Origin of the sequence: Variovorax sp. YR566, from assembly GCF_051992195.1 — a bacterium.
GTDB lineage: Bacteria > Pseudomonadota > Gammaproteobacteria > Burkholderiales > Burkholderiaceae_C > Variovorax.
The window spans coordinates 822308-937650 of sequence record NZ_CP197092.1 but is presented as its reverse complement, the minus strand read 5'-3'; the positions used below and the strand labels follow the sequence as shown (position 1 = coordinate 937650).

The window sequence follows — 115343 nt, the reverse complement described above, 5'->3', positions numbered from 1 at the left end:
GGGTGCATGTTGTCGAAGGCGAAGGGCTCGTCGCCGGCGAGCGGCGCGGCCATCCACTGGTCGGGAGGCGCGAGGTTGAAGTAGCGCCAGTCGGTGTCGGGCGCAAAGCCCGGCGCATGCAGCTTCAGGTAGTCGGCGTCGTAGGTGCCGCGGTACTGCGCGCGCTGCGGATGCATCAGGTCGAGCGCGCCGAAGCCGGCCGCCGCAATGGCCTGGTCGGGCCGCAGCAGGCGGTCTTGCGGCAACTCGGTGTTCGGCAGCCACAGGACGCCGTCGCGTGCCTGCCGGCCCCGTCCTTGCGGGTTCTGCGCGAAATCGGCGCCGCCGTATGCGGCAGCCCAGTCGAGCGGCAGCGACTCGAAGGGCTGCGGCGCGGTGGCGCGCGTGCCCTCCCAGTGCCGCTCTCCGAAGACGAGCAGCGTCTTCTCGCACGCACCGAAGCGCGCGCGCACCGCGCAGGCATCGGGCCGGTCGGTCGGCGCGAAGGCCTTGCCGTGCACCAGGAACTCGGGCGTGAGCTTGGCGACGCCTTCGTCGATCAGCGGCTGCGCCATTTCCTTCGCAAGAAAAGACCACATCGACTGCTCGGCCCACAGCGTGCCGCGCTCGCCCTGCGCGAACGGCAGGTGCAGGTACGCGCTGACGCTGAGTCCGAACCGCTTGCGGAACTCGATGGGCCGCGTCGAGAGGCCGAGCGCCTGGGGCTTGAGGACTTGCATTCGGCGCCCCGGCTAGTCGTCTTCGGGCTCGCGCTCTGCGGGCGGCCGGGCCGAGCCGTCGGGCTCGACGGCGTTGTTGACCTTGCCAAGATCGGCGGTGCCGCTGGGGTCGCTGGTAAAGACCTCCGCGATCGGCAACCCCAGCCCCATGATCGGCACCAGGCCGAGGATGGCGTCGAAGCGCCGGTTGCTGGCCTTGCCCGCCAGCGACCGAAGCCGGTCTTCCAGGCTGTGCAGGCCTTCGGCATGCGCGTCATCGGCCGCCTTGCCCAGGGCCTCGGCCGCATCGGCGTACTGCTTGAGCGTGGCGCCGATGTCGACATAGGCCGAGGCGGCGCCTGCCACGGCGGCCAGGCCGCCAGCCACCGCGGCCGCCCCGGCGCCCGCGCCACCGGCGCCCGGTGTGAAGGTGTGCAGCGCCGATTGCTTGACATCCATCGCCACCGCCGCGATGTCGGGCGCCGCGCAGTTGGTCAGCTTCACGCCCGCCGTGTTCTCGATGTTCACGCCCAGCACGTTGGCCATGGCCAACGCCAGCGCGTTCTCGATGCTCATGCCGATGAAGGTCGAGCGGGTCACGCCCATGTTGGCTTCGCTGTTGGTGCCGATATAGCCGCTCGAGTTGGAGCCCAGCACCGTGGTGTTCGAGCCGATGGAGGTGGCGTTGATGTCGCCCACCGCCATCATCTCGATCTTGGTGTTGCTTATCAGCTTGATCTTGTCGGCCATCAGCCCCAGCGGGCCGCTGGGCACGGTGATGTACTTGGAGTTGGAGCCCGTCACCAGCCAGTCGATGTGGGCGGCCTCGAAGCTCATCTTCGCGGCCTTGTAGGTGACGTTGCCGCTGACGGTGATGGTCTGGTTGCCGGTGACGTTGCGGGTTTCGCCGGCGCGCGAGGTGTCGGTACGCGCGCCGGTCACGTCGCTCAGGCTGGTTCCCGTGACCATGGTCTTGTCGTCGCTGTCGACGAAGGTGGTGCGAGTGCCAACCACCTGGTTGTTCTGCTTGCCCTTGACGGTGTTCTTCTGATCGACCACCACCATGTTGGTGTCGTTGCGCGTGACGGTGCTCTTGCGGTCGCGGTCCACCAGGCTGGTCTGGTCGCGCTTGACGGTGATGGTCTGGTCGCGGTCGATGGTGGTGGAGTCGTCGCGCTCCACGCTGCGGCTCATGTCGAGCTCGGCGTGGATGTTGATGTTCTCCTCGCCCTTCTTGTCCTCGAACATGATCTCGTTGTAGTTCGCAGGGCCGCCGCCGGGCGTGGAGCGGGTCTTGAAGCCGCTCTGCGTGGGCGACTTGTACGGAATGGGCTGCTCGTCGTTGTAGACGCGCCCGACGATGATCGGCCGGTCGGGGTCGCCGTTGAGAAAGTCGACGATCACCTCCTGCCCGATGCGCGGAATGAAGTAGCCGCCCCAGCCCTTGCCGCCCCAGGGCTGCGACACGCGCACCCAGCAGGTCGACTTCTCGTTGCTCTCGTCGTAGCGGTCCCAGTGAAAGTGCACCTTCACACGGCCGTGGTCGTCCACGTGCAGCTCGTCGCCCTTGGGGCCGACGACGATGGCGGTCTGCGGGCCGGGCATGGTCACGCGCGGCGTGAGGCGCGGCGCGCGGAACAGGCGCTCGGCCGGCATCACGGTGAGCAGGAAGATGCTGTTGCCGGTCTGTGCGGCGGCCAGCGCGGGCGTGGCGGCGATGAGCTCTTCGAGAACCGGCAGCGTGTCGGCGTTCACCGCGTCGTCGCGCAGCACGTCGGCCAGCGCGTTGTGCACGGGCCGCGCCGCAGCGCTGGCGCTCACGCCCTCGTAGCCTCGGTGGCTGGCGACGAAGGTGCAGGCAGCAATGACGTAGTCGCCGTTGCGCGTGCCGTCGGGGTCGCCCTCGTACTTGAAGCCGCGCCCGGCAGTGACATCGGGCCACGGCGTCACCGCCCAGTGGCGGTCGCGGCGCGCGTTGAGTTCGTCGCCGCGCAGCTTGGCGCGGGTCTCGGCTTCGTCGCCGGTGAAGTAGCCGCCCGGAAACTCGAACAGCTCCAGATTGGCCAGCTCGTGGTCGTCCGAGGCGTCGATGTCTGCGCCCAGCTTTTTCTTGATGGCCTTGAAGTCGCTGTCGCGCGAGGCATGCTTGCCGGTGTCGAACTGGCGCCCACTGACCCAGCGCGAGATTTCGTTGAAGCGCGGCTCGGCGGCGTTGGTGGCCATGTGGCGCAGGGTGTCGGCAGCGGGCAGCTTGTCGTGCGCCATGTCGCTGGCGTCCGAAAGGTGCATGGTTCCGGGGGCGTCATGCGCGTCGAACCAGTAGTAGATGCCTTCGTCCTCGAGCAGGCGCGAGAGAAACTGGTAGTCGCTTTCCTGGTGCTGCACGCAATAGCGGCGCGGGTTGTGCGTGCCTACGACGTTGTCGGCCTTGGTTTTCTTGAAGCGCTTGATGGGGCTGTCCTCGAACACGGCGTCGAGCACTTCGAGAACTTTCTTTTCTTGCAGGATGCGGGAGTTGGCGCGCTTGGTGAGCAGCCAGAACCACGAGCGCAGGGTGATGCGATATTCGTAGTGCCGTCCCATGTGGCCGGCGCGCACGAAACGCACGGCATGGCCCTGGCAGTGGCGCTCGTGCGTGCCGCCGTCGGCATCCTGGAACTCGATGACCACGTCGAAGGCATGCCCGAGGATGTCCTTGGCCTCGATGGCCTTGTTCTGCGAGATCACCGTAAGCTCGTAGGCCGACGGACGCGCAAGCGCCTCGTGGCCGACGATGCGCCAGAACATCAGGTCGTCCTTCGCGGGTGAATCGCTTTCTATGCGGAACTCGTGGTCGGCCATTTTCTTTTTTCTCAGTTGGGTCGTTCGAGGCGTTCTTGTTCAGGGCGCGTGCACAGGACACCGGGTACTCCCCTCCGCGAATGTCCCCCGCCTTCGGCTCCTCCTTTATTTCGCTGCGGGGAGCACCCGATGCCCTGTGCACAATGAGCGCCGCGCTTGTGCCGGTCGCTCAACCGCTGCACTGGACGATCACGCCGACGGGGTGCCTTGCGCAGCGAAATAAAGGAGGAGGCCACAGGCCGGGGGACATTCGCGGAGCAAGGCACCCCGTCGGCGTGATCGCCCCCCGAACCAACGCAGCAAATAAAAGAGCAGGGTGACATCTCAGTCGAACGCGTAGGTGAAGTCCGCATCCTTCACGTCGAGCGCAACACGGCGGATCTCCCCACCAGAGGCCAGACGTTGCAGATACTCGACGGAAATCGTAGGCAGCACGGTGTTGGTAAGGATCGCGTCGATCACGCGCCCACCCGACTCCGGGTCCTGGCACCGCGCGACCACCTGCTCGACCACCGCTTCGCTGTACTCGAAGGGCACGCCGTGGTTGGTCTCGACCCGCTTCTTGATGCGCCCCAGCTGCAGCCGCACGATCTTCTTCATCATCTCGGGCGACAGCGGGTAATAAGGAATGGTGACGATGCGGCCCAGCAGCGCGGGCGGGAACACCTTCATCAGCGGCGCCTTCAGCGCATCGGCAAGCGCGTTGGAGTCGGGCAGCAACTCGGGGTCGCGGCACATGCTCATCACCAGCTCGCTGCCGGCGTTGGTGGTCAGCAGGATGATCGTGTTCTTGAAATCGATCATGCGGCCCTCGCCGTCTTCCATCCAGCCCTTGTCGAACACCTGGAAGAAGATCTCGTGCACGTCGGGGTGGGCCTTCTCCACCTCGTCGAGTAGCACCACGCTGTAGGGGCGGCGGCGCACGGCCTCGGTCAGGATGCCGCCCTCGCCATAGCCCACGTAGCCCGGAGGCGCGCCCTTGAGCGTGGAGACAGTGTGCGCCTCCTGGAACTCGCTCATGTTGATGGTGATGATGTTCTGCTCGCCGCCGTACAGCGCCTCGGCCAGCGCAAGCGCGGTCTCGGTCTTGCCCACGCCGGAGGTGCCGCAGAGCATGAACACGCCAATGGGCTTCTGCGGGTTGTCGAGCCGCGCGCGCGATGTCTGGATGCGGCGCGCGATCATTTCCAGCCCGTGCTTCTGGCCGATGACGCGCTGGTTGAGCGTGTCGGCAAGCTTGAGCACCGCCTCCACTTCGTTCTTCACCATTCGGCCGACGGGAATGCCGGTCCAATCGGCGACCACCGAGGCCACGGCCTGTTCGTCGACCGAAGGCAGGATGAGCGGCGACTCGCCCTGCACCGCGTGGATCTTGGCCTGCAGCTCGTGCAGCTCGGCGAGCAGCGCGGCTCGGTCGTGCGCGGGTTCTGCCGCAGCTGGTGCCGCATCGGTGCCAGCTGCAGCCGCAGGCGTATCCACTGGCTTGTTGCCTGCGCGCAGCTTGCTGCGAAGTTCGAGCAGCCGGTCGACCAGCCCCTTTTCTTCCTGCCAGCGCGCATTCAGCGCATCGAGCTGCACCTTCGATTCGGCCAGCAGCGCGGTGACCTGTGCTGCGCGTTTGGTCACGTCGATGCCGATGGCTTCTTCGCGACCGATGATTTCCTGCTCGACCGTGAGCCCTTCGATGCGGCGCATGCAGTCTTCCACCTCGGGCGGCGTCGCGTGCTGCGACACGGCCACGCGCGCGCAGGCCGTGTCGAGCAGGCTCACGGCCTTGTCGGGCAGCTGCCGCGCGGGAATGTAGCGGTGCGACAGCTTCACGGCCGCCTCGATGGCCTCGTCGAGCAGCTGCACGCGGTGGTGCTTCTCCAGCACGCTGGCCACGCCACGCAGCATCAGGATCGCCTTGGTCTCGTCGGGCTCCGGCACCTGCACCACCTGGAAGCGGCGGGTGAGCGCCGGGTCTTTCTCGATGTACTTCTTGTACTCGGCCCACGTGGTTGCGCCGATGGTGCGCAGGTTGCCGCGCGCCAAAGCCGGCTTCAGCAGGTTGGCCGCATCGCCGGTGCCTGCCGCACCGCCCGCACCCACCAGTGTGTGGATCTCGTCGATGAACAGGATGATGGGCGTGGGCGAGCTCTGCACCTCGTCGATCACCTGGCGCAGGCGCTGCTCGAACTCGCCCTTCATGCTCGCGCCGGCCTGCAGCAGGCCGATGTCCAGCGTGAGCAACTTCACGTCTTTCAGCTGCGGCGGCACGTCGCCGCGCGCGAGGCGCTGCGCAAAGCCTTCGACCACGGCCGTCTTGCCGACACCGGCCTCGCCGGTGAGCAGCGGATTGTTCTGGCGGCGGCGCATGAGGATGTCGACGATCTGGCGGATCTCTTCGTCGCGCCCGGTCACCGGGTCCATCTCGCCCTTCTTGGCCTTCTCGGTGAGGTCGACCGCGAACTTCTTCAGCGCATCGCCCTTGCCCATGGCGGCCGGCGCCATCGCGCCCGAGTCTTCGCCGGGCGCGCCGCTACCCATGCCGGTGCCGTCCTGCGCGCGCATCTGCGCTTCGGGCGAGGCATCGCAGATCTTGGCGAAGTTGTCGGCCAGGTCCTCGACCTTGACCTTCTCGAACTGCTTCGACAAGCCGAACAGCGGGTTGCGCAGACTCTGCGTCTTCAGCATGCCCACCAGCAGGTAGCCGGTGCGCACCTGCGCCTCGCCGAACTGCAGGGTGGCATAGGTCCATGCGCGCTCGATGGCGTTCTCGATGTGCGGAGAAAAGTCGCTGATGGCGGTGGCGCCGCGCGGCAGGCGGTCGAGCGCGGTGGTCATGTCTTTCGCAATGACCGACACGTCGAGCCCGTAGTGCTGGATCACGCGATGCAGGTCGGAGTCCTGCGCCTGCAGCAGCTGGGCGAACCAGTGCTCCAGCTCCACGTACGGATTGCCCCGCATCTTGCAGAACACGGTGGCGCCTTCGATGGCCTTGTAGGCCAGCGAGTTGAGTTTGCCGAAAAGGGCGGTGCGGCTGATTTCACTCATGAGGGACTCCGTATCTCTTCTGAACGAATGAAGATGGGTTTGTTGAAAGACTGGTTGCCGATACGCACGTCCGCCGCATCGCGCGAACGCTTGCGCTGCCCGAGCCACGACACCCAGCCCAGGCGCGGTGCATTGCCCTTCGCGTCGCCAAGGCGCGTGAGCGGAACCTGCGCCTTCTCGAGCACCAGCTCGGCGTCCCACTCGAGCTCGTCGCCGAGCAGCTGCTGCATCCAGCGCTGCAGCACGGGGCGCGCATTGCCGATGGGAAGGAACATGCGGTACTGCTCCAGCGTGAGCGGGCCCAAGTGCAGGCGCACGCGGTGCTGGCGGTCCCAGGCGCGGGTGCCGAGCATGGCGCCCATGCCCATGGAGCGCGAGCTCTCGCCCTGCCCCAGCCGCGTGAGCTCTGCCACCGGCAGGCTCATCCAGTGGCCGACCCAGCGCTCCAGCTTCACGGGCACGCCGAAGTAGCTGCACAGCACCGACTCCACGCTTTCCACGTTGTGCACGCGGCGCGCGAGCCAGCCCGAAAAATGCAGGCGCGCGTCGTCATGGATCTCGTCGCGGTCCACGCGGCCCGGCGTGCCGATGCCGACCAGCGCACCGACCTGCAGGCGGAAGCGGTCTTCGCCCGGCCGGTCGAGCGCCACGGCCGGCCGCGACTGCGCCCACGCGCGATAGAAGTGCAGCGAGAAGCGGTGCGAAAAACTGTCCAGAAAGGCCAGCCACGTCGGGTCGCCATGGTTCAGGCTGCGCTCGCGAATGAAGTCGCTCAAGTGCACCGGCAGCGGACCATTGGGGCCGATGTAGCTGAAGAAGTGCTGGCGCAGGCGCGGCGGCGAATAGGCTGTGGCGGGCTCGAAGCGGCTGAAGCTCGCGGGCGCGAACGACAGCGATGGCTCCTGCCCCACGCGCACCGGCTCGGCGCTCGGCAGCAGCGCGCGGCCCCAGCGCGGCGTGGTCTTCGCGACGGACTCCAGCCGGCGCATCACCGCGAAGTAGTCGAACGACCACGGCTCCGCGGACCACCCGCGCAGCGCGTTGTCGACGCGGGTGCTCACAGAATCTGTCGCGTCCCGCACAGCGGCCTCCAGCGCATGGTCTCGCCCTTGCCCGCGATGCGCAGCACGGTCTCGACGAAATGGTTCACCTCCACATGGCGCGACAGGAACCGCGCGAGCACGGCGCCGAACAGGAAGGCGCTGTGGCCGTGAAAGGCGTCCTTGTCGACTTCGAGCGTCACCTCGAGCCCACGCCCGAAAGCGATCGGGCCCTTCAGCGGCAGGCGGCGCGCAACCGGCTTGCACTTCACCGACAGCAGGCCGCGCACCTGGCCCTGGCGCATCTCGTCGGCATGCACGGCATAGAGCATCAGCGTTTCGCGCAGCGCGGCGGCGCCCTGCGCCGGCGTGCTGTCGGAAAGCGACAGGTAGTTCAGCGCAAGGTGATCGACCACGCGCCACCCCAGCCCCTGGCTCACCACCGGCGACACCGGCCGCGACGGCCCGCGCACCATGCGCACGCGCTGCACGGGAAATGAATCGACGCAGTCGAAGTCGTTCTCGCGGCCCAGCGGCATCAAGAGCGGCAGGTCGCGGTTGGTGCACAGCGCCGTCACCGCCAGCTGCCGCAGCGTGGCCGCATACGGCGCCTGCTGCGGATCGACGATCTGCATGTAGACCTCGGAGCCGATGTGGCTGCTGCGGTTGCCCTCGGTGCGCTGTCGCACCGACAGCATGCGCGGCTCGCGCGTGGTCGTGAAGTAGGCCGGGTGGCTGTTGCGGCTGCCGTGAAAGGCCGAATAGAAAGGCCTGAAAGGCTGCTCGGCCGCGACCGCATCGGCACCGGGCGCGCCGTGACCGATGACTTCGGTGATGGTGTGCACCTCGAAGTCCTGCGGGCGCGTGCGATCGGGCACCAGGTGGAACTGGCTCACGCCCTCGGTCATGGGCACGCGGTCGAGCCGCTTGCTGAACAGGTTGACGGCGGGCACGCAGTGCAGCTGCACGTTGTCGGCACTCACCAGCTTTTCGAGTGCTGCGTCGCCGCGCGAGAACAGCAGCACGATTTCGACGTCGGTCACCGGCATGGCCGCGAGCAGCGCCTGGAGCCCGCCGATGCGCACGAACTGGAAGCGCTGCGGAAACGCGAAGTACTCCTGCAGCAGCCTGAAGCCCGAGAAGCCGGTGGCGGTGGTGGGCAGCAGCGCTTCGTCTTCCTCGAAGCCGACCGCGCCGATGGCGCTGGCCGGCAGGCTCTGCGCCGCGCCTTGCGGCGCACCACCGGGCGCGAGCGGCCGCACCAGCACGCCGATGGGCTGGCCCAGCGCGCATTCGTGCAGTTGCCAGGCCACGTCTTCGGCACCGCCGAAGTGCAGCACCAGATCGTCGAGTGCGATCTGGCTGAAGTTCAGCCCGGCCGTGGCATGCAGCGCAATGCGCAGGCCGCCGCGGATGGCGCGCGACTGCGGGTGCGTGTTCAGCGGCAGGTCGGGCGCGTAGGTGAAGTACTGCGCGCGCTGCACTTCGATGGGCCAGATGCGCAGCGCGCTGGCCGTGCGGAATTCGCAATGCGTGTTCTGCCCCACCGCCTGCCGTGCGCGCAGTCCGCTGCCGCGCGGCAACGTGGGGCCGGTCGCAAGGTTCGCGTCGTCGGGGTCGGGCACGAAAGACACGACCACCATCGCCGGCGTGGGCGAAAGAAAGTGCGGATAGACGATGTCGAGCAGGTGGCCCGTGAAGCGCGGGTACTCGGCGTCGAGCTTCAGGCCCACCCGTGCCGAAAGAAACGCCGTTGCCTCGATGAGCCGCTCCACATACGGGTCGGCCACCTCCTGGCCCTCGATGCCAAGTCGATGCGCAATCTTTGGAAATGCCCGCGCGAACTCGGAAGCGCTTTCGCGAAAGTAGCGCAGCTCCTGTTCGTACAGGCTCAGCAGCCGAGGGTCCATGCGGGACTCACCTTGGGTTTTGCGCCATGTCCACTATCTCGATGCGTCCTTCTTCCAGGTCAACGCGGCTTCGCATCAGGAACTCCAGCGGCACGGGCTGTGCCCACAGCATGCCGCGTATCTGCAGGCCGATGCTGTTGTGGGAGTCCAGTGCCGGGCCTTCCATGACGAGTTCCACTTCGAGTGTGCGGGACAAAATGCGCGGCTCGAACTGCAGGATTGCGTTCTTCAAAGCCTGTTCCATGCTGACACGCTGCACCGACGAGGTGAACTGGCCAGACAGCATAGGCAATCCGTAGTTGATGACCGAGCGCGCCGCATTCGGGTATTGCTTGTCGTCCATCGAAAGGCCGTAGCCGGTGGCGTTGAACAGCCAGCCGAGGTCGCGCAGCACGGCCTGGCGCAGCGCCTGCTTGGTCAGCGTGCGCTTCTCGTCGCCCTCGCGCTTTTCGTCGGGCGCGTTGTCGACAAGGCGATCGAGCAGCGAGGGCTGCAGCCGCTCCTGCGCGGTGAGCTCAGCCATCGACGCTGCCCTCTTCGGCTTCGCCCGCCGAGGTGTCCTCAGCCTGCGTGAACAGGATCTCGCGCACGTCCATCAGCGCGTACTCGCCCGCATCGCTGCCGAGCACGCGCTGGCCGTAGCCGACCCAGACTTCGGGGCGCAGCTCGCGCCACTCGGTCTTGCGCGCGAGACGCAGCTCGCTGTCTTCCACCTTCTCTGTGCCCTCGTAGCGCGTGGGAATCAGCGCAAGGGTTTCACCGCCGTTCTCGAACTGCAGGTGCGCGGGCATCCACACGCAGTCGCGCAGGTCTTCGGGCGGATCGATCTTGATGTGCGCGAGCCGCGCATACGGAATCCAGTAGTACTTGCCGTTGACGAAGGCTTCGAGCACCGGGCCCAGTCGCATGTCGGCATCGGCCAGCCATTCGAAGGGTGCGCCGTCGATGGTGCCGCTGATGGCGGGCGCGCCGTCGAAGGCGCGCTGGCGCAGGTCCTCGGCCAGTTCGCTCTCGCCGCGGCCCTGGCGCAGCAGCGACTCGATGAGCAGCGCCAGCCATTGGTCGGGTTGGCCGAAGATCATGGGCGTGCGCGTGCCGGCGAACACTTCGGCGCGCAGGCCCTCGCAGCGCACGGCCTCGCCGTAGACCTGTTTCATGGGCACGGCCAGCGCGTCGAGTTCGGCTGCGACCGTGAGCTGGTTGAGCGCGCGCTCCCACTGCCCGAGCACGCACAGCAGCTGCGCCATGAACACGCGGTGCTTGCTGTCGGAAGGCTTGGCGCGCACGTCGTCGCTCAGGGCCTTGAGGGCGGCGGCCGGATCGGCGGCCTTGAGGAATTCGGCGGCGGTCGTCATGGTGTGCGGCTCCTGGGTGGGGTGATGAGGCTCAGGCACGGGTGAACTGGCATTCGCGCACCGCGCCGCGCAAGCCGGTGGTCTTCTGCGGTGCCGACTTGACCTTCACCGTGCGGTAGCTGATGGAGATCAGCTCCGAGGGCACGCCCCAGTGGCCGCCGGAGTTGAGCACCAGCCGGCAGATGCGCGCGTTCTCCAGCACCAGCTCGAAGGTCGACTGCGCATCGGGCGAGCGCTCGTCGCCGCCCGACTTGAAGGCGCTGATGACGACCTTCAGGTCTTTTTCCTGCGCGCGCAGCAGGCTGGCGATGGTGGCGGTGGCCGCGTCGCTGCGACGCGCAACGATCAGGTTGTTGGGCACGACCTGGTTCTGGCTGGAAGACTCTGGCACCTGCACCGACCAGTAGTAGCCCCCGATGTTCATGCGCGCCTTGCCGTCGTCGAAGGGGCGATCGAGTTCGCCTTCGACTGGCGCACCCTTGTTCTCGATCAGCATGACCAGGTCGGTTTCGGCCGAGCCGGTGCCGATCAGTTCGTAGAACCGCTGGGCGTCTTCAGGGCTCCAGGAGCCGTCGTCTAGAAATGCCATATCACCTCCGGAAATCGAAACGAAGAAAAGAAACCGTGACCTCGGACCGCGCCGTCATGGCCGGGCTCCGCCACCATCCGTGGCGCCGCCGCTCCTGCGCAGCAGGGCCGCGAACACCTGCCGCTCGCCGCCCTCCGCCGGCGGCTGGCCGCCGCGCACGCGCACTTCCGACACATCGGCCTGCGCATAGGCAACGCCGAACAGGCGCGGCGCGCTGTAGGGCGTGGCGGGCACTGCCATGACCAGCAGGCGCGCGTCGCCGGCGGCATCGAGCCACGGCAGGTCGAAGCGCTTGACCGAGGGCTGATCGGGCGTGCCGCGCTTGAAGCGGTTGGTTTCGCCGACGAGCTCGTCGGGGTAGACCGACTGCAGGTTGCCGCGCGCGTCGATGCCGGCGATGACGAGGTCGAGCGAACGGCCGCTGGTGTTGCGCACGTTCAGGCGCAGGCGCTCGCCGGCGCGCAGCGAGGGCAGCGCGTTCGCCGCTTGGGCCTGAACTTGAACGATGGGCGTGCTGCGCAGCATGCGGTCAGCGCTCCACACTTCGAGCGCGGCATCGAAGCCGTCGAGCTGGCCGTCCTTGCCGTAGGCCTGCAGCTGCGCGAGCCACTTGAGCTGCGCCAGTGCCTGCAGGCGGCGGCGCAGCGCAGCGGTGTCGGGCAGCACCACGGTGGAGACAGTGGCGCCGAACAGCGGCGAGAGCAGTTCGAGGCGCTGGCCCGAGGGGCCGAGGTCGGTCCAGCGCACGTCGGCGGTGGCCGCATCGTCGGCCGGGCGGATCGCAGCCGGGTAGTCGAGGCTGAGGCCGGCGGGCAGCGGCTTGTCGGCGCGCACGCGCAAGGCGGTGGCGGCCGGCTCGCTCATCGGCGTGACGCTCCAGAACGCAGCGCCCGACACATCCTTCAGCGCCGCTGGCACGGCCAGCCACGCGCCGCCGAGCTTGATCTGCGACACGGTGGCAGGCGCGCTGCGCACGGCGCCGTCTTCGAGCGTAGCGAGCACGCGCAGCTCCTGCTGCTGCGCGAGGCCATCGAGCAACCCGGCCTTGATGGCCAGGCTGTCGCCGCTGCGTTGCGCGCGCCATACGGGGCGCGTGGATGCGGGCGCGCCGCTGTTGGCGAACAGCGGCGCATCGAGGTTGCCTTCGGCCACCGGAGACGGCAGCTCGCGCGTGGGAAAACGCTGCGCGAGCTCGTCGATGACCGGCGGGTACTGCGCGAGCACGCCGTCGAACAGGTCGCGCCAGGTGGCGGGCTTGCGCGACAGCGCCTCGACCACGGCCCAGGTCAGCAGGCCCTGTGGCCGGGCATTGCGCGCCTTGCGGGGCAGGCGCAGCTCGGGCGTGATCTGGTGGCTTTCGGACGCGAAGAAGGCAACGTAGCGGGCGCGGGGCACGGCTTCGGCCGGCACGGGTGGCGTCTGCGGTCGCGCGGGCGGTGCGCCGCCGGTCAGTTGCGTCACGCGCAGGCCGCGCCAGCGCACTTCGTCGTCGGGCGGGCCTTCGGCTGTGGCGGGTGCATCGGCCGTGCCGCGCGTCATGGAGTTGGCCGAGCAGGTGTCGAACACCGAGGCGACGAACACGTTCTTCGCGAGGAAGGACTGGATCCACGCGTCGAAGTCGACGTCGCGCAGGTCGCCGGTGAGCACGTTGTCGCTCCCGAGTGTGCCGCGCACGTCGCGCGCGAGGAAGTTCTCCGACAGCCCATCGGGCTCTTGGTAGCGCTTGGCGATGTCGCGCAGGCGGGTGCCGTGGCCGGAGAAGTACAGCAGCACGAAGTCGCCGCTCTTCGACTGCGCGAGCAGCCTGGCCAGCGCGTCATGGATGGCTTGCGATTCTGGCAGCGCGGCGCCGCTCACGCCGTCGGCGAGCACTGCGATGTCGGGCGCCGCGAAGCCCTGCCTGAGCAGCGCGTCGCGCATCAGCATCACGTCGTTGCGAGGCGCCTGCAGCCACAGCACCTGCGGCTGGTTGACGAGTTCGGAGACGCCGACGAGCAAGGCGCGCTGGGTGGCGAAGGCCAAGGTGCAGCAGGCGAGCAGCCACAGCACGAGCAGCACCTGGAGAAAGCGCAATTGCGTGACGCCCTTCCCCTTGGGCCGCAGGTGAAGGTGCAGACGGGCGGCATGCCCGAGGGCCGCGGCGCGTGTCATGGCCGCTGCTCCCCAGCCGGCCCGGCTGACTCGACCAGCGGCGAAGCCGCGAGCACCGCCAGCGCATCCACCGGCTCCGGCACCCGCAGCCGCCATACGCCATTGCCACCCGGATCGCCCGGCCCGCCCACCACGTCGGCCGATATCGATTGCAGCAGCCGGTCGGCCTCGTCCATGCGCACGCCGGCTTTCCAGCGCACCACCAGGTCGGCGCGCGCCGGCGCGGGTGCGGCTGGCACGTCGCGGAAGCGCACTTCATCTTCCTCGGGAGCACCGCGGCCGCCGAGCAGTCCGACGTTCTGGATCACCACGAACAGCGCCAGCACCGCGAAGGCCGGGCGCGTCCAGCCTTCCGCGCCGAACCAGCGGCGGATGCTGCCCCACCAGCCGCCTTCGGGACGGGGCTGCGGCCGTGCAGGCGATGGAGCGGGAGAAGAAGAAGCCTCGTCGCCCTGCGGCCGCGTCAGCGCCTTCCCCAGCTGCAAGCCCACGTCGCGGTACAGCTCCTGGTAATCGGCACGCGGGTCCTGAGGCCCGAGCGGCGTGCCCGACAGCACCGAGAACACACCGCCCACGCCGCGCAACGCGATGCGCCCCGGCTCCGGCGCAATGGCGAGCGATGCGTGCGCGGCCCACTCGTCGTGCACCGCGCGGATCGCGGCGAGCCGCGTGGCCGAAACCTCGCCGAGCACGCGCGCGCAAAGCTGCGGAGTAGGTGCCAGCGTGAGCACGTTCCAGGCCTGGATCACGCCGAACATCGGCTCGAAGGGCTCGTCGTCAGGCTCCAGCAGCACGTCGAAGGCAGACGCCCAGTCGGCCTCGCCGGCGGCCATCCAGCCCTGCCAGAGATCGCCCTGGATGCAGCGGTCGAGCAGCACGCCGAGCAGCCGCCCTTCGTGCACCACGCTGACAAGGCGGCCCGGCGCCCAGCGGGCCGGAAAGGCGCGCTGGGCGACAGCCTCGCGGCGCCGGGCCAATTCGACAAGAGGCAGCAGCAGGTCGGATGCGGCGGCGGCCGGGACCGATGCTGCGCCCGTTGGAGGGGACGTGCCCGGCATGGCCACGGTGGCCGTGCCGGGTGCGCTGTCCGGCGCATCGTCGGGCACGGCGGCGCCGGTTTCCAACGCGTGGCGGATCACGCTGAGCGGGGGCCAGAGGTCGTGGGTCATGGCGTCTGTTCCTGAATGGCTATGTCTTCAGGCATAAGACGCTTCAGCACCGAGGATTTTGAAAACCTGCAGGATCGCCGCCATGTTGTCGGGCTCGATGGCGATGCCCAGCGTCTGCTGGAGCCAGCCGCCGATCCGGGTTTTGGCGTAGTCCGCGGTCAACCCCTCGCGCTTGTGCACGAGGCCGAGCCGGCCCGCGCGGTAGTGATAGGAAGCAATGGCGTGGCGCGAGGCGATGCCCGAAAGCCCGCCCTCGGCCTCCTTGCCGAAGCCCTCGCACAGCAGCAGGCGCTCGGGCTCGGGCAGTTCGGCGATGAAGGCGCGCGCGGCCAGTTGCACGGCCTGCGCACTCAGGCCGTGCTCGGCCAGGCAGCCGTCGAGGTCTTCGCCCGCGCCGATCTCGTCTTCGAGCTGCGCCTCGGTGATCTGGTCGCCGATGGAGAGCTTGCGGCGGAAGGAGCTGGCGCGCGTGCAGTCGATGAGATAGCGGCGGAAGTACGCGCACAGGGCAAAGGCGGTGGAAGGCGCGCTGTGGCTCGCGCGCTCGTCGGCTTCGTCCGGGTCGGCATCGAGCCGCAACACCTTCACATAGATGAACTGCGCCACCAGCTCCTGGCGGCCCTCGCCCAGCACCTGCAGCTCGGGCGGATTGCAGGCCACCAGCGCATCGCCCACGATGCGGTACATGGCGCCCATGTCGTTCGGAGACAGCGTCTGCCTGCGCCGCCAGAGGCGGACGAGCTCACTGCTTTCCGCGGACGAAAGGGTTTCCTGCATGAGGAGTCAAGGCGCCCGATCGATCAGTCGTCGACGCAGCTGCCCTCCGAAGGCACCAGGCACTGCGGCAGGTTCGCGCCCACCGGCCCGCCGCGCGTGCGGATGGCCGACGACACCGCGGCCTGCGCAACGGCCAGGCCGCGCGGCAGCAATATCCACAGCTGGCCACGCTCCTTCATGCGGCGCGCGTTGGTCGCGGCCTGCTGGCCGTTGCCGAAGAAATAGTCGGCCCGCACCGCGCCGCGGATGGCGCCGCCGGTGTCCTGCGCGATCGTCAGGCGCTGCATGGGCGCGCCGCTGCCGGGCGTGCGCGTCGACACGAACACCGGGTAGCCCAGCGGCGTGCTGCGCGGATCGACGGCAATCGAGCGCCCCGCCGACAGCGGCACGCCGAAGGCGCCCACCGGTCCGCCCACGGGCGAGGTCGATTCCTTGAAGAACACATAGCTCGGGTCCTTGATGCCCGAGCCGGCCACCGCGCCGGCCGCGCGCCGCCCCGGCACCACGACCGGGCCGCTGGCAACGGGCCGCGCGAGCGTGAAGCCGCGCGTGCGGATGGTGCCGCTGTCGACCGCGCCGACGTCGTCGTCATCGCCGTCGTCAAGCTGCAATTCGATGGACGAGCCGCGCACCTTCACCGGGCTGCGCGGCTTGCCGTTGGCGGCCTGCGCCAGCGTCGGGCGGAAGGGCTGGCCGTTCTGCTCGGCGTAGGCGACGCGCACGATGTCGCCGTTGGCCAGCTTGATGCGCCCCGAGCCCTGGATCTGCATTTCGTACAGCGCGGTGGCGCTGCTCACGAAGGCCAGCACCTTGGCGTTGGGCGCGCCCTTGGTCTCGATTTCTTCGCGCGTGTAGTACGGCAGCAGCTGCTTGCCCTCGACCCGCAGGCGCACCTTGCGGTCGAGCGTGTCGCGCGAGATGGCCGAGAGGTCGAGCGCATAGAGGCCCGGCGCGCCCATGTCGCGCGTGCTGAGGCCAGTCTGCACCACCACGTTGCGCCCTTCCACGCGGGCCGCCACCGTGCCGTTGCCGGCGGGCAGCTTGCGCGCGTCGGCGAACAGCATGTCGTCGGGCTGGCCGTACACGGGGTAGATGAAAGGCGCGCCGTACTGGCGGGCGCCGGCGATCTCGGGCTCGAAGTAGCCGGTGACCACGCCGTCGGGCTTGCGATCGTCGTCGCGAATCTGGTAGGCCGAGAACTCGCCTTCGAAGAAGCCCCGGATGGCGTTGTTGTTCTTGCCGTCGACCTTCAGCGCGCGGTCGCACACCTCTTTCCATTCGGCGCCGCGCCCGGTCAGCACCTTGCAGCTGCCGAGAAAGGCGGGCCAGCTTTCGGAGAAGTCGTCGCGCGACCAGCCCGGCACCGAGTCGAAGCCCACCGAGGTGTAGGTGGCGAGCTGGGTCGAGAAGGTGCGCGCCTGGCCTGCCACGCTGGCGCCGGTCGGCGGCGGGCGCGAGGCGCTGCTGCTCGTGCCGGCGGTGTCGGTCGTGGCCGCGCCGGTGCCCGTGGCGGCCGGCGGCGGCGCGGTGCAGCCCGCCAGCGAGGCGATGACGGCAACAACGGCTGCAGTAGCGGCCCACTGGAGCACGTAGTTGAGGCGCTGTTGCAGCTGCTGTTGTTGCTGCAGTGCTTGCGAAGTGGTCATGAAAGTCTCCTTGTCCGGAAAGTGGCGACCCGAGGGGCCATCGCTCTACAGACGATTACTTCTCGACGATTTTGAAATTCCCGACGCCATAGACGTCGTTGCACGGGGCGCCGGGTGCGCACACGGGTTTGCCCAGCAACGGCGAGGGGCCGGTACCGCGCGTGGCTTCGAGCGCGGCCAGCACCGGCAGCGGGAACACCGGGAACACGCCGTCGTTCTGCACGCCGGCGGCACTGAAGTCGCGCTCGTGCTCGCTCACCAGCACCGCGAACTGGTCGGTGCCGGCCGGGCCGCCCGCGTCCATCGGCCACGAGGCGCGCGGCAGAGAAAGCGAACCGCCCGCGGTGATCTTGTTGTACTTGTCGAGCAGGTTCGGGAACAGCAGGAACATCTCGCCGCCGCTGGACAGCAGGAACACGTAGACAAAACCTTCGCGCTTGCTGCGCACCTCGAAGGCAAGGCGGTCCTTGCCGATGGCGACTTCCGCCTTCTTCGGCGTGGCCGTCACCTCGAAGCCGGGCGCGGCGCCGGTTGCGAGAGATTGCAGCGATTCGGCGGGCGTGCGCGGTGCCGGAGGGGGCGGTGGTGGTGGCGGCGGTGCTGGGGGAGCCTCTGCGATCTTTGTGTCGGGTGGCGGGGCCGGCGTGGTGGTGACGACCTTCTTGTCATCGGTGTTCGTGTTGCCGCCGGTGCGGCCCTGGAACCACCACCAGCCGCCACCGGCCGCGGCTGCAAGCACGGCGACCGATACGAGTGCGGCAACGGTCTTGTTGCTCTTGCCCCCGGCGCTGGTGGGAGCGGGCGCGGGCGCCGGTGCCTTGCCACCTGCCTTGCTCTTTCCGCTCGCGATGACTGTCGCGGCGTCGGCATTGCTGCTGTTGCCGCTGCGCGCACCCGAAGGCGGCTGCGTGCGCGGCGTCGGCGCGATGCTGTGCCCCACTTCGAGATCGAGCGCGGCGCGCAGCTCGGCCATCGACTGCGGCCGCTGCTCGGGCCGCACGCCGAGGCCCGCATCGATCGCCTCCAGCAACCGCAGGCTGTAGCGCTGACGCAGGATCTCGTTGCCCGCAAGCGGCACATAGCTGTCGGACAGCAGCCGCGCCACCGAAGGCGGCGGCGCGCGACCGCACACCGCCACGTGCATCACGGCCGCGAGCGCATACACATCGGTCCACGCGCCCTGCGACATGTCGGGCATCTCGGCGTACTGCTCGATGGGGGCATAGCCGGGCTTGAGGATGACGGTGATCGCCTGGGTCTTGTCGGTGATCACACGGCGCGCGGCGCCGAAGTCGAGCACCACCGGGCGGCCCGAGCCTTCGAGCAGGATGATGTTGTCGGGCGCGATGTCGCGGTGGTAGCAGTTGGCGTTGTGCATCACCGCGAGCGCTTGTGTCACGCCGTCCATGATGCGGATCAGCCAGGACTCGTCTACGCCTGCGGGGATGGCTACCAATGCTTCTCTCAGCGTGTCGCCTCTGTAGAAAGGCATGACCATGTAGGTGGTGCCTTTTTCTTGCCAGAAGCGGTAGACCTTCAGGAGCGACGGGTGGTCGAACTGGGCGAGCAGGCGGGCTTCGTTGATGAAGCTGCGCATGCCCAGGTCGAAGGTTTCTCTGTGGCGTTCGGACAGGGGGACTACTGTGCCGTCGTTCTGTCTTGTCGACAGTGACGTGGGGAGGTATTCCTTGATTGCTACTACGCGTTCCAGCGTGTGGTCCCACGCCTCGTAGACGACGCCGAAGCCGCCTTGGCCTATGACTCTTGTGACTTCGAATTCGGCCAGGCGGCTGCCTACTGGGAGCAGGCCGGCGTCGGTGGTTCCCGTGGCGGGGCTGGTGACTGGGGTAGCGCCTGCGGTGATTACGGTCGCGGCCGTGTCGCCGGTTGTTGTTGTCGGCTGACCAGGCTTGGGGACTACGCGGGTGCGGTCGTCGTTGGAGTCGGTCATTGACTGGCTCCTTCTTTGTGTGTGCTGAGGGTTTGCTTTCCGGGGCCGGGTCTCGCCCCTACTTTTCTTTGGCGAAGCAAAGAAAAGTAGGTCACCTGCCGGGGCGAGACCCGGCCCCGGAAAAACAAACGAGAAGAGGCCTTCATCTCACCCCTCCTCCGCAAACCCGAAGAACAGGGCTTCAAACTGCTCATCCCGAGGCAACCCAGTACAGAGCATCCGAACCCCATGCTCAGCAGCAGGATCACTCAGCCAAAGCGACGCCCCCGCCAGCGGCAATTCCAGCGAATCGACACTACTCTCACGTCCGTCAGCAGAAGCGCCATCAACAAACAGCCGATGCAACACCGCATCAAACCGCAGCGCATCCAGATCCCCATCAAGCCCTTCCAGCGCAGCCTGCGTAGCATGAGCCCACCACTGCAACGCCATAGCCAGCACCTCCCCCTGCAGTTGCCCGGAAACGGACCGATCAAGCTCCATAGCCAGGGCAAACGGAAAGTACCGCCCCACCCCATCAACCGATGGCATCAGCACCCCGATCCACGCCTGCTCCCCCGCCACCTGCCGCCCCAGCGCAAAGCACCAGATAGGCGCTTCGAGGTATCGCTCAGTCCAATCCGCATGCCGATCCCGCAGCCGGGCCATGCCCCGCTGCAGCCATTGATCCCACACGGCACGAAACGCCTCCGGCAGCCGCCGATGCGCAAAATCCCCCATGCCCGGCAGCTTGCCGAACCACCCGGGCAACGCGGTCGAGGCAAAGAGAGAAGGTGAAGAAGCTGCCTCGTTCACAGCCCCTCCGGACAAGAAAACTCCCGCAGCTCACGCAACCGGATCGGATGCTGCACGCTGTTCGTCGTCACTTCGAAGCGCGTCTTGCGGGCACCGATCTGGAAGGTGATGAAGAACTTTTCAGGCGCATCGCCGGCTTCGAGCTGCCCGTCGTCGAGCGCACGGAACAGCGCCCACGGCCCATCCACAGCCGCACCCGAGCTGCCAGTGGTCGAAGGCGGACTGACCTGGATGCGCACCTGATTGCTGCCCTTCGGCCCCGGCCACTGCACGGCCATCGGCACCACAGGCCCGTGCGCGTACTTCACGAGCTGGCCGTCGACGTCGAGGATGAACTGGGTGATGCCCGCATCCATCTCCACCGGCTTGAAGTCCAGTCGCATCGACGGCCCACGGCCACCGCCGCGGAAGAAGATGTCCTTGATGCGCGCGGCCCGCTCGAACTGCGCGAGCGCCTGCGTGGTGATGGCTCCGCGTTCGGCCACGGGCTTGTAGCGCCACGGCTTGGTGCTGGTGTCGACCAGCGCGGCCAGGCGCTTCTGGAAGAAGTCGTCCATCAGGCCACCGGGGCCGAACATCTGGCCGAAGTCTTCCGGCAGCACGTCGCGCTTGCTGGTGCTCACGAAGGGGTATCGGCCCGCGATGGCGCGCGCGCAGAACTCGGCCACGGGGCGCAGGTCCTGGCTCAGGTTGCCGCGCTCCGCCGTCTGCGCCTGCGCGGCGCCCGACTGGCTGAGGTTCTCGACCATCGAGCGCACCGGCTCTGGCAGGCGGCCCGCGTCTGACTTGAGCTTGCCGGCCACGTCGCCGGGCGGCGGCGAGGTGCGGCCCTTCACGGCCGTGTCGACGGCGTTGAGGTACACGTAGACCTCGTTGAAGAGCTTCAGCGCGTCGTCGATGGGCGCAGGCTGGTTGGGGCCACCGGCGGTGACGAGGCGGCGCAGCGACTCGAAGCGGTCGTCCACGATGCTCTCGATGCGCTTGCCCGGGGCCACCTGCCGGCCGGGGTCGCTGCCGAACAGGTCTTCCAGGCCCTTGCGCGTGTTGCGCACCGTTTCGGTCGCCTTGCTGACAACGTCCTTGTTGGCGTCGGCCGCCGGGATCAGCGTGGTCTGCTTGACCACCGCGCGCAGGAAGTTCGCGAGCGGGGAATCGACGCCCGAAAGAATGCGCGCGGTCTCGATGTTCTTCTCCAGCCCGGTGGCGCGGATCAGTCGCACGTCGGCGAGCAGTGCTTCCCACTGCTTGACGTATTCCTCCAGATACAGGCGGCGCACACGATCGGTCAGCGCGCCGAGCGCGGCCACGTCGCGCAGGCGGTCGGCTGCGTTGCGGTCTTGCCCCAGCACCCACGGGTCTTCGTTGGCGAGCAGGCCGGTGAGCACGGTCACTTCGTTCTGGAAGCGCTTGTGATAGCCGTCGTAGGTGAACATGCCCGGCACGCCATCGGTCAGCGGCTTGCCGCTGATGCGCTCGAACACCAGCGGGCCCGAGGGGCCGGTGGCGGTGGCCACGCTGAAGGCCGGAATGTCCTTGGTGGCGCGCTGGCGCTTCAAGCGGCTGAACACGCGCTGCTCCAGCGGGTAGCTCGCGAGCACGGCGCGCACGCTGCGCACCAGGTTCTCGTCCATCTTGAGCGGCGAGCGCGGCGGGCCCTGGGCAATGAGCACGTCGAGCTGGTCTTCGAGCGCCTTGCGCTGGTCTTCGGGAATGCCGCGGTCGAGGTTGCGGGCCCAGTCGAGCGTGATCCAGGCCTTCAGCGCCTCGGCGTCGAAGTGTTCGGGCTGGTAGAGCATCAAATAGCTCTTGAGCGCCTCGTACGTGTACTCGAGGTTGTCCTTCTGCGCGGTGCGCAGCTGGTCTTCGATGCGCTTGGCGATCTGCGGCAGGAAGGCGTCGTTGAGCGCGCGCTGGTGCGTGAGCATGGCGGCGGCGTCGAGCTTGTCGCCCTGGTAGAGGCCCAGCGTCATCGACAGCGGCTCGTCGCCCTGGTGGTTGTCGGGCGTCTTCCAGATGTCGCGCAGGCTCTGCAGCACGGGCGCGACCTCGACCAGGTTCTGCACGCGCGCGGGCAGCGCCGCGAGGTTCTGCTTGGCGGGCTCGACGCGGGCCTCGACCGACTTCAGGTAGTTCATGTTCTGCAGCGTGCTGTAGCCCCAGGCCGCGAGCAGGCCCACGGTGACCAGCGTCATCGCCGTCACGCCGATCACGCGCAGCGTGTGGCGGCGGCGCTCCAGCTTCACGTCGGCGCCTGCGAGGCGCTGCTCGGGGAACACCACTTCGCGCAGCAGCGAGGTAAGGAAGTAGCTGCGCCCGCTCGACTTCTGCGGCGCGAGCATCGCGCGCTCGATGCCGAAGCTGCGCGCAAGGCTGCCCATCACGCGGTCGATCGGGCTGCCTTCCTGCGTGCCGCTGGTGAAGTACACGCCGCGCACCCACGGCGGCTGCGCAAAGCGCGAACCGGTGAACACTTGTTCGAGCAGGTCGGACAGCAGCGAGCCGATGGAGCCGAACTGCGCCGGAAAACCGAAGATGGCCGCGCGGCGCGTGCCGTCGGTCTCGCGCTGCATGCGCGCGATGAGGCCGTCGTTCACGCGGTTGTGCAGCAGCGCGAATTCGCGGTTGAAGGCCGTGGAAAGGCCCTTCTCTTCCAGCTGCACGTTCTCGTTGGCCGGCAGCGTGAAGCCGAAGACCTGCGCGCGCTGTTCCTTGCCGAGGTCGTCGAAGTAGTCGGTAAAGCCATAGAGCAGGTCGCTCTTGGTGACGAGCACATACACCGGCAGGCGCGTGGTGAGCTTGCCGTCGAGTTCGAGCAGGCGTGCGCGGATCGAGGCCGCAAGCTGGGTGCGCGCCTCGGGGCCCTGGCTCAGCAGGTCGGCCACGCTGACGGTGAGGAACACACCGTTCAGCGGACGACGCGGGCGCGCCTTCTTCAGCAGGCCCAGGAAGCCTTCCCATGCGCTCTTGTCTTCCGACTGGTGGCTGTCCTGCGTGGTGTAGCGCCCGGCGGTGTCGATGAGCACGGCCTCGTCGGTGAACCACCAGTCGCAGTTGCGCGTGCCGCCCACGCCGCGAATGGCGCCGGGGCCGAACTTCTCGGCCAGCGGAAAGCTCAGGCCCGAGTTGACCAGCGCCGTGGTCTTGCCCGCGCCCGGTGCGCCGATGAAGACATACCACGGCAGGTCGTACAGGTAGCTGCCGCCCGAGATCGACATCCAGTCGCGCAAGCCGGGCTTCTTGCCGGCGGCGTGCAGGCGCATCTGCTTGAGCGTGGCGACGGCTTCGCTGAAGCGTGTGTCGAGGATCTTCTGCTCGCCGTTGACCGGCGCATCGGTCTTCGCGGCCGGCGCCTTCATGAGGCCGTCGGTCAAATGCTGGCTCGCACGGCGCGCGCGCCAGCGGCGGTACAGCGCGCGCAGCACCACGATGAGCACGATGACGCCGATGGCGATGGCGCGCGTCATTTCGCTTTCGAGCGGCGCGAGCGAGCCGATCTTCACCAGCGGGCCGATCCACCAGATCAGCAGCGCGACGACGATCAGCGCGAGCAGTGTCAGCAGCAGCGGGCTGAACAGGAAGCCGAAGATTTTCTTGATCATTTCGTCGCTCCTGGTGCGGGAGCAGCCGGTGTGGCAGCAGCGAGCCGGTCGGGTTCGGTCAGCAGCACGATGTCGACGCGGCGGTTCTTCGCGCGATTGGCGGGCGTGTCGTTGGCGGCCACGGGCTCGGCGTCTGCCTTGCCGTCGGAGCGCATGCGCGCCGGGTCGACCAGCGTCGTCAGCGCGCCCTTCACCGCATCGGCGCGCGCGGCCGAGAGGTGCCAGTTGGAGGGATAGCGCAGCGAGCGGATCGGCTGGTTGTCGGAGTGGCCGGTGATCAGCACTTCGCCCTTCACCTCGGCCAGCGCCTGTCCGATGCGCCGCAGCACGGGCAGCGACTGCGCCATCGGCTCGGCGCTGCCGGAGCCGAAGAAGGAGTCGCCGCGCAGGCGCACCACGCTGCGGTCGGCCTCGTCGGTCACCGTGACCAGGCCCTGCTTGATCTCGGGTTCGAGAAAGCGCGCCAGGCGCGGCGTCTTCGCCGGCAGGGCGGGCGGTGCGATCTGGATGTTGGGCGCGCGCAGGCTCGACACCGCGGCGTAGGTGGTGTCGGAGCGGTAGTTGAGCGTGAGCCGCAGGCCGAACCACGCCAGCGCCAGCAACAGCGCGAAGCCGGCCGCGAACACCCACAGCGGCAGCGACTCGCGCAGCCGCACCGTGCCCGCACCCTGCCCGCGCCAGTGCGGCGAAAGCTCGGGCTCGACGGCCGGGCGGTCCTTCGCGATCAGGTCCGCGAGGCGCTGGCGCACTGAATCGAGCTGCGCGCGGCCGTTGTCGACCACGCGGTAGCGGCCTTCGAAGCCGAGCGCGAGCACGCTGTAGATCAGTTCCAGAAGCTGGCGGTGCGTGGGCACGTCCTGCGCGAGCTTGGCAAGCAGCTGGAAGACTTTTTCGCCGCCCCAGGTTTCGTTGTGGAACTGCACCAGCAGGCTCTGCTTGTTCCAGCCGGCCTGCACGCCCCACGGCGTGTTGGCCACGGCTTCGTCGAGCGCCGTGCACAGCACGTAGCGCGCGGCGAGCACCGATTCGTTGCTGACGCCGGCGCGGCGCGCATTGGCGTCGAACTGGTTGACGGCATCGGCGGTGGAAGCGCGCAGCGCCGGCACGTTGGGCGGCTGCGCAAGGTTGCGCAGCTTGCCGATCAACACCAGCAGCTTGCCGGCGGCCGACACCAGCGGATTGAGCAGGCCGAGTTCGCCGACGTCGGCGGCGGGCGTGGGATCGGCACCGCCGAAGAAAGGCGCCGGTGCCGGCGCGGGCGGCGTGCCGCCGGGCGTGCGCGGCTTGGGCTTGATGACCGTGCGTTCCGACTCGAAGGCGGCGAAGGGGTCGGGAGGTGTGCTCATGATGGTGTTCCGTTTCCGTCAGCCCGGTGTGGCTAGGAACGAATGGCCCAGAACGCGAGGTCCAAGCCCGGGAAATCTCCGGCGATGTGCATCGCGATGCCGCCGGATTGCTCGAGCTGGCGCCACAGGTCGCTGTTGCGCGTTTCGAGTTCGAAGTAGTTGGCGCCGGTGTGGAAGGGAATCTGCCGCGGCGCGACCGGCATCGGCGTGAGCGTGACCCCCGGCAGCGCGAGGTTGACGAGGTCGCGGATGCGCTCGACCGGGCCGATCTTCACTTGCGTGGGGAAGCGCGCGCGCAGCGCTTCGCTGGGCATGTTCGCGTTCACCGCGAGCACGAAGGTCGCCTTGCGCTGCAGTTCCACGTCCGTCACCATCGCCACGCGCACGCCGTGCTTGCGGTCGTGCAGCTCGATGCGGATGGCCGATTGCTCGAACACCATCGAGAGGCTGCGGCGCAGGTCGTCCATCACCGGGCGGAAACTCAGTGCAAGGTCGTCGTGGATGTAGGGGCCGAAGCGCGCGACGCGGCGCGAATCGCGAAAGCTCGAAAGGTCGCCGGCCAGCCCCAGCGCATGCTCGAAGAAATGCTGCGGGTGCAGCATCGCGCTCTTTGCCAGGTGCGCAAAGATGGCCTCGTTGCGGTTCACGGCCTGCAGCAGCATGAAGTCTGCGATCTCGGCCACGCCGCCGGTGCCGCCCTGCGTCATGCGGCCCGCGAGCGCTTCGCCGCGCTGGCGCAGCAGGCCCAGCAGTTCGTCGAGCCAGGCGCGGATGACGGCATGGCCGGCCACGTCCAGCAGCGGCGGCAGCATGGCGCGGTCGAGCTGCACCTGGTTGTCGACGCGGCGCTCGACCACGCGGGCAACGCCGATGGTGGTCCAGGCATCGGTGGCTTCGCCGGCACGCATCAGGCGCGTGTGGAGCTGGCCCAGCTGCAGCATCGCCGTGCGCTCGCCGGCGGTGTTCGAATCGGGCACTTCGGATTCGAGCACGCGGTGGCGCACCAGCTCTTCATACTCCTCGGCATCGGCCTCGCGCGCACCGGCGCGGCGCAGCGGCAGCGCGAGCACCACGGCTTCGTCGCGCATGGAAGCAGGAATGTCGATGGGCTCGGGCAGCGGGTCGACCGCCGGCATGTCGAAGACCGTGCCGTCGCCGAAGACGCCGACCGCCCGCACCAGCGCCAGCTTGCCCAGCGTGAGCGCGGCTGGGTCGATCTCCAGCTCGGCAAAGCCCCAGGCGTAGGGGGTGGTCGAACGCAGGAGCACATGCCTCGCATGATCGGCATGACGCTCGCTCTGTTGCAGGTGCTGAGGCTGCAACAGCATCCCCTCGCTCCAGACCACTTTTGTTCGCCAACTCATCCGCACTCCGTCAACGGCAAGGGTGCCTGAAAGAAACACGAAGTTTCCGGCGCGGGGGACGGGAGGCAAATCCGCCTTAAGGCCTAGCTAATGGCCTAGGCGGGGGGATTTGGAGCTACGGCGAAGGGACTAGGTTGAGAGTCGAAGCGGGCGTTCAGCGCGCCGGAGCCGCGCGCAGGACCTCGACCTGCTCCGCGTATGTCTTCTCGATGCGCTGCAGCCGCTGTTCGCGCGCCGCGTCGTTGACCCACGAGGCGGCCATGGCGCGCTGCTTGCCCAACTGGTGCTCCAGCCGCGCCTCCGGCAGCAGCGCGCTGTCGTCGGCCGCAACGTAGCCGTAGGCCGCGCGCAGGGTCTTGAGCACTTCGCGCTCGGCGTCCGCGCGCGGACCCTTGCCCTTGCCGTAGCCGGTCAGGAAGTTCTGCAGCCGCGCCTGGAACTCGGGCGGGAAGTCGCGCCGCACCACCATCGGCGCGCCGGGCGGCGGCTCCGATTGCCAGACCACCTGCAGCCGCTCGGCCTCCACCGGGAACTGCTGGCGAAAGCGCTCCAGGTCGGTGGTGTTGTTGGTTGCCACGTCGGCGTCGCCGTTGGCCACGGCCAGTGCGGTGGCCTGGTGGGTGCCGACGAATTCGCTGCGAAAGCGTGTCTCCATCTCGATGTTGTTCGGCAGGAAGAGCTGGCTCTGCGGCACGATGAAGCCGGTGACCGAACGGCTGTCGCCGCGCGCGAGCCGCCATTTCTCCGGCTGGGCCAGCACGGCTTCCAGGGTGTTGAGCGGCCCGGCCTTGCGCACCAGCAGCACGGCGCGGTGCTCGGGCACGCTGGGGTGCCGCGCGATCTGCGCCACCACCTTCATGCGCCGCTGCATCACGGCGTCGAGCGCCATCTTGGCCGAGAGGAAGGCCATGTCGATCTCGTCGCGGCCGATGGCGCGGTCGAGCTCTTCGTACGTGGGCACCGAATAGGCGCTCACCGGCATGCCGAGGCTGCGGCTCATGTCGGCCATGAGCGGGGTCCACAACGCGCGCGACTCGACGGTGCCGCCCAGCGGCAGCACGCCGAAGCGGATCATCCTGATCGGCACCGGCGCGGCCTTCTCTGCTGTCTTTTCGGTCGTCTTCTCGGATGATGCGGCGGCGCCCTGCGCCATGGCCGGCAGCGACCCGGCCAGCACGACCGCGAAGGCCAGCACCAGCACGGCAGCCACGCGCCAGGCCTTCATCGTCACGGCGTCACGTCCTTGAGCACGCTGACCTGCTCAGCATAGCCGCTCTCGATGCGCTGCAGGCGGGCTTCGCGTGCGGCGTCGTTCACCCATTGCGCGGTCATGGCGTTCTGTCTGGCGAGCTGGTAGGCCAGCTTGGCCGCGGGCTGCAGCGAGCTGTTGTCGGCGGCCACGAAGCCGGCCAGGTCGTGCAGCGACTTGAGCACCACGCGCTCGGCGTCGCCGCGCGGCCCCTTGGCGCGGCCGTAGCCGGTCAGGAAGGCCTGCACGCGCTTGCGCAGCTCGGGCGTGTATTCGCGGCGCACCACGATCTGCGCGTGCGGGATCAGATCCGACTCCCACAGCACCTGCAGCCGCTCGGTCTCGGCCGGAAAGCGCAGCTTGAAGCGCTCGAAGTCGGCCGTGTTGTTGGTGGCCACGTCGGCCTCGCTGTTGGCCACGGCCAGCGCGTTGGCCTGGTGGGTGCCCACGATCTCGCTGCGAAAGCGCGTCTCCATCGCGATGTGGTTCGGCAGGAAGAGCTGCAGCTGGGGCACGATGAAGCCCGACACCGACTGCTTCTCGCCGCGCGCCAGCCGCCAGCGCTCGGGCTGGTCGAGCATGTTCTTCAGTGAGTTGAAGGGCGGCGCCTTGCGCGACAGCAGCAGCGCGCGGTAGCCGGGCAGGCCGTCGTGCCGCACCACCTGCGCCACCACCTTCATGCGGCGCTGGGTCACGGCGTCGAGCGCCATCTTTCCCGAGAGGAAGGCCATGTCGACCTCGTCGCGCTGGATGGCCTGCTCCAGCGCCTCGTACGAGTTGACCGACAGCACGCTCACCGGGCGGTTGATGGCGCGGCTCAGCTCGGCCAGCAGTGGGTCCCAGTCGCTGCGCGACTCGAAGGCGCCTCCGAGCGGCAGGATGCCGAAGCGGATCGGCCCGTCCGGCGCAGGGGCGGCCTGGGCCGCGCCCCACAGCGGAAAGCCCATGAGCAAGGCCAGTGCCGCCGCTCGGAGGACACCGGAGAAATCGACGAATCGGCGCATGGAAGCCTGCATTTGTGGTCCTAAAGAGATAGGGCCGTTGCGCATCGGCGGGTCTAACATGGGCAGCGCGGACGCCATTAAATATCAATTGCAAGCAATTTTTGTGATGTTTTTCCTGTCTTCCCGGTTCCGGACCGGCCTCCTAAGCTCGGCGCCCATGCGTCCGATGCCCCCATGAACTGGAACTTCCGCGTCCTGCGCGGCCTGGCCCGCCTGACCTTTGCCCAGCAGCTGATCCTGCTGGCGCTGGTGCCGGCGGCGCTGGCCACGGTGGCGGCCATCACCGTGCTGACGCGGCAACACCTGGGCAACCTCACCGAGCTGATGCGCGCCAATGCGCAAACGGTGGCCCTGCAGGTGGCCACGGTGGCGCAGGCGCCGCTGGCGCGCATGGACCGCCGCGCGCTGGCGCGCACCGCCCAGTCGGGCACCTACCAGCCCAACGTGCAGCAGGTGCAGATCTGGACGGAAGACGGCGAGATCGTGGCCAACTCCGAAACCGTCGACCGCGCCCGCGCCGACGGCCTGCAGGTGGTGGTGCCCATCGTGGGCGACGACGGCCGCCACAACGGCCAGGTGATGGTCGAGATGAGCCTGGCCGCGGTGGAAAGCGCGCGGCGCTCGGTCTGGTTCAACGTGGGACTGGTGCTGGCGATCAGCCTCTTCGGCGTGAGCCTGGCAGGCTGGTGGGCGGCGCGGCGCATCAGCGAGCCGATCCGCGCGCTCGGCAAGGCGGTCGACCGGCTCGGCGCGGGCGAGGACGCAAACGTGGCCATCGAGGGCACCTCCGAAGTGCGCCACCTGCAGCACGGCTTCAACCAGGCCGCGCGCGCGCTTGCGGAAAGCCACCGGCTGCTGCAAAGCCGCATCAACGAGGCCACGGCCGAGCTGGCCCGCAAGAACCAGCAGCTCGAAGTGGCCAGCCAGGCCAAGACCCGCCTGCTGGCCGCCGCCAGCCACGACCTGCGCCAGCCGCTGCATGCGCTCACGCTTTTCTCCGACGGGCTGGCCAACGGCGAGCACGACCCGGTGAAGCTGCAGCGCATCGGCCACATCCGCGAATGCGTCGATTCGCTCGACCGGCTTTTCTCGGAGCTGCTGAACCTGTCGCAGCTCGACGCGGGCGTGCTGCAGCCGCAGTGGATCGACTTTCCGCTCGACCGGCTGTTCGATGAAATCAGCCGCAACTTCCGCCCGGTGGCCGAGCAGCAGTGCCTGCGGCTGGTGGTACGCAAGACCGACATGTGGGTGCGCTGCGACTACGTGATGCTGTCGCGCATCCTGAACAACCTGGTGTCGAACTCGCTGCGCCACACCATCGAGGGCGGCGTGCTGATCGGTGCGCGGCGGCGCGGCAGGGGCGTGCGCATCGACGTGGTCGACACCGGCGTGGGCATTGCCGCGCAGCACCAGGCGCGGGTGTTCGAGGAGTTCTACCAGGTGGAGCCCACCGGCCGCCAGGCGGCGCGCGGCGCGCGCGGCATGGGGCTGGGCCTGGCCACGGTGCAGCGCCTGGCCGAGCTGCTCAACACGCGCGTAGAGCTGAGCTCGAAGCTGCACAAGGGCACCTGCGTGCGGGTGCTGGTGCGCTCCGCCCCGGCCGCACTGCCGCCGGCGGCGGGGTCGCCGGCCGTTGCCGCCGTCGAGGAAGAAGAAAGCCTGGCCAACGTGCGCATCCTCGTGATCGACGACGAGCGCACCATCCTCGAAGGCCTGACGGTGGTGCTCTCCAACTGGGGCGCCGAAGTGCTGCCCGCACAGACCCGCGCCGAGGCGCTGGCGCTGGCCGACACCTGGGAGCAGCCGCCCGACGTGGTCATCAGCGACCTGCTGCTGCAAGGCGGCGACAACGGGCTCGACGTGATCGCCGCGCTGGAGCGCCATCCGCGCGGCATCGGCGCCGGCACCGCGCGCCTGCTCGTCACCGGCGAGACCAAGCCCGACCGCCTGCGCGAAGTGGCGAGCGCCGGCATCACGGTGCTCTACAAGCCGGTGTCGCCGCGCGTGCTGCGCCAGGCCATCCAGACGCAAAGGGCCGTCGCAGCCCTCGCGGTAGGTGCGTAGGTAGTCCATCGGACATAGGCCGTGCGGCTGCCACCGCGTGACATCCGTCACACGAGCAAGCCCTCGCCGACACGGACATAAGCCCTCCGCCTTATCGCGCCAAGCCGGGTCCGTCCTTACATTGGACTATCGCCCCTCGCTGCGGAAGCAGTCCATGTTTGTTGCCGTGAATTCCTTTCTCTCGCCCTTCTGCGGAAGGTTGCGCCGCGCCGTGCTGGCCGTGGGCTTCATGTGGGCCGGTGCTGCTGTCTCGTCTGTCTTGTTCGCTGCCCCGGCCTCGGCCGCCAGCCTCACGGTGCTGATGGGCGACGATGCCGCGGCGTCTTCCGAGTTCGTGCAGCAGCTGCGCGCGGACCAGGAACCCGGCGGCAAGTTCGAGCTGGTGCGGCTCACGCCCGGCGGCGCCGATCCGCAACCGCCCGCGGAGGCAACGGACACCGAGCGCGCCGCGAACGCCGGCGTGCGCACGCGCAGCCTGCGCACCGCTTCCGACGCGCCGCTCACCATGGCCGTCGGCCCCGCCGCCGCGCGCGCCGCCGTCGAGCGACCAGGCCAGGAGCCGCTGGTGCTGGCGATGCTGAGCCGGCTCGAATACGAAACCCTGAAGGCCAGCAGCCCTGCCCTGCGGCGCGGCGACCGGCGCGTGGGCGTGCTGCTGCGCGATCCGGCCATGGCCGACCAGCTCGCGCTGATCACCGCCGTGCTGCCGCAGAAGCACCGCATCGGCGTGGTCGCCACGCCCGAGTCGGAGCCGCTGGTGCGCGAACTGCAGCGCGCCGCGCAAGGCGCGAACCCGCCCTGGGACCTGCGCGTGGAATACGCGCCCGACGCCAAGTCGCTCGCCAACGCCCTGCGCCAGGTGGTGCCGCTGAGCGACGCGCTGATGGTGCTGCCCGACCTGATCGGCGACAGCCAGGCGGCCACGCTCTCGGTGCTGCGCGCCGGCGCGAGCGCGGGCCTGCCGGTGTTCGGCGCAAGCGAAGGGCTGGTGCGCTCGGGCGGCCTGGCCGCGGCGGTCTCGACGCCATCGCAACTCGCGCAGCAGGCCCGGCTGCTCGGCCAGAAAGTGGCGAGCGCGGGCACGGGCAGCAGCAGCAACAGCAATGCGCCGCTGGTGGAAGCGGCAACGCCCGCCACCGTGCGCGTCAACGCCACCGTGGCACGCGGACTCGGCCTGCGCATGCCGGAGGAACGGGAACTGACCGACCGGCTCGCAGCCCCGCGATGAGCACCGCACCGCCCTCTCAAGGCCCGCCGGGAACAAACGGGGCCGGTGCGCCCGCGCCCGTGCCCACGCCGCCGCCCCAGTCGCCCCACACGCTGGTCGTGCGCGGCAACCTGCAGCGCGATCTGTTCCGCCTTGGCGTGGTGCCGTGCGCGGCGGTGGCGCTGGCGCTCACCGGCTGGTTCACGCACAACCGGCTGCAGACCCTCGAAGCAGCCTTCGACGCCGAAGGCCAGGCCGTGGCGCGACAGGTGGCGGCCATGTCCGACCTGAGCCTCTACGCGGGCGACCTGCCGGCGCTGCAGAACGTGGCCAACGCCGCGCTGCGCGGCGGCCAGGTGACGCGCGTGGAGATCAGCAACAGCGCGGGCGTGTACGTCACGGCCGGGCCCAAGACGCCGTCGCTGGCGCAGCTGCGCATGTTCACCTCGCCGGTCACGCTGCGCGAGGCCTCGCGCGCCAGCGCCTTCGCGCCCGCCGGCTCCACCGCTGCGGGCGACACGCCCATCGGTCTCGTGCAGACCTTCCGCGACACCACCGCCTACACGCGCGAGCGCAGCCGCTCGCTCTTCGCGGGCATCGGCATTGCGCTGGTGGCACTGGTGGCTGCATGGGCCTCGGTGCGCCACATGGCGCGCACGGTGGCGCGGCCGCTGCGGCGCGTGTCGCGCACGGTGGCGGCGCTGGAGTCGGGGCATTTCGAGGTGCGCTGCGACGTGGTCGAGGGCGGCACGCGCGGCACGCACGAACTCGCGGTGCTCGCGCACGACATCGACCGCCTCGCCGAGCGACTGCAGCGCAACCGACAGGTCAGTGAAGAGCGCGTGCGCGAAGCCACCGCCGTCGCATTGCAGCGCATGGCCGAGGCCGAGCAGGCCGCGCTGTCGCGTGCGCGCTTCCTGGCGGCAGCGAGCCACGACCTGCGCCAGCCGCTGCATGCCATGGGCCTGTTCATCGACGGCCTGCTGCCCGGCGCCTCGCCCACGCAGCGCCCGGCCGTGCTGCGGCTGCAGGAGAGCACCGAGTTCATGGGCGTGCTGCTCGACGACCTGCTCGAGATCTCGCGGCTCGATGCGCAGGTGCTGACGCCGGCGATCGCCAAGGTGCCGCTCGCCGCGCTGTTCGACCAGCTCGATGCGCAGCACGCCGCCACCGCCGTCGAGGCCCGCGTGCGGCTGCGCTGGAGCGACCGCGGCCTGGCCGTGCGCACCGACGCGGCGATGCTGCGGCGCATCGTCGGCAACCTCGTGACCAACGCGCTGCGCCATGCGCCCGACGGCGGCACCGTGCTGGTGGCCGCACGGCGCAGCCCGGCCGGCGTGCGTATCGAGGTGCGCGACAACGGCGTGGGCATCGCGCCGATCCACCAGGGCCGCATCTTCGAAGAGTTCTACCAGGTGGCCAACACCGAGCGCGACCGGCGCCGCGGCTTCGGGCTGGGGCTGGCCATCTGCGCGCGCATCGCTGCGCTACTGGGAACCCGCATCACCGTGCGATCGGCGCTGCAGGCAGGCAGCACTTTCAGCTTCACGCTGCCCGAGGCGCGCCTGGCGGACATCACGCCACCCGAGCCGCCGCCACTCGCCGTCGCGCCCCTGGCCGGCCTGCGCTGCCTGGTGGTGGACGACGACCCCGCCATCCTCGACGGCAGCCGCGCGCTGCTGGAGCAATGGGGCTGCCAGGTCGAATGCGTGACCAACGGCCCCGAGGCCATCGCGCGGCTGGGCACCGGCGACCTCCACTACGACGCCGTGCTGTGCGACCTGCAACTGGCGGGCGAAGGCGACGGCGTGGACGTGATCGACGCCGCCAAGCGCCTGCAGCCCGACGCGCTGGCGGTGCTGGTGTCGGGCGCCACCGGGCCCGAGGTGCTGCAGCGGCTGCGACATGGCGGGGTGATGCTGCTGACGAAGCCGGTTGCGCCGGCGAAGCTGCGGGCGCTGCTGACCACGCGGCGGCACGTGCACATCGCCTGACCCCGGCGCTTTCTACGCCCGTGAGAACTGCCGGCGATACGCAGTGGGCGATACCTTGAACGCCGACATGAAATGCTTGCGCAGCGACACCGCCGAGCCGAAGCCGGCGCCGGTCGCTACGCGCTCGACCGGATGGTCAGTGGTCTCCAGCAGCCGCTGCGCCAGCGCAAGGCGCTGGTTCTGCACCCACTGGCCGACCGTGGTGCCGGTGGATTCGCGAAAGCGCCGCGTGAAGTTGCGCCGGCTCATGAGCGCGCGCCGCGCGAGGTCGTCGAGTTCGTGCGGCGTGGCTAGGTGGCCACCTAGCCACTCCAGCAGCGGCGCGAGGCGGTCGCGCTCGGCTGTTGCGGGCACGGGCTGCTCGATGTACTGCGCCTGCCCGCCCTGCCGGTGCGGCGCGACCACCATGCGCCGCGCGGCGCGGTTGGCCGTCTCGGCGCCGTAGCGCACGCGCAGCAGGTGCAGGCAGCAGTCGATGCCCGCGGCCGTGCCGGCGGAAGTGAGCACGCTGCCGTCGTCCACGTACAGCACCTCGGGCTGCAGCTGCACCTTCGGATACTGCTTGGCGAAGGCCGGCGCCAGCTTCCAGTGCGTGGTGGCGGGCCGGCCGTCGAGCAGCCCCGCCTCGGCCAGCACGAAGGCGCCCAGGCACAGGCCGACCACGGTGGCGCCGCGCCGGTGCGCGGCCTGCAGCGCGCGGATCAGCTCGGGCGGCGCCGCGCCGCCGTCGTCGCGCCATGAAGGCACCACCACGATCTGCGCCCGGCGGATCGCCTCGAGCCCATGCGGCACCACGAGCGTGAAGCCCGCGTTGGTCTGCAGCGCGCCGGGCTCTGGCGCGCACACCCGCATGCGAAAGCGCGGCGCGCCGGTCTCCGTGCGGTCTTCGCCGAAGACCATGCAGGGCACGGACAGGTGGAAGGGGCTGATGCCGTCGAAGGCTACGACGGCGATGGTTTCGATGGTCGTATTGCTCATGGCCCGATCTTATCGATGAATGGCTTTCGGGCCACTGTCGCGAAACGGTGCAAAGGCGAAGAATCAGGCCATCCGAACAACCAGAGAGAAGGAGCCTTTCATGAGCAACAACACCGCCACAACCCCGCGCCGCGCCCTCGTCGTGATCGACGTACAGAACGAATACTTCGAAGGCGGCGGCCTGCCGATCGAGTTCCCGCCCATCGAAGACACGCTGCCCAACGTGACGAAGGCCATGGATGCGGCACGCGCCGCCGGCACGCCGGTGATCGTGGTGCGCCACCATGCGCCCAAGGGCGCACCGGTGTTCCAGGCCGACACGCACAACGGCCAGCTGCACCCCGAGATCGCGAAGCGGCCGCACGACCACCTCATCACCAAGAGCTTTCCGAGCGTGTTCACCGGCACCGACTTCGCCGACTGGCTCGCGCGCCATGAGATCGACACGCTGAGCGTGGCCGGCTACATGACGCAGAACTGCGACGCTTCCACCGTGTTCGAGGCCATGCACCGTGGGCTGAACGTGGAATTCCTGGCCGACGCCAGCGGCGCTCTGCCGTACGAGAACGCGGCGGGCAAGGTCACGGCGGAAGAAATCCATCGCGTCTTCAGCGTTGTCTTCCACAGCAACTTCGCGGCCGTGACTTCGACCGACGCGTGGATCTCCGCGATGCGCGAAGGCCAGGTCATCCCGAAGGACAACGTCGTGATGTCCAACCGCCGCGCACGCGGCGTCGCCTGAACCGGGCGCGGATCAGAAGTCCGCGCAGCCGTTGCGCTTCTCGGTGTCCACGCAACTCGACAGGTTGGGCCGCGAGCGCACGCGCGACCATTCGCGCGCCAGCACGTCGCTGCCCTGCGTTGCGCGGTCGCCTTCCAGCGGCCCGGTGGCAAAGCAGATCGGCGGCGGGCCGATGTTGCGGTCGTACACCCAGGTGGCGGGCAGGTCGCGCAGCACGTCGGGGCGCGGCAGGTTGGGCAGCCCGCCGACGAACAGGGTGCCCGGCACCACGTTGACCGCATAGCCCTCGGCCGAAGTGAAGGTGCCATTGATCGGGTACGCGCCCTGCGGGCTGGCCTGCAGCGCCGGCGAGAACAGGAAGCCGGCGAAGCCCGCGCCCGTGTCGCCCAGAATGAGCCCGCCGATGCCGTAGCTGAACAGCGGGTTCGGATAGCCGAAGGGCCGGCTCGCGTTGGCGACGATCACCGTCGCCACCGGCTGCTGCGCGTAGATGAAGTGGTTGGCGCCCGCGGGAATGCTCACCGCGCACAGGCCCGAGTAGGCGCAGTGGTACAGGTTGGGGTACAGCCCCGAACCCGCCAGGCCGCCGCGCGTCTCGCCCACCCAGGTGTCGGCCCACACGCGCCACGGCGCGCCGCCGATCGTGTAGCCGCCGGTGTTCTGGAAGCGCGAGGCCGCCACGAGGTCGGCTCCGTTGGTGCTGCTCACGTTGGCGCCCAGCAGCAGGTCGCCGCTCAGCGTGCGCACGAACACCGTGTCGGCCGCCATCGAGGTGGCCGACACGACCTGCGGCGCATTGCCGGCGGCGTCGTAGCCGGTGACGCTCACCGAGCCCAGCTTCACGGTGTCGACATCGACATAGCGGAAGGCCCCGGCCGCGCCGCCGCCCACGGTGTCGGCGCTCACGTTGTTCGCCGCCTGGTCGAGCAGCACGCTGCCGCCGGTGGAGCGTGCCAGCAGCGTGCCGGCAGTGATTGGCGCAGCGGCTGTCTGCGTGATGTTGCCGCCCGAGATCAGCCCGACCTTCGACGCCGTGAGTGCGCCGCCAAGCTGGATGTTGCCGCCACCGCCGTTCTGCAGCGTGAGCGCGTTGGGCACGCTCAGCGGCCCGACGACGTTGATGTCTGCCGCATGGGCATTGCTGCCGGCGACGATGGTGGGCGCGTCGAGCCGCGTGAACTCGTCGGCCGACACCGCGAAGCCCGTGGCCGCCGTGCCGCCCAGCGTGATCGGGTTGGCCGTGCGGTCGACCGCGTTGCCGGCAGCGTCCACGCCGCCGGGGCGAAGGTTGAGCACGTTGCCCGCGCGCACCGTGCCGGTAAGTACCACCGCGTCGGTCGAACCGTCGTTGCTCGCGCGCAGCACCACGTTGTTGTTGCCGTCGATGCGTCCGCCGATGCCGAGGGTGATGCCCGTGCCGTTGGCCTGCGACTCGCCCGCGACGTCGATGTTGCCCGCGCCGAGCGTGGTGACCAGCGCGTTGTTGGCGATCAGCACGCCGCCCGACGTGCCGCTCTGGGCACCTGGCGTCACGACGCCGCGGATGCCGATATTGCCGTCGATGCTGCGCACCGTGACGTTGCTGAGATCGACGGCCTGCACGGCAAGCGGCCCTGTGCTGGGGTCCGTCACGCCGCTGCCGGTGCCGTAGATCGAGATGTCGCCGCTGGTGGTGAGGATCTGGCTGGGCCCGGTGCCCGCGCCGATGCGCACGCCGGTGCCGCCCGGAGCGGTGCCCGAGATCGACACGTCGCCGGTGCTGCTCTGGATGCCGACGCCGCTGAGCTGCACTGTCGCGGTGAAGCCCGAGAAGGTGGGCGTGCCGCGCTGGCCTGTGATCTGCACCGAGCCGCCGGGACCCGCATCGCCCAGCGCCGTGGTGCGCGTGTCGATCGTCGTGTTGGTCATCTGGATGGCCGTATTGCCCGTCGGGCGGGTGTCGGCCGTCATCGTGACGTCGCCGCCGTTGGTGGCGATCGTCATGCCGCTCAGGAAGATCGATCCGTTCTGGCCACCCACGCCCGCGTTGAACACCACGTTGAGCGCACCGGAGTTGGACTGGATCGAGTTGTTGTTGAAGGCGTTGATGTTGTGCGCCGCGTCGAGCTCGAAGGTCAGCGGCGCGGCGCCCTTGCTGCGCACGATGGCGGCATCGGCCGCGAAAGTGATGTTGCCGTCGAAGGCATTGCCGCCCGTGCCGGTGGTGATCGTCACGCTGGTGCCGCCGTCGAGCGCGTTGTTGATGTCACCGTCCTGGATGGTCGAGTTGGCCAGCGGGTCGAAGGGGTTGCCCGTGAGGCTGCCCGAGGCGGTGCCGTGCGCGATGTTGACGTTGAACGGATCGATCACCCAGGAGCCCGCGCTGCCCACGGGCGCCGAGGCGTCCACGCGCAGGCCGGTCAGGTCGAAGTGCTGCGCCGAGGTCTCGATGCTGCCGCCGTTGCCGCCAGCACTGCCGCCGCGCGCTGACAGGCTGCCGTAGCCGCGCAGCGTGTCGCCCGCGATCACGTTCACCGTGCCGCCGTTGCCCGTGGCCGACTTCGCGTCGGCGCGCAGGCTGGCCTGATCGCTGATGGCGATGGTGCCGGTGGCGCGCACGTCGATGGTGCCGGACTGGCCCGCGCCGCCGGCGTCGATGGTGGTCACGTTGTCGAACGAATCGGTCACCAGCACGTTGCGCCCGTTGAGGCTGACGGTGCCGCCCGCGCCGGTGCTGCTCGAGACGTCGAGCACCGGCAGGATGGTGGTGCCCGACTCCAGGTCGCGCAGGTTCACGCGCCCCACGCGCACGTCGCCGCCGCGGCCGTCGATGGCAATGCGCCCGCCCTCGGCGCGCACGGTGCCGCCGGCTTCCATTCCGAGCACCACCGCCGATGCGTCGTTGCCGACGGTCGCGGCGCCGTTCGCCACATCGAAGCCCTTGCCGCCCGCCGTGCCCGAGATCGACACGTCGCGCCCCTTGCCGGCCGTGATGCTGCCCCCGAGGATGGAAACGCCGTTGCCCGCGCCGTAGCTCACGCCGGCGCCGCCGTTGGCGGCCGATGCCGAGGTCAGGAAGGCGCTGTTCGCCGTCAGGCCCTGCATGTCGCTGCCGGTGCCGTCGATGGCCACGCGGCCGCCGGCATCGATGATCGCGCCGCGCATCGAGATGCCGCCGATGTTGCCCGTGGTCACGTCGGGGAAGGAACTGTCGACGAAGTCCACGGTGCTGCCGTACACCGCGACGGGGTCCGTGGCCGTCCAGTTGCGCGAGCTGCCGGTGATGTTCACATCGCCGGTGCTGGTGCGCAGCACCGTGTCGTTGCTCTCGGTGCCGTCCAGCAGCACGCCGCCCGCGCCGATGCCGCCCGCGCCGGTGATCGCGATGTTGCCCGCGCCGGTGGCCAGGCTGCTGCCCGAGACTTGCACGCCGTCAGCGCTCACGTAGTAGTTCGGGTCGCCGGCCGAGCTGCTGGAGCCCTGCCCGCGCAGCACGATCGAGCCGCTGCCGCCGCAGGCGCCCGAGGCCATCGCGCAGGTGTTCAGCGTGCTGTCGAACAGCGAGATGCCCGCGCGGCCGATATTCGGCCCGCCATCGGTGGGCGCGATGCCGCCGACCGCATAGCCGTTGGCCGCGTCGCTCTGCCCGTAGAAGCGGATGTTGCCGCCGTTGGTGGCGATGCTCGCGTTGTTGAGCTCGATCACGCCGCCGTCGGTGCCGCCGGCCGAGTTGGCGTTGAAGTCCACGTGCAGCGCGCCGCTTTCCGAGCGGATCGACGAGCCGCTGGACATCTGGATGTCGCGCAGCGAATCGACCGTGAGCCGTGCGTCGCGCCCCTGCGACTTGACGATGCTCGCGTTGTCCTGGAACACCACGTCGTGCGACTCGCCATCGTTGGAGCCGGTGCGCAGCGTCACGTCGGTCGAGCGGCCCAGCGCGTTGCCGATGGCTGTCGTGCTGATGCGCGTGTCGGCCGTGTTCAGCGCGTAGTCCGACGGGTCGTAGGCCGGCACGGTGTTGTCCACATTGAGCGTGCCCTTCGACTCGACCACCCAGGTCCCGTTGGCACCGCTCGCACCGCCCGCCGCATCGATCTGCGCCAGCTCGGTCACCTCGACCTGCCGCGCTGTCGTGGTGATGGTGCCGCCCGCGCCGCTGCCCGCACCGCGCGCCTGGATCTGGCCGGAGACGTGCGTGTAGTCGGCGCTCAGGTCCACCGTGCCGCCTTGCCCGTTGGCACCGGTTGCGTTCGCGTGCAGCACCGAATCGGGCGACATGCTCACTGCGCTGTTGCCCGTTACCTGGATCTGCCCGCCCTTGCTGCCGCTTGCATCGGCGGTCAAGGCGGACAGGCGCACGTAGTCAGCGCTCGCGGTGATCGAGCCGCCGGCCACGCCAGCGTCGGTGCCCGTCGCGTCCAGCGTGCCGCCGAGCAGCATCTCGTTCGAGCGCGCCGGCGACTGGCCGCCGTCGAGCACGATCTCGCCGTTGCGCGTGGACAGAGAGCGCGCCCGGATCACGCCGGTCTGGCTCACCACGAGCTGGCGTGCATCGACATCCGCCGCAGCCGCCATCAGCACCACGCGACCGCCATTGGCCGTGATGTTGCTGGTGTTCATGAGCTGCGCGGTCGTCGACTTGCTCTCGTCAGCGGCCTGCAGGTCCGCGAGCTTGAAGGTGGTCTGCCCGTCCAGCGGCACCTTGAAGGTCGTGAGCCCGTCGCCGTCGAAGTCGAGGCTCATCGTGAGCTTGCTGGCCGACACCAGGCCCACCGAGCCGCGCGCGACGTTGATCTCGCCGTCGTTGCGCACCGAGCCGCCGACCAGCGCCACGGTGCCGCCCGGCGATGCGGTGATCGACGCGCCGCCCTCCACCCTCACCTGCGCGATGCTGCCCGAGGGACCGACGAAGACAAGCTGCTCGCTCTTGTCGAAGGCCTTGTTCTCCGAGCCCGCGGGCATGAAGTTGCTGTTGGCGATGTCCAGCGTGGACGCGACCAACCCGCCCACGTTGACCGACGAGCCCTTGCCGAACACGATGCCGCTCGGGTTGATGAGGAACACGCTGCCGCCGGGCAGGTTCGGGCTGCCGATCAGCGAAGTCTTCAGCGTGCCGTCGATGCGCGATGCCAGGATGGTGCCGCCGTCACCCACCACGCGGTTGAGCAGCACTGCACGCGTGCTCGGCTGCGCGATGTTGACTGTGTTGGTCGCGCCGATGGAGAAGGTCTGCCAGCTGGCGATACCGCGCAGGGACGGCTGGGTGATGCTCATCACGTTGCCGCTCTGCGTCATCGTGACGCCGCCGGCAATGGGCGTGAAGCCGGTGGGCAACACCTGCGCCATGGCCGGGGCCGCGCCCGCACAGATCAGCGACAGCGCGATGGGCCGCAGTTGAAGCCGCTGTGGAAATCGATTGCGTTGCTTCATGGTCAGAACGCCTTGATGAGCTGCACGTACAGCCTCGGGTTGCGGCCACCGCCGTCGGTCTGCGCAGGCGGCGTGCCGGCGCGCCAGGCGAGCGTGGCGTTGATCGAGAAATTGCCCGGCCGCGACCAGCTCAGGCCCACGCCGTAGCCGCGCAGGCTATGGCTGTTGATGCCGTCGTAGGGCGTCGGGTTGCGCACGATCTTTCCGTGCGCGGCGTCGTAGAACAGGAAGGGCGTGAGCTCTTCGTTGAGCGACCAGCGCCATTCGACCGTGCCGATCACACCCTGGTCCACCAGCAGTTCGCCCGAGGGGTAGGCACGCACCGCGCGTGCGCCGCCGAGCGCGAGTTTTTCCGAGGCGTCGAGGTTCTTGCTGGCCCACTGTCCCCCCAGCGACAGGTACAGCGAATGGCGCGGCACGATGGCCTGCAGGCGCGAGAGCTGGAAGCTCAGCTTGGTGAAGCCGCCTTCGGTGTTGTGCCCCGTGATGCTGCGATCGAAGTCGCGGCTTTCCGGGTCGCGGATCGAAAGGTTGCCGTGGTACAGCGTGCCTGAGCTGGCCCAGTAGCCGCCGCCCAGAAGTTCGTCGCGGCGCTCCCAGGTCCATCCCAGGCTCAGGCCGTTGACGCGCTTCTTCGAGCTGAAGTCGGCCGCGCGCAGTTCGTCGGTGAGGTCTTTCACGTCGACGCCCAGGCGCAGGAACAGGTTCTGCTGGCGCTGGCGGATCAGCGGATAGTTCAGCGAAAAGTCGAGCACGTTGGCGCGGCCGCGCGCATCGAGGTCGACGAACTGGCCGCCAAGCTCATAGCTCACCCGCGACAGGCCAACGCCCGCGCGCAGTCCGCTGGTGCCGATGGGTGCCTCGTAGGCAATGCGGCCGTATTGCAGCGCGTTGCTGTCGGACACCATCACTCGCATGTCGAGGTTGTCGCCGATGCCGAAGGGGCTGAGCCAGCGCGCCGTGCCGCCCACGCGGTAGCGGCCCGATTCCTTGGTACCGTGGTTGTCGGCCTCGGCCGTGAAGGCCCAGCGCGGCGCGGCGGCCACTTCGACCGACAGATCGGTGGTGCCGGCCTGCGCGCCTTCCTGCAAGCCCGAGGACACCTTGACGCCGGGCTGGTCGGACAGCAGCAGCATCGCGCGTTCGTACGCTGGCGCGCTCACGGCTTCGCCGGGCTGCAGCGGCGCGAGAAAACCGCGCACGCGCGACTCGGCGATGGGCGCATCGGGCGCGACCACCACGTCGACCTTGCCGAGGCGGCCTTCGATGACGCTGATCTCGACGATGCCGTCGCGCACGGTCTGCACGGGCACCACGGCCTGTGCGAGGAAGTAGCCTCGTTCCTTGTAGCGGGCGGTGATGGCCTTCGCCAGCTCTTCGAGGTCGGTGAGCGTGACGTCGCGGCCGATGTAGGGGCCGGTGATGGTCTGCAGCTCTTCGTTGGTCAACGCTTTGACGCCGTTGAGCCGCAGGTCGTTGAGCTTGAATGTGGCGCCTGTGGGGCGCGGCGGTGCGGGAAGGCTCTGCGGTGCGACGGCGCCCGTTGCTTGTGCCAGCGGACGGTCGCAGGTGCCGCAGGGGTCCTTGGTGGGCAGCAGTTCGGTGCTGTCGCCGGCATCGTTGGCCGACGTGGCTTGCGGTTCGGCCTGCGCCTGCTCCTGGGCATGCGCGCGATCGGCAGCCATGAAGAACATGGCCGACACCAGCGCGCCGGCGGCCCAGGCTACGGGACGCAGTGCGCTGCGCGGATCAAGAGCAAGGGGGCGGTTTCTGTTCATGGCATTGCGCATGGCTCAGCTCCCCACCGTCAGGCGCCAGTTACCGATCAAATTGAACGGCGCCCAGAAGAAGGGATGGGACATCTTTGGGTCCTTCAATACAGCGAGTTGCCCGGCCTGCATGGCCTTCTGGATGTCGCGTCCCTTGGCCAGCTCGCCGTAGAGCGTGCTCATGAGCACCGCGGTCGCGTCGTCGGACACCGGCCACAGCGAGGCGATCAGGCTGGAGCTTCCAGCCGAGAGAAACGAGCGCGTGAAGCCCAGCACCTCGTCGCCCTGCGCGATGCGCCCCAGCCCCGATTCGCAGGCCGACAGCGTGACCAGCGCGGTGCCGTCCATCGGCAGCTCGAGGATCTCGTGCGCCTCCAGAAAATTCTGCTTGCCGCCTTCGTTGGCCAGCAGGATGCGCGAGTACAGCGGGTCGACCGCGTCCGCCTCGGCATGCGCCGCCACGTGCATCAGCGGCGAGCGCGAGGCCACGTCGCGGAACTGCGTCTTGGTGGCGGCCGCGCCCATGTACACGGTGTTGCGCGGGAACAGCTGCGCGAGCTGCTTCACTTCGGTCTCGGCGCCGGGCAGGTCGTACTTGTCCTCGATGCGCGGATTGCCGAAGGCGGTGAGCGATGCGTTCACGCGCGGCGTGCGCTGCGCGAGCTGCACCGCGATGCTGATCGACGGCGCCACCGCCACAGGATGCGTCTCGATGACGTAGCGGCCGTCGAGCCGCAGCGCCTGGAACGGCAGGTAGTGCAAAGGCCCGTGCGGCACCACGATCAGCCGCTGCCCCGGTGCCAGGCCGAGCGGCCCGAGCAGCGCGGTGCCCAGCTTGTCGGCGTTGGTGATGGCGGTGCGGCGGCCGCGCACGATGGAGTTGCGGAAAGTCTCGACCAGCTCGTTGAGCTCGTCGCGCTTCACCGCCACCGACTTCTCGGTGATGTTGCTGGAGCTCACGACCCACACCACGAGCCGGTCGGGCAGCGAGTGGAACTGCACCACGCGTTCGTCGGGCGCCAGCGTGCGCTGCAGCGCGGCAAGGTCGACGGTGTTGGCGGCCTGCTCGTTGATCTTCGCGCGGCCGCGCACCGCGTCGAGCAGCGCGCGCGAGCGGCTGTGCTCGCTCACCTCGAATGCGGCCCGCGCATCGCCCGCGTCGCTGTAGATGGCCACGCCGCGTTCGAACACCGTCTGCAGGTCCGAGAACAGGCCCATCTTGAATTCTTCGCTGCGGAACTTGGCGCGCACCTTGTCGACGTCGCCCAGCGCGCGGCCCACGGCCTCGGCCGCGGCCTGCTTCTGGCCCAGCGCGAGTTCGCTGCGCGCCACGCCGTCCCAGGCCCAGAGGCGGTAGTACTCGGTGTCCGCGCCGACCTGGCGCGCCGTGAGCGCGCGGTACATGTCGCGCGCCTCGGCCGGCTTGTTCTCGGCCAGCAGCAGGCGGGCACGGGTGCGGTCGAGCTGCGCGGTGAGCGGTGCGTCCTTCGGCAGCGCCATGGTGCCGAGCACTTCGCGTGCCCGTGCGGGGTCGCCCGATTCGATCAACGCGTTGACCAGCGAGGCCTGCACCAGCGGCGCATAGCGCTGCGAGCTGTTGGCCAGAGCTTCGTCATAGCTGAGAACCGCGCCGGAGAAATCGCCGCGGCGCGTGCGCACATCGCCAATCACCTTCTGCACGGGGCCGACCACCAGCTTGGGGTCGCGCGCCTGGTGCCTGAGCGCTTCGCGTGCGAACTCTTCGGCTTTTTCGAGCTGGCCCGAGTAGCTGTAGACGATGGCCAGGTCGCGATTGGCCATGGCCATCAGGTTCGGGTCGTTCGTGGCGTTGGCCAGGTGCAGCGCCTTGCTCGCGGCGCGCACGCTCTGGCGAAACTCGCCGGCCTCGGCCAGCGCAACGGCCTGGCTGCAGTACTGGTAGCCCGAGAGCTTGACCGCGTCCTGCCCATAGAGAACAGCGCCTTCGCTGGTCAATGCCAGCAAGGTGTCGGTGTCGGCCAGTCGGGCCTGCTCCATCTTGCTGGCCGCGGCTTCGGCGCTCGTCGCCTGCTGCGCCGATGCCAAAGAGCCGTAGCCCAGGAGAAGAATGCCAGCCAGACCGAGCGCACCTGCGAAGCCCGCACGATGACGTGCAGGGCGCTCCCATCCCCATCTTGAAAACCACGCCATTGAACCCCCGCGCGCGGCCCATGCATCCGCTGCTGCGGATGCTCGACGCCGCGGAAGTGCGCGCCGTTCAGGCCTCGTGGGGAAAGTCTAGGAGCGGCCTCCTGCCGCGCCTATTCTCAATACGGTCTAGCGCTAAAGGACTAAGGGGGGGCTTGCGCCAGGTCAATTTACCGTGTGCGCGCCCAGGCCGTCGGAGGTGTCCTCCGGCAAACCGATCCATTGCACCGACGGATCGAAAGCAAGGCCCGGGTTGCGATCCCCCGCCTTGATGTCGGGCTTGCGACGCAGGGTCCGGTTCAGTGTACCGACTCCGCCGACGGTCCATTCGGCTCCAGGGTCAAAGCCGACTTGACCGAAGCGATCGATGACCACGCCCGACTTTTCCAGCGTCAGGGCATCGTCGCCATTGAAGTTGACTACGCCGCTGGTGAATGTGCCTGCGGGCTTGAAGGCAGCCGCCGCACTGGCGTTCGCCAGCACCAGCACGCCACCAGGCGGCAAGGAGCCGGAAAGCACCTGGGAGTTGGTTGGCGGCGTGGCCGTGCCGTTGGAATACAGCCTGACGGTATACAGGCTCAGGTCCACCGCCGACGCGGTCGGGTTGTAGATCTCGATCGCCTTGTTGCTCGCCGTGCCTTCCACGTATTCGCTGAAGAACAGATCCGGCGGTCCGGGCGGTACAACCACGACCACCGCGCTCACGTTCACGCTGCTCGATTGCGTTGCGGTCTGGCCGGCGGAGTTGGTCAGCGTGGTCACCACGTTGTAGGTGCCCGCGGCCGCGTAGGTATGCGTCACCGTGCCGGTGCCAGGTGCTGTCGTGGCGGCGCTGCCGTCTCCCCAATCGACTGCAAGAGAAGTCAGCGTGGTCGCGCCGCCGGGTGTGGCTTCGAAGATGTTCACGCTGTAGGTTTCCCCGACCTTCGCGGCCGTCGGGACCGACGCACTGACGATGGGTTGCGTCACCGCGGCATCGGCCGCCAGGGTCAGGGCGACAAGCACAGGGTCATGGTCAGATGCCCGGAAGGGCGTGGGCGCATAGCGGTCGTCGGTCGTGAAGTCGGTGTTGTAGTCCAGCGCGGTGGGCTCGTCGGCGTTGATGTGCCACACGCTCACGCCGCTGACCTGCGAGCCCAGCGAAGACGATGCATAGGCATGGTCGAGTGCGCCGGTTTCGCCGCCGAAGACATAGGTGTACCGGTTGTCGGCGGGCATGCGCTTGAGCAGGCTTTCGTTGCCGGCGGCTTCGAGCACCTTGGTCGGGTCTTCCAGCAGGTAGCTGTTGAAGTCGCCCATCATCAGTACGTCGGTCTCGTCCTCGTCCATGGCCTTGAGCTTGGCGACGAAGCTGTTCAGTGCGTTCGCCTGCTGGGTACGCGCCAGGTTGAAGCAGCCCTGCCCCTGGTCGATGTCGCCCGTGGTCGGGCAGCTGCCCTTGCTCTTCAGGTGGTTGACCACGAACCAGAAGCCGCCGTTGTTGCCCACGGCGCTGAATCGCTGGGCCAGTGGCGGGCGTCCGCTTGCAGCGGTGTAGTCGGCCAGGTCCGTGCCCGTCGGAAGAACGGCGTTGCCCACGCGCTGGACTTTCGCGGGCTTGTACAGGATGTCCACTTTGATGGCATCCGTGCCGAACACGCCGCTGTTGACGGCGGCATAGGTGTTCGGGCCGACCTTGGCGTTGAGGGCCGCCAGCAGGTCGTTCGTTGCCACGTCGGAGTTCTGGATTTCCATCAGGCCCACCACGTCGGCATCGAGGCCTGCGATGGCGGCCACGATCTTGGCCCGCTGCCGCTGGAACTCGTTCAGGTTGTTCGCGCCGCGGCAGTTGGCCGCGGATGCGGGACCGGTGCCGAACGAGCAACCCTGGCCGGTCTGGCCCGATGAGGTTTCTCCGTTCACGAACGTGGTGAAGTAGTTGAGCACGTTGAAGCTGGCCACCTTGAGCGGGCCGCTGACCACCGGTGCGGTCGGCGAGCGCGGATTGGCCTGCGCGAACACGGGCGCCACCGTTGGCTGGATGCGATAGGCCGCAAAGTTGTGGCTCAGGATGCCGGTGACTTTCTGCGTCGTATCGCCGATGCGTCGGGTGCCGTCGGTGCCTGCTGCACTCAGGTACGGAATGGGGTTCGGGTTCTGGCGCGAGGAGCCATCGTCCAGCACGATGCGCGAAAGCAGGTTCTGCGCATGGGTTGCCGCCGCGTTGCCGTTGGTGGCGTTGAACTGCCGCCCGTTCAGTGCCAGCACCATCTGGCCATAGCGGCCCAGCTCGAACAGTTCCGTCACGGCCAGGGGCTGCGCAATTTCGACCAGCATGCCTTCGTAGCGCTCCAGCGTTGATTCGTTGGCCACCGGCAGCGTGATCTGTGTCGGGCTGATGGCAATGCCGGAAGCGCAGACGCTGATGGCCAGTGGGTCCGCTGTCGTGCCCGCAATCTGCGTGAGGCTGTCGGGCTTTGCATCGGCGCCCGCGGTCTGGCCGAACTCGGTCACCACACCGGAGACCTGAACGAAATCGCCAACGGTCACACGGGTGGCGCTGTTCGGTGCATAGACAAAGACGCCTTCCGAGGTCAGCGGATCGGCATCGGGCACGAGCTGCTGCATGAAGAATCCATTCAGCTTCACGGTCGTGGTGCCGGTGTTCTGGAAGTCACCGACGACCACGCCACGCACGGTCACGGGTTGCGTTGCCAGAGGACTCGTGTCGCCCGTACCTTGAACGGATGAGATGGCCGTGACCGGCGCATTGGCCGGAACGGCGGCAGTACATGTGGGCGGTGGCTGCTCCACAAGCGGCGGCGGCGTGGTGCCTGCAGGAGGCGCCGGGATCACCGGAAAAGAGATCCCGCCGCCACCACCGCCGCCGCAGGCGGTCAGCGCAAGGACCAGTGTCAGTGCCAGAGCTTTGAACTGCCAGGTTGGCCTCAGCGCGAGATGAGTCATGTGGGTTTCTTTGAATGAAGGGGGAACAGCGAGCAGACAGCGCGCGTTTATATGGACCATGTGTGTAGCCCCCGAGAAACCCGGATTCGTCATAGGTGATTGCCTGCGTTGGCGCGACGCGCCACGCGCTGCAGGCCGCATTGCGGCCTGCAGACAGGTACGTCAAAAGCTTGCTAGGCCGGTACCGCGTCGATGTTCACGCGATCCCAATGGCGATGCTTCGCGATGGCGGCGATGAAGTCATGCGCGATCAGCGTTGCGGCAGTCGCATCGCCCAGGTTGGTGACCGGCGTGGCAGCCACGATCACGCCTGCTGGAGCATCGGAGTCGGCGGCAATGCCCAGTGTCGAGAGCAGCTGCACGCCCTCGCCCACCGTGCAGATCGCCTTGCAGTGCTTGTAGGCCTCCAGCACGAAGTGCACCGCATCGCCAATGCCCGCCAATGCAGCGACGCTTTCGCCGCCGGCTGGCACCAGCACCGCATCGAACATCACCGACGGCGTGTTCGCGAACGTCATGTCGACTTCGATCTGCCGCTTCGACGCGCTGGCCACGGTGCCCAGACGCGGCCCGACGACCTTGCATTGCGCGCCAGCCTGTTCGAGCGCATCGCGTATCGGCTTCAGCGAAGCCGAGTCGACACCATCGGCCACGAGGATCGCGATCTTGCGCGTGCGGATCGAACCGTCTCCGGTGTCGGCCATGCTGAGCGCGGGCGATTCGTCGATGGGCAATTCGATGCGGTGGTCGCGAAAGCCAGCGCGGCCTGCAGCCGCTTTGGCATCGGGCTCGCCGATGCCCAGCGGCTCCGCCACGCGGCGCGCGAGCTTCTCGTCCACGTGCGCGAGGTTGTCGACCATGCGCTGGCGGATGGCGGGCACTTCGAGCTTCGACAGCTCGAAGCGGAAGGCCGCGACGATGTGCTCCTTCTCGGCCGCACTCTGGCTGTTGAAGAACAGGCGCGCCTGCGTGAAGTGGTCGTCGAACGACGGGCTGCGGCGGCGCACCTTGGGCGGATCGATCTCTTCGGGGAAAGACTGGAAGCCGTGCTGGCCGCCGTCCACGCGAAACTCCGTGCCGCTGCCCAGCGTGTTGGGCTCGTAGGCCACCTGGCCGCGCGCGATGGTCTGCCTGTGCATGCCGTCGCGCTGGAAGTTGTGGAACGGGCACACGCCCTTGTTGATCGGCAGCTCGTGGAAGTTGGCGCCGCCCAGCCGCGAGATCTGCGTGTCGGTGTACGAGAACAGGCGGCCCTGCAGCAGCGGGTCGTTGCTGAAGTCGATGCCGGGCACCACGTGGCCCGGATGGAAGGCCACCTGCTCGGTCTCGGCGAAGAAGTTGTCGGGGTTACGGTTGAGCACCAGCTTGCCGATCTTCTGCACGGGCACCATCTCTTCGGGAATCAGCTTGGTGGGGTCGAGCAGATCGAAGCCGAGCGAGTGTTCCTTGTCCTGCGGAATCATCTGTACGCCGAGTTCCCATTCGGGGAAGTCGCCGTTCTCGATGGCTTCCCACAGGTCACGGCGATGAAAGTCGGCGTCTTTACCCGCGATCTTCTGCGCCTCGTCCCATGCCAGGCCATGAATACCGAGCTTGGGCTTCCAGTGGAACTTCACGAAGTGACTCTCGCCGCGGCTGTTGACGAAGCGGAAGGTATGAACGCCGAAGCCTTCCATCATGCGCAGGCTGCGCGGAATGGCGCGGTCGCTCATGGCCCACATCAGCATGTGGGTGCTCTCGGGCATGAGCGAGGCGAAGTCCCAGAAGGTGTCGTGCGCGCTCGCGGCCTGCGGCATCTCGTGGTGCGGCTCGGGCTTCACGGCATGGATGAGGTCGGGGAACTTCATCGCGTCCTGGATGAAGAACACCGGAATGTTGTTGCCCACGAGGTCGTAGTTGCCCTCGCGGGTATAGAACTTGACGGCGAAGCCGCGCACGTCGCGCACCGTATCGGCGGATCCGCGCGAGCCGGCCACGGTCGAGAAGCGCACGAAAACGGGCGTCTTCTGGTCCGGGTCCTGGAGAAAGTCGGCGCAGGTGAACTGCGACATCGACTTGTAGACCTGGAAGTAGCCGTGCGCCGCCGAGCCGCGCGCGTGCACGGCGCGCTCGGGAATGCGCTCGTGGTCGAAGTGCGTGATCTTCTCGCGCAGGATGAAGTCTTCCAGCAGCGTGGGGCCGCGCACACCCGCTTTCAGCGAGTTGTGGTTGTCCGGTATCTGCAGACCCTGGTTGGTGGTGAGGGTCGTCGGATGCTCGACGGTGAAGCCTTCGAGTTGCTGCTGCTTGGCGTTGCTGCCGTCGCTCGCCTTGGTGGCGCTGGCGCGGCGGCCTGCGGCGGCCTTGTTCTGTGGCGTCATCGTGGATCTGCTGGAATCTTTCATGGGGTGGGCACTCAGCCTGTTTCGTTGTTGCTGTCGAGGAACATGTCGAGCACGTTGACCACGGCGACGAGGCATATGCAGCCTGCCACGGCGGCAACGGCCCACACGAGGATTTCGTCGCCCCAGGTGCTGGCGAGCGTGTCGAAAAACGATGAAAACTCCATAGGTCCCTCCAGGGATGCAAGCGAATTGCAAGGTTATGTTTCGCACCGCGCGCGACCCGTAGTGGCCGCCCTCCCCCGTCTGTGGGAGAAAGAGTGCGTGCAAGGTAGGAGCGCACCGACAGCGCATCGCACCCGCCTACGCTGCTTCGCGGGTACTGGCTGTGGAGCCTGAAAGATTCGTCGCATAGCATGGGCCCACGGGACGGCACTGATCGTGCTTGTCATTCATCGCACTGCCTCGCGCACCGGCCGCACCGCCCGGATCCCCTCAGGGAAGAAAGAACCCCATGCAGATCAGGATCGGCTTCGACATCGAACTCGGCGTCACCGCCCCCACGGCGGTGATCTACATGCTGCAGGTGCACCCGTCGCGTGCCCAGGACCTGCAAGGCGGCGAGAACATCACCCTCAGCCCGCCGCTGGCCACCGACCACTACCAGGACAGCTTCGGCAACAGCTGCGCGCGCGTGCACGTTCCTGTCGGGGTGAGCAGCGTGCGTTTGCGCAACCACGCGGTGGTGTTCGACACAGGCTGGCCCGACCCGGTGGACTTCAGCGCCAGCGAGCATGCGGCGGCCGACCTGCCGGTGGAGACGCTGCCTTTCGTGCTGCCCAGCCGCTATTGCGAGGTCGACGGCGAACTGCTGCAGTTCGCCTGGGCCAACTTCTCGAACGTGGCGCCGGGCTGGTCGCGCGTGCAGGCAATCTGCGACTTCGTGCACCGGCATCTGCGCTTCGACTACCAGAATGCACGGGCCACGCGCACCGCTTTGGAGGGTTTTCGCGAGCGCACGGGCGTGTGCCGCGACTTCGCGCACCTTGCAATCACGCTGTGCCGCTGCATGAACATACCGGCGCGCTACGTCACGGGCTACCTCGGCGACATCGGCATTCCGCCGGTGCGCTTTCCGATGGACTTCAGCGCGTGGTTCGAGGTGTACCTGGGCAACCGCTGGCACACCTTCGACGCGCGGCACAACACGCCGCGCATCGGCCGAGTGGTGATCGCGCGCGGGCGCGACGCGGCGGACGTGCCGATCACGATGGTGTTCGGCGCGAACACGCTGCAGCGCTTCGAGGTGACTACCGAGGAAGTGCTGCAGTGAGCATCAACCTGCGGCGCGTGCAGCACGAATCGATCGGGGCCAGGCCGGACTCTGCAAACCGTGGCGCGAGAAACCGAAATCAGAGATCGTCAAAAATTTGACAGTCTCGGTGCGACCCGATGCATAGCATCCGGCTCCACATGAATACCGACCTCGCGAATGTCCGCCCCGTCTCGCGTTCCCGACGCGCTCTGCTGGCTGGCGGTGTGCTGCTGGCGGGATCTGCCGTCGCAGGTCTCGGATACGTCGCCACTCACTCCGACCAGCCGATTGCCATGGATGATTTTTCCGACCTTTCTCACACCATGCGCACGCTCGAGCGCCTTCGCGAGGCACCGCTGCATACCCGCTCAGGCTGGGATCTCGCCCATGTGCTGCACCACGCGGCGCAAAGCATCGAATATTCCCTGGATGGCTTTCCACAGCTGAAGCCTGCCTGGTTTCGCGCCTCGTTGGGCGCCATGGCATTTGCCGTGTTCTCGGCGCGCGGCAAGATGAGCCATGGATTGGAAGAGCCGGTACCCGGCGCGCCCACAATTGCTTCAGGCCAGCCGCTGAATGCTGCGGTGGAGCACCTGATGGACGCATTGAATCGTTTCGAACGACACAGCGGAGTACTCGCACCGCACTTCGCCTACGGTGCACTGGGCAAATCCGAGTACACGCGCGCTCATCTCATGCACCTGGCGAATCACTGGGAGCTGGTGGGCGCTGGCTGACGCGCACCCGAACAGCACCATCCGGATGGTGCGCCTGTGGACGGCTGGCCTGGCAAGCTCAACTTCCACGCACTGCCGGCATGCTCGCGGGAGCCTGGTTCAATTCCGAACTTGCGTTGGCGTGCTGCATCGACGCAGACCGTTCATGATTGATGAACAGCACGGCAATCATGCCGATGACAGCCGGAATGGCGATCGCAATGAAGTTCTGGTGCAGCGGCAGGCTCATGCCGACAAGCACGCCGATCAGGATCGGCGCGAGGATCGCACCGCTGCGGCCCACACCCAATGCCCACCCGAGACCGGTGGAGCGGAACGCCATCGGATAGAACTGCCCGGTATAGGCGTTGGCGACGATCTGCGTGCCGATCGTCGATGCACCAGCCAGTCCGACAAGGACGAACAACGCAGGTGTCGGCATCTTGAACCCAAGCAGCGTCAGCGAGACCGCGGCAAGCGCATACATTGCCGCGAGCACGTACTTGATGTGGAACCTGTCGGCGAGCCAGCCGCCGCCGATTGCGCCAACCATGGCTCCCGCGTTCAGCACCAGCACGAACGTCAGCGCCGAGCCCAGGCTGTAGCCGGCACTGGCCATGAGCTTCGTCAGCCACGAACTCAGCGCGAAAACCATGAACAGGCACATGAAGAACGCAATCCAGAACATCACGGTGCTGAAGCCGCGGCCTTCGCGAAAAAGGTGCCTGATCGGCGCGCTGTCGGCCTTGTCTTGCGCCGGCACGACGAATCGGTCCGTCGCCTGCGGCCGATAGCCGGGATCGAGCCTGGAGGCTATTTCCTTCAGCTCGTCGCTGCGGCCCTTGGCGAGCAGGAATGGCATCGATTCCGGAACTGACTTCAGGATGACGGGAATCAGGAGGACCGGCAGGCCCGCCGCGAAAAACACCGATTGCCAGCCGTAGGTTTCGATGAGCCCCTTGCCCAGAAGCGCTGCAATGATTCCGCCAACTGCGTAACCACTGAACATCAGGGTGACCAGGGTCGCGCGAATCTTCCTGGGTGAGTATTCGGTCATCTGCGCGACCACATTCGGCATCACGCCTCCGATGCCGAGCCCGGCGAGGAAGCGCATTGCACCGAAGGTGACAGGGTCGTCGGCGAGGCCGGCTGCGGCCGTGAAAACGCTGAACAGGCCAATGCAGATGGCGATCGCCCAGCGACGGCCTATCTTGTCGGCAATGGTCCCGAGGAAGATGGCCCCGAACATCATTCCGAAGAGCGCCGAGCTCACCATGAATCCGGCGTTGGTCGCGTCGACGCCCATCTTCGCCATGATCGAAGGCAGCGCAATGCCGACGACCGACAGGTCGTAGCCGTCGAACACAATGATCAGCGCGCACCAGAAAAGCACGCGCCCGTGAAAGCGGTTGAAGCGGGCATCGTCGGCCAGCTTGTGAAGATCGATTTGGCGCATGGCTCTTGTCTCCGACTGAATAGATCTCACGGCGAGGGTTGTTCCGCGACGGGCTGAATGATGGTCGCCTCGCAGTGGTGGGTCCAACGCATTTTTCGGATGTTCCCTATCAATCCTGGAAATTCTGGGGAGGGTCTACCCATGGATCGGACTGTCGCGGTGCCCTGCCCGCTCTTTCATGCGCCTGGCGAATGCGCGCTATCACCGATATTCGTTGGACCACATCCCGGCGCCTGCATAGATTCAGCAGCCAGGCGAACGCCAACGTGGCGCTGCCAGGAACCCAAGCAACGGCAGAGCCCGCGCGCACAAAGGAGATGGTCATGCAAGGCAAGATCGGCCTCGAGGAACACTTTGCGATTCCCGAGACGCTTCGGGATTCAGCCGGCTTCGTGCCGGGAGACTACTGGCGGGAGCTCAGCAGCCGCCTCCTAGACATTCACGAAGGGCGCTTGCGCCAGATGGATGAGCACGGCATGGAAATGATGATCCTCTCGCTGAATGCACCTGCCGTGCAGGCGGTGCCCGATCCGAAGAAAGCCTGCGAGCTCGCGATCCGCGCGAACGATTTTCTGGCGGAGCAGGTGGCGCGACGGCCCGACCGCTTCCAGGCGTTCGCAGCCCTGCCCATGCAGGACCCCGAAAGGGCCACCCAGGAACTCGAGCGGTGCATGACCGAGCTGGGTTTCCGCGGCGCCCTGGTCAACGGCTTCTCGCAGATCGGCACGACCGACAACGCCACCTACTATGACGCGCCGCAGTACGCCCCTTTCTGGGAGGCGGCGCAGCGGCTCGACGCGCCGTTCTACCTGCATCCGCGCAACCCGCTCGCGAGCGGAGCGCAGATCTACGAAGGCCACCCGTGGCTGCTCGGCCCTACGTGGGCCTTTGCACAGGAAACCGCCGTCCACGCCCTGCGCCTCATGGCCAGCGGCCTCTTCGATCGCCATCCCGGTCTCAAGATCATCCTCGGCCATCTGGGCGAAGGCCTGCCCTACAACATGTGGAGAGTCGACCACCGCAATGCCTGGGTCAAGGCGCCCAAGGGCTATCCGGCCAAGCGCAAGCTGTGCGAATACTTCCAGGAAAACTTCTATCTCACGACCTCCGGCAACTTCCGCACCCAGACGCTGATCGATGCGATGCTGGAAATCGGGTCGGACCGGATCCTGTTCTCGACCGACTGGCCTTTCGAGAACGTGGATCACGCGTCAAACTGGTTCAACGACGCGAGCATCAGCGAGGCCGATCGGACGAAGATCGGCCGGACGAACGCGCTGTCGCTGTTCAAGCTGAAGCAGTCCTGATTCACCCGGGCAGGCACGGGACCTAATGATCGACATCGACGAATGGACCATCACCAGCGCAGTCCGGAAAGCGCACGGTGCAACTTCCAATGCGCGCCTGAAGACCGTGATGGACAGCCTGGTGCGCCACCTTCATGACTTCGCACGCGAGGTGCAGCTCACCGAAGCCGAGTGGTCCCATGGCATCGACTTCCTCACGCGCGCAGGAAGCATCACCGACGACAAGAGGCAGGAGTTCATCCTGCTGTCCGATGTGCTGGGGCTTTCGACGCTCGTCACCGCACAGTGCAACCGGCGCCCTGCCGGATGCACCGAGGCGACGGTCTTCGGCCCCTTCTACGTACCCGACGCGCCGGCGTACAGGAACGGCGACGACATCGCCAATGGCGCGAGCGGTGAACCTTGCTTCGTTGGCGGAACGGTCCGCGGGATCGACGGCGAGCCGATTGCCGATGCGCGCATCGACGTCTGGCAGTCCGACGACGAAGGCTGGTACGACGTTCAGCGTCCGGAGCTGGAGCATGCGCAAGGTCGAGGCCATCTGAGCAGCCTCGGGGACGGCAGCTACCGGTTCCGATCGATCGTGGCCGTTCCCTATCCGATTCCTCACGACGGCCCGGTGGGGCAGATGCTGGAAAAGCTCGGCCGCCACCCGTGGCGTCCGGCACACCTGCACTTCATGATCCGGGCGCCGGGGTACGAGACGCTCATCACCCATGTGTTTCGCGCAGAAGGTCGCTATCTCGACTCCGACGCGGTATTCGGCGTGCGCACCTCACTCATCGCCGAGTGGAAGCGCAATGAGCCCGGCGTCGCGCCGGATGGCACCTGCATGGACGTTCCTTTCTACACGCTCGAATACGACTTCGTGTTGAACGACTCCAGGAACGACTAGGGTCTGTCAACGCCATTTCCGGCACCGCGACGGCAGGCCAATCCAGGCGCACCGTACGACGTCTACACCTGTGGATCGCGGCGTGATCGCTCATGGAAGAGGCCGAATATCAGTTCGCGCAGCCAGCGATTTCCGCTGTCCTGATGAAATCGCTCGTGCCACTGCTGTCGTATTTCGAATGGCGTGACCTCGAACGGCGCATCGACGATATGCAGATCCGCGCGTGAAGCCACCATCGCCCTGGCGAGACGGGCCGGCGCAGTCAGCAGCAGGCCCGATGCGGCGACGATCGACGACAGGCCCAGCGAGTGGGCGGCCGTAAGGACGACCCGCCGACGATCGAGTGCACCCGCCCGATCCAGGGTCTGCTGCAATTGCGAGTCGGTCGTTCCCTGAGGCCGGTACGCAATGTGTTCCGCCGCGAGGTAGTCGTCGAGTTCGATGCTTGCGGGTGTGCCCAACGGCGAAGTCTTCGACATCAGCACGACGAATGATTCGTCGAACAGTCGCTGCTGGTAGAACGACGGCCCCATCGGCTCCCAGCTGCCGAGCGCTATGTCGATTTGTCCATGGAGCATCCGCTGCCGGGCGTCGGCCATGGAGACGTCCACTGTTTCGAAGCGAACCCCGGGTGCAGCAGCGCGAGCGACCATGAGCAGCTCGGGCATCATGACCAGTTGCCCGATGTCGTTGACGGCAATCCTGAACGTGCGGCCCGATGTCTGCGCATCGAAGGTTCTGCCTTGATCGACCGCCTGCACCAGGCAGGCGATTCCCTCCTCGATCGGGGCGATGAGGCGTTCGGCGACGGGCGTGGGGACCATCCCATCCGCCGAGCGCACGAACAGCGTGTCGCTGAAACGCTCGCGCATGCGCTTGAGGGCGTTGCTCACCGCCGACTGCGTCATGCCGAGCCGATCACCCGCGAGCGTCACGCTGCGCGTGGCGTAGATCGCCTGAAAGACCAGGAAGAGATTCAGATCAATGGAGTTGATGTTCACCGCGTCGTCTCCGGCCGTTTATCGAGCCGTCATTCGTTGTCCAGCACGGCCAGGTTGTCGTAGACCATCCGGAGCATGTCCCGAAGCGACTCGGCCTGCGCGAAGCTCAGTCCTGACAGCGACACCCGCTCGTACAACTGGGCCAGCGGAATGATCCGCAACGCGAGGTCGCGCCCTGCCTCGGTCAGTGCGAGCGCAAGGGCCCGCGCATCCTCGTCGGATCGATCGCGCACCACCACACCGCGTTGAAGCAGGCCGTCGACAGTTCGCGAGAGCGTGGAAGGCTCGGTCGATGTGTGCAACGCCAGGTCGGAGAGGCGCTGATGGGGCTGATGGTGCAGCGCGACGCAGATCCGCCACTCGGTCAGCGAAAGGTTGAACTGCTTGAGCTCCCTGCTGAACGACTGGCCCATGCGGGTTCCCGCACGTGCAAGCAAGTAAGGGATGGCCCGTTCCAGATCGTGATTCACAGATTTATCTGCTTGTGCAATCAATTCCGGGAGCGCTTCGGGGCTTGTCTTGCGCTGCTTTACGGGGGCGGCTACTGCCAGCTTTCTCTTGGTCATGGGCCATCTTACAAGCGAAAAACATCACCGATATAGCGTAAACCCCGAGCCAATATTGATTGCATTTGCAAATGTTATTCGCTCCAATTGAACCCTCTGATCGCAGAGCCACACATCCTTTGGAGACACCCATGACTGATGCCGCAACGAACCCGCTCGCTCAACTCAATCACGTCGACATCCCTGCGCCAGGCCGAAAGTCGCCTGTGATGGGCGCCCCTTCGATCGAAAAAATAGTTGCATCCGCAAGCGAATTGGTGCCGGTGCTGCGCGCCCGGGCTCAACGCACCGAACAGGATCGCCGCGTTTCGGAAGAGACGACGCGTGCGTTCCATGACGCGGGCTTCTTCAAGCTGATGCAGCCGGCGCGCTACGGCGGGTTCGAGTACGGCTTTACCGCCTTCATCGACGTGGTCAGCGAACTGGCACGAGGCTGCACCTCGTCGGCGTGGGGCTGCTCGCTGGGCGCCATCCATCAATGGCTGGTCGCGACCTTCCCCGAGCAGGCGCAGGACGACGTCTGGCGCGAGGACCCCAGCGCAATCGTGTGCGGCTCGTATGCACCGGCGACGATGGCCGAGAAGGTCGACGGCGGCTACCTCGTGCACGGCAAATGGCTTTTCGCGTCCAACGTGGACAACTCCCAGTGGGCACTGCTGGGCGTTCAGTTTCCGCCGGAAGAAAAGGGCGCTGCGCCAACGGCCGGCTTTCTGCTCGCACCCCGATCGGATTGGTCGATCGAGGACAACTGGCACGTGGCGGGCCAGGCCGGAACAGGATCCAAGGCGATCGTCATCGACAAGCCGACATTCATTCCGGGGCACCGCAAGCTGACGTTTGCGCAGGCTTCCTCCAACAACCCTCCCGGCGCCGCCGTCAACACGAACCCGATCTACCGCATCCCCTTTCTGTCGGCGGTGCCGGTATGCCTCGTGTCGCCGATCATCGGCACGGCCCAAGGCGCGGTGGACGAACTGATCGGGCTGGCCGGTTCGCGCGTCACGCGAGGGGCTGTTGCGGGAGGCGGAAGCAGGCTGAGCGAGTTCTTCCCGGTGCAGTCTCGCCTGGCTGAAGCGTCGGCGAGCGTCGATGCAGCGCGGCTTCTCCTTTATCGCGACACCGCGCAGGTAGAGCAGATGGCAGCCGATGGCCATGTCATCAGCATCCAGCAACGGATTCGCAACCGGCGCGACCACGCCTTCGCCGCACGTCTCTCGCGCGATGCCGTGGAAGCCGTGTTCGCCAGCGTAGGAGGCGCAGGCCTGGCACTCGACCAGCCGATCCAGCGCATGTGGCGGGACACGAACGCCATCTCGCGCCACATCAGCCTCAACTGGGATGCAGTTTCTTCGATGGTGGGGCAATACCTGCTCGGCCTCGAGCCGAAGGGCCAGTACTGATCGGGGTATCGGCCATGTACTCCTGGGCTCTCATCACGGGCGACGCGGCCGACACGGTCGATGCCCGCCAGCTGCGACAGGCGCTTGGCGCCTTTCCCACGGGGGTGTGCCTCGTGACGACCACGACACCTGAAGGCAAGCGCGAGGGCATGACGATCAACTCGTTCGCCTCGGTGTCGCTGGATCCACCCTTGATCCTGTGGAGCATCCGCGACGACACGCGCAGCGCCGACGCATTCCTTGCGGCGCGGCCGTTCAACCTCAGCGTGCTGACCGCAGAGCAGCGCGACCTGGCCTGGCATTTCGCCAAGCCCGCGGCGGACAAGTTCGAGCGCTACGCCGAAGCATTCGAAGTTGGACCCAACGAATGCCCCAGGCTTGTCGAGAGCGTGGCAACCTTCGAGTGCTCGACCTATTCACGCCACCAGGAAGGCGATCACACGATCATCCTCGGCCGGGTCGATCGCTTCTCGCGGACCGACACGCCGCCTTTGCTCTTTCATTCGGGGCAGATGGGTTCGTTGTGGGAGCTCGCGGCGACGCTGGCACGGCCTCGATGAGGCTGGTTCGCAGTTTCGCGCGCAACTCTCGACTGGCGGCGGGCATCACTCCAGCTTGTAGCCGAGCAGCTTCATCGCCGCAGCAAGCCCCTTGCGGTTGCGCTCCATCGCGGCCCAGGGCTTGTTGCCGGTTTCGAAGCGCTGCGCCGCATTGGCGACGGTCCACTGCGAAGCACTTGTGAGCTCGGGCAACTCTTCCCACGCAAGCGGCACCGACACGCCCAGCCCCGGGCGCGAACGCGCCGACCACGCGCTGACGGTGGTCGCGCCGAAGCCATTGCGCAGGTAGTCGACGAAGACCTTGCCCACGCGGTTGCGCGGCCCGCTCTTGGCGACGAAGCGCGCCGGTATGGTCTGCGCGAGATGCGCCACCACGGCCTGCGAGAAGCCCTTGACGGCATCCCAGTCGTACTGGCGCCGTATCGGCACGACCACGTGCAGCCCCTTGCCGCCGCTGGTCTTCAGGAACGAGGGCAGGCCAAGCTCGTCAAGCAGCGTTCGCACCAGCATCGCGGCCTCCTGTATCTGCGGCCATGCCACGCCTTCGCCGGGGTCGAGGTCGAAGGTCATGCGGTCGGGCTTGCCGATGGCGCGCGAGGTGGCGTTCCAGGTGTGCAGCTCGATGACGTTCATCTGCGCGGCGCCGAGCAGGCCCTGCTTCGTGTCGATCTGCAGCAGCGGTTCGTGGCCCGGGTCGAGCGCGGGATCGAGCAGGCGCACGCCGGGAATCTCGCGGTTCTGCACGTGCTTCTGGAAGAACAGCTCGCCGCCCACGCCCTCGGGCGCGCGCACCAGCGACACCGGCCGGCCGCGCAGGTGCGGCAGCATGAGCTTGGCCACGCCGTCGTAGTAGGCCGCGAGCTCGCCCTTGGTGATGCCGCTGTGCTTGTCGATCACGCGGTCGGCGTGGGTGATCTTCTGGGACATGGGGGTGCTCTTTCTCTTTCCTTCCTCCGGCCGCTCGCGGCGGATGTCGCGCGCGGGCTTGTCGGCGCGCAGGCCCTGAAAGACGGCCTGGCGCACGCGGTCTTCGCGCGTCCATTCGCCGAACGAGACTTCGGCCACGAGTGATGGCTTGACCCACTGTGCCTTGATACCGCGCGGCGTGGGGGTGAACGGGCAGTCTTCGGTGGCCAGCCTGCCCAGCTTCGCCTTGATGTCGGCGAGGCGGTCGGCGTCGAAGCCCGTGCCGACGTTGCCGCAGTAGCGAAGGCGCCCGGTGGCCTCGTCGTGCACGCCGAGCAGCAATGAGCCGAAGCCCGAGCGCGTGCCCTTGGGCGTGGTGTAGCCTCCGATCACGAATTCCTGGCGCTGCTGGTTCTTGAGCTTGATCCAGTCGGGCGAGCGGCGCGACACGTAAGGCGAGCCCCTGCGCTTGCCGACGATGCCCTCGAAGCCGATGCGCGCCGACGACGCGAGCAAGTCGCGCGGCGAGGCGTCGAAGGTTTCGCTCAGGCGCAGCAGCGCGGGCGGCTTCTTGCCGAGCAGCTGCGCGAGCCGTGCGCGGCGCTCTTCGACCGGCATGTCGCGCAAGTCTTCGCCATCGAGAAAAGGCGCGTCGAACAGCCAGTAGACGATGGACGACGTCGCACCGCTGTCGAAGGCGTTCTGCAGCGCCTGGAAGTCGGGTGCGCCGTTTTCGCCGTCGACGGTGATCTCGCCATCGAGCCAGGCCGAATCGGTGGGCAGCTTCGCGAGGGCCTTGGCGAGCGCAGGCAGCTTCGCGGTCCAGTCATGGCCGTTGCGGGTGAAGCAGCGGACCTTGCCCTTGTCGATGCGCGCGAGCAGGCGGTAGCCGTCGAACTTGAGTTCGTAGAGCCAGTCGTTGGGAGACGGCGGTGGCGAAGCCGCGAGAGTGGCGAGCTGTGGCTGGAAGGTGGCGGGAAGTGCGGCTTTCTTTGCGGGCGCCTTCTTCGTTGCGACTTTCTTCGGCGGCTGGTCCACCTCGTCCACGCCGCGCCCGGTGATCACGCTGGCCGGTTGTTCTTCGAGCACGTCGTAGTCGTCGAGCGCACGCGCATCGCCGTCGCGCTCCTTGATGAGCAGCCAGGGCTCGTGCTTCTCGTCGCCCTTGCCGTGCATGCGCACCAGCGTCCAGTGGCCGTGCAGCTTCTCGCCGCGCAGCTCGAACTTGAGCTTGCCGACCGCGAGCGCCTTGCGCGCATCGCCGTCGGGCAGCCAGTCGCCGCGGTCCCAGACGATGACGGTGCCCGCGCCGTACTGCTTCGGCGGGATCGTGCCCTCGAAGCCGGCGTACGAGATCGGATGGTCTTCGACGTGCACGGCCATGCGCTTCACGGTCGGGTCGAGGCACGGCCCCTTCGGCACGGCCCAGCTCTTGAGCGTGCCGTCGAGTTCGAGCCTGAAGTCGTAGTGCAGATGGCTCGCGTGGTGCTTCTGGATGACGAAGGACAGCACGCCCTTGCCATTCCTGCCGCCGGCCTTGGGCTCCGGCGTGCGGGTGAAATCGCGCTTGCCGTGGTAGCGCGCCAGCGCCTTGCGCGCGGTCGATGCGGTGGTGCCCATGGCGCAGGCCGGCGTCAGGCGGCGCGGCGATGTCGGACCGGGGCCTTGCGCGCTGCTGTCTTGGCGGCGGGCTTGCGCTTCTTCGCCGCGGCCTTGGGTGGGGGAGCTTCTTCTTCGCCGGCAGCCTTCGCCTTGCCGCGCAGGCTGCGCTGCAGCAGCTCGGTCAGGTCGATGATCTTGGCGCCGCGGCCTTCGGTGGACTGCTCTTCTTCCGGCTCCGGCTGCGTCACGGTCTCGGTCTGGCCGGCCTTCACCTTCTTGTCGATCAGCCGCAGGATCTCGTCCTTGAACTCGTCCTTGAATTCGTTCGGATCCCAGTCGGCGCTCATGTCGTCGACCAGCTGCTTCGCCATCTTGAGCTCGCGCTCGCTCAGGCCTGCCTTCTTCGCGTCTTCGGAGGGCAATGGCAGGTCGGTCCACGGGCGGATGTCGGCGCCCCAGCGCAGCAGGTTCAGCACGAGGCCGGGACCGACGGGCACCAGCACGGCGAGGTGCTGCTTGGTCTGGATGACGACACGCGCCACGCCCACGCGCTCGCTGCGCTGCAGGGTTTCGCGCAGCAGCGCGTACACCTTGGCACCGCGGTTGATGGGCGCCACGTAGTACGGCCGCTCCAGATACACGAAGGGAATGCCGTTGGCCGGCACGAAAGTCTCGATCTCGATGGTCTGCGTGGTCTTGGGGTAGGCGGCCGCGATCTCCTTGTCGCTGATCACCACGTACTCGCCGTCCTCGTATTCGACGCCCTTCACGATCTGCTCGCGCGCTATCTCCTTGCCGGTCTTCTTGTTGATGCGCTTGTAGCCGACCGGGTCCATGGTCCGCTTGTCGAGCCAGTCGAAGTCGATGCCGTGGTCGGTGGTGGCCGAATAGAGCGCCACCGGGATGTGGACGAGGCCGAAGCTGATGGCGCCCTTCCAGAGGACGCGCGGCGCGGGGGCTTTTTTCGAGACTGGCATGGGCACACTCCTTCAGTCTTGGAATGTGCGCCGCCCATGTGCGGGCGATGTAGGAGCGCGGCGTCAGGCTTCGTCAGGCCGCGCCGGCCACCGGCCCGAGCCGGCGCTCGCTCGGGCGCGCGAAATAGAACCACTCGGCGCCGGGCAGCGCCATCGCGTTGGGGAACACGATGAAGCCGTCTTCGGGCGCGCTCAACAGCGTGCCGTCGTGGCGCATGCCGATGGGCTCGCCGCGCTGCACTTCGTCGAAGGTGGCCCAGTCGCGCACGAAGCTGTCTTCCTCGTGCAGGCGGTCGGTCACGCTGGCCAGGCGCAGCAGCTTGGGAGGCTGCACCGGCGCACCCGACAGCCCTTCGGGCAGCGCCGCCATGCCCAGCAGCGCGAGCGTGCGTCGGATGGCGCGCCACGCCACCTCGGGTGCCTGCGGGTCCAGGTGCTGGCCGCATTCGAGCGTGACGCCGTAGCCGCCGCGGCTGCGGATGTATTCGTTGGTGCCGCGGCCGAAGTCCAGCGCGGCCTCGTCGGCCGGCGTGCCACCCGCGCGTTGCGCGAGGCCGGCTGCGTAGATGTCGAGCCAGCCCTCCACCACGATGGGCGTGCCGATGTGCAGCGCGAGCTGGCCCTCTTCATACGAACGGGCGAAGGGCTCCAGCGTGCCGGTGTTGTCGCGCGGGCCGATCATGGCGAAGGCCTCGCCCTCGCTCTGGAAGGAATGCAGGTCGAGCAGCACTTCGTGGCGCGCGATCAGCGGCGCCAGCACGTTGGTCACGCGGGCTTCGTAGTCGGCCGGTGCCTCGGTCGGGAGGAACAGGCGGTTGAGGTTGCGCTCGCCCTCGCGCTGCAGGCGGCGCCGTGCGAGCGGGTTGGCGACGGGCACCAGGGTCAGCTCGCCGCGCTGCAATTGCAGGGTGCCGGCCTCGAACTCGCCCAGGATGCGCTCGATGCCCAGGGTACCGGAGACTTCGTCGCCATGCACGCCGCCCATCACGAGCAACCGGGGGCCCGTGTTCAGCGAGGCGAAGGCGTGGATGCGCAGGCTGTCGGTGGCAATGCCGGCAAATGGATCTGAGGGATCGGAGGACATCCGGGGATTATTGCGGAGCCCCTTCCCTGCGCGCAAAGGCGCTACTTATTTCATAGCAACATGGCGGCCCACGCCCGCCTACAGGGGCTGCCTTGCATGTCCTACCGCCCCGGCGGCAGTCGCGACACAGGCTCGTTCTTCATTGAAGGAGCCCCGCATGAGCAAGAGCAGCAAGAGCAAGACCGCGCCGGCCGATCCTCAAAAGGATGCCGGCGGCGGCAAGACGAAGGTGGAGCAAGGCGGCGAATCGGCGCCGCGCCTGCCGCACGAGCACGACCAGTCGTCCGACAGCCAGCAGACGCCGGACGGCCGTCCGACCGAGGTGGGCCGCCAGGCCCATGAAGACGTGGAGCGCGGTTTGGTCGATACCGACCGCGGGCTGGAGGCCAACCGCGTCTACAAGAGCGGGAAGATCAAGCGCTGACGACGCCCGCCAGCTGCTTGCGCATGTCGGTGATGACGGCGCCGTAGTCCTTGGCGTTGAAGATGGCGCTGCCCGCCACGAAGGTGTCCGCGCCGGCCGAGGCCACGCGGGCGATGTTGTCGGCCTTGATGCCGCCGTCCACCTCGAGGCGGATGTCGCGCCCGCTCTGCTCGATGCGCTTGCGCGCGAGTTCGATCTTGCGCAGCGCCGAGTCGATGAAGCTCTGGCCACCGAAGCCGGGGTTCACGCTCATGATCAGGATCAGGTCGATGTCGTCGATGGCCCAGTCGAGCGCCTCCAGGCCCAGCCCCGGGTTGAACACCAGCCCGGCCTTGCAGCCAGCGGCCTTGATGGCCTGGATGCTGCGGTGCGTGTGGGGCGAGGCGTCGGGGTGGAAGCTGATGTAGTCGGCGCCCGCTTGCGCGAAAGAGGCCGCCAGTGCGTCGACCGGCTGGATCATCAGGTGCACGTCGACGGGCACCGGGGTGCCGTCGGCGGTCTTGGCGTAGGGCTTGAGTGCCTGGCAGATCATCGGGCCGAAGGTCAGGTTCGGCACGTAATGGTTGTCCATCACGTCGAAATGGATCCAGTCGGCGCCGGCCGCAATCACGTCGGTCAGTTCTTTGCCGAGGTGCGCGAAGTCGGCGGACAGGATGGAGGGCGCGATGCGAAACGGGGTGCTCATGCCCCCGATTGTCGCTTCAGCCCCGCCCGCCTGTCCTTGGAGCAAGGAGTACTTCCCGATACATTTGTGTGGCCCGCAGAGGGCGGCACTACAAGACGGGGGAGCTTCCATGGACGAGGGCTGGTGGTACGCACGGGGCGAAGACAGGCAGGGTCCGTTGTCGGTCGCGCAGATCCATGAACGCATTCGCACGGGTGTCATCGACGCGCAGACGCTGGTCTGGCGTCCGGGGCGGCTGGCCTGGAAGCCCCTGCACCAGGTCGAGGAACTGATGCTGCCCGGCATGCGCATGGAGCCCGTGCTGCTGCCGGACTTCGGGCCCGCCGCAGTGCGCGAGGCGCCGCCTTTGCCCGACGAGCAAGCAGCCCCGGACCACCCGATGCCCGCGCGGCAGTCCGCGCGCCCCGACCCGGAGCCGTGGCTGTCCGACGGCCCCCTGGAGGCACCAGCACCGCAAAGGCGTGACCCCGGCCTGCCGGCGGCCGGCCCGTGGCGCCGCTTTTTCGCCCGTCTCTTCGACGTCTGGACGATGTGCCTGCCCGCCGGCTTCTTCATGGCCGCGGTGGTGGGCCGCATCTGGCCGGCCTTCGGCCTGTGGATGGAGAACCCGTCGTCCACGCCGACGCTCGGGATCATCTTCCTGCCCGTGGCGCTGGTCTTCGAAGCCATCGTCTTCGGCCTGTTCGGCACGACGCTGGGCAAGCTGCTGTTCGGCGTGCGGGTCAGGCTGCGCGACGGCGGGCGGCCAACCTTCCTCCAGTACCTGGGACGCGTGGCGTGGATGTACCTGTCCGGCCTCGGCCTGGGCATTCCCTTCGTCACGCTGTTCACCATGGGCCGCCAGTTCTTCGAGGTGAAGGAGGGCCGCCCCGCCACCTACGACGCAAAGCGCTACCTGGTGCAGGCGGCTGGAACCGGCGTGTTGCGCACGGGCCTGGCCGTGACCGCACTGGCGGGCCTCGTGGCCGGCGTGGTCTTCATCAACCAGCGCGAGGCGCAAAGAAGCATGCGCTTCTACGCCGGCTTCGAGTGGACGAACCCCGTCACGAAGCTGCGCGCGAGCATCCCGCGCGGGTGGCAATACCGGGAGCAGTCCAACACCACCGGCGACGTGGTTCACACCTTCTTCTCGGACACCGTGGTCGCGGTCTTCGCCGTGGAAGGCGGCATGGAGCAGGTGAGCCTGGACGAGTACCGGCGGATCTGGGCGATGGCGGTGCGCCCGTCGATGGAGCTGGACGCACGCGCGCGCCCCATCAACGTCAAGGGCCGCCTGGGCCTGCAGATGAAGGGTGCGATGACCGCGGACGCCTCGCGGCACGTGGACGCCACGCTGCTGAAGAGCGGCACCCAGGTCTGGCGCATCGTGCTGGTCGGCACCTCGGACCGGGACCCGGACACGGCGGCCACCGCGGCGCTGCGCGACCTGCTGTTCCAGACCGTTCCGGCCGCAGCGCCCGAGAGCACGCCGAAGGGCAACACGATCTGACATCGCCCGACGGACGCGGGGGGAGAGGGCCTGCAGTTACCATCGCGCCCATGTCACACAGCCCCTTCAGCGTGCAAGTCGAACCGCGCTACCTGGCCGAACAGTCGTCGGCCAAGGACAACATCTACACCTTCTCGTACACGGTCACCGTCACCAACACGGGGACGGTGGCTGCCCAGCTGATCGCCCGCCACTGGCTCATCAACGATGCCTCGGGCCATGCGCAGGAGGTCAAGGGCCTCGGCGTGATCGGCCAGCAGCCGCTGCTGGCGCCCGGCGAATCCTTCCGCTACACGAGCGGCTGCCGCCTGCAGGCGCCCAGCGGGACGATGCATGGCAGCTATTTCGTGGTGACGGAAGAAGGCGAGCGCTTCGACGTGCCGATTCCGATGTTCGTGCTTGAAGCGGACGTGGGCGGAGCCCCCGTCTCCCGCGTGCTGCACTAGGTACTCCCCCAGGCTTCGCGCACTTCGTGTCGCTTCGCCACCCCCCTCGCCGGGGGCAACACCTGCGGCCCGGCAAAGCCGGTTCCGCGGCGTTCCCCGGCGCTTGACGAGATCGTTCCATGGCTGCCGCATCGCGCGACTTGCAGGGGCTGCTTGCCGGCCTCGACCCGACAGCCGACGTGGCGCAGCGCCACATCTGGCTCATCAATATCTTCGACTGGCTGCGCGGCGACCGCGCCTCGCCCCAGGCGGCAATCGGCCGCGTGCAGCTGCTGCTCGACGCCATCGAGGCGCGGCCCGAATTGCGCGAGCGGCTGCGCGCCTGGTGGCGCGTGTTCACGCAGGCGGTCGACCTGACCACGCTGCTGGCTGACTACGGCTTTGCGCCGCGCACCGCCTTCGCCAGCGAGCTGGGCGAGCGGCTGCGCCGCAAGATCCTGCCCGGCACGCCCGAGACCACCGACGCGTCGGACCTGTTCCGCATGGTGCTGCCCGGCGTGTTTGACGCGGGCTGGATCGCGCTGCTCGACGAGACGCAGCTGGCCCGCATCGGCGCGCTGCTGGCCGATGCGGCGCTGGACGACGACGGCGCGCCGCGCTGGCGCCACACGGTGATGGATGCCGTCACCTACTGCAGCAGCCAGGTGGTGGCGGCCGGTTTCTCGCCGGAGCTGCGCCTGCGCATGAGCACCGAGGTGCTGGGCCAGGGGCGCCCTTTTCATTCGCTGATGGCCGACCTCGACGAGCTGCGCGAGCAGATGTTCGACCGGCCCGGCGAGCCCCGCGACGAGGAGGCGCTGCAGGCTGCCTTCTTGGCCTTCCGCGACCGGCTCGACGCCTGCCGGGCCGGCGCCGCCTCGGTCTACACGCACCTGGAAGACAACGGCATCTCGGTCGGCCTGGTGTTCCGGCTGCGCCAGTTGCGCGAGCGGGTGCTGCGCATCCGCGAGCTGCTCGACTGCCTGATGGCGCCCAACCCCGCGCCCAGCGTGGCGCGGCTGGTCGGGCGGCTGGTGCTGGCGGGCGGCGAGCGCAACAGCATCCGCGCGCTGATCGCCTCCAACTCGTCAATGCTGGCCGCCAAGGTGACCGAGCGCAGCGCCGAGACCGGCGAGCACTACATCACCCGCGACCGCGCCAGCTACCTGCAGATGGTGAAGAAGGCCGCCGGCGGCGGCGCGCTCACGGCCATCACGGTGCTGCTGAAGTTCGGCATCTATGCGCTGGGCCTGTCGGCCTTCTGGAGCGGGCTGGGCGCGGGGCTGATGTATGCGGCCAGCTTCGTCGCGATCCAGCTGCTGCACCTGACGCTGGCCACCAAACAGCCCGCGATGACGGCGCCGGCCATGGCGGCGCGGCTGCGCGACATCGATTCGGACGGCGCGGTGAACGATTTCGTCGACGAGGTCGCAAACCTCGTGCGCTCGCAGGTGGCGGCGGTGCTGGGCAATGTGCTGGTGGTGGTGCCGGCGGTGGTGGGCATCGCGCTGCTGGCCCAGCTGGCGCTGGAGCGGCCCCTGCTCGACGCCGCGCATGCCGCGGCCACGCTGAAATCGCTTTCGCTGGCGGGGCCGACCGCGCTTTATGCGGCAATCACCGGCATCCTGCTGTTTTCGGCCAGCATCGTCGCCGGATGGACAGAAAACGCCTTTGTCCTGCATCGCATGGACTCCGCCATGCGTTACAACCCCCGCATCGGCGCTTTTCTCGGCGCCGCACGGGCCCGCCGCTGGGCCGACTTCATGCGCACACACATCTCAGGCTTCGCCTCCAACATCTCGCTGGGACTCATGCTCGGGCTGCTGCCCGCGTTCGCGGGTTTCTTCGGGCTTGGCCTTGATGTGCGGCACGTGACACTCTCGGCCGGACAGATCGCCGCAGCCGCGGCATCCACCGGCCTCGGGGTGCTGCAGCAGCCCGCGCTGTGGTGGGCGGTAGCGGCGATCCCGGTCATTGGCGCGCTCAATGTGAGCGTGAGTTTCTACTTCGCTTTCCGCCTGGCGCTGCGCGCGCACAGCGTGAGCCTCGGTGACCGCGCCCGCATCCGCAGCGCGATCTGGGCCCGCTGGCGCAGCCGGCCGGTGAGCTTTTTCCTGCCTGGATGAATTTGACGAGCTTCCTCAACGATCTGCTGGGCTTCTGGTCCGAATGGGTGCGCCCCTCGGCGGGCCTGCCCACCGTGCTGTGGTCGCTGCTGCTGGCGGCGGCGGCGGCTTCCGGCCACCTGGTGCAACGCTATCTTGGGTTTCCCAAGGTCATCGGCTATTCGCTGGTGGGCGCGGTGGTGGGCTTTGCCGGCTTCGAAGGCGCGATCTGGCCGCTGCGCGGCATCAGCCTCTTTCTGCTCGAACTCGGCGTGGCCGTGGTGCTGTTCGAGGCCGGCGGGCGGCTGCCGCTGCGCTGGTTCCGCCATAACCCGATGGTGCTGGTGCAGAGCCTGCTCGAAGCCACGCTGACCTACTTCGGCGTGTACTGGGTGCTCACGCTGCTGGGCCTGCCCGAGCCGGTGGCCAACCCGATCGCGCTGATGGCCATCGTCGCCTCGCCGGCGGTGCTGAGCCGCGTGATCATCGACACCCGCGCCGCCGGCCCCGTGACCGAACGCGCGATGACGCTGGCCACGCTCAACACCTTCTACGCACTGGCGCTGGGCTACGCGCAGGCCGGGCTGATCGAGCGCGCGCCGCAGACGATGCTGCAGAAGCTGTATCCGGTGGCGGTGGTGCTGGGCCTTTCGTTCGTGGTCGGCGGGATCATGGCGCTGGCGCTGCGCTCGGCCCTGCGGGTGATGAGCCCGTCGAGCGAGAACACGTCGATCCTGCTGCTGGCGATCATCGCGGCGGGCGCCGCGCTCACCGCGCACATCGGCGGCTCGGCGCCGCTGGCCGCGCTGATCGGCGGCGTGCTGCTGAAGACGCTCAACCCCAAGCCCTGGGCCTGGCAGCGACAGCTGGGCACTGCCGCCTCGCTGCTGACCATGCTGATGTTCGTGCTGGTGTCGATCGTGGCGGCGCAGGCCGACTGGACGTTGCCGGTGGCCAGCGTGGTGCTGGCCGTGATCGGCGTGCGCTTGCTGGCCAAGATTTCGGGCGTGGCCATTGCCAACCCCGGTAGCGGCGCGAGCTGGAAGCAGGCCTTCTGGGTCGGCTGTGCGATGTCGCCGCTGTCGTCGATTGCGCTGCTCATTGCCTCCAATTTCGCCACGGCATCGCCGCTGCTGGGCACGATGATCACGCAGGTGGCCCTGCCCTCGATCCTGTTGATGGAGGTGGTAGGCGCGATGCTCGCCACGGTGGCCATCCATGCGGTGGGCGAAAGTTCGGTGCCCTGGATGCCCCAGGCCTTCAGCATCACGGAGGACACGCAGCGATGAGCACCGCAGTCAACAACAACACGCCTATCGACCCGGACAGCGACGACGTGCGCTCGGCGCCGCTGCCTTCGGACCCGGAGAGCCGCGCGGTCAAGCTCGAACCCTTCAACAAGTCGGAGGCGCTGTCGCTCGGCGTGGAGCTGGAGCTGCAGCTCGTGAACACGCACGACTACGACCTGGCGCCGTACGCCGAGGACATGCTGCGCCTGATGGCGCAGACCCCGCTGCCCGGCAGCGTGGTGCCCGAGATGACGTCGAGCATGATCGAGATCTCGACCGACATCTGCCACTCGGCGCAGGACGTGATCACGCAGCTGTCACCCATTCGCGAGGCGCTGATCCGCAATGCCGACAAACTCAACATCGCGGTGGTGGGCGGCGGCACGCACGCCTTCCAGCAGTGGCACGAGCGGCGCATCTATGACAAACCGCGCTTTCGCGAACTGTCGGAGCTGTACGGCTACCTGAGCAAGCAGTTCACCATCTTCGGGCAGCACGTGCACATCGGCTGCCCCGACGCCGACTCGGCGCTGCTGATGCTGCACCGCATGTCGCGCTACATCCCGCACTTCATTGCGCTGTCGGCGTCTTCGCCCTTCGTGCAGGGGCAGGACACGCAGTTCGACTCGGCGCGGCTGAACTCGGTGTTCGCGTTTCCGCTGTCGGGCCGCGCGCCCTTCACGCTGAGCTGGAAGGAATTCGAGGCCTACTTCGAGCGCATGACCCGCACCGGTGTCGTGCGCAGCATGAAAGACTTCTACTGGGACATCCGCCCCAAGCCCGAATTCGGCACCATCGAGATCCGCGTGTTCGACACGCCGCTCACCGTCGAGCGCGCCGCCGCGCTCGCGGGCTACGTGCAGTCGCTGGCCGCGTGGTTCCTGCAGGAGCAGCCCTTCGAGCCGACGGAAGACGACTACCTCGTCTACACCTACAACCGCTTCCAGGCCTGCCGCTTCGGGCTGGACGCGGTGTACGTGGACCCGGCCACCGGCCAGCACATGCCGCTGCGCGACCACATCCTGATGACGATGACACAGCTCGAATGGCACAGCGAGGCGCTCAACGCCACGCAGGCGCTGGGCGAGCTGCGCACCAGCGTGGAAGCCAACCGCAACGATGCGCGCTGGCTGCGCGAGAAGCAGGGAAAAGAGCGGCTGCTGGCCGAGGTGGTGCGGCAGGCGGCACTGAGGTTCCGCGGCGCGGCCTGAGCCGTGCGAGGCTGACAACCGGCAAGGCCGCGCTTTTCTTCCGTACCAATCAGGCTTGGTCGTCGAGGAACGGTGCAGCCACGGCACGGCATCGCGGCAACATTGGCGGGAGTTCGCTTCGCACGAACGCAAGTGCGGCCTTTTCATCTTCGCAGTCGCTGAGCAGGTGATCGAGCTGGTAACCGAAGGACACAGCAGGCTCGGACAACTCCTCGCCCATGCAGTATCGCGAGGCCCAGTTCGCGAATGCCAGTGCCGAAACCGTCGAATCGAATTCGGTTTCGACCGCCCGGACGCAGAACTGCTGGAGATAGCTCATCGGCGCCGGGCGCGGAGGAAAATCGTATTGAGCCCGCTTCAGGCACAGCTCGGGCCCGTAGGTCACGAGATCGAAAAGCTCCTGCTGAAACTCATCGGTTCTCGCGACGGCAACGCCGGCCCAGTCGACAAGCGCTTGAGAAGACAGAAGACCCGAAGCCCAAAGGCCGAGCATGTTCTCGATCGATCGCATCAAAGAAGTCCGAATTCAGGCATTGCAGGTTTGTAGCATTGCCCGCCACCGAGGCAGTCCACCCCTTATGCTCCAACCCCATGGGTGAATTCGACCTGATCACGCGCTACTTCAAGCGCCCCGCCACGCGCTCCCCGCTGGGCGTGGGCGACGACTGCGCGCTGCTTGCGCCCGCTGCGGGCATGCAGCTCGCCGTGTCCTCCGACATGCTGGTCGAGGGCCGGCACTTTCTTTCCACCGTCGATCCGGCGCGGCTGGGCCACAAGGCGCTGGCGGTGAACCTCAGCGACCTGGCGGCCTGCGGTGCGAAGCCGCTGGCCTTCACGCTCGCGCTCGCGCTGCCGGGCGTCGACGAGCCCTGGCTCGAGGGCTTCTCGCGCGGCCTGTTCGCGCTGGCCGATGCGCATGGCTGCGAGCTGGTGGGCGGCGACACCACGCGCGGCCCGCTCAACATCTGCATCACGGTGTTCGGCGAAGTGCCGGCCGGCGCGGCGCTGCTGCGTTCGGGCGCGCGCGCGGGCGACGATATCTGGGTGAGCGGCACGCTGGGCGATGCGCGGCTGGCGCTCGAGGTGTTTCGCGGCACGATCGCGCTGTCGGCCGAGGCTTTCGAATCGACGCGCATGCGCATGGAGCAGCCCACGCCGCGCGTGGCGCTGGGGCAGGCCTTGCGCGGCATCGCCTCGTCAGCAGTGGATGTGAGTGATGGGTTGATCGGCGACCTGGGCCACATCCTCGGTTCGAGCGGCGTGGGCGCCACGCTCGATGCCGATGCGGCCACGGCCCTGATCGGTGCCGAGGCGCCCGGCCTGCGCACCGAGCTTTTGCGTACCTGCGCGCTCTCGGGCGGCGACGACTACGAGCTGGTCTTCACTGCACCCGCCTCTGCGCGCGACGCGGTCACGCAAGCCGGCCTGAACAGCGCCACGCGCGTCACGCGCATCGGCCGCATCGAGGCCGATGCCGGCCTGCGCATCGTCGATGCAACCGGCGCGCCGGTGTCACAGCGCTTCGGCTCGTTCGACCACTTCGTCTGAGCTCTTGTCGTTGCTGCGCTGCTCCGGTCAGGAGCCGCGCACCATCGCCTGCATTTTTTGCTGCGCGGCGTTGATGGCGGCCGACTGACCGTTGAGCTGCTGCAGCATCTTGTTGAGCTCGGCCTGCACCGCCGGGTCGGTCACGGTGACCGAAGAGCCCGCGACCTGGATCTTCGACTTGTTCTTCTCCATGAAGTCGCCGATGGCCAGCGCGCTGTTGAACACGGTGTCGAGCGCGGGGAACACTTCCTTGAAGGTGGTGGCCGGCGCGGTCACGGTCTTGTCGAAGGCCTTGTCGTAGACCTGCTTCAGGTCATCGGGCTGCTTGAGCTGCGCATGCGCGGCATCGGCCTTGGCGGTCTGCTGGTCGAGCGCGGTGCGCAGGGCGGTCAGGCCGTCCTTCGCGGCCTTGAGGTCGTCGCGGCGCGCCGGCAGGTCGGCGATGGAACGCAGCGCGCCCTTGGCCATGATCTGCGTCATGGGCTGGCTCACCGACTTGTTCATGCCTTCGTTGAAGTCGGTGATCACGGCGTAGTGCTTCGCGTAGTCGCCGAACGAGGCTTTCTCTTCCTCGTTAGGCACCGGCACGCGCAGGCCGGGCTTGTCGAGCACGCGGGTTTGCAGGAAGGTGGTGAAGGCCTTGCGCTGCTCGGCCTCCTTGTTGCCACAGGCCACCAGCGCGAAGCTGAAGGCCACCAGGAGCGACAGGGCCCCGAGACGTTGAATGAAAGTTCTCATGGGGACTGGCCCTCCCGTGTGTTGTGGATCTAAAAATTATAGGGAGCGCTTCAGGGCCTCTATGAAGGCGCGCGCCGCGGCCGAGAGCGAGTGGCCGCGCTTGGTGACGATGGAGATGTCGCGCGCCACGCGCGGCGAACTCAGTATCTTGATCACCAGAGACGGATTGGCCTCCGCGCGCGCGAAGGCCGAGGGCATGATCGACGCGCCCATGCCGGCGGCCGTCATCCAGATGGCGGTCGAGAGAAACGAAACCTCGTTCACCACGTCAAGCGCCACGCCCGCATCGGCCGCGGTGCCGTCGATGAGCGGGCGCACGCCGTAGCCCGGGCGCACGGTGATGACGGGATGGCGCGCCAGGTCGGTCCAGCGCACCACGCGCGCCTTGGCCAGCGGGTGGTCTTCCCGGCACACCAGCGCAAGGTGGTCGCGCATGAGCCGCTGCACCTCGACCTCGGCGCCGGGCCGCTCGGGCGTGCCGATGCCGAAATCGACGTGCTCGCCGAGGATGCGCGAGATGAACTGGTCGGGCGCGCAGTCGTTCACCAGCACGCGCACGCCGGGGTGCTGCTCGTTGAACGCGCGCATGGCATCGGGCAGAAGAAAGGCCGAGAGCGTGGGCGTGATGGCCAGCGTGACACGGCCGCGCTCGAGCGTGGCCAGTTCGCGAAAGTCGGCCGAGAGCGAATCGACGTCGCGCAGGATGCGCTCGACCGTGACCATCATCTGCTCGGCCGCCGCCGTGGCCTTGAGCGAACGCGTGGTGCGGTCGAACAGGCGCGTGTCCAGTCCGTCCTCGAGCTGGCGGATCAGCATGCTCACCGCCGACTGCGTAACGAACAGCCGCTGAGCCGCCGCGCTGAGCTTTTTCAGCTGGTAGACCGCCAGGAATGCACGCAGCTGGCGGATCGTAGGACTGAAGTTCGTATTCATCAGAAAAGATGATATTTCATTAGAAATATCTTGATTTACGAATGAATGCTGTCATCGTTCAATCGTTGAAAAGACACATCACATTCAAGGAGCCTCGATGGCAGTCCCTCTTGCCGACGGGAAGAGCGTGCTTCGCAGGCAGCTCATGCTGGGCGCAGTCGGCGCGGCATTGACCGGCGGCTCGGCTTTCGCGCAGGCCCCTGCGCCATCGCCATCTTCGACCGTCGGCGATTTCCCGAACAGGCCCATCCGCATGGTCGTGACCTTCCCGCCGGGCGGCAGTGCCGATGCGGTGGTGCGCCTGATGGTGCCGAGGCTCAACGAGAAACTGGGCCAGCCCTTGGTGGTCGACAACCGGCCCGGCGCCGGCGGCAACGTGGGGCTCGCGCTGGTGGCCAAGACACCGGCCGACGGCTACACGCTGGGGCTGGGCGCGGCCGGTGCGCTGACGGCCAACGCGAGCCTGTACGCACAGATGCCCTTCGACCCGGTGAAGGACTTCAAACCCGTGGGCATGGTCGCGGCCACGCCCTTCGTGATCGTGGGACACCCTTCCCTTCCGGCGCGCACGCAGCGCGAGCTGATCGCGCTGGCGAAGGCGAAGCCGGGCACGCTGTCGATCGGTCATGGCGGCAACGGCACGGCCATGCACCTGTCGGCGGCGCTGTTCGCGCAGATGGCCGACGTGAAGCTGGTTGAAGTGCCTTATCGCGGCTCGGGCCCCGCGGCGCTCGACACCATGGCGGGGCAGATCCAGCTCGCGCTGGTCGACCTGCAGGCTTCGCTGCAGCAGATCCGCGCGGGCAAGCTGATCGCCTTCGCGGTGACCAGCGCGCAGCGCGTGCCGATGCTGCCCGAAGTGCCCTCGGTGGCCGAGGCCGGCCTGCCCGGCTACGACTCCACGGGCTGGTTCGGCGTGGTGGCGCCCGCGGGTACGCCCGCACCCATCGTTGCGCGGCTCAACGCCGAGATCAACGCCGCGCTCGCCGACGAGCAGATCAAGGCCGCGATGCGCAACCTCGGCGCGGAGCCCGCGCCGAGCTCGACCGAAGCCTTCGAGGCCTACATCCAATCCGAGACGAAGAAGTGGGCGAAGGTGATCCAGACCGCCCACATACGGCTCGACTGACGGCACGCTCCCTTCCGCCCTCTTGCGAACATGACCGACCACCACACCGCAGCAGCACTGCAGGCCGACGTGATGATCGTCGGCGCCGGCCCCGTGGGCCTCACGCTGGCCATGGACCTCGCCTCGCGCGGCGTCTCGGTCGTCATCTGCGAGACGCGGCGTTTCGCGGAGCCGCCGAACGTGAAGTGCAACCACGTGGCCTCGCGCACCATGGAGCAGTTCCGCCGCCTGGGCGTGGCGCAGAAGCTGCGCGACGCGGGGCTGCCCGCCGACTATCCGAACGACGTGGTGTTCCGCACCAGCGTGACGGGCACCGAACTCACGCGCATTCCGATTCCGTGCCGCCGCGACCGCTACACCGAGACCGAAGGCCCCGACGCGTGGTGGCCCACGCCCGAGCCGCCGCATCGCATCAACCAGATCTACCTCGAGCCCATCCTGCTGAAGCACACGGCCGCGCTGCCGGGCGTGACGCTCCTGAACCGCACGCAGTTCGCGGGCTTCACGCAAGACGATGAAGGCGTGACCGCCATCGCCACCGACATGGACAGCGGCGTGACGCGCAGCATCCGATGCCGCTACATGGTGGGCTGCGACGGCGGCGCCTCCACCGTGCGCAAGCAGATCGGCGCAAGACTCGAAGGCACGGCCGTGATCCAGCGCGTGCAGTCGACCTTCATCCGCGCGCCGCAGCTGCGCGCGCTGATTCCGGGCAAGCCGGCGTGGTCGTACTACGCAATGAACCCGCGCCGCTGCGGCACCATGTTCGCCATCGACGGGCACGAGACCTGGCTGGTGCACAACCACCTGAATGCCGAAGAGCCCGAGTTCGATTCGGTCGACCGCGACAAGTCGTTGCGCGAAATCCTTGGCGTGGGCCCCGACTTCAAATACGAGATCATCAGCAAGGAAGACTGGATCGGCCGCCGCCTCGTGGCCAATCGCTTCCGCGAGGGCCGCGTGTTCATCGCGGGCGATGCGGCGCACCTGTGGGTGCCCTACGCGGGCTACGGCATGAACGCGGGCATTGCCGACGCGCTCAACCTCTCGTGGCTGCTGGGCGCGGTGGTGCAGGGCTGGGGCGACGAGGCCATCCTCGACGCCTACGAGGCAGAGCGCCAGCCGATCACCGAGCAGGTGTCGAACTTCGCGATGGACCATGCGCAGAAGATGGTCCGCGCGCGCCGCGCCGTGCCGCCGAACATCGAGGAGCCCGGCCCCGCCGGCGATGCGCTGCGCGCCGACATCGGACGCGAGGCCTACGAGCTGAACGTGCAGCAGTTCTGCTGCGGCGGCCTCAACTTCGGGTACTTCTACAGCGGCTCGCCGATCATCATTGCGGACGGCGAGCACATGGCGCCGCCCTATTCGATGGGCGAGTTCACGCCGTCCACCGTGCCGGGCTGCCGCGCGCCGCACTTCTGGCTTTCGGACGGCCGCTCGGTCTACGACGCCTTCGGCCCCGGCTACACGATGCTGCGCTTCGACCGCAGCGCGGACGTGCGGCCGCTCGAACGGGCCGCGGCCGCCTACAGCATGCCGCTCACGGTGCTGGACATCGAGACCGAAGACGTACCCAAGGCCTACACGCACCGCCTCGTGCTGTGCCGCCCCGACCAGCACGTGGCCTGGCGCGGCGCGCACCTGCCGGCCGAGGTCTACGACCTGGTGGGCCTGCTGCGCGGTGAAGGCCTGCGGGTGCGGGCGCGCCGGCGGGCGCTGGCCTGGGAAGGCGTGGTGGCCTGAGCCTTCTCTTCTTCTAAGGCTGGCCCGCTCACCAGCCGCGCCGTGCGACGGCGCGGTACGCAAGCCACACCGCCAAGGCCGGCGCGAGCGCGAAGCTCGCGAACAACCACACGGCCGCCGAGCGCGCGCCTTCGATGCCGCCCGGCACGGTGAGGCCCGCCGCATTCGCGACCAGCCCCGCCACGGCTGCGCCAACGGCCATGCCATAGAGCTGCACGGTGGTGATCGAGGCGGAGGCCAGGCCTTCCTCGCCCCTGGGCGCGAGCGACATCACGCGCGTGATGAGGTGCGGCCAGCCGATGCCTACGCCGAGCCCCACGGCCGCCAGTGCGACGGCGATCAGCAAGGTCTCGAAGCCGTCGGCGAAGAACCCCGGCGACGGCAGCAGCCACGCCAGCGCCGCCAGCCCCAGCGTGCAGATCACCGGGCCGGCGCGCAGCATGCGGTTGGCCCCCGTGCCGCTGCGGCCCGAGGACAGCAGCGAGCCCGCGCTCCAGCCGCCCGCCATCGCGGCGGTGAGATAGCCCGCTGCCAGCGGCGAGTGGCCGTGCAGCAGCTGCAAAAAGTACGGCACGAAGATTTCGGTGGTGCTGCCGATCAGCAGCAGCGCCACGCTCGCGTAGATGGCGCCCAGCGGCGCGCTCATCGAATAGGCGCCGCTCGGCAGCACGCGCACAGTGGCGCGACTGTCGATGCGCGTGGCCGCGAAGCCGATGGCCAGCCCCAGTGCCACGCCGACGGCCTGCCAGAGCAGCTCGGGCCACAGGCCGCTGGCCGCAATCACCAGTACCGACAGCGCGAGCAGGCCGATCTGCATCCCCGGCACGCGCGGTGGAACCTCGGGCCGCGCGTGCTTCACGCCCATCGAGGGTCGCAATTGCACGAGCACCAGCAGCGCCTGCGCCGCCGCCACTGGCAGCAGGAACCAGAAGGCCCAGCGCCAATGCCCGGCCTGCGCGAACAGGCCGCCCACAGCCGGCCCGCACAAAGTGGCGACGCCCCACATGCCCGACACCAGCGCCACCGCGCGCGGCCACAGCCGCTGCTCGAACACCAGCTGGATCAGCCCGTAGCTCAGCGCCGCGAGCAGCCCGCCGCCCAACCCCTGCACCGTGCGGCCCGCGAGCATCCACGGCATGGCCGGCGCGAGCGCGCAGCCGACCGAGCCGGCGCTGAACACCGCCAGCGCCGCCAGGCACGCGCCGCGCGGGCCGAGCACCGCGAGCAGCCGCACCGACAGCGTGGCGCCGAGGATCGAGCCGACCACGAAGAGCGTGGTGCTCCAGGCGTACCAGTCGAGCCCGCCGATCTCGCGCACCACCGACGGCAGCACGGTGGTCACGATGTGCACGTTGACGGCATGCAGCGCGACGCCGCCTGTCAGGGCCAGCGCGCGCCAGCCATTGCGGCCGCTGAACAATTCGCTCCAGGCGGCGGTGGCAGGCGGAGGACGCAGGGCGGCGGAAGAGGAAGACATGGCGCGAAGACGAAGCTTGGAAAGGAGTCCGGATACTAGGCGGCCAGCGTCAATTAAACAAGCTATTGCTTTGATAAATAAATCGTACCGAGCCGGTACCGGCGCAGATGCGCGACACTTCTGCCCCGATGCACGCCGCTTCTTCCTCTCCTTCTTCCTTGTCCACCACGACCACCGGCGCCATGCCCCAACCCCCGATGCGCCGCGCCACGCTGCGCTTTCTGCTGTCGCACCCCGCGCATTTCATCGCGCTGGGCTTCGGCTCGGGCCTGTCGCCCTTCGCGCCCGGCACCGTGGGCACGCTGTGGGCCTGGGTGGCCTTCGCGGTGATGCAGCTTTGGTTCACCCCGGCGACCATCGGCTGGATCATCGCGGCCTCGCTGCCCATCGGCTGGTGGGCCTGCACCGTGGCCGCGCGCAACATGAACGTGGCCGACCCAGGCGCCGTGGTGTGGGATGAGGTGATCGCCTTCTGGATCGTGCTCTGGCTGGTAACGCCGGCCGGCCTCTTCGCGCAGGCCATCGCCTTTGCGCTGTTCCGTTATTTCGATGCCGCCAAGCCCGGCCCGGTGGGCTGGGCCGACGCGCTGTTCAAGCAGCGCGATGCGGCGCAGGTGCGCTGGTGGCGCGCGGGCTTCGGCATCATCCTCGACGACCTGGTGGCGGCGTTCTGCACGCTGCTGGTCATTGCACTCTGGCGCGCATGGTGAACCCGATGGACTCTTCCTCTACAACGGCGCTCGCCGACCAGGACACGCCCGAACTGGTCGTGGCCCTGGCCGGCCTGCTGCAGAAAAAAGGCTGGATGCTGTCCACCGCCGAAAGCTGCACGGGCGGGCTGATCGGCGCGGCCTGCACCGAGCTGGCAGGGTCGAGCGTGTGGTTCGAGCGCGGCTTCATCACGTATTCCAACGAAGCCAAGACCGAGCTGCTGGGCGTGGACGCAACGGTGATCGCGGCGAACGGCGCGGTCAGCGAGCCGGTGGCACGCGCCATGGCCACGGGCGCGATCGCGCATTCGCCGCCGTCGCGCGTGGCGCTGGCCGTGACTGGCGTGGCGGGCCCGACCGGCGGCACGCCCGACAAGCCGGTGGGCACGGTGTGGTTCGGCTGGTCGGTCGACGGCGATGTGCGCACCGAGCGCCGCCGTTTCGACGGCGACCGCGCCACGGTGCGCGCGGCCACGGTGCATCACGCGCTCAAGACGCTGGTCGAGCTGCTCTCGCGCTGAACGCGCGGGCAGGCTCCGGCCTTCAGGCCTTCAGGCCGTCATGAAGTCGCCGAGCGGCCGGCGCGGCGCGGCGGGCACCGGCGCCATCGGGTAGCCGAGGCGGCACATCATCTGCACCGTCGGGCTGTGCCTGTCGCCCGGCCGCGCGGTGCCCAGCAGCAGGTCGTGCGCGACCGCACGGCACGGCGCCATCTCCGCGAACTCTTCGAGCGGCTGGCTCATCGGGTGCATGCCCAGGCCCAGGTCGGTGGCGCGCAGCTGCTGGCGCACGTGGGCGCGGCCCGCCGCAATCTGCTCGGTGCGGCTGTTGCCGCGCGTGCTGAGCCAGACGAAGCCCATCGCGGTTTGGGCCTGGTCCTCGAACATCTGCAGGGCCTGGCGGAACGAGGGGGCTGTCTTCGGGCGCGGGCGTGCTGCGGCTGAACTGCCCCAGCGCAACGGCGATGCGCAGCGCCGGATCGTTGACCGAGAAACCGTCGCGGTGTTCGAGGATCTCCTGCGGGCCGATGCGCAGCAGCTGCAGGTTTTCCATGGCGGTGCCGGGCGTGGCGAGCTCCACGCGCGCGGCCGCGGCGCAGAGCCTGCGCAAGGGCAGCACGCGCGCCATCTCGACCGTGCCGGCCGAGCTCACCATGCCGCCCACCGGCACCACCGAGGTGAGGCCCTGCAACATGTCGGCCGACACCGGCCGCGTGAGGTCGAAGCGCTGCTTGGGCGTGCGCCGCCGCAGCACCTGCGCGAACAGCGAATCGGGCACGCCACCGTCCGCCAGCCGCAGCCGTGCCACCGGAATGTGCGGCCAGTGCCGCGGCTCGCCGATCAGCTCGCCCTGCGGCCATAGCTGCACGCTGGCCTGCACGCCCTGCTGCGCGAGCGCCATCACCAGCAGCTCGATGAAAGCGCCGTGGCCGATGACGACCTGCCGGCCGAAGGGATCGGACTCGGGCTGCACGCGCTCGCGGTCGCAATAGACCACGATGGCGTCGGGCTCGCGCAGGTCGACCAGCCAGGGCTGGCAGTTGTACGCGGTGGGGGCAGTGACGGCATAGGCGACGGCGCGCTTGCGCACGTCGGGCTCGTTGCCGGGGCCGTTCCATACCTCCAGCGCGGCCGCCGGCATGTCGGAGTTCAGCCACCAGGCTGCCAGCGCGGCCGCACCCGCCGCTACGACAACGCCGCCTCCCAGCAGCCGGACAAAGTTTCTTCGCTCATCCATTGCGCGGATTATCGAAAGCGCGCCCGCAGTTCACAATGCGTCAAGCTTCGATAACTGCTATTCAAAACTGAATACCGATGAGACCCGACAAGGAACTGGGCTTCGACTGGCGGCTGGTGCGCGCGTTTCTGGCCGCACTCGACCATGGCAGCCTGCTGGGAGCGGCGCGCGCCGTGGGCGCGAGCCAGCCGACGCTGGGCCGCCACATCGCCGAACTCGAAGCGCAGCTGGGCGTGGTGCTGTTCGAGCGCACCGGCCGGGGCCTGCGGCCGACCGAAATGGCCACGCGGCTCGCGCAGGCCGCGCGCGCCATGGAAAGCGGTGCGCTCGCGCTGTCGCGCAGCGTGTCGGGCGCCAACACCGCGCTGGCCGGCACGGTGCGCATCTCGGCGAGCCAGGCCACGGCGCGGCACCTGCTGCCGGCGCTGCTGGCCCAGATGCGGCGCGAGCTGCCCGAGATACAGGTCGAGCTGGTGGCAACCAACGAAGTCAGCAACCTGCTGCGGCGCGAGGCCGACATCGCGCTGCGGATGAGCCCGCCCGAGACCGGCTCGGTGATCGCCCGGCGCGTGGGCCGATTCGCGCTCGGCACCTTCGCCCAGCGCGACTACCTGCGCCGCCGCGGCACGCCGCGCCAGATCACCGACCTGCTCAAACACGACCTGCTGGGCTACGACCGCGACGACAGCATCCTGCGCAGCTCCGCCCAGCTCGGCGCGCCCCTGAAGCGCGAGGACTTCTGCTTTCGCACCGACGACGTCAGCGTGTACTGGGAGGCGCTGCGCCAGGGCATGGGCATCGGCTTCGTGAGCGAGTCCTTGGCCCACACCGACGGCGAAGTGGTGCGCGTGCTGCCTTCGATCAAGCTGCCGGTGCTGCCCGTGTGGCTGGCGGTGCACCGCGAGGTGCGCACCGACCGGCGCATCCGCTCGGTCTATGATTTCCTCGCCCGCACCATTCCCCAGGTGCTGTGACCCCCGCCAACCAACCCGAAGGCCTCATGACAGCAGCCACCAATGCCCAGACCATCGAGCGCTTCTACAGCGCGTTCGCCAAGCTAGACGCCGCCTCCATGGAAGCCTGCTACGCAAGCGACGCGGTGTTCGACGACGAAGCGTTTTCGCTGCGTGGGCAGCGCGAAGTGGGCGGCATGTGGCGCATGCTGGCCACGGCCACGAAAGCCAAGGGCGCCGACGTGTGGCGCCTGACCTGGCGCGACGTGAAGGCCGACGACAACACCGGCAGCGCCCACTGGGACGCTCACTACCGCTTCAGCGCCACCGGCCGCCTCGTCGACAACAGCATCGACGCGTGCTTCACCTTCACGCCCGAAGGGCTGATCGCGACGCACCGCGACAGCTTTCCGTTCTGGACCTGGTCGCGCCAGGCGCTCGGCACGCCGGGCCTGCTGCTCGGCTGGACGCCCATGCTGCGCAACAAGGTGCGCGCCACCGCCGCAGCCAACCTCGCCACTTTTCTTGCACGCCAGCCATGAGCAACAACACCGCCCTCACCTTTTCCAACAACGAAGCCCAGCACCGCTACGAGGCCACGCTGGATGCCAAGCTCGCGGCCTATGCCGAGTACAACCTGCTGACCGACGCGATCATGTTCACGCACACCGAGGTGCTGCCGGAACACGAGGGCAAGGGCGTGGGCTCGGGCATCGCGAGGCACGTGCTCGACGAGGCGCGCGCCAAGGGGCTGCATGTGATTCCGGTATGCCAGTTCATCGCGGGCTACATCCGCAAGCATCGCGAGTACGCCGACCTGGTGCGGCCGGACATCCAGCGCGCCTTCAAGATCTGACGGAATCGGCCTTCGGCGCGGGCAGCCACGCGAAGGCCGCGATGCCAATCACCAGCAGCGCGGCGATGGTGGCCAGCACGGCCGTCAGCGGGTCGCCGCCATGCGCCGACGCGACCGAAGCGGCGACGCCCGTGCCCCACTGCATGAGCGCCACGCCAAGGAACATCGCCATCGTGAACAAGGCCATCGCGCGGCCGGTGAGCGTGGCCGGATAGGCGCCGCGCACGTCGGCGTATTGCCAGACGATGAAGCCCGAGAGCACGCCGATCAGCACCATGCCGGCGATGTCGAGCCAGGCCGAGTGCAACACCGCGATGAGCGCGAAGAGCCCCGCATAACCGAGCGCGCAGATCACGATCCAGCGGCGGCGCCCGGCGCCGTCGCGGTCGAGCCGGCCGAAGAGCGGCGCGCCGAACAGCGAGATCACCGACACCGCCAGCGCGACGTTGCCGCTCTGCACCAGCGAGTAGCCGTGGCGCTCCATCATCAGCGGGCCGAGCCACAGGCCGCGCAGCGAGATGAAGGCAGCGTAGGTGACCGCCCCCAGCACCATGATGCCCAGCGTGTGCGGCATGGCGAACAGCGCGCCGAACTGGCGGATCGCCTCGGGGATCGACTCCTTGACCTGCGGCACGGCCGAGGCGGGCTCGTGCACCCAGTACCAGATTGCGAGCCATGCCAACGCGGCCGCCACGGCCAGCACCAGGAAGCCCGCGCGCCATGAATAGGCCTGCACCAGCCACGCCAGCGGTGTGCCGGTCGCCAGCATGCCGAGGCCGCCGACGGCCAGCACCATGCCCGACACGGTGGCGAAGCGCGCCGCCGGAAAGTGCCGCGCGATGAACACCGTGCACACCAGGAAGGCTGGCGCGCAACCCACGCCGATCAGCGCCTGGCCCGCCACCAGCACGAGGTAGCTGGACGACACCGCCGACAGCAGCGCACCCGCGATGGCGACAGGAAAGGCCACCAGCACCGTGCGGCGCACGCCGTGCAGGTCGATGCCGATGCCCATGAACAGCTGCATGGCGCCGAACGCAAAGTGAAAAGCCCCCGAGAAGATCCCGAGGGCCTGGGCGGAGAGATGAAAGTCGGCCTGCAGCGGGCTCGCCATGATGGCGCCGACCGTGCGGAAAGCCTGGCTCAGCGCGACCCCGGCGCACAGCGCCAGGACCATCACCCAGGCCGCGCGCGGCGTCAGGGGTGCACTGTCAGAGCCAATGCCGGCGCTAGGTGGCACCGTGGCACTTCTTGTATTTTTTTCCGCTGCCGCAGGGGCACGGGTCGTTGCGGCCGGGAGCAGCTTCCTTGCGGATGGTCTCGGCCTTCGGGCCCAGGCTCTTCCAGAGCTGGCGCAGGTCGTACACGGCCCAGATGGCAGCGCCGAAGTCGTCCAGCCGCTGCTGGCTCACGCTGGGTGGGGCGTCGTCGCTGTACATCGACAGCGTGGGCTTGGCGTTGTCGTCCTCGGTGAGGGCAACGATGTTGTCGAGTGCGTCGTCGAGCATTCGCGCAGCATCTTTGTCGCGCGGGGTGGCCCAGTCTTCGGGCCAGTTCTCGACCGCGTACATGAAGCCCAGCGCCCACACTTGCGCGAAGGACGGAATCGCTTCGCCGGCCACTTCGGCACGTTCTTCCTCGGGCAGCGAGGCGATGGCGCCGCGGGTGTCGAGCACCTCGGGCTGCCAGCTGCGTTCGTCGTCGAGGGTTTCGACGGGGGCATCGAGGCCCTCTTCGATCTCGACCCAGCGGCGCTTCCAGTTCCAGACGAACTCCATGTGCTGCGCGGACGAGAAGCTGTCGCCCAGCAGCACGGGCCAGTATTCGGACGGCATGATGGGCCGGCGGGTGCAGATCAGCGCGGCCATGAAGCCCTCGCAGAACTCCCATTGGGGGATTTCCTCGTCGTGCTCGCGCATGGCGTCGAGCGCCTGGTCGAGTGCGTCGAAATCGTCGGGGCCGAGGGGGGACTGGGCTGCGGAGGTGGCCTCTGGGGGCGAAATGGGGTCGGGAATGGTCGTCATGGCAAGTTCGGGGCAGCCCTCTATGATGCAGCAGGCTCCGGTCGAGACTATTTCTATGCCCACGATTATTCCGTTTCCGACGCGCTACAGCGCCTTCGCCCTGTGCGTGGTCGGTCTGGTGGCCTGCCTCGCGTTCGTGCTGGTGTCGCCGCACCTGTGGCTGGCCTGGATCGGCGTGGCAGTCTTTGCGGTACTTACAGGTACCGGCGTGCACGACCTGCGGCAGGCCCGCCACGCCATCCTGCGCAACTACCCGGTCATCGGCCATTTGCGCTTTCTGCTGGAGTTCATCCGGCCAGAAATGCGGCAGTACTTCATCGAGAGCGACTCGGAAGCCGCACCGTTCTCGCGTGCCCAGCGCTCGCTGGTGTACCAGCGCGCCAAGGGCGACCCCGACAACCGCCCCTTCGGCACGCAGCTGAACGTGACCATCGCTGGCTACGAGTGGATCAACCATTCGATGCAGCCGACAAAGCTCGAGAACCACGATTTCCGCATCGTGATCGGCGGCACGCCGCAGCCGGTGGGCGCCAACCCGGCGCAGGTCTGCACGCAGCCCTACAGCGCGAGCGTATTCAACATCTCGGCCATGAGCTTCGGCGCGCTGTCGGCCAACGCCATCCTCGCGCTCAACAAGGGCGCGAAGATGGGCGGCTTTGCGCATGACACCGGCGAGGGCTCGATCTCGCAGCATCACCGGGTGCACGGCGGCGACCTGATCTGGGAAATCGGCTCGGGCTACTTCGGCTGCCGCAACGACGACGGCACCTTCAACGAAGAACGCTTCACCGCCAACGCACGCGACCCGCAGGTGAAGATGATCGAGATCAAGCTGAGCCAGGGCGCCAAGCCCGGGCACGGCGGCGTGCTGCCAGCCCCCAAGGTCACGCCCGAGATCGCGGCGGCGCGCGGCGTGCCGGTGGGTGTGGACTGCATCTCGCCCTCGTCGCACAGCGCGTTCTCCACGCCGACCGAGATGATGCATTTCGTCGCGAAGCTGCGCGAACTGTCGGGCGGCAAGCCGACCGGCTTCAAGTTCTGCCTGGGCCATCCGTGGGAATGGTTCGGCATCGTCAAGGCGATGCAGGCCACCGGCATCACGCCCGACTTCATCGTGGTCGACGGTGCCGAGGGCGGCACCGGCGCGGCGCCGGTCGAGTTCAGCGACCACGTGGGCGCGCCGCTGCAGGAAGGCCTGCTGCTGGTGCACAACACGCTGATCGGCGTGAACCTGCGCCACCGCATCAAGATCGGCTGCGCCGCCAAGGTGATCACCGCCTTCGACGTGGCCCGCATGATGGCGCTGGGCGCCGACTGGTGCAACGCCGCGCGCGGCTTCATGATGGCGCTGGGCTGCATCCAGGCGCAGAGCTGCCACACCGGCCATTGCCCCACGGGCGTGACCACGCAGGACCCGCTGCGCCAGCAGGCGCTGGTGGTGCCCACCAAGGCCGACCGCGTGCGCAACTTCCACCGCAGCACGCTGCATGCGCTGCAGGAGCTGGTGCAGGCCGCGGGCCTCGACCATCCGCAGCAGATCACCGCTCACCACATCGTGCGCCGCATTTCCGACACCGAAGTGCGTCTGTTGAGCAACCTGGTGATGCAGGTGCAGCCGGGCGCCCTGCTCGGCCCGCTCGACGAGCAGCACAATGTTTTCCGTACCTACTGGCCGCTGGCCAGTGCTGAGAGTTTCCAGCCCGTCACACAGGGCCCGCAAGGGCTTGTGACGGGCTTTGCAATGGCCGCATGAGTGCAGCGCCGGGCCGCCCCAAGCAAGCTCGTACCGCAGCACGGAGTGCGGAGGTATCGACCTGATGAATCCTTTGAGACGAGGCGCCAACGCGCGCCTGCAAACGCGCAAGGGCGCAGCTTCGGCGCCCGCGCCCCTCGACGCGCTTTCCCCGAACCCGCCAGCGCCCAGCGACTACGCGGAGTTCCTGCGCACCACCCTGCCCCAGCAGAAGAAGAACGTGGCCAGCCACCGCTTCGGCAGCGAACGCGTGTGGCTCAAGAAGGCCGGCCCCCGGCATGGCAAGTGGGGCTACCGCGTGATGGCGGCGGTCGCCCGCATGGCGCGGCTGGACATCATCAAGCCGGTGCCCAACCCGGGCGGCGAAGCGGCCATCGCCACCGAGGCGCGTCGGCTGAAACAGCTCGCGGCCGCCGGCCTGCGCGTGCCGGTGGTGCTGGCACAACAGGCCGATGGCCTGCTGATCTCCGACCTGGGCGAAAGCGGCCGCGCGACGGTCGTGCTGCAGGAGCGGCTCGACCAGGCCGCCGCAGCGGGCCCCGCGGCGCTGCTGGCTGTTTGGCGCGAGGGCCTGACAGCAATCGCCGCCGTGCACGTGCGCGGCCAGCACCTGAGCCAGGCCTTCGACCGCAACCTCGTGCAGTGCCCTGACGGCGTGATCGGCTACATCGATTTCGAGGACGACCCGGCCGAGGTCATGACACTGGCCGAATGCCAGGCGCGCGACTGGCTGAGCTACCTGCACTCGACGGCCATGATGCTGGAAGCCGCCGCGCCGCAGGCTGCCGGGCAGCACTGGCATGCGGCGCTGTCCGGCGTGAACGAAGAGGTGCGCGAGCGCATCGCGAACGCAGCGCGGCGCATGAAGTGGGCGCAGAAGCTGCCGGCGAGCCGGCGGTGGGGGCGCGATACGCAGCGGGTGCGGGCGGTGGCGCGGTTGCTGGGGCGGTGGTATCTGGCGCCTCTCCCGAATTAGCGACAGTCGTTGCGCGAGTTATTGGCGATCAATTTGCTTCTTTGAGTTCATACCAATGGCCCACGGGCCCGATGAGCTTGTAGAAGACAAAGCCGAGCGCAATCGCTCCGGCACCGATGGAGAGGATGCGAGCGGCAGATCTCACGGCCCAAACGTCGCCTGCACCGCCACCCCACGCAGCGCCAGCCTCTTCTTCATCGACAGCACCGCCCGATCCTTGCTCAGCAGCAGCGCCCGATGCGCCACAGCCAGGTCGATGAACACCTGGTCATCAGGATCGCTGCACACGCAAGGTGCGCGCGGCGGAATGCCCTCGACCATCTGCACCCGCGCGTCGAAATCTGCCAGCACCGCCGGCACCTGCAGTTCGCGCTGCGCCATGCGCCTTGCAATCAGCGGATAGCCCAGCACGCGTTCGAGCTCCATGCGCATGGCGGCCGTAACCAGCCAGCGCAGTTCTCCCGTGGCCAGCCGCGCAGTCAGCGGCTCCCAGGCCGGATCTTCGAAGACCAGCAGGTCGAGCGCGATGTTGGTGTCGATGACGACGGGGGCGGAGGATTCTGTCAACGTCATGGAATGTGCGGGGGATACCGCCGATGTTGCACCATGCGGGGCCGGCGTCAGGCCCGAGTCGGTTCGGCCGACGACAATGCTCCCGGGCGCTTGCGCGCCCTGCCTCATCACAGCATCCGCCCTCTTTCATGAAACGTCTCCCGCTGCTCTGCCTCGTCCTGCTCGCCTCCGTGGGTGTCCGGGCCGAGTGGTTCACGCTGTCGGGCACGCCCGGCGACGCCACCAGCAGCTACGTGCAGGTCGAGCCGACCACCGTCGAGGTGGACGGCTCGAACCGCCTCGTGAGCCTGCGCATGAGCCTGCCGGAAGACCGCACGGGCCGCGACGGCATCAGGTTCCGCTCTTTCCAGGCCCGGGCCAAGGTCGATTGCGAGGCCCGCAGCGCGCGCTACGTGAGCGCTACCTACTTCGGCCATCCGGATTTCGTCGGCGAGCCGGTCGCGGTGAGGCATTTCGAGGAGAGCGACGTGCGCACCGTGACCCTGGCCGGCGCGCGCGACCTCGTCACGCGAACGATCAACGCGGCCTGTGCCGTTCGCCCCAAGGAAGCCAAAGAACAGCAGCCGAAGCCCGAAGGCGAGCTACTTCCGCGCTGAGCCCGCGACCATGTCGAAGCGGAACAGCCGGCATTCGATCGGGCCGTTCCACATCGGCACGCGGCGCGATTCCTTCAGGCGCATCTGCTTGGGCAGCTTGAGGTCGGGCGTGAGCACCCAGGCGGTCCAGCCGGCGTAGTTCTTCTTCCAGTGGGTGGCGAGCTGCGGGAAGAATTCGCCGCCGTCGCCCTCGCCACCCGCTTCCCCCCCCCCCGAGGTCTGCGCCGATTCGCGCGCACCCGAGCGACCCGTGCCGGCCACGCCGCCCACCTCGATGCGCTCGCCGTACGGCGGGTTGAGCATGATCACGCCGCCCTCGGCCGGCGGCATGCGCTGCAGCGCATCGCCGCCACGGAACTCGATGGCCTGCGCCACACCGGCGCGCTCGGCGTTGCGTTCGGCAAAGTCGACCATGCGGTGCGACACGTCAGAGCCGAAGATCGCCACGCCGCCCTCGCGCACGGTCGTCTCGGCCTCCTGCCTGATGGCGTTCCACACGTGCGCCTGGAACGGCAGCAGCTTCTCGAAGCCGAAGCGCCGCAGCGACCCGGCCGCGATGCCGCGCGCGATCTGCGCCGCCTCGATGGCAATGGTGCCGCTGCCGCAGCAGGGGTCGTACAGCGGCTGGGTCGACACTTCGCCCGTTTCGGGATTCCACCAGCCGCTGGCGGCCAGCATGGCGGCGGCCAGGGTTTCCTTCAGCGGGGCGTCGCCCTTGTCCTGGCGCCAGCCGCGCTTGAACAGCGGCTCGCCCGAGGTGTCGATGTAAAGCGTGCAGGTGTCGGTGGTCAGGTGGGCGAACACGCGGCAGTCGGGCCACTGGGTCTCGATGCTCGGGCGCACGCCGTTGGCCTTGGCGCGGAAGCGGTCGGCAATGGCGTCCTTGATGCGCAGGGTGGCGAAATTCAGGCTCTGCAGCGGGCTGTGCTGGGCGGTGGTCTCGATCTTGAAGGTCTGCTTCGGGGTGAACCAGATCTCCCAGGCCACGCCGTTGGCGATGGCGTACAGGTCGTTCTCGCTGCGGTAGGGCGCGTGGGCCAGTTCGACCAGCACGCGCTGCGCGAGCCGGCAGTGCAGGTTGAGCTTCAAGGCGTCGCGCCAGTCGGCGCGCACGCGCACGCCGCCGCGCAGCGTGAGCAGGTCCTGGCCGACGCGGCCGGTCAGGGCGTGCACCTCCTGGGCGAGGAATTCCTCGACGCCGGCGGCGCAAGGCAGGAAAAAGGAGAGATCGTTCACGGAAATTAGGCCATCGGGGAACCCGACTAGGGGACTCCATTGTCGCCGCGTCACGCACCTTCTCTATATAGTCGATTCGCCGATGACCCCCACCCCCGCATCACCGACCGCGCCGGCCGCCGCCAGCGACAGCGGCGACGACCGCTTCGCGATCCAGTGCGAGGTGCTGCGGCTGTCGGTCCGGCCCATCGGTCCGGTGCTGCTGGTGCAGTACCTGCTGAATTGCGGCGTGGCGGCGCTCTTCGCCTGGCAGTACTCGCTGACGCGCGCGCTGGTCTGGATCGCACTGGTCACGGGGGTGACGGTAATGCGCGGCTTCTTCCCGCAGCGCCTGCCAGAGCCCTTCACACCCGGAACGCTGCGCGAAGCGCAGCGCACGCACACGCTGCGCACGGCCATCTGGGAGCTGGCGCACGGGCTGGCCGGGGTGCTGCTGTTCAACCCCGCGAGCGCCGACCTGCAACTGCTGCTGGGCCTGATCCTGATGGGCATGACGCTGTCGTCGGCCTTCTCGGTGTCGTTCTACACGCCGGCCACGCAGCTCGCCATCACGCTGCTGCTGGCGCCGATCATCGTTACCGGCCTATGGATGGGCGCGCCGGTGATGATGGCCGTGGCGGTCATCGGCATCGGCCTGATCGCGATGATGTGGAAGCTGGTGGCCGAGCGTTCGCGCCAGCTCGAAGAGAACATCGGCCTGCGGCTCAACGAGCGCACCCTGCGCGAACAGGCTCTGGCCGGCCTGCGCGCCTCCGAGCATGCGCAGGCCGAGCGTCTGCGCTTCTTCTCGGCCGCCAACCACGACCTGCGCCAGCCGGTGATGGCCATCGGCCTGCAGGCCGAGGTGCTGCGCCAGCAGCTGAACAACGGCGCGGACATGGAGGCGGTGCAGCACACGGTGGGCTCGCTGGCGCGGGCGCAGCAGGCGCTGGAGGGGCTGACCAACCAGCTGCTGGAAATCGGCCGCATCGAGGCCGCGGTCGATCCGCTGCGCCCGGCGGCAGTGGCGCTGGCACCGCTGCTGCAGGAACTGGCCCGGCAGGCGGGCGACGGCCGGGTGCTGGTGCGCTGCCCGCGCGACGCAATCGCCTGGAGCGACACGGTGTCGCTGCGCCGCGTGCTCGCCAACCTGGTCGACAACGCCGTCAAGTTCACACCGCGCGGGCGCGTGCTGCTGGCGGTGCGGGCGCGGCGGCGAGGCGCCGGCAGGGCCTGGCGCGTGGAGGTGCGCGACAGCGGCATCGGCATCGCGGCCGACGCGCAGCAGCGCGTGTTCAACGACTTCGAGCAGATCGGCAACGTCGAGCGCAATCTGCAGCGCGGCCATGGGCTGGGCCTGGCGATCGTGCGGCGGCTGGCAGCGCATCTCGGCATTGCGGTGTCGCTGCGCTCGGCGCCGGGGCGAGGGTCGGTGTTCAGCTTCGAGTTGCCTGCCGCACCGGAAGGCGCGGTGGTGGCGACGCGCCCTGCTGCGGTGGCGCAGAACGATGGCGACGAGGCGGCGCGCACGCCGTTGCGCCCCGGGCTCGCCGTGCTGGTGGTGGAAGACAACACGGTGGTAGCCGACAGCCTCTCGGCCCTGCTGCTGCAATGGGAAGTGGAGCCGCGCGTCTATGCCAGCGCCGCCGAGGCGCTGGCGCTGGCCGACCTGCGCGCGCTCGACGCGGCGCTGTGCGACATCCGCTTGCCGGGCGCGCTTGACGGCATCGCGCTGGCCGAGAAGCTGCAGCGGCAGAAGCCCTCATTGGCGATCGCGCTGATTTCGGCCGACATCAACGAAGCCACCCAGCGGCTCGCCGCCGAGCGCGGCTGGCATGCGCTGCGCAAGCCGGTGCAGCCGGACGAACTGCGCGGCGTGCTGCTGAAGGCGCAGCTGCTGCGGGGCTGACCGAGGCCACCGGGCTGGCACGGCCCCTGCTGTGCTGTCATGGCTTCCGATATATGCTCCGCGCACAGGCCGCCAGCCCTGCCTTCGATGTCCACCGACACATCCCCCCCTCCCCTCGCCGCCGACCCGCGCTACGACCCGCTCGCGATCGCGCTGCACTGGCTGCTCGCGGCCCTGATCGTCGGCTCGTTCGGCGTTGGGCTCTACATGACGGGCCTGCCGTTCTCGCCGCTGCGGCTGAAGGTCTATAGCTGGCACAAGTGGGCGGGCATCACGATCCTCGCGCTGTCGGCGCTGCGGCTGCTGTGGCGGCTGGGGCACCGTCCGCCGGCGCTCCCGCCGGGCATGACGCGGCTGCAGCTGGCCAGCTACCGCATCAGCCATACGCTGATGTACCTGCTGTTCTTCGCGGTGCCGCTGTCCGGCTGGGCCTACAGCTCGGCCATGGGCATGCCGGTCGCGTGGTTCGGCGTGCTGCCGCTGCCCGACTTCGTGCCGGTCGACCACGACTTCGCCGAGGCGGTGCTGCAGCCGCTGCACCGCAACTGCGCCTTCGTGCTGGCGGGCGTCACGCTGCTGCACGTGGTGGCGGTGCTCAAGCACCACTGGATCGACCGCGACGGTCTTCTGAAACGCATGTGGCCCGGGCCACGCAAGGAATCTGCTCGATGATGAAGCGACTGTTTTTCCGCCTCTTGCCGTCGCTCGCGGCACTGGCCTTCGCGATGGCACTGCCGGCCGGCGCCGAGCCCGCGGCCGCGAAGCTCGTTGCCGACAAGAGCCAGATCGTGTTCGTCACCAAGCAGATGGGCGTGCCGGTGGAAGGCACATTCAAGAAGTTCGACGCACACGTCGCCTTCGATCCGAAGAAGCCCGAGGGCGGCAGCGTCGCGCTGCAGATCGACACGGCCAGCGCAGGCTTCGGCGTTCCGATGAGCGATGCCGAGTTGCCCAAGCAGCCATGGTTCGACGCCGCGCATTTCCCGCAGGCGAGCTTCCAGTCAAGCGCCATCAAGGCGCTGGGCGACGGCAAGTTCGAGATGGCGGGCAAGCTCACCATCAAGGGCACGGCCAAGTCCGTGACGGTGCCCGTCAGCATCGCGGCGGCCGGCGGCAACTACGCGGTGGCCACCGGAAGCTTTACGATCCAGCGGCTCGACTACAAGGTGGGCGACGGCGAATGGACCGACACCTCGATGGTCGGCAACGAGGTGCAGGTGCGCTTCAAGTTCACGCTCACAGGCCTCGGGCCGCTGTGAACGGCCGAATGGGCCTGCCCTCCCCTCACTCACTTTTCTCTTTCATGACCCACACAACCAACGCCATGAAAAAGCTCCTTCTCGCCGCGGCCCTGTCGGCCGCCGCGTTCACCGGCGCCACGGCACAGCAGCAACCACAAGGGCCCGAATACACCGCGCCGGCCGTGGCCGCCAAGCCCGCGGGCGGGCCGGTGAAAAACGCCAACTACGTGGTCGACCCGACGCACACCTTCGTGATGTACGAAATGGGCCACTACGGCACCACCACCAACCGGGGCCGCTTCAGCACCAAGGACGGCTCCGTGCAGATCGACGGTACCGGCGCGAGCGGCAAGGTCGACATCACGATGGACATCAGCTCCATCAACACCGGCGTCGACCTGCTCAACCGCCACGTGCAGAGCAAGGACTTCTTCAACGTGGCCGAGTTTCCGACCGGCCGCTTCGTGGCCGACCGCATCGACTTCAGCGGCGGCAAGGTGGTCGACGTGCCCGGCACGCTCACGCTGATGGGCCAGACCAAGCCGGTGACGCTGAAGGCCGTGCGCTTCAACTGCTACCTGAGCCCGCTGATCAACCGCCAGGTGTGCGGCGGCGACTTCGAGACGACCGTGGAGCGCAGCGACTGGGGCATCACCTGGGGGCTGAACTTCGGCTTCGAGAACAAGGTGAAGCTGCTGGTGCAGGTCGAAGCGGTCAACGTGCAGTGACACCGGAGAAGGCAAGGCCATGATGAACACCACCCTTTCGCTGCTCGGCATCGCCGGCGCCATGACTGTGGGCGCGATGAGTCCCGGCCCCAGTTTCGTGATGGTGGCGCGCACCGCCGTGACCTCGCGCACCGACGGACTGGCCGCAGCGCTGGGCATGGGTGCCGGCGGGCTGGTCTTCGCGATCGCCGCGCTGGCCGGGCTGCAGGCGGCGTTCCTGGCCGTGCCGGCGCTGTACGTGGCCATCAAGGGCCTGGGGGGCGCCTACCTCGTCTACCTGGGCTTTCGCATCTGGAGCGGCGCGCGGCAGCCGCTGGCCGTGGCGGCGCAGGAGACGGACGGGTCGCCGCGCCAGCAGGGCCGCAGCGGCCGCACCTTCCTGCTGGGCCTGGCCACGCAGGTCAGCAACCCGAAGACTGCCGTGGTCTACGCCAGCATCTTCGCGGCCTTCCTGCCGCGCGAGGTGCCGCTGGTGCTCGCACTGGCGGTGCCGGCGGTCATTTTCTGCATCGAGACGGGCTGGTACGCCATCGTGGCGCTGGCGCTTTCCTCGGCAGCGCCGCGCTCGGCCTACCTGCGCTACAAGGTCTGGATCGACCGGGCCGCCGGCGGCGTGATGGGGCTGCTGGGCCTGCGGCTGATCTGGTCGGCCGTGCGCGGCAACTGAGCCGACGCTACAACAGGCTCTCCGGCGTCAGCGGCGCCAGCAATTCGAGCATGGTCCGGTCCCAGAAGCCGGAGTCGGGCTCCTCGCTCAGCACGGTGAGCTTGCCGGCGTCGTCGCTGACCCATTCGATGCGCGACTCGTTGCTGCCCTCGGCAAAGCGCAGCCGGTAGGCGCCCTGCTGCTTGAGCACGTCGATGAGCTTCAGTGCCTGCTGCGCCATCTCGGGGCTGCGGATGAAGAGGCCGATCTCGGTGTTGTGCGTCTCCGAGCGCGGATCGAAATTCATCGAGCCGACGAAAAGAATGCGCCGGTCGATCACCGCCGACTTGGCGTGCAGCCTGCCCACCGAAGTGCCGAACAGGCCGAGTCGCACGCTGCGCCGGGTGCGCGTGGAGCTCAGTTCGTAGAGGTCGGCGCCGAGCTTGAGCATGTCGGGCCGGTAGCGGCGGTAGGCGGTGTGCACCAACGGCTCGTCGGTGGCGGCCAGCGAATTGGTGACGACGCTGATCTTCACGTTGCGGCCGCGGATCTCGCGCATCACCTCCAGCCCCGAGGCGCCCGGAATGAGGTAGGGCGAGACGATGGTCACCTCGGAGCGCGCACGGCGCATCTGCTCGACCACGTTGTAGCGCACGCTGTCGACGTCCAGCAGCGGCACGCCGCCGTATGAGACGGTCTTGCCGATCACGCGCTCGGGCGAATCGGCGTAGGCCTCTGCGGTGGCCCAGATCAGTCCGAGCTTGCCGGCGTTCAGGTCTTCCGCCATCGGGCTGTAGCCAAGCAGGTCGTTGGGCGCGGGCGGCGGCGGTGGTGGCGTGGTGTCGGGGCCGGTGGCGACGTCGAAGCGCTTCTGCAGCTCCTCGCGCGACAGGTCGCTGCTCACCACCGACTGGATCGGCCGCACGTAGATGCTGTTCCAGTACTGGTCGAACAGGCTGCCCAGCCGCGGGATCAGCGCGCCGGTGACGAAGGTGTCGAGGTCTAGAAAGTTCTCGCCCGCCGTGCGCCTGAAATACTGGTTGCCGATGTTGCGCCCGCCCGCCACCGCCATCGCGCCGTCGGCAATGAACAGCTTGTTGTGCATGCGGCGGTTGACGCGGCTGAAGTCGAAAAGCGACGCGCTGAAGCGCTTCAGCAGGCTGCCGCGCCCGGCCGGGAACGGGTTGAACAGGCGCAGCTCCACGTTGGGCGTGGCGGCCAGGCCGAGCAGCAGCTCGTCTTCGCCGGAGGTGTAGAGGTCGTCCATCAGCAGCCGCACGCGCACGCCGCGCTGAGCGGCGTCGCGCAGGGTGCGCATCAGGTAGCGGCCGGTTTCGTCGTTCTCGATCTGGTAGTACTGCACGTCGAGCGTGCGCTGCGCGCGACGGGCCAGTTGGATACGGGTGTCGAAGGCGAAGTCGCCGCCGGGCATGAGGCGAAAGCCGCTCAGGTCGGGGTCGGGCTGCGAGGCCAGCGCGATCTTGCCGAGCGCGGTGTCGGCTGACACGGCCATGGCCTTGGTGGGCGGGCGCGGCGCCTCGTCGGGCAATGTGGCGCAGCCTGCGAACAGCAAGACCGCCGCCATGACGAAAACCCAATGCCCACAACGCGAAAGCGACAGCAGGCGACGGGTCATCGGTGGCTTTCTACAGGGCCTTGCGAAGGTTGGCGGGCGCGATGCGCAGCGCCTCGCGGTACTTGGCCACGGTGCGGCGCGCGCACTCGATGCCCTGCTCTTTCAGCATCTCGGAGATCTGGCTGTCCGACAGCGGCTTCTTGATGCTCTCGGAGCTGACGAACTGCTTGATCAGCGCGCGCACCGCGGTGCTCGACGCATTGCCGCCGGTCTCAGTGCCCAGCGCCGAGCCGAAGAAGTACTTGAGCTCGACCGTGCCGAAGGGCGTGGCCATGTACTTGGCGGTGGTCACGCGCGAGATGGTCGATTCGTGCAGGCCCAGCTCGTCGGCGATCTCGCGCAGCACCAGCGGGCGCATCGCGAGTTCGCCGTGCACGAAGTAGCTCTTCTGCCGCTCGACGATGGCGTTGCTCACGCGCAGGATGGTGTCGAAGCGCTGCTGGATGTTCTTGATGAACCAGCGCGCCTCCTGCAGCCGCTGCGACAGCGCCTGGCTGCCTTCGCCCTTGTGCGACTTGAGCGCGCCGGCGTAGATGTCGTGCACGCGCAGGCGCGGCATCACCTCGGGGTTCAGCATGACGCGGAACTTCACATTGGTGCCGCGGCCCGTCTTGGTGACGATCACGTCGGGAATGACGATGTTGCGCTCGACATCGACAAAGCGCCGACCCGGCTTGGGTTCGAGCCGCGCGATGATCTGCAGCGCCGAGCGCACCAGCTCCTCGTTGCTGCGGGTGAGCGTGGCCAGGCGCTTGAAATCGCGGCGCGCGAGCAGTTCCATCGGCTGCTTGCAGATGGCGATGGCGGTCTTGCGGACCAGCTCTTCCTCGTCGGTCTCGTCCTCGCGGGCCAGGGCACGCAGCTGGATGCCCAGGCATTCGCCGAGGTCGCGAGCGCCGACGCCGGCGGGTTCCAGGCTTTGCAGCAGGCCGAGCGCCACCTGAAAGTGATGCACGAGGTCGTCGAACTGGTCGTTGTCGTCGCCGGCCAGGCCCGAGGCCAGTGCGGGCAGCGAGTCTTCCAGGTAGCCGTCGTCGTTGAGCGATTCGATGAGAAAGCGCAGCGCGGCGCTGTCGTTCTCGTTCAGGCGCAGGCTCAGGGCCTGGCGGTGCAGGAAGGACTGCAGCGACTCCTGGCTGCGCGCGAGTTCGGTGGCGTCGGCACGTTCGTCGTCGCCCAGGTTGTTCTGGCGCGCGGGCGCATCGCTGCCCCATTCGCTGTCGTCGGGCGCCATGTCGACGGTGCCGTCGCCTTCCCAGTCGGGCTCGCGCTCGGTGATCTCGGCAGCGGGGCCGTCGGTGTCGGCCGTGGTGGCGGTGCTGGTTTCGGTGGAAGCAGTGGACGCGCTGGCGGCGGGCGAAGCGAAGTCGCTTTCGCCGTCGCCGCTATCGCCGCCGTCGTCGCGCGGCACCGGGGCATCGGCCGTGTCGAGCCCGAATTCCTCGCGCGCCGCTTCTTCAGCCGTGCGCTCGAGGAACGGGTTCTCGTCGAGCATCTGCTCCACCTCCTGGCTCAGTTCGAGCGTGGAGAGTTGAAGCAGCCTGATCGACTGCTGCAGCTGTGGCGTCAACGCCAGATGCTGCGAGACGCGAAGGGATAGCCCTTGCTTCATGGGAACCGCTCCCGCCCTTACATGCGGAAGTGTTCGCCCAAGTACACCCTGCGTACTTCGGCGTTGTCGACGATCTCCGAGGGTGTGCCTTGTGCCAGCACATGCCCGTCGCTGATGATGAAAGCGTGATCGCAGATGCCCAGCGTTTCACGCACGTTGTGGTCGGTGATGAGCACGCCGATGCCGCGCTCCTTCAGGAAACTGATGATCCGCTGGATTTCGATCACCGCGATCGGGTCGATGCCGGCGAAGGGCTCGTCCAGCAGGATGAAGCGCGGCTGCGTGGCCAGTGCACGCGCAATTTCGACGCGGCGGCGCTCGCCGCCCGACAGCGCAAGCGCGGGCGAATCGCGCAGGTGGTCAACGCGCAGGTCGGCCAGCAGCTCGGCCAGGCGCTCGTCCATGTGCTGCTTCGACAGCGGCGCCATCTTGCCGCTCTCGTCGGGCTCGCTCTGGAGCTCGAGCACGGCGCGCACGTTTTCCTCGACCGTGAGCTTGCGGAAGATCGAGGCTTCCTGCGGCAGGTAGCTCAGGCCCATGCGGGCGCGGCGGTGGATCGGCATGTGGGCGATGGGCTCGCCGTCGATGCTGATGTCGCCCGCGTCGGCGCGCACCAGCCCCACGATCATGTAGAACGAGGTGGTCTTGCCCGCGCCGTTCGGCCCGAGCAGTCCGACGACTTCGCCCTTCTGCACGTCGAGCGAGACGTCTTTCACGACCGTACGGCTGCCGTAGCTCTTCTTCAGGCCGCGCGCGATCAGGCGGCTGCCCGGTGCGCCGTTGGTGTCCTGCGTTCCTGCGGTTTCGATCACTTGCGGGTTTCTCCCTGGTCACTGAGCGTGGTGCTCTGGCGCAGGCCCTTGCCGGGTGCGGGCATGGGCGCCGGCGGCGGCGCCTTCGCGCCGGCCGGGGCCGAGGCACCGGCTGCCGGTGCGGTGGCGGCCTTGGGGGTCAGGATGGTCTTGACGCGCCCGCCCGGGGTGGACGCGTTGACGGCGGTGTTCGGCGGCACGGTGGAACCGTTGACCGTGTAGGTGTCGTTGCTCTGGTCGTAGACGATCAGCGCGCCCTGGCTCTCGTCGTTCGGCGTAGCGCCGAGCAGGCGGCGCATGGTGGCGTTGCGGATGAACTTGACGTTGTCGGCGCGGCTGTCGTACTCGATGACTTCCGACTCGCCCTCGATCCACTCGTCGGGCGCATTGCGTTTCTGCTTGTAGTAGGCCCGCTTGCCCGGTGCCGCCGTGACCACGCCGTACTGGTAGCCCTCGGGGTCCTGGCGTACATCCATACGTGCGCCGCGGATGATGATCGTGCCCTTCGTAACGAGCACGTTACCGGTGAACACGCTGGTCTGCTTCAGGTCATCGTAGCGCATCGAGTCCGACTCGATGTTCATCGGCTTGGTGCGGTCGGCGGTTTCGGCCAGTGCGCCCGAGGCAAGGCCGGCCAGCAACAGCGCGCCGGCGGCCAGGCGGCCGATGCGACGGAGGAAGGGAGTGGTGGGGTGAGAGTGCAATGTCATAGAGGCACGAAACTTGCTCGGCATTGTATGCGGCTGATTGCGTCAGCCCCGCACGCACAGATGAAAAAGCCCGCCGATGCGGGCTTGACTTTCTTCCTGGAACACCGCGGAACCGGCTCCGCCGGACCACGATCCTGGGGGGGGTCAGCCCTTCTTCGCTTCGCCGATCAGATAGTTCACGACCTGAAGCACTTTGGTCATGTTGCCGGCGGTTTCGCCATCCACATACCAGCGGCCGGCCACGGCCATTGCCGGCACGCCAGCCACCTTGTAGGCGTCGGTCATTTGCGAGGCGCGCTTGGCCTTGCTGGCCACGCCGAAGGAGGTGAAGACTTCCTTGAACTTGGCGCCGTCCAGGCCGTTGGCGGCGGCCCAGGCAATGATGTTGGCGTCGCCGTTCACGTTCTGGCGCTGCGCGTGGATCGCGTTGAACACCTTCGGCTGATATTCGTCTACCTTGCCCATGGCTTCGAGCGCGTAGTACAGGCGCTGCTTGGCTTCGACGTCGTTGCCCACGAAAGGCACGGGGATGCGGCGGAAGGCGACTTCCTTGGGCACCGTCTTGATCCAGGCTTCCAGCGCCGGCTCGAAGTCGTTGCAATGCGGGCAGTTGTACGAGAAGAACTCGACCACCTCGATCTTGCCGGCGGGTGCATCGACCGGCACGCGCTTGTCGAGCACCAGGTACTCGGTGCCGGCCTTGGGCGCGCGCGCCTGAGCGTGGGCCGGGTTGGCAGCCAGGGACAGCAGCCCGAGCGAAGTGGCGGCCAGCGAAAAGTCACGACGTTTCATTGAAAGAACTCTCCAGTTGTTACGGCAGACTGAGCCGGCGCGCGGCGGGGAGTTCCCCCTCATCCGGCGCGCCCGAGGCAGTGGATGGTGGCGGCAAACGCCGCGCGGCGAAGCTTAGGGGCTATTTGTGTCGGCTGCCGGGTCAGCGCTGCACGCGAACCAGCGCCGAATCCATGCCGCCGCCGTCGAGCCGCTCCTTGAGGCGGTCGGCGTCGTCCTTCTTGTTGAAGGGGCCCGCGCGCACGCGGTAGACGGTGCGGCCCGCCTGCTCGCGCTCGGTGACCTTGGCCTCGACGCCCATCAGCGACAGCTTGGCGCGCTGCGCCTCGGCGTCGTCGGTGGTGCGGAAGGCGCCGGCCTGCACGAAGTACATGAACGGATCGGGGCCCGAACTGCTGCTGCCGGCATTGCTGTTGCTGCTCGGTGCGGCCGACGCGGTGGTCGTGCTGCCGGAGCTGGCGCCGCCGCCCGAGCGCGCCCGGGCCAGGTCGCCCAGCGGATCGTTCGACGGCGGCAGGGCATTGGCTTCAGCCGGCACCGGCGCAGGGCGCGGCGGCTTGGGCGCCACCACCACGGGCACCGGCGGTGCGGTCGTGGGCGGGGCGGTGGCAGGGGCCACGGCGGTGGTGGCCGGCTCGCCGGTGACGGGGTTGACCGGGCCGGTAGGTGCGGGCGCCGGCTTGGCAGCGCCTGCCTTGCCGGCCAGCGGCGCGTTCGGGTCCCAGTCGCGGTTCTTGCGGGCTTCGGCCTCGTCCTGCTCGGCGCCGCCGCGCTGCGTCTTGGTCACGAACGGGATCGGCACCTTGGTCACATAGACCGCGATGCCCAGCGCGACGCCCAGGCCGAGCACCAGCCCGATGATCAGGCCGATGACGATGTTGCCGCGTTGTCTGGTTGTCTTCTTCATGGTGAGGAGGTTCACATCTTGCTCGGCGCACTGACGCCGAGAATCGCGAGGCCATTGTGCAGCACCTGCGCGGTCGCGGCGACCAGCGCCAGGCGGGCCAGCTTGACCTTTTCGTCGTCGACCAGGATGCGCTCGGCGTCGTAGTAGCTGTGGTAGCTGGCGGCCAGCTCGCGCAGGTAGAACGTGACGTCGTGCGGGGCAAAGTCCTTCGACGCAGCCGTCAGCATGGCCGGGTACTTGGCCAGCAGCAGCATCAGCGCCTGGGCCGCCGGGCTTTCGAGCGGCGACAGGTCGACGTCCTTCAGCGTGGCGGCGTCGCCGCCCCAGCCGGCCAGCACCGAGCAGATGCGCGCATGCGCGTACTGCACGTAATAAACCGGGTTGTCGTTGTTTTTCGTCACCGCGAGGTCGACGTCGAAGGTGTATTCGGTATCGGGCTTGCGGCTGAGCAGGAAGAAGCGGATGGCGTCGGTGCTGGTCCACTCGATCAGGTCGCGCAGCGTGACGTAGCTGCCGGCGCGCTTGCTGATCTTGACCTCTTCGCCGCCCTTCATGACGCGCACCATGGTGTGCAGCACGTAGTCGGGGTAGCCCTCGGGAATGCCTTCGCCCGCCGCCTGCAGGCCGGCGCGCACGCGCGCGATGGTGCCGTGGTGGTCGGTGCCCTGGATGTTGATGACCTTGTGGAAGCCGCGCTCCCACTTGGCGATGTGATACGCAACGTCGGGCACGAAGTACGTGTACGTGCCGTCCTGCTTTTTCATCACGCGGTCTTTGTCGTCGCCGTAGTCGGTCGACTTCAGCCACAGCGCGCCGTCTTGTTCGTAGGTCTTGCCGGCGGCCACGAGCTTCTGCACGGCAGCTTCGACGCGGCCGCTGGTATAGAGGCTGGACTCCAGGTAGTACTGGTCGAAATGAACGCGGAAGGCCTGCAGGTCGAGGTCTTGCTCGCGGCGCAGATAGGCCACGGCGAACTCGCGGATCGCGTCGATATCGTCGATGTTTCCGCTGGCGGTGACTTCGCGGTCTTCCGACTTGACGGTCTTCTTCGCCTTGAAGTCTTCGGCGATGTCGGCGATGTAGTCGCCGTTGTAGGCCGGGGCCTTCTCGCCGCTGGGCCATTCGGCGTCGCCGGGCTTGAAGCCGCGGGCGCGCAGCTGCGTGCTGGTGGCCAGCGTCTGGATCTGCACGCCGGCGTCGTTGTAGTAGTACTCGCGCCAGACGCTTTCGCCCTGCGAGGCGCGCAGGTTGCAGATGGCGTCGCCCAGTGCCGCCTGGCGGCCGTGGCCGACATGCAGCGGGCCGGTCGGGTTGGCCGAGACGAACTCGACCAGCACCTTTTCGCCGGTGGCGGGCTGTTGCCCGAAAGTATTCCCGGCCGACAGCACCTCGCGCACGATCTGCTGCTTGGCCGTCGTCTTCAGGCGGATGTTGAGAAAGCCGGGCCCGGCGATCTCGATGGCCTCGACCCATTGGCCGAAAGCGGAGGTGGCGAGCAGCGCAGCGCTCAGTTGCTCGGCCAGCTCGCGGGGCTTGCGCCCCAGCGGTTTGGCGAGCTGCATGGCGGCCGTGCTGGCGAAATCGCCATGCGCAGCCACCTTGGGCGACTCGAACGCGGCTTTGGAGCCAGCGCCGGGCGAGAAGGATTCGAGCGTGTTCGCGAGCGCCGCGAGCAGCTCCTGTTTGACCAATAGCATCCGGGAATTTTACCGGGGGCAAACCCGGGTGCAGTTGACGATGGTCATCCGATTGTTGGCTTGGCCCGTTAGGATGGTCGGCCCCGAGGCGGGGCTCCTGTCACAACCCAACCTTGCAAGGACACATCACCATGAAGAAGCTCCTTTCCCTGCTCGCACTCGGCGCCTGTCTTTCCTTCGGCGCCGCACAGGCTCAAGACAAGGCCGCCACCCCGGCACCAGCCCCCGCCGCCGCTGCTGCACCCGCCGCCGCCGCCGGTGCAAGCTGCGAATCCAAGGCTGTGGACAAGAATGGCAAGGCCCTCGCTGGCGCGGCCAAGGCCAGCTCCATCAAGAAGTGCGAGAAGGACACCAAGGCTGCAGCTGCTCCCGCCTGCGCCGCCAAGGCCGTCGACAAGAACGGCAAGGCACTGGCCGGCGCCGCCAAGAACAGCTTCATGAAGAAGTGCGAGAAAGACGCCAAGGCCTGAAGCCACGCTGCGCTGACAATTGTGAAAAGAGGCCCGCCACGTGCGGGCCTTTTTCATGGCCGCGCCAATGCACCACACTACTTCAGCACGCCCAGCAGGTTGTTGAAGTCGTCGGTCCAGGGCCGCTGGCCCGGCTTCGTGGCGATCGGCGTCGCGGCCTCCCGTATCAGCTCGCGCGCCAGCACCTGCGGATCGCGCGCGACCAGCACCCAGTCGGTACGGTGCAGCCAGTCGGACTGCTCGGCCTCGTCGTGCACCAGCACCGCGTGCAGTCCCCGGGCCTCGGCCACTTTGGCGATCACGGGAGCGAGCGCCAGGAACCGGTTGGTCACGTGAAAGGCGATCACGCCGTCGGGCTTCATGTGCCGCAGGTACACGTCCATCGCCTCGGCCGTGAGAAGGTGCACCGGCACCGAATCCCCTGAAAAGGCGTCGACCGCGAGCACGTCGAAACCCTGCGCCGGCTCTCGCTCCAGCGCCAGCCGGGCATCGCCGAGCACGCGCTCGATGCGCGCTTCGCTGTCGCGCAGGAAACTGAATTCCTTGTCCGCCAGCGCGAACACCTGCGGATTGATCTCGTAGAAGCGGTAGACGTCGCCGCTGCGGCCATAGGTCGCAAGCGTGCCGGCACCCAGTCCGATCAGGCCCACGCGGCGCGGCCCGGCCGGCGCAGAGTCGATCGCGCGGCCGATGCCGGAGGTTTCGCCGTAGTAGGTGGTGGGCTCGTGCCGGCGCTCCGGGTCCAGGAACTGCGAGCCGTGCTTGATCGACCCATGCGCCAGCTGGCGCACGTTGTCGGACGGAGGATCGCCCGTCGTGTCGTAGACCAGCAGCGCCCCATAGAAATTGCGCTGCAGGCTGCGCGCGCCCGACCGGTCGCTGCCGACCTGCAGCAGCAGGAAGAGCGTGCAGCAGGCGGCCAGCACCACGCAGCAGACCCGCAGCCACACCCGCTGGCGCAGCACGGCCGCCGCCGCCAGCGCGGTCAGCATCAGGCCGAGCCCCAGCTCGTAGTACGCCACCAGCACATGCGGCGCGACCAGTCCGACCGTCACCCCGCCCAGCGCCCCGCCGAGCGACATCATCAGATAGAAGCGCGTGAGGTAGCGCGGCCCCGGCCGCAGCTTCGCGGTTTCGCCGTGCAGGAACATGCACAGCACGAACAGCCCCGACACATACAGCGGCAACGCAATGCGGACCTCGGCGCCGATGTGGTGCTGCAGGCCGAAGGCGCACAGCAGCAGCATGACGGCCGCCAGCGGCAGGAACACGCCGCGCCTGTACCAGCGGTCGCTCTCGAAGCACAGGACGAAAGTCAGCAGGTACAGCGACAGCGGCAGCACCCAAAGGAATGGCACCGCGGCAACGTTCTGGGTGATGTGGTTCGTCACGGCCAGCAGCAGCCACGACGCCAGCGCCGGCAGCGCGAGCCACAGCAGGTAGTCGGCGACGCGCGGCGGCTTGTCCTCCACGACGGCTTGGGTGGCCTGGCCCGGCGATGACTGCTGCGGCACTACCTCGGCCGTCAATCGCCGCGCCATGTACAGCGTCGTGCCGGCACACAGCACCACGAAGGCGGCGTAGCCCCACGACCATCCGTGCGCCTGCTGCAGCAGCGTGCTGCGCGGCTCGATCAGCACGGGATAGCTCAGCAGCGACAGCAGCGAGGCCAGGTTCGACAGCGAGAAATAGCGGTACACCTGCGCGCCCCACGGCGTGCGCGCCACCCATGACTGCACCAGCGGCCCGGTGGTCGAGAGCAGGAAATACGGCAAGCCGATGGTGCCGAACAGCAGCCCCAGGATCCGCCAGGCCGGGTCTTCGGCGCCCGTCGGCTTCCAGTTGGCGCTCACCACGATCGGAAGAAACGCCAGGCTCGCGAGCAGCAGCGCCACATGCAGCACGGCCTGCGCCCGCATGCGCAGATGGCGCGTGACCCAGTCGGAATACGCGTACCCCGCGAGCAGCACCACCTGGAAGAACACCATGCAGATCGACCAGACCGCAGCCGAGCCGCCGAACCACGGAAGAATCTGCTTCGCGATCAGCGGCTGGACCAGGAACAGCAGGAACGCGCTGCTGAAGATGGTTCCGGCAAACAGAAGCTGGATGCCGGGGTGTCCCATGCCGGGCTTACTTGCCGAAGCCGCGTGCCAAGAACACCGCTACCAGCGGAATGAGCGCTATCAGGTGCGCCTGCACCATCACCAGCTTGCGCGTTTTCTTGATGTCGGCCTCGGCCGGCAGCTTGCCGGTGGCGCGCAGCGTCTTGCGCCAGCGGAAGTAGGTGAGCGTCGGGAAGATCGAGAGCACGCCCACGATGATGAACAGCCCCAGCTTCACGTGCAGCAACGGGTTGGTCCAGTACCAGGCCGTGCCCTTCACGCCCCACCAGGTGCGCGCGATGCCCGTGGCGAGCACCGCGATGGCGGCAATGCCGTAGACCATGTCGACCTTGGCCAGCCGCTCGACCACTGCGGCGTTGAGCCACTGCACGCGGCATAGCGCCGCTTCGCTGGAAATGAAGACAACCATCGTGAGGATGGCAAGCAAGTGCAGGTACGCGAGGATGGCTTCGAGCGTCATCGATGGCTTTCTTCCGAGTGGGGTTGCAAATGCAAACAGATTGTGACGCCGTCGATGCGCCTCAGGCCCTTCCACCCCAGAATTCCGGGTTGCCGTATTGCTCCTTGAGGAAATCAAGCCACAGTCGCACCCGCAGCGGCAGGTGCTTGGCGCCCGCGAACACCGCGTAGATGCCGTTGGGCGGCGCGGCGAACTCGTCGAGCAGGGGCACGAGCAGGCCGGCATCGATCTCGGCCTCGACCTCCCAGGTGCTGCGCCAGGCGATGCCGTGGCCGGCCAGGCACCAGTCGTGCAGCACCTGCCCGTCGGAGCAATCGAGCGGGCCGCTGGGGCGCAGGTGGATCAGCTCCTGGGTGCCTTCCTCGTTGACGATGCGAAACGCCCAGCCGCGCGTCTGCGAGGCATCGCTCGACAGCGTGAGGCAGGCAAAGCGCGAGAGCTCGCCCGGGTGCTTGGGCATGCCGTGGCGGCGCACGAACTCGGGCGTGGCCACGCAGCGGCGGCGGTTGTCGGCGAGCCGCACGCTCACGAGCGATGAATCGGGCAGGTCGCCCACGCGCACCGCGCAATCGAAGCTCTCGCCGGTGACGTCGACCACGCGGTCGCTGAGGTTCAGCGAGATCGTCACTTCCGGATGCAGCGCATGAAAGCGCGGCACCAGCGGCGCGACGTGGCGGCGGCCGAAGCCGGCCGGCGCCGTTACGCGCAGGTGGCCGCTGGCCTTGATGCCGCCAGCGCTCACGCTGGCTTCTGCGTTGGCGAATTCGGTCAGCAGGCGCTGGCAGTCTTCGAGAAATGCGCTGCCCTCGTGCGTGAGCGTGATGCGGCGCGTGGTGCGCACCAGCAGCTTGACGCCCAGGCGCTCTTCCAGCGCATCGAGCCGGCGCCCCATGATCGCGGGCGCCACGCCCTCGGCCTTGGCCGCGGCCGTGAGACCGCCGCGGGTCGCGACCGAGACGAAGGATTCGAGCTGCTTGAGGCGGTCCATGGGGCGGAAACTATATCGCCCGCCGGTTTGCTGGTTAGCTGAAGGGCGCCCATTCGGGCCGCACGCCCGCCTCGCGCACCGCCGCGCCCCAGCGCGCATGCTCGGCCTTGACGTACTGCGCCGCCTGCTCCGGACTGCCGCCTACGGGCGTGCTGCCTTCGGCCAGCAGCTGCGAGATGGTCGCGGGCTTGGCCAGCGCCTTGTCGACGGCGGCATTGAGCTTTTTCACGATGTCGGCGGGCGTGCCGGCCGGCACCACGAGCGCCTTCCAGTCCACCGCCTCGAAGCCCTTGTAGCTCTCGCCCACGGTCGGCACCTCGGGCATCACCGGCAGGCGCTTGGCCGAGGTGACGGCCAGCGCACGCAGCTTGCCGCCCTTCACCATGGCGAGCGCGCCCTGCGGCGTGGCGAACATGTAGTCGGTCTGGCCGCCGAGCAGGTCGGTGATGGCCGGCGCGGCGCCCTTGTACGGCACGTTGAGCACCTGGAAGCCCGCGCGCTTCGCGAGCACCTCGCCGGCCATGTGGCCCAGCGTGCCGGTGCCGGCAAGCGCCTGCTTGATCTCGCCGGGCTTGGCCTTGGCGGCCGCGACCAGATCGGCCAGCGACTTGTACGGCGCGTCCGCGCGCACCACCAGCACCACGGGCTGCGAGGCCACGACCGACACCGCCACCAGGTCCTTCAGCGCGTCGTAGGGCATCTTGGGGAACAGCGTCGGGTTGATCGCGAGGTTGGCGGTCTGGCCCAGGCCGATGGTGTAGCCGTCGGGTTTGGACTTGGCGACCACGTCCATGCCGATGTTGCCGTTGCCGCCCGCGCGGTTGTCGACGATGAAGGTCCACTTGGTGTCGTCGACGAGCTTCTGCGCGATGAGGCGCGCCACGATGTCGGTGGCGCCGCCGGGCGTGTAGGGCACGACGAGACGCACGGGCTTGTCGGGCCAGGCCGTGTCGGCAAGAGCGGGAGCGGCGTTCAGGCATGCGGCGGCCGCGGCGCACGCCAGCAAGGCGCGCCGTGTGATGAAAAACATGGGGTCAGTCTCCGAGGGTGATGTGTTGTGTTTCGAGCGCGGCGATTTCTTCGTCGCTGTAGCCCACTTCTTTCAGCAGCTCGCGGCTGTGCTCGCCGACGTGCGGCGGCTGCAGCCGGATGCCGGGCCGTTCGCCTCCCAGCGTGAACGGCATCAGCGGCACCTTGGCCGTGCTGCCGTCGTTCATGCGCACCGGCGCAAGGCCGCCGGTGGCGTTCAGGTGCGGGTCGTCGAACAGCTCCTGCGGCTTGGTGATGGGCGCGAAGGGCAGCTCGTTCTGCTCGAACACCGCGCTGAGTTCGGCCGCGCTGTGGTTCGCCAGGTGCGAGCGCAGGATCGGCATCATCCATTCGCGCGCCAGCACGCGGTCGTTGTTGGTCTTCAGGCGCGGGTCGGCCAGCATGTCTTCCAGGCCGAAGGCCTTGCAGAAGATGGCCCACTGCTTGTCGCTCACTGCCGCCAGGAAGATCTGCTCGCCGTCCTTCACGGTGAACACGTCGTACACGGCCCAGGCCGAGATGCGGCTGGGCATCGGGTCGGCCGCCTTGCCGGTGGCGGCGAACTGCATCATGTGCTGCGCGACCAGGAACACGTTGTTCTCGAACAGCGCGGACTGCACTTCGCAGCCCTTGCCGGTGAGGTCGCGCTGGCGCAGCGCGGCCATTGCGCCGATGGCGCCGAACATGCCGCCCATGATGTCGTTCACGCTGGTGCCCGCGCGCAGCGGGTCGCCCGAGCGGCCCGTCATGTAGGCGAGGCCGCCCATCATCTGCACCACTTCGTCGAGCGCGGTGCGGTGGTCGTACGGGCCGGGCAAAAAGCCCTTGTGGCTCACGTAGACGAGGCGCGGGTTGAGCTTGCTGAGCGTGTCGTAGTCGAGCCCCAGCTTCTTCATGGTGCCGGGCTTGAAGTTCTCGCTGACGACGTCGGCGGTGGCGACGAGGCGCAGCGCGGCCTCCACGCCCTCGGGCTTCTTCAGGTCGAGCGCGATGCTCTTCTTGTTGCGGTTGAAGGTCGGGAAGAAGCCCGAGCCCGAGCCGAGCAGGCGGCGCGTGTTGTCGCCCTCGATGGGCTCGACCTTGATGACCTCGGCGCCGAGGTCGGCCAGCAGCAGGCCGCAGGTCGGGCCCATGACCATGTGGGTGAATTCGACGACGCGAACGCCGGCGTACGGCAGAGGATTGGCTTCAGACATGTTGTGCGATGTGTTCCTGGACGAAGCCCTTGGGCAATCCGGCTTCCGGCGTCATGCCGTAGACCGGCTCGCCCGGCAGGCCGGCCATGAGCGGCGCGCGCGCCGCGATGAGTTTCTGGATGTCGATGCCGGTGCGCACGCCCATGGCCTCGAACATGAACACAAGGTCTTCGGTAACGGCATTGCCCGAGGCGCCCGGCGCGTAGGGGCAGCCGCCGAGGCCGCCGAGCGAGGCGTCGAAGGTGCGCACACCCTCGTCCCACGCCGCCAGGCAGTTGGCGATGCCCAGGCCGCGCGTGTTGTGCATGTGGGCGGCGCCCGCGTGCCTGCCGATCTCCGCGCGCAGCCGCTTGAAGAGGCGGCGCACCTGCGCGGGGTTGGCGTAGCCCACGGTGTCGGACAGGCCCGATTCGTCGGCGCCGGCCTCTATGCATTGCGCGGCCAGGCGGATCACGTCGTCTTCGGGCACCAGGCCCTGCAGCGTGCAGCCGAAGGCGGTGGAGATGCCGGCTTCGAGTTTCACATGCGGCGCAATGGCGCGGCGCAGATCGGAAATGGCGCGCACCTCCTCGACCATTTCGGTCGGTGTCTTGCGCACGTTGGCCAGCGAGTGCGCCACGCTGGCCGACACCGGCATCGTGAGCTTGTGCACGCCAGCTTCGAGCGCGGCCTGCGCGCCCTTGCGATTGGGCACCAGTGCCATCACGGTGAGGCCGGGCAGCGTGACGGCGTGGCGCACCACCTCGGCGGCGTCGGCCATCTGCGGCAGCAGCTTCGCGGGCACGAAGGACGCGACCTCGATCTCGCGGATGCCGGCGGCGTAGAGCGCGTCGATCCAGCGCAGCTTGTCGGCCGTGGGCATCGTGGCCTTGACCGACTGCAGGCCGTCGCGCGGGCCGACCTCGCTGATGAGGACGTCGGGGGGTGTCATCGGACTGGTCTCCTTCGATGGAATCGTGGAATCGCTTGACTGTTCTATCTTACAGAACTATATTCTGTTAAACAGAATTAGACCGTCGATCCACCCGACAGTCAAGCCGACCCATTCCCTCCCTCCTCCTCATGCCCCGCAAAGCCCAGACCGAATCCGTGTCCGACCTCAATGCCGCCCCCGGCGGCGCGGCGGCGGTCGACCGCGCGCTGAGCCTGCTCTCGGCCTTTCAGCCGGGCGACGAGGCGCTGTCGCTCGCGCAGTTCGCCGAGCGCACGCAGCTCTACAAGAGCACCGTGCTGCGACTGCTGGCCTCGCTCGAACATGCGCGGCTCATCCGCCGGCAGGACGACGGGCGCTATGCGCTGGGCATGGAGATCGCGCGGCTGCACGGGCTGTACGCGGCGTCGCAGTCGCTCGACCGCATCGTGCTGCCGGTGCTGCGCTCGCTCGCTGCAGTCACGGGCGAAAGCGCGGCGTACCACGTGCGGCAGGACCAGGGCGACAGCTGGGTGCGCCTGTGCCAGTTCCGGGTCGATTCATCGCACGTGGTGCGCGACCACGTGCGCGTGGGCGACCTGCTGCCCAACGACCGGGGCGCAGGCGCGCGCGTGCTGATCGCCTTCGGCCCGGAGGCCGAACAGCCGCGTGGCACGAAGGAACGCAAGCTGTACGACGGCATTCGCGCGCAGGGCTACTGCGCGCTGGTGGGTGACCGCACGGCCGAGTTGGCGGGCATCTCGGCGCCGGTGTTCCATGCGGACGGCAGCCTTGCCGCGGCCGTCACGCTGACCATGCCCACGCATCGCTACGACGAGCGCTACATCGAGCCAGTGCAGGCTGCAGCGCGGGAGCTCGGCGGACAGGTCTGAGCGATCAGGACTCGGCCTTGAAGCCCGAGTTCTTGATCGGCATTTCCCAGCGCTTCAAGTGCGCTGCCTGGGTGGCTGCCAACTCGGCCGGCCCGGCATGCGCAGGCACCAGCCCCAGCGAATAGATCTTCTCCTGCACGTCGGGCATGCGCAGCGCATCGGCCACGGCCTTGTCGATCCGTGCAACCACTTCGGGCGACATCCCCGGCGGGCCATAGAGGCCGAAGAACGCATCGGCCGTCACGTTGATGCCCGACTCCTTCAGCGTCGGCACGTCGGGCAGCGCGCGGCTGCGCTGCTCGCCCGTCACCGCGAGGATGCGGACCTTGCCGGCGCGGTGGTGCTCGATGGTTTCCGAGGCCGTGTCGACCATCAGCGGCACCTGGCCGCCGATCAGGTCTTGTGCCGCCGGCGCGCCACCGCGGTAGGCCACATGCGTCATCGGCACGCCGGCCGCCTGGGCGATCAGTTGTCCGGCAAAGTGCGGCACCGTGCCCGCGCCCGAGGTGGCGTAGTTGGCCTTTGCCGGGTTGGCCTTCATCCACGCCAGCACCGTCTTCAGGTCGCCGGCGGGCGCGCCGGGCCCGGCCGTCACCGCGAAGTCGAAGGTGCTGCCGAGCGCGATCGGCGTGAAGTCCTTCGCCGGGTCGTAACCGAGGTTCGAGTAGAGCCACGGATGGATCACCATCGCGCCGCTCGGCGAGAAGACCAGCGTGGTGCCGTCCGGCGCCGCGCGCCTGAGTTCGCCCAGCGCGAGCCGGCCGGCCGCGCCGGGCTTGTTGTCGATGATGACGTTCTGCCCGAGCGACACACGCATCTTCTCGGCGAGCACCCGCGCCACCACGTCCGCCGAGCCGCCCGGCGGAAAGCCGACCAGGATCCGCACCGTGCGGTCTTGCTGCGCGAACACCAGCGGCGCAGCGGCCGCGACGGCAAAGGCGGCAGCGGACTGCGCTGCGAACTGACGGCGTTTCATGGTCCTGTCTCCTCGGGGCGTTGTTGAAAAAGGAGTGCCGCCCTGCTCAGCGCAGCGCGGCCAGCACCGCGCGGTTCTGCTCGGGCAGGCCGATGCTGATGCGCAGCCACTGCGGCAGGCCGTAGTTGCCGAGCAGTGAAACCTCGATGCCGGCCGCCAGCAGGCGCGCATGCACGGCCTGCGCGTCGCCGACCTGCACCATCAGGAAATTGCCCGAGGAAGGGACGTACTCGAGGCCCAGTTCCTTGAAGCCCGCAGCGAGCTGGTCGCGCCCGGCCGTGTTGAGCTCATAAGTGCGCGCGAGGAAGTCCGCATCGCCCAGCGCGGCCACCGCCGCGGCCTGCGCCGGTGTCGTCACGTTGAAGCGCGGGCGGTGCGCGTTCATGCGCGCCGTGAGCGCCGGCTGCGACACGCCGTATCCGATGCGCAGCCCGGCCAGGCCGAAGGCCTTGGAGAAAGTGCGCGCCACGATCAGGTTGGGCAGGCGCCGCACCCACCCGATGCTGTCGTAGCGCTGCGCAGGCGACAGGTACTCGGTGTAGGCCTCGTCGAGCAGCACCGTCACGTGCGCGGGCACCGATTGCAGAAAGGCCAGCAGCGGCGCAGCATCGATGAAAGTGCCAGTCGGGTTGTTCGGGTTGGCCACGAACACCAGCTTCGTGTCGTCGCCGATGGCAGCGCGCATGGCGCCCAGGTCGTGGCCGAAGTTGAGCGAGGGCACGACAGTTGCGTGCGCATGGGCCTGCGCCGTGGCCTGCGCGTAGACGACGAAGCCGTACTGCGAATAGACGACGCCCTCGCCGGGCTTCAGGCTGACCTGCGCCGCGAGATGGAGGATTTCGCTCGATCCGCTGCCCAGCGTGAGCCAGTCGGCCGGCACGTCGAGCCGCGCGGCCAGCGCGTTCTTCAGCGCGGTGCCGTTGCTGTCGGGGTAGTTGCCAGCGCCTACGAGCGCGGCGGCGGCCGCGCGGCGGGCCGATTCGGGCATGCCGAGGGGGTTTTCGTTGGAGGCCAGGAGGATCATGGAAGCGGGTCGGGATTTATTTAAGAAGTTAAATATATCCCTCGCCTGCGGCGTTCTTATCAGTGCCTACCCTTTGCGCCCCAGGCCGCTCGCCAGCGATTACCTTCATTTTTGTCACGGATAAATCCCGCTTCCGGCTCTTACTCGCCAGCAAAGTATCGAATAAAGTTCGCCCCAGGATTGCATTTTTCTCAAGGAGAAACCCCATGACCGCCCGCACCACCGCCCACGGACTCCAGGTCGCGACCGAGCTCCACCGCTTCATCGAAGACAAGGTCCTGCCCGCCAGCGGCGTGGCCAGCGACGTCTTCTGGAAGGGCTTCGACGCCATCGTCAGCGACCTCGCGCCGAAGAACATCGCCCTGCTCGCCGAGCGCGACCGCCTGCAGAGCGAACTCGACGCCTGGCACAAGAAGAACCCCGGCCCGATCGCCGACATGCCGGCGTATCGCGCCTTCCTCGAGAAGATCGGCTACCTGCTGCCGCAGCCCAAGGGCACGAAGGCCACCACGGCCAATGTCGACTCCGAACTCGCGCTACAGGCCGGCCCGCAGCTGGTGGTGCCCATCCTGAACGCGCGCTACGCGCTCAACGCCGCCAACGCGCGCTGGGGTTCGCTGTACGACGCGCTCTACGGCACCGACGCCATCTCCGAAGCCGGCGGCGCCGAAAAGGGCAAGGGCTACAACCCCGTGCGCGGCGCCAAGGTCATCGAGTTCGCGCGCAACGTGCTCGACCAGGCCGCGCCGCTGGAAAACGGCTCGCACAAGATGGCCACCGGCTACAGCGTGAAGGACGGCAAGCTCGTCGTCGCACTGCAAAGCAGCAGCACCGGCCTGGCCGATGCCTCGCAGTTCATCGGCTACCAGGGCGATGCCGCCGCGCCGTCGTCGGTGCTGCTCAAGCACAACGGCATTCACCTCGACATTCGCATCGACCGCAGCACGCCCATCGGCAAGAGCGACGCGGCCGGCGTGAGCGACCTGGTGCTCGAAGCCGCGCTCTCGACCATCCTCGACCTCGAAGACTCGGTGGCCGTGGTCGATGCGGCCGACAAGGTGGTCGCGTATTCGAACTGGCTCGGCATCGTCGAAGGCACGCTGACGGAAGAAGTCGCCAAGGGCGGCAAGACCTTCACGCGCGGCCTGAACCCCGACCGCGAATACACCGGCGCCGACGGCAAGCCCGTGAAGCTGCACGGCCGCTCGCTGATGTTCCTGCGCAATGTGGGCCACCTGATGACCAACCCCGCCGTGCTGTATGCCGGCGGCAAGGAAATCCCCGAAGGCATCCTCGATGCCGTGGTGACCACCACCATCGCCACCATCGACCTGAAGCGCAAGGGCAACTCGCGCACCGGCAGCATCTACATCGTCAAGCCGAAGATGCACGGTCCGGCCGAAGTGGCCTTCGCGAGCGAGCTGTTCGGCCGCGTCGAGCAGCTGCTCGGCCTGCCCGCCAACACCGTGAAGCTCGGCATCATGGACGAGGAGCGCCGCACCAGCGTGAACCTGAAGGCCTGCATCGCCGAGGCCGCCGCGCGCGTGGCCTTCATCAACACCGGCTTCCTCGACCGCACCGGCGACGAAATGCACACCGCCATGCAGGGCGGCCCGATGATCCGCAAGGGCGACATGAAGTCCAGCGCGTGGATCGGCGCCTACGAAAAGAACAACGTGCTGGTCGGCCTCTCGTGCGGCCTGCGCGGCAAGGCGCAGATCGGCAAGGGCATGTGGGCCATGCCCGACCTGATGGCCGCCATGCTCGAACAGAAGATCGGCCACCCCAAGGCCGGCGCCAACACCGCCTGGGTGCCCTCGCCCACCGCCGCCACGCTCCATGCGCTGCACTACCACCAGGTCAGCGTGACCGCGGTGCAGCAGGAGCTGGAAAAGATCGACGCCGACGGCGAGCGCGACAACATCCTCAACGCGCTGCTGCAGGTGCCGATCGCGGCCGACGCCAAGTGGACTGCCGAAGAGCGCCAGCAGGAAATCGACAACAACGTGCAGGGCATCCTCGGCTACGTGGTGCGCTGGATCGACCAGGGCGTGGGCTGCTCCAAGGTGCCCGACATCCACAACGTCG

The 115343-nt window shown here is 68.1% G+C and carries 91 protein-coding genes and 1 pseudogene (2 of these 92 running past the window's edge); 35 read left to right on the top strand and 57 right to left on the bottom strand.

All coding sequences use genetic code 11. The features are described from left to right. The 19 genes from ACTG4X_RS04320 to phnD (ACTG4X_RS04230) all read right to left on the bottom strand — a co-directional run. On the bottom strand, positions 1 to 719 hold the 5' end (the start) of the coding sequence (locus tag ACTG4X_RS04320; protein ID WP_097200386.1) for a DUF2169 family type VI secretion system accessory protein. 1879 nt of this gene lie to the left of the window's left edge; the window shows 719 of its 2598 coding nt (coding positions 1-719); its start codon is at positions 717 to 719; its stop codon lies off the left edge, out of view. Between the two features lie 12 nt (positions 720 to 731). Continuing rightward, the gene (locus ACTG4X_RS04315) at positions 732 to 3539 is read right to left on the bottom strand and encodes a type VI secretion system Vgr family protein (protein WP_440533288.1); all 2808 of its coding nucleotides are present in this window, start codon (positions 3537 to 3539) and stop codon (positions 732 to 734) included. Between the two features lie 324 nt (positions 3540 to 3863). After that, positions 3864 to 6575: a type VI secretion system ATPase TssH gene (gene tssH / locus ACTG4X_RS04310; protein WP_440533287.1), complete on the bottom strand. Its 2712-nt coding sequence runs from the start codon at positions 6573 to 6575 to the stop codon at positions 3864 to 3866. After that, positions 6572 to 7636: a type VI secretion system baseplate subunit TssG gene (tssG, locus tag ACTG4X_RS04305; RefSeq protein WP_256216773.1), complete on the bottom strand. Its 1065-nt coding sequence runs from the start codon at positions 7634 to 7636 to the stop codon at positions 6572 to 6574. The genes tssH and tssG overlap by 4 nt, the downstream gene beginning before the upstream one ends. Further along, the gene (gene tssF, locus ACTG4X_RS04300; protein ID WP_440533286.1) at positions 7633 to 9525 is read right to left on the bottom strand and encodes a type VI secretion system baseplate subunit TssF; all 1893 of its coding nucleotides are present in this window, start codon (positions 9523 to 9525) and stop codon (positions 7633 to 7635) included. Before tssF ends, tssG begins: the two co-directional genes overlap by 4 nt. 7 nt (positions 9526 to 9532) lie before the next feature. Further along, positions 9533 to 10048, bottom strand: coding sequence for a type VI secretion system baseplate subunit TssE (gene tssE / locus ACTG4X_RS04295; RefSeq protein ID WP_093058744.1), 516 nt, complete (start codon positions 10046 to 10048; stop codon positions 9533 to 9535). After that, complete coding sequence (locus ACTG4X_RS04290) at positions 10041 to 10880, bottom strand: type VI secretion system accessory protein TagJ (RefSeq protein ID WP_097200390.1); 840 nt, start codon at positions 10878 to 10880, stop codon at positions 10041 to 10043. The genes tssE and ACTG4X_RS04290 overlap by 8 nt, the downstream gene beginning before the upstream one ends. Before the next feature lie 31 nt (positions 10881 to 10911). Next, positions 10912 to 11469: a type VI secretion system tube protein Hcp gene (locus ACTG4X_RS04285; RefSeq protein ID WP_093058742.1), complete on the bottom strand. Its 558-nt coding sequence runs from the start codon at positions 11467 to 11469 to the stop codon at positions 10912 to 10914. Between the two features lie 54 nt (positions 11470 to 11523). Further along, positions 11524 to 13620, bottom strand: a complete 2097-nt coding sequence (locus ACTG4X_RS04280) for a caspase family protein (protein ID WP_440533285.1) — start codon at positions 13618 to 13620, stop codon at positions 11524 to 11526. Beyond that, entirely contained in the window at positions 13617 to 14789 is a 1173-nt protein-coding gene (locus ACTG4X_RS04275) for a hypothetical protein (protein WP_097200391.1), read from the bottom strand. The genes ACTG4X_RS04280 and ACTG4X_RS04275 overlap by 4 nt, the downstream gene beginning before the upstream one ends. A 27-nt stretch (positions 14790 to 14816) precedes the next feature. Further along, positions 14817 to 15566 carry a hypothetical protein gene (locus ACTG4X_RS04270; protein ID WP_093077075.1) on the bottom strand — a complete coding sequence of 250 codons (750 nt, stop codon included), beginning with the start codon at positions 15564 to 15566 and terminating at the stop codon, positions 14817 to 14819. 23 nt (positions 15567 to 15589) lie between these two features. Continuing rightward, positions 15590 to 17212, bottom strand: a complete 1623-nt coding sequence (mltA, locus tag ACTG4X_RS04265; protein WP_097200392.1) for a murein transglycosylase A — start codon at positions 17210 to 17212, stop codon at positions 15590 to 15592. 55 nt (positions 17213 to 17267) lie between these two features. Then, positions 17268 to 19163, bottom strand: coding sequence for a serine/threonine-protein kinase (locus ACTG4X_RS04260; RefSeq protein ID WP_097200393.1), 1896 nt, complete (start codon positions 19161 to 19163; stop codon positions 17268 to 17270). Between the two features lie 147 nt (positions 19164 to 19310). Then, positions 19311 to 19883 carry a type VI secretion system-associated protein TagF gene (gene tagF / locus ACTG4X_RS04255; protein ID WP_440534358.1) on the bottom strand — a complete coding sequence of 191 codons (573 nt, stop codon included), beginning with the start codon at positions 19881 to 19883 and terminating at the stop codon, positions 19311 to 19313. Between the two features lie 71 nt (positions 19884 to 19954). Further along, on the bottom strand, positions 19955 to 23557 hold the full coding sequence (gene tssM / locus ACTG4X_RS04250; protein WP_440533284.1) for a type VI secretion system membrane subunit TssM: 3603 nt from the start codon (positions 23555 to 23557) through the stop codon (positions 19955 to 19957). Further along, the gene (locus ACTG4X_RS04245) at positions 23554 to 24903 is read right to left on the bottom strand and encodes a DotU family type VI secretion system protein (RefSeq protein ID WP_097200396.1); all 1350 of its coding nucleotides are present in this window, start codon (positions 24901 to 24903) and stop codon (positions 23554 to 23556) included. Before ACTG4X_RS04245 ends, tssM begins: the two co-directional genes overlap by 4 nt. 32 nt (positions 24904 to 24935) lie before the next feature. Beyond that, positions 24936 to 26267 (bottom strand): type VI secretion system baseplate subunit TssK, encoded by a 1332-nt coding sequence (gene tssK / locus ACTG4X_RS04240; RefSeq protein ID WP_097200397.1) that lies wholly within the window; start codon positions 26265 to 26267, stop codon positions 24936 to 24938. Between the two features lie 154 nt (positions 26268 to 26421). Then, complete coding sequence (phnD, locus tag ACTG4X_RS04235; RefSeq protein ID WP_097200398.1) at positions 26422 to 27492, bottom strand: phosphate/phosphite/phosphonate ABC transporter substrate-binding protein; 1071 nt, start codon at positions 27490 to 27492, stop codon at positions 26422 to 26424. A gap of 2 nt (positions 27493 to 27494) precedes the next feature. Beyond that, the gene (gene phnD / locus ACTG4X_RS04230; RefSeq protein ID WP_097200399.1) at positions 27495 to 28532 is read right to left on the bottom strand and encodes a phosphate/phosphite/phosphonate ABC transporter substrate-binding protein; all 1038 of its coding nucleotides are present in this window, start codon (positions 28530 to 28532) and stop codon (positions 27495 to 27497) included. A gap of 162 nt (positions 28533 to 28694) precedes the next feature. Here phnD (ACTG4X_RS04230) and ACTG4X_RS04225 point away from each other — a divergent pair, with 162 nt between their 5' ends. From ACTG4X_RS04225 to ACTG4X_RS04215, 3 genes are all read left to right on the top strand, one after another. After that, positions 28695 to 30584, top strand: a complete 1890-nt coding sequence (locus ACTG4X_RS04225) for an ATP-binding protein (RefSeq protein WP_440533283.1) — start codon at positions 28695 to 28697, stop codon at positions 30582 to 30584. A gap of 166 nt (positions 30585 to 30750) precedes the next feature. Then, positions 30751 to 31812: an ABC transporter substrate binding protein gene (locus ACTG4X_RS04220; RefSeq protein WP_440533282.1), complete on the top strand. Its 1062-nt coding sequence runs from the start codon at positions 30751 to 30753 to the stop codon at positions 31810 to 31812. Next, positions 31809 to 33785, top strand: a complete 1977-nt coding sequence (locus ACTG4X_RS04215) for a hybrid sensor histidine kinase/response regulator (protein ID WP_440533281.1) — start codon at positions 31809 to 31811, stop codon at positions 33783 to 33785. Before ACTG4X_RS04220 ends, ACTG4X_RS04215 begins: the two co-directional genes overlap by 4 nt. A 12-nt stretch (positions 33786 to 33797) precedes the next feature. On the opposite strand, the gene ACTG4X_RS04210 is transcribed toward ACTG4X_RS04215, so the two are convergent. Continuing rightward, positions 33798 to 34763, bottom strand: coding sequence for a GlxA family transcriptional regulator (locus ACTG4X_RS04210; RefSeq protein ID WP_440533280.1), 966 nt, complete (start codon positions 34761 to 34763; stop codon positions 33798 to 33800). A gap of 100 nt (positions 34764 to 34863) precedes the next feature. Between ACTG4X_RS04210 and ACTG4X_RS04205 the strand changes: the two genes are divergently transcribed. Further along, on the top strand, positions 34864 to 35505 hold the full coding sequence (locus tag ACTG4X_RS04205; RefSeq protein WP_093077060.1) for a cysteine hydrolase family protein: 642 nt from the start codon (positions 34864 to 34866) through the stop codon (positions 35503 to 35505). A 12-nt stretch (positions 35506 to 35517) separates the two neighbouring features. On the opposite strand, the gene ACTG4X_RS04200 is transcribed toward ACTG4X_RS04205, so the two are convergent. The 6 genes from ACTG4X_RS04200 to ACTG4X_RS04175 form a co-directional block, all read right to left on the bottom strand. Continuing rightward, positions 35518 to 40914 carry a two-partner secretion domain-containing protein gene (locus ACTG4X_RS04200; protein WP_440533279.1) on the bottom strand — a complete coding sequence of 1799 codons (5397 nt, stop codon included), beginning with the start codon at positions 40912 to 40914 and terminating at the stop codon, positions 35518 to 35520. A 2-nt stretch (positions 40915 to 40916) separates the two neighbouring features. Further along, positions 40917 to 42692 carry a ShlB/FhaC/HecB family hemolysin secretion/activation protein gene (locus tag ACTG4X_RS04195; RefSeq protein ID WP_440533278.1) on the bottom strand — a complete coding sequence of 592 codons (1776 nt, stop codon included), beginning with the start codon at positions 42690 to 42692 and terminating at the stop codon, positions 40917 to 40919. Between the two features lie 15 nt (positions 42693 to 42707). Next, positions 42708 to 44747, bottom strand: coding sequence for a CHAT domain-containing protein (locus tag ACTG4X_RS04190; RefSeq protein WP_257015027.1), 2040 nt, complete (start codon positions 44745 to 44747; stop codon positions 42708 to 42710). Between the two features lie 267 nt (positions 44748 to 45014). Further along, a complete protein-coding gene (locus tag ACTG4X_RS04185) occupies positions 45015 to 47795 on the bottom strand; it encodes an ExeM/NucH family extracellular endonuclease (RefSeq protein WP_440533277.1) in 2781 nt (926 codons plus the stop codon). 173 nt (positions 47796 to 47968) lie between these two features. Next, positions 47969 to 50155: a catalase HPII gene (gene katE / locus ACTG4X_RS04180; protein ID WP_440533276.1), complete on the bottom strand. Its 2187-nt coding sequence runs from the start codon at positions 50153 to 50155 to the stop codon at positions 47969 to 47971. Between the two features lie 35 nt (positions 50156 to 50190). Continuing rightward, complete coding sequence (locus ACTG4X_RS04175; RefSeq protein WP_179830500.1) at positions 50191 to 50343, bottom strand: hypothetical protein; 153 nt, start codon at positions 50341 to 50343, stop codon at positions 50191 to 50193. Between the two features lie 287 nt (positions 50344 to 50630). Here ACTG4X_RS04175 and ACTG4X_RS04170 point away from each other — a divergent pair, with 287 nt between their 5' ends. Both ACTG4X_RS04170 and ACTG4X_RS04165 read left to right on the top strand, forming a co-directional pair. Then, positions 50631 to 51449, top strand: a complete 819-nt coding sequence (locus ACTG4X_RS04170) for a transglutaminase-like domain-containing protein (protein ID WP_093054192.1) — start codon at positions 50631 to 50633, stop codon at positions 51447 to 51449. Between the two features lie 140 nt (positions 51450 to 51589). Then, positions 51590 to 52168 carry a DUF1569 domain-containing protein gene (locus ACTG4X_RS04165; protein WP_440533275.1) on the top strand — a complete coding sequence of 193 codons (579 nt, stop codon included), beginning with the start codon at positions 51590 to 51592 and terminating at the stop codon, positions 52166 to 52168. A 58-nt stretch (positions 52169 to 52226) separates the two neighbouring features. Here the strand turns inward: ACTG4X_RS04165 and ACTG4X_RS04160 are convergent, their stop codons facing one another. Next, a complete protein-coding gene (locus ACTG4X_RS04160; protein WP_440533274.1) occupies positions 52227 to 53603 on the bottom strand; it encodes an MFS transporter in 1377 nt (458 codons plus the stop codon). Positions 53604 to 53926: 323 nt separating this feature from the next. Here ACTG4X_RS04160 and ACTG4X_RS04155 point away from each other — a divergent pair, with 323 nt between their 5' ends. Both ACTG4X_RS04155 and ACTG4X_RS04150 read left to right on the top strand, forming a co-directional pair. Beyond that, a complete protein-coding gene (locus tag ACTG4X_RS04155) occupies positions 53927 to 54910 on the top strand; it encodes an amidohydrolase family protein (RefSeq protein WP_440533273.1) in 984 nt (327 codons plus the stop codon). Positions 54911 to 54935: 25 nt separating this feature from the next. Further along, entirely contained in the window at positions 54936 to 55805 is an 870-nt protein-coding gene (locus ACTG4X_RS04150; RefSeq protein WP_097200411.1) for an intradiol ring-cleavage dioxygenase, read from the top strand. A 62-nt stretch (positions 55806 to 55867) separates the two neighbouring features. Here the strand turns inward: ACTG4X_RS04150 and ACTG4X_RS04145 are convergent, their stop codons facing one another. Continuing rightward, on the bottom strand, positions 55868 to 56806 hold the full coding sequence (locus tag ACTG4X_RS04145) for a LysR family transcriptional regulator (RefSeq protein WP_093175101.1): 939 nt from the start codon (positions 56804 to 56806) through the stop codon (positions 55868 to 55870). A gap of 29 nt (positions 56807 to 56835) precedes the next feature. Next, a complete protein-coding gene (locus tag ACTG4X_RS04140; RefSeq protein WP_097200412.1) occupies positions 56836 to 57372 on the bottom strand; it encodes a MarR family winged helix-turn-helix transcriptional regulator in 537 nt (178 codons plus the stop codon). Positions 57373 to 57503: 131 nt separating this feature from the next. Here ACTG4X_RS04140 and ACTG4X_RS04135 point away from each other — a divergent pair, with 131 nt between their 5' ends. Together ACTG4X_RS04135 and ACTG4X_RS04130 are read left to right on the top strand one after the other, a co-directional pair. Further along, entirely contained in the window at positions 57504 to 58772 is a 1269-nt protein-coding gene (locus ACTG4X_RS04135) for an acyl-CoA dehydrogenase family protein (RefSeq protein ID WP_097200413.1), read from the top strand. Positions 58773 to 58786: 14 nt separating this feature from the next. Continuing rightward, complete coding sequence (locus tag ACTG4X_RS04130) at positions 58787 to 59332, top strand: flavin reductase family protein (RefSeq protein WP_440533272.1); 546 nt, start codon at positions 58787 to 58789, stop codon at positions 59330 to 59332. Between the two features lie 45 nt (positions 59333 to 59377). Here ACTG4X_RS04130 and ligD read toward each other — a convergent pair whose 3' ends face one another. The 3 genes from ligD to ACTG4X_RS04115 form a co-directional block, all read right to left on the bottom strand. Further along, positions 59378 to 61858, bottom strand: a complete 2481-nt coding sequence (ligD, locus tag ACTG4X_RS04125) for a DNA ligase D (protein ID WP_440533271.1) — start codon at positions 61856 to 61858, stop codon at positions 59378 to 59380. Positions 61859 to 61872: 14 nt separating this feature from the next. Further along, positions 61873 to 62817 (bottom strand): non-homologous end joining protein Ku, encoded by a 945-nt coding sequence (ku, locus tag ACTG4X_RS04120; protein ID WP_093077048.1) that lies wholly within the window; start codon positions 62815 to 62817, stop codon positions 61873 to 61875. Between the two features lie 73 nt (positions 62818 to 62890). Continuing rightward, the gene (locus tag ACTG4X_RS04115; RefSeq protein WP_440533270.1) at positions 62891 to 63901 is read right to left on the bottom strand and encodes a succinylglutamate desuccinylase/aspartoacylase family protein; all 1011 of its coding nucleotides are present in this window, start codon (positions 63899 to 63901) and stop codon (positions 62891 to 62893) included. A gap of 157 nt (positions 63902 to 64058) precedes the next feature. On the opposite strand from ACTG4X_RS04115, the gene ACTG4X_RS04110 reads away from it, so the two are divergent. Next, on the top strand, positions 64059 to 64325 hold the full coding sequence (locus ACTG4X_RS04110) for a hypothetical protein (RefSeq protein WP_093077045.1): 267 nt from the start codon (positions 64059 to 64061) through the stop codon (positions 64323 to 64325). Here ACTG4X_RS04110 and rpe read toward each other — a convergent pair. Further along, entirely contained in the window at positions 64315 to 65010 is a 696-nt protein-coding gene (rpe, locus tag ACTG4X_RS04105; RefSeq protein ID WP_093054169.1) for a ribulose-phosphate 3-epimerase, read from the bottom strand. The two genes, ACTG4X_RS04110 and rpe, sit on opposite strands and share 11 nt — an antisense overlap. 109 nt (positions 65011 to 65119) lie before the next feature. Between rpe and ACTG4X_RS04100 the strand changes: the two genes are divergently transcribed. From ACTG4X_RS04100 to ACTG4X_RS04080, 5 genes are all read left to right on the top strand, one after another. Then, entirely contained in the window at positions 65120 to 66499 is a 1380-nt protein-coding gene (locus tag ACTG4X_RS04100; protein ID WP_440533269.1) for a GYF domain-containing protein, read from the top strand. Positions 66500 to 66549: 50 nt separating this feature from the next. Then, complete coding sequence (gene apaG / locus ACTG4X_RS04095) at positions 66550 to 66945, top strand: Co2+/Mg2+ efflux protein ApaG (protein ID WP_093054165.1); 396 nt, start codon at positions 66550 to 66552, stop codon at positions 66943 to 66945. A gap of 119 nt (positions 66946 to 67064) precedes the next feature. Then, positions 67065 to 69050, top strand: coding sequence for a site-specific recombinase (locus ACTG4X_RS04090; RefSeq protein ID WP_093054163.1), 1986 nt, complete (start codon positions 67065 to 67067; stop codon positions 69048 to 69050). Continuing rightward, on the top strand, positions 69047 to 70318 hold the full coding sequence (locus tag ACTG4X_RS04085) for a cation:proton antiporter (protein WP_093077040.1): 1272 nt from the start codon (positions 69047 to 69049) through the stop codon (positions 70316 to 70318). Before ACTG4X_RS04090 ends, ACTG4X_RS04085 begins: the two co-directional genes overlap by 4 nt. Continuing rightward, complete coding sequence (locus ACTG4X_RS04080) at positions 70315 to 71529, top strand: YbdK family carboxylate-amine ligase (RefSeq protein WP_440533268.1); 1215 nt, start codon at positions 70315 to 70317, stop codon at positions 71527 to 71529. The genes ACTG4X_RS04085 and ACTG4X_RS04080 overlap by 4 nt, the downstream gene beginning before the upstream one ends. Positions 71530 to 71578: 49 nt before the next feature. On the opposite strand, the gene ACTG4X_RS04075 is transcribed toward ACTG4X_RS04080, so the two are convergent. Further along, the gene (locus tag ACTG4X_RS04075; RefSeq protein ID WP_093054157.1) at positions 71579 to 72040 is read right to left on the bottom strand and encodes a hypothetical protein; all 462 of its coding nucleotides are present in this window, start codon (positions 72038 to 72040) and stop codon (positions 71579 to 71581) included. Positions 72041 to 72120: 80 nt separating this feature from the next. Here ACTG4X_RS04075 and thiL point away from each other — a divergent pair, with 80 nt between their 5' ends. Next, entirely contained in the window at positions 72121 to 73077 is a 957-nt protein-coding gene (thiL, locus tag ACTG4X_RS04070; protein WP_440533267.1) for a thiamine-phosphate kinase, read from the top strand. Positions 73078 to 73104: 27 nt separating this feature from the next. On the opposite strand, the gene ACTG4X_RS04065 is transcribed toward thiL, so the two are convergent. Together ACTG4X_RS04065 and ACTG4X_RS04060 are read right to left on the bottom strand one after the other, a co-directional pair. Beyond that, positions 73105 to 73815 carry a DUF3053 domain-containing protein gene (locus tag ACTG4X_RS04065; protein ID WP_440533266.1) on the bottom strand — a complete coding sequence of 237 codons (711 nt, stop codon included), beginning with the start codon at positions 73813 to 73815 and terminating at the stop codon, positions 73105 to 73107. A gap of 36 nt (positions 73816 to 73851) precedes the next feature. Next, positions 73852 to 74748 carry a LysR family transcriptional regulator gene (locus ACTG4X_RS04060; RefSeq protein ID WP_093054151.1) on the bottom strand — a complete coding sequence of 299 codons (897 nt, stop codon included), beginning with the start codon at positions 74746 to 74748 and terminating at the stop codon, positions 73852 to 73854. A gap of 97 nt (positions 74749 to 74845) precedes the next feature. Here ACTG4X_RS04060 and ACTG4X_RS04055 point away from each other — a divergent pair, with 97 nt between their 5' ends. After that, entirely contained in the window at positions 74846 to 75877 is a 1032-nt protein-coding gene (locus ACTG4X_RS04055; RefSeq protein WP_440533265.1) for a Bug family tripartite tricarboxylate transporter substrate binding protein, read from the top strand. Positions 75878 to 75907: 30 nt separating this feature from the next. After that, the gene (locus tag ACTG4X_RS04050) at positions 75908 to 77623 is read left to right on the top strand and encodes an FAD-dependent oxidoreductase (RefSeq protein ID WP_440533264.1); all 1716 of its coding nucleotides are present in this window, start codon (positions 75908 to 75910) and stop codon (positions 77621 to 77623) included. A 28-nt stretch (positions 77624 to 77651) separates the two neighbouring features. On the opposite strand, the gene ACTG4X_RS04045 is transcribed toward ACTG4X_RS04050, so the two are convergent. After that, positions 77652 to 79100: an MFS transporter gene (locus ACTG4X_RS04045; protein WP_440533263.1), complete on the bottom strand. Its 1449-nt coding sequence runs from the start codon at positions 79098 to 79100 to the stop codon at positions 77652 to 77654. A 182-nt stretch (positions 79101 to 79282) separates the two neighbouring features. Between ACTG4X_RS04045 and ACTG4X_RS04040 the strand changes: the two genes are divergently transcribed. Together ACTG4X_RS04040 and ACTG4X_RS04035 are read left to right on the top strand one after the other, a co-directional pair. After that, positions 79283 to 79810 carry a phosphatidylglycerophosphatase A family protein gene (locus ACTG4X_RS04040; RefSeq protein WP_093077177.1) on the top strand — a complete coding sequence of 176 codons (528 nt, stop codon included), beginning with the start codon at positions 79283 to 79285 and terminating at the stop codon, positions 79808 to 79810. Further along, positions 79804 to 80331 carry a CinA family protein gene (locus ACTG4X_RS04035; protein ID WP_440533262.1) on the top strand — a complete coding sequence of 176 codons (528 nt, stop codon included), beginning with the start codon at positions 79804 to 79806 and terminating at the stop codon, positions 80329 to 80331. Before ACTG4X_RS04040 ends, ACTG4X_RS04035 begins: the two co-directional genes overlap by 7 nt. A 22-nt stretch (positions 80332 to 80353) precedes the next feature. Here ACTG4X_RS04035 and ACTG4X_RS04030 read toward each other — a convergent pair whose 3' ends face one another. After that, complete coding sequence (locus ACTG4X_RS04030; protein ID WP_440533261.1) at positions 80354 to 81547, bottom strand: hypothetical protein; 1194 nt, start codon at positions 81545 to 81547, stop codon at positions 80354 to 80356. A 77-nt stretch (positions 81548 to 81624) separates the two neighbouring features. Here ACTG4X_RS04030 and ACTG4X_RS04025 point away from each other — a divergent pair, with 77 nt between their 5' ends. The 3 genes from ACTG4X_RS04025 to ACTG4X_RS04015 are packed head-to-tail and all read left to right on the top strand — an operon-like array spanning position 81625 to position 83356. After that, positions 81625 to 82521: a LysR family transcriptional regulator gene (locus ACTG4X_RS04025; RefSeq protein WP_093054139.1), complete on the top strand. Its 897-nt coding sequence runs from the start codon at positions 81625 to 81627 to the stop codon at positions 82519 to 82521. 26 nt (positions 82522 to 82547) lie between these two features. Then, positions 82548 to 83042, top strand: coding sequence for a nuclear transport factor 2 family protein (locus ACTG4X_RS04020; protein ID WP_440533260.1), 495 nt, complete (start codon positions 82548 to 82550; stop codon positions 83040 to 83042). After that, positions 83039 to 83356 (top strand): GNAT family N-acetyltransferase, encoded by a 318-nt coding sequence (locus ACTG4X_RS04015; protein ID WP_093054135.1) that lies wholly within the window; start codon positions 83039 to 83041, stop codon positions 83354 to 83356. The genes ACTG4X_RS04020 and ACTG4X_RS04015 overlap by 4 nt, the downstream gene beginning before the upstream one ends. Here the strand turns inward: ACTG4X_RS04015 and ACTG4X_RS04010 are convergent. Continuing rightward, the gene (locus ACTG4X_RS04010) at positions 83346 to 84533 is read right to left on the bottom strand and encodes an MFS transporter (RefSeq protein ID WP_440534357.1); all 1188 of its coding nucleotides are present in this window, start codon (positions 84531 to 84533) and stop codon (positions 83346 to 83348) included. The genes ACTG4X_RS04015 and ACTG4X_RS04010 overlap by 11 nt on opposite strands. Positions 84534 to 84585: 52 nt before the next feature. Next, the gene (locus ACTG4X_RS04005; RefSeq protein ID WP_093054132.1) at positions 84586 to 85380 is read right to left on the bottom strand and encodes a YecA/YgfB family protein; all 795 of its coding nucleotides are present in this window, start codon (positions 85378 to 85380) and stop codon (positions 84586 to 84588) included. A gap of 55 nt (positions 85381 to 85435) precedes the next feature. Between ACTG4X_RS04005 and ACTG4X_RS04000 the strand changes: the two genes are divergently transcribed. Continuing rightward, on the top strand, positions 85436 to 87133 hold the full coding sequence (locus ACTG4X_RS04000; RefSeq protein ID WP_093077021.1) for an FMN-binding glutamate synthase family protein: 1698 nt from the start codon (positions 85436 to 85438) through the stop codon (positions 87131 to 87133). Positions 87134 to 87197: 64 nt separating this feature from the next. After that, complete coding sequence (locus ACTG4X_RS03995) at positions 87198 to 88109, top strand: hypothetical protein (protein ID WP_093054128.1); 912 nt, start codon at positions 87198 to 87200, stop codon at positions 88107 to 88109. A gap of 141 nt (positions 88110 to 88250) precedes the next feature. On the opposite strand, the gene ACTG4X_RS03990 is transcribed toward ACTG4X_RS03995, so the two are convergent. Then, positions 88251 to 88682, bottom strand: coding sequence for a putative toxin-antitoxin system toxin component, PIN family (locus tag ACTG4X_RS03990; RefSeq protein ID WP_097200429.1), 432 nt, complete (start codon positions 88680 to 88682; stop codon positions 88251 to 88253). A 128-nt stretch (positions 88683 to 88810) separates the two neighbouring features. On the opposite strand from ACTG4X_RS03990, the gene ACTG4X_RS03985 reads away from it, so the two are divergent. Next, complete coding sequence (locus ACTG4X_RS03985) at positions 88811 to 89278, top strand: surface-adhesin E family protein (RefSeq protein WP_093175149.1); 468 nt, start codon at positions 88811 to 88813, stop codon at positions 89276 to 89278. Here the strand turns inward: ACTG4X_RS03985 and ACTG4X_RS03980 are convergent. After that, positions 89264 to 90514, bottom strand: a complete 1251-nt coding sequence (locus ACTG4X_RS03980; protein ID WP_440533259.1) for a THUMP domain-containing class I SAM-dependent RNA methyltransferase — start codon at positions 90512 to 90514, stop codon at positions 89264 to 89266. The two genes, ACTG4X_RS03985 and ACTG4X_RS03980, sit on opposite strands and share 15 nt — an antisense overlap. 82 nt (positions 90515 to 90596) lie before the next feature. Here ACTG4X_RS03980 and ACTG4X_RS03975 point away from each other — a divergent pair, with 82 nt between their 5' ends. The 5 genes from ACTG4X_RS03975 to ACTG4X_RS03955 all read left to right on the top strand — a co-directional run bounded on the left by ACTG4X_RS03975 (position 90597) and on the right by ACTG4X_RS03955 (position 95038). Continuing rightward, on the top strand, positions 90597 to 92402 hold the full coding sequence (locus tag ACTG4X_RS03975; protein WP_440533258.1) for an ATP-binding protein: 1806 nt from the start codon (positions 90597 to 90599) through the stop codon (positions 92400 to 92402). A gap of 87 nt (positions 92403 to 92489) precedes the next feature. Next, positions 92490 to 93074 (top strand): cytochrome b, encoded by a 585-nt coding sequence (locus ACTG4X_RS03970; RefSeq protein WP_307615322.1) that lies wholly within the window; start codon positions 92490 to 92492, stop codon positions 93072 to 93074. Continuing rightward, complete coding sequence (locus ACTG4X_RS03965) at positions 93074 to 93661, top strand: YceI family protein (protein ID WP_097200936.1); 588 nt, start codon at positions 93074 to 93076, stop codon at positions 93659 to 93661. The genes ACTG4X_RS03970 and ACTG4X_RS03965 overlap by 1 nt, the downstream gene beginning before the upstream one ends. A gap of 65 nt (positions 93662 to 93726) precedes the next feature. Beyond that, positions 93727 to 94371 (top strand): YceI family protein, encoded by a 645-nt coding sequence (locus ACTG4X_RS03960; RefSeq protein WP_093054276.1) that lies wholly within the window; start codon positions 93727 to 93729, stop codon positions 94369 to 94371. 19 nt (positions 94372 to 94390) lie between these two features. Further along, entirely contained in the window at positions 94391 to 95038 is a 648-nt protein-coding gene (locus ACTG4X_RS03955) for a LysE family translocator (protein ID WP_097200432.1), read from the top strand. Positions 95039 to 95045: 7 nt separating this feature from the next. Here ACTG4X_RS03955 and ACTG4X_RS03950 read toward each other — a convergent pair whose 3' ends face one another. From ACTG4X_RS03950 to argS, 7 genes are all read right to left on the bottom strand, one after another. Then, positions 95046 to 96653, bottom strand: a complete 1608-nt coding sequence (locus ACTG4X_RS03950) for a phospholipase D family protein (RefSeq protein ID WP_440533257.1) — start codon at positions 96651 to 96653, stop codon at positions 95046 to 95048. Positions 96654 to 96663: 10 nt separating this feature from the next. Further along, a complete protein-coding gene (gene rpoN, locus ACTG4X_RS03945; RefSeq protein ID WP_440533256.1) occupies positions 96664 to 98265 on the bottom strand; it encodes an RNA polymerase factor sigma-54 in 1602 nt (533 codons plus the stop codon). Positions 98266 to 98282: 17 nt separating this feature from the next. Beyond that, a complete protein-coding gene (lptB, locus tag ACTG4X_RS03940) occupies positions 98283 to 99077 on the bottom strand; it encodes an LPS export ABC transporter ATP-binding protein (protein ID WP_440533255.1) in 795 nt (264 codons plus the stop codon). Beyond that, on the bottom strand, positions 99074 to 99787 hold the full coding sequence (gene lptA, locus ACTG4X_RS03935) for a lipopolysaccharide transport periplasmic protein LptA (RefSeq protein WP_440533254.1): 714 nt from the start codon (positions 99785 to 99787) through the stop codon (positions 99074 to 99076). Before lptA ends, lptB begins: the two co-directional genes overlap by 4 nt. A gap of 144 nt (positions 99788 to 99931) precedes the next feature. Further along, positions 99932 to 100579 (bottom strand): thiol:disulfide interchange protein DsbA/DsbL, encoded by a 648-nt coding sequence (locus ACTG4X_RS03930; RefSeq protein WP_093054102.1) that lies wholly within the window; start codon positions 100577 to 100579, stop codon positions 99932 to 99934. Between the two features lie 142 nt (positions 100580 to 100721). Next, the gene (locus tag ACTG4X_RS03925) at positions 100722 to 101486 is read right to left on the bottom strand and encodes an SPOR domain-containing protein (protein WP_093175654.1); all 765 of its coding nucleotides are present in this window, start codon (positions 101484 to 101486) and stop codon (positions 100722 to 100724) included. A gap of 11 nt (positions 101487 to 101497) precedes the next feature. After that, entirely contained in the window at positions 101498 to 103183 is a 1686-nt protein-coding gene (gene argS / locus ACTG4X_RS03920; RefSeq protein WP_440533253.1) for an arginine--tRNA ligase, read from the bottom strand. Between the two features lie 131 nt (positions 103184 to 103314). Here argS and ACTG4X_RS03915 point away from each other — a divergent pair, with 131 nt between their 5' ends. Further along, positions 103315 to 103653 (top strand): hypothetical protein, encoded by a 339-nt coding sequence (locus tag ACTG4X_RS03915; protein WP_093077002.1) that lies wholly within the window; start codon positions 103315 to 103317, stop codon positions 103651 to 103653. A gap of 77 nt (positions 103654 to 103730) precedes the next feature. Here ACTG4X_RS03915 and ACTG4X_RS03910 read toward each other — a convergent pair whose 3' ends face one another. From ACTG4X_RS03910 to ACTG4X_RS03885, 6 genes are all read right to left on the bottom strand, one after another. Further along, a complete protein-coding gene (locus ACTG4X_RS03910; RefSeq protein WP_440533252.1) occupies positions 103731 to 105779 on the bottom strand; it encodes a spermidine synthase in 2049 nt (682 codons plus the stop codon). A gap of 7 nt (positions 105780 to 105786) precedes the next feature. Further along, complete coding sequence (locus tag ACTG4X_RS03905; protein ID WP_093054094.1) at positions 105787 to 106239, bottom strand: DUF2214 family protein; 453 nt, start codon at positions 106237 to 106239, stop codon at positions 105787 to 105789. A gap of 61 nt (positions 106240 to 106300) precedes the next feature. Next, on the bottom strand, positions 106301 to 107227 hold the full coding sequence (locus ACTG4X_RS03900) for a LysR family transcriptional regulator (RefSeq protein ID WP_093054092.1): 927 nt from the start codon (positions 107225 to 107227) through the stop codon (positions 106301 to 106303). A gap of 34 nt (positions 107228 to 107261) precedes the next feature. Next, complete coding sequence (locus ACTG4X_RS03895) at positions 107262 to 108257, bottom strand: Bug family tripartite tricarboxylate transporter substrate binding protein (RefSeq protein WP_440533251.1); 996 nt, start codon at positions 108255 to 108257, stop codon at positions 107262 to 107264. A gap of 4 nt (positions 108258 to 108261) precedes the next feature. Further along, positions 108262 to 109452, bottom strand: a complete 1191-nt coding sequence (locus tag ACTG4X_RS03890; protein ID WP_093054088.1) for a CaiB/BaiF CoA transferase family protein — start codon at positions 109450 to 109452, stop codon at positions 108262 to 108264. Beyond that, positions 109445 to 110383 (bottom strand): hydroxymethylglutaryl-CoA lyase, encoded by a 939-nt coding sequence (locus tag ACTG4X_RS03885; RefSeq protein WP_440533250.1) that lies wholly within the window; start codon positions 110381 to 110383, stop codon positions 109445 to 109447. Before ACTG4X_RS03885 ends, ACTG4X_RS03890 begins: the two co-directional genes overlap by 8 nt. 131 nt (positions 110384 to 110514) lie before the next feature. On the opposite strand from ACTG4X_RS03885, the gene ACTG4X_RS03880 reads away from it, so the two are divergent. Beyond that, on the top strand, positions 110515 to 111255 hold the full coding sequence (locus ACTG4X_RS03880) for an IclR family transcriptional regulator (protein WP_440533249.1): 741 nt from the start codon (positions 110515 to 110517) through the stop codon (positions 111253 to 111255). Between the two features lie 4 nt (positions 111256 to 111259). Here ACTG4X_RS03880 and ACTG4X_RS03875 read toward each other — a convergent pair whose 3' ends face one another. Together ACTG4X_RS03875 and hisC are read right to left on the bottom strand one after the other, a co-directional pair. Continuing rightward, complete coding sequence (locus ACTG4X_RS03875; RefSeq protein WP_440533248.1) at positions 111260 to 112231, bottom strand: Bug family tripartite tricarboxylate transporter substrate binding protein; 972 nt, start codon at positions 112229 to 112231, stop codon at positions 111260 to 111262. 46 nt (positions 112232 to 112277) lie between these two features. Next, a pseudogene (hisC, locus tag ACTG4X_RS03870) lies at positions 112278 to 113261 on the bottom strand (histidinol-phosphate transaminase); the annotation flags it as partial. Between the two features lie 200 nt (positions 113262 to 113461). Between hisC and ACTG4X_RS03865 the strand changes: the two are divergent. Next, positions 113462 to 115343, top strand: partial view of a malate synthase G gene (locus tag ACTG4X_RS03865; RefSeq protein WP_093054054.1) — the 5' portion only. It continues 293 nt past the right edge of the window; the window shows 1882 of its 2175 coding nt (coding positions 1-1882); it begins with the start codon at positions 113462 to 113464; its stop codon lies beyond the right edge, outside the window.

Coding starts and splice junctions, on each gene's coding strand:
- ACTG4X_RS03885 (WP_440533250.1), bottom strand. CDS start 110,383: ATGACACCCCCCGACGTCCTCATCAGCGAGGTCGGCCCGCGCGACGGC.
- ACTG4X_RS04280 (WP_440533285.1), bottom strand. CDS start 13,620: ATGACACGCGCCGCGGCCCTCGGGCATGCCGCCCGTCTGCACCTTCAC.
- ACTG4X_RS03975 (WP_440533258.1), top strand. CDS start 90,597: ATGACCCCCACCCCCGCATCACCGACCGCGCCGGCCGCCGCCAGCGAC.
- ACTG4X_RS04010 (WP_440534357.1), bottom strand. CDS start 84,533: ATGGTCCTGGCGCTGTGCGCCGGGGTCGCGCTGAGCCAGGCTTTCCGC.
- ACTG4X_RS04185 (WP_440533277.1), bottom strand. CDS start 47,795: ATGACTCATCTCGCGCTGAGGCCAACCTGGCAGTTCAAAGCTCTGGCA.
- ACTG4X_RS04225 (WP_440533283.1), top strand. CDS start 28,695: ATGAACTGGAACTTCCGCGTCCTGCGCGGCCTGGCCCGCCTGACCTTT.
- ACTG4X_RS04155 (WP_440533273.1), top strand. CDS start 53,927: ATGCAAGGCAAGATCGGCCTCGAGGAACACTTTGCGATTCCCGAGACG.
- ACTG4X_RS04030 (WP_440533261.1), bottom strand. CDS start 81,547: ATGGATGAGCGAAGAAACTTTGTCCGGCTGCTGGGAGGCGGCGTTGTC.
- ACTG4X_RS03930 (WP_093054102.1), bottom strand. CDS start 100,579: ATGAAACGTCGTGACTTTTCGCTGGCCGCCACTTCGCTCGGGCTGCTG.
- ACTG4X_RS04270 (WP_093077075.1), bottom strand. CDS start 15,566: ATGCAGGAAACCCTTTCGTCCGCGGAAAGCAGTGAGCTCGTCCGCCTC.
- ACTG4X_RS04065 (WP_440533266.1), bottom strand. CDS start 73,815: ATGAGAACTTTCATTCAACGTCTCGGGGCCCTGTCGCTCCTGGTGGCC.
- ACTG4X_RS03890 (WP_093054088.1), bottom strand. CDS start 109,452: ATGTCTGAAGCCAATCCTCTGCCGTACGCCGGCGTTCGCGTCGTCGAA.
- ACTG4X_RS03950 (WP_440533257.1), bottom strand. CDS start 96,653: ATGACCCGTCGCCTGCTGTCGCTTTCGCGTTGTGGGCATTGGGTTTTC.
- ACTG4X_RS04315 (WP_440533288.1), bottom strand. CDS start 3,539: ATGGCCGACCACGAGTTCCGCATAGAAAGCGATTCACCCGCGAAGGAC.
- ACTG4X_RS03895 (WP_440533251.1), bottom strand. CDS start 108,257: ATGTTTTTCATCACACGGCGCGCCTTGCTGGCGTGCGCCGCGGCCGCC.
- ACTG4X_RS04075 (WP_093054157.1), bottom strand. CDS start 72,040: ATGCGATCGATCGAGAACATGCTCGGCCTTTGGGCTTCGGGTCTTCTG.
- ACTG4X_RS04170 (WP_093054192.1), top strand. CDS start 50,631: ATGCAGATCAGGATCGGCTTCGACATCGAACTCGGCGTCACCGCCCCC.
- ACTG4X_RS04140 (WP_097200412.1), bottom strand. CDS start 57,372: ATGACCAAGAGAAAGCTGGCAGTAGCCGCCCCCGTAAAGCAGCGCAAG.
- ACTG4X_RS04290 (WP_097200390.1), bottom strand. CDS start 10,880: ATGACGACCGCCGCCGAATTCCTCAAGGCCGCCGATCCGGCCGCCGCC.
- ACTG4X_RS04215 (WP_440533281.1), top strand. CDS start 31,809: ATGAGCACCGCACCGCCCTCTCAAGGCCCGCCGGGAACAAACGGGGCC.
- ACTG4X_RS04055 (WP_440533265.1), top strand. CDS start 74,846: ATGGCAGTCCCTCTTGCCGACGGGAAGAGCGTGCTTCGCAGGCAGCTC.
- ACTG4X_RS03915 (WP_093077002.1), top strand. CDS start 103,315: ATGAAGAAGCTCCTTTCCCTGCTCGCACTCGGCGCCTGTCTTTCCTTC.
- lptA (WP_440533254.1), bottom strand. CDS start 99,787: ATGACATTGCACTCTCACCCCACCACTCCCTTCCTCCGTCGCATCGGC.
- tssM (WP_440533284.1), bottom strand. CDS start 23,557: ATGATCAAGAAAATCTTCGGCTTCCTGTTCAGCCCGCTGCTGCTGACA.
- ACTG4X_RS04005 (WP_093054132.1), bottom strand. CDS start 85,380: ATGACGACCATTCCCGACCCCATTTCGCCCCCAGAGGCCACCTCCGCA.
- ACTG4X_RS04115 (WP_440533270.1), bottom strand. CDS start 63,901: ATGTCCTCCGATCCCTCAGATCCATTTGCCGGCATTGCCACCGACAGC.
- rpe (WP_093054169.1), bottom strand. CDS start 65,010: ATGAGCACCCCGTTTCGCATCGCGCCCTCCATCCTGTCCGCCGACTTC.
- ACTG4X_RS04200 (WP_440533279.1), bottom strand. CDS start 40,914: ATGAAGCAACGCAATCGATTTCCACAGCGGCTTCAACTGCGGCCCATC.
- ACTG4X_RS04275 (WP_097200391.1), bottom strand. CDS start 14,789: ATGACCCACGACCTCTGGCCCCCGCTCAGCGTGATCCGCCACGCGTTG.
- tssK (WP_097200397.1), bottom strand. CDS start 26,267: ATGAGTTGGCGAACAAAAGTGGTCTGGAGCGAGGGGATGCTGTTGCAG.
- tssE (WP_093058744.1), bottom strand. CDS start 10,048: ATGGCTGAGCTCACCGCGCAGGAGCGGCTGCAGCCCTCGCTGCTCGAT.
- ACTG4X_RS03960 (WP_093054276.1), top strand. CDS start 93,727: ATGAAAAAGCTCCTTCTCGCCGCGGCCCTGTCGGCCGCCGCGTTCACC.
- tagF (WP_440534358.1), bottom strand. CDS start 19,883: ATGGGGGATTTTGCGCATCGGCGGCTGCCGGAGGCGTTTCGTGCCGTG.
- tssH (WP_440533287.1), bottom strand. CDS start 6,575: ATGAGTGAAATCAGCCGCACCGCCCTTTTCGGCAAACTCAACTCGCTG.
- ACTG4X_RS03970 (WP_307615322.1), top strand. CDS start 92,490: ATGTCCACCGACACATCCCCCCCTCCCCTCGCCGCCGACCCGCGCTAC.
- ACTG4X_RS04045 (WP_440533263.1), bottom strand. CDS start 79,100: ATGTCTTCCTCTTCCGCCGCCCTGCGTCCTCCGCCTGCCACCGCCGCC.
- ACTG4X_RS03985 (WP_093175149.1), top strand. CDS start 88,811: ATGAAACGTCTCCCGCTGCTCTGCCTCGTCCTGCTCGCCTCCGTGGGT.
- ACTG4X_RS04260 (WP_097200393.1), bottom strand. CDS start 19,163: ATGACCGACTCCAACGACGACCGCACCCGCGTAGTCCCCAAGCCTGGT.
- ACTG4X_RS04100 (WP_440533269.1), top strand. CDS start 65,120: ATGGACGAGGGCTGGTGGTACGCACGGGGCGAAGACAGGCAGGGTCCG.
- ACTG4X_RS03965 (WP_097200936.1), top strand. CDS start 93,074: ATGAAGCGACTGTTTTTCCGCCTCTTGCCGTCGCTCGCGGCACTGGCC.
- ACTG4X_RS04205 (WP_093077060.1), top strand. CDS start 34,864: ATGAGCAACAACACCGCCACAACCCCGCGCCGCGCCCTCGTCGTGATC.
- ACTG4X_RS03875 (WP_440533248.1), bottom strand. CDS start 112,231: ATGAAACGCCGTCAGTTCGCAGCGCAGTCCGCTGCCGCCTTTGCCGTC.
- ligD (WP_440533271.1), bottom strand. CDS start 61,858: ATGGGCACCACCGCATCGACCGCGCGCAAGGCGCTGGCGCGCTACCAC.
- ACTG4X_RS04150 (WP_097200411.1), top strand. CDS start 54,936: ATGATCGACATCGACGAATGGACCATCACCAGCGCAGTCCGGAAAGCG.
- ACTG4X_RS03955 (WP_097200432.1), top strand. CDS start 94,391: ATGATGAACACCACCCTTTCGCTGCTCGGCATCGCCGGCGCCATGACT.
- ACTG4X_RS04175 (WP_179830500.1), bottom strand. CDS start 50,343: ATGGAGTTTTCATCGTTTTTCGACACGCTCGCCAGCACCTGGGGCGAC.
- ACTG4X_RS04110 (WP_093077045.1), top strand. CDS start 64,059: ATGAGCAAGAGCAGCAAGAGCAAGACCGCGCCGGCCGATCCTCAAAAG.
- ACTG4X_RS03990 (WP_097200429.1), bottom strand. CDS start 88,682: ATGACGTTGACAGAATCCTCCGCCCCCGTCGTCATCGACACCAACATC.
- ACTG4X_RS04020 (WP_440533260.1), top strand. CDS start 82,548: ATGACAGCAGCCACCAATGCCCAGACCATCGAGCGCTTCTACAGCGCG.
- ACTG4X_RS03925 (WP_093175654.1), bottom strand. CDS start 101,486: ATGAAGAAGACAACCAGACAACGCGGCAACATCGTCATCGGCCTGATC.
- mltA (WP_097200392.1), bottom strand. CDS start 17,212: ATGACCACTTCGCAAGCACTGCAGCAACAACAGCAGCTGCAACAGCGC.
- ACTG4X_RS04040 (WP_093077177.1), top strand. CDS start 79,283: ATGCCCCAACCCCCGATGCGCCGCGCCACGCTGCGCTTTCTGCTGTCG.
- phnD (WP_097200398.1), bottom strand. CDS start 27,492: ATGAAGGCCTGGCGCGTGGCTGCCGTGCTGGTGCTGGCCTTCGCGGTC.
- phnD (WP_097200399.1), bottom strand. CDS start 28,532: ATGCAGGCTTCCATGCGCCGATTCGTCGATTTCTCCGGTGTCCTCCGA.
- ACTG4X_RS04025 (WP_093054139.1), top strand. CDS start 81,625: ATGAGACCCGACAAGGAACTGGGCTTCGACTGGCGGCTGGTGCGCGCG.
- ku (WP_093077048.1), bottom strand. CDS start 62,817: ATGCCAGTCTCGAAAAAAGCCCCCGCGCCGCGCGTCCTCTGGAAGGGC.
- ACTG4X_RS03995 (WP_093054128.1), top strand. CDS start 87,198: ATGAATCCTTTGAGACGAGGCGCCAACGCGCGCCTGCAAACGCGCAAG.
- ACTG4X_RS03910 (WP_440533252.1), bottom strand. CDS start 105,779: ATGGGACACCCCGGCATCCAGCTTCTGTTTGCCGGAACCATCTTCAGC.
- ACTG4X_RS04245 (WP_097200396.1), bottom strand. CDS start 24,903: ATGAGCACACCTCCCGACCCCTTCGCCGCCTTCGAGTCGGAACGCACG.
- apaG (WP_093054165.1), top strand. CDS start 66,550: ATGTCACACAGCCCCTTCAGCGTGCAAGTCGAACCGCGCTACCTGGCC.
- ACTG4X_RS04000 (WP_093077021.1), top strand. CDS start 85,436: ATGCCCACGATTATTCCGTTTCCGACGCGCTACAGCGCCTTCGCCCTG.
- rpoN (WP_440533256.1), bottom strand. CDS start 98,265: ATGAAGCAAGGGCTATCCCTTCGCGTCTCGCAGCATCTGGCGTTGACG.
- ACTG4X_RS04085 (WP_093077040.1), top strand. CDS start 69,047: ATGAATTTGACGAGCTTCCTCAACGATCTGCTGGGCTTCTGGTCCGAA.
- katE (WP_440533276.1), bottom strand. CDS start 50,155: ATGACGCCACAGAACAAGGCCGCCGCAGGCCGCCGCGCCAGCGCCACC.
- ACTG4X_RS04195 (WP_440533278.1), bottom strand. CDS start 42,692: ATGAACAGAAACCGCCCCCTTGCTCTTGATCCGCGCAGCGCACTGCGT.
- ACTG4X_RS03900 (WP_093054092.1), bottom strand. CDS start 107,227: ATGGACCGCCTCAAGCAGCTCGAATCCTTCGTCTCGGTCGCGACCCGC.
- argS (WP_440533253.1), bottom strand. CDS start 103,183: ATGCTATTGGTCAAACAGGAGCTGCTCGCGGCGCTCGCGAACACGCTC.
- ACTG4X_RS04285 (WP_093058742.1), bottom strand. CDS start 11,469: ATGGCATTTCTAGACGACGGCTCCTGGAGCCCTGAAGACGCCCAGCGG.
- thiL (WP_440533267.1), top strand. CDS start 72,121: ATGGGTGAATTCGACCTGATCACGCGCTACTTCAAGCGCCCCGCCACG.
- tssF (WP_440533286.1), bottom strand. CDS start 9,525: ATGGACCCTCGGCTGCTGAGCCTGTACGAACAGGAGCTGCGCTACTTT.
- ACTG4X_RS04130 (WP_440533272.1), top strand. CDS start 58,787: ATGTACTCCTGGGCTCTCATCACGGGCGACGCGGCCGACACGGTCGAT.
- ACTG4X_RS04080 (WP_440533268.1), top strand. CDS start 70,315: ATGAGCACCGCAGTCAACAACAACACGCCTATCGACCCGGACAGCGAC.
- ACTG4X_RS04060 (WP_093054151.1), bottom strand. CDS start 74,748: ATGAATACGAACTTCAGTCCTACGATCCGCCAGCTGCGTGCATTCCTG.
- ACTG4X_RS03880 (WP_440533249.1), top strand. CDS start 110,515: ATGCCCCGCAAAGCCCAGACCGAATCCGTGTCCGACCTCAATGCCGCC.
- ACTG4X_RS04210 (WP_440533280.1), bottom strand. CDS start 34,763: ATGAGCAATACGACCATCGAAACCATCGCCGTCGTAGCCTTCGACGGC.
- ACTG4X_RS04050 (WP_440533264.1), top strand. CDS start 75,908: ATGACCGACCACCACACCGCAGCAGCACTGCAGGCCGACGTGATGATC.
- ACTG4X_RS04090 (WP_093054163.1), top strand. CDS start 67,065: ATGGCTGCCGCATCGCGCGACTTGCAGGGGCTGCTTGCCGGCCTCGAC.
- ACTG4X_RS03905 (WP_093054094.1), bottom strand. CDS start 106,239: ATGACGCTCGAAGCCATCCTCGCGTACCTGCACTTGCTTGCCATCCTC.
- ACTG4X_RS04135 (WP_097200413.1), top strand. CDS start 57,504: ATGACTGATGCCGCAACGAACCCGCTCGCTCAACTCAATCACGTCGAC.
- ACTG4X_RS04165 (WP_440533275.1), top strand. CDS start 51,590: ATGAATACCGACCTCGCGAATGTCCGCCCCGTCTCGCGTTCCCGACGC.
- ACTG4X_RS04015 (WP_093054135.1), top strand. CDS start 83,039: ATGAGCAACAACACCGCCCTCACCTTTTCCAACAACGAAGCCCAGCAC.
- ACTG4X_RS04035 (WP_440533262.1), top strand. CDS start 79,804: ATGGTGAACCCGATGGACTCTTCCTCTACAACGGCGCTCGCCGACCAG.
- ACTG4X_RS04160 (WP_440533274.1), bottom strand. CDS start 53,603: ATGCGCCAAATCGATCTTCACAAGCTGGCCGACGATGCCCGCTTCAAC.